96 protein-coding genes, 1 tRNA gene, 1 other RNA gene, 5 pseudogenes and 2 riboswitches (1 of these 105 running past the window's edge) are annotated in these 115,343 nt (G+C 47.8%); of the genes and pseudogenes, 22 read left to right on the top strand and 81 right to left on the bottom strand.

From position 1 onward, the window contains the following. Nucleotides 1-1,712, bottom strand: partial view of a DUF2207 domain-containing protein gene (locus QBE55_09155; GenBank protein WZL77723.1) — the 5' portion only. It extends 16 nt beyond the left edge of the window; 1,712 of the gene's 1,728 nt are visible here — the first part of the coding sequence; it begins with the start codon at nt 1,710-1,712; its stop codon lies beyond the left edge, outside the window. Between the two features lie 184 nt (nt 1,713-1,896). On the opposite strand from QBE55_09155, the gene QBE55_09150 reads away from it, so the two are divergent. Together QBE55_09150 and QBE55_09145 are read left to right on the top strand one after the other, a co-directional pair. Further along, nucleotides 1,897-4,098: a SpoIID/LytB domain-containing protein gene (locus QBE55_09150; protein ID WZL77722.1), complete on the top strand. Its 2,202-nt coding sequence runs from the start codon at nt 1,897-1,899 to the stop codon at nt 4,096-4,098. Next, entirely contained in the window at nt 4,095-5,405 is a 1,311-nt protein-coding gene (locus QBE55_09145; protein WZL77721.1) for a hypothetical protein, read from the top strand. Before QBE55_09150 ends, QBE55_09145 begins: the two co-directional genes overlap by 4 nt. Before the next feature lie 14 nt (nt 5,406-5,419). On the opposite strand, the gene QBE55_09140 is transcribed toward QBE55_09145, so the two are convergent. The 7 genes from QBE55_09140 to QBE55_09110 form a co-directional block, all read right to left on the bottom strand. Beyond that, nucleotides 5,420-6,463, bottom strand: coding sequence for a hypothetical protein (locus tag QBE55_09140; GenBank protein ID WZL77720.1), 1,044 nt, complete (start codon nt 6,461-6,463; stop codon nt 5,420-5,422). Nucleotides 6,464-6,548: 85 nt separating this feature from the next. Beyond that, nucleotides 6,549-8,291 (bottom strand): tetratricopeptide repeat protein, encoded by a 1,743-nt coding sequence (locus QBE55_09135; GenBank protein ID WZL77719.1) that lies wholly within the window; start codon nt 8,289-8,291, stop codon nt 6,549-6,551. Nucleotides 8,292-8,529: 238 nt separating this feature from the next. Continuing rightward, entirely contained in the window at nt 8,530-8,730 is a 201-nt protein-coding gene (locus QBE55_09130; GenBank protein ID WZL77718.1) for a cold-shock protein, read from the bottom strand. A 96-nt stretch (nt 8,731-8,826) separates the two neighbouring features. Continuing rightward, on the bottom strand, nt 8,827-9,615 hold the full coding sequence (locus QBE55_09125) for a class I SAM-dependent methyltransferase (GenBank protein ID WZL77717.1): 789 nt from the start codon (nt 9,613-9,615) through the stop codon (nt 8,827-8,829). A 22-nt stretch (nt 9,616-9,637) separates the two neighbouring features. Next, nucleotides 9,638-9,859 carry a small, acid-soluble spore protein, alpha/beta type gene (locus QBE55_09120; GenBank protein WZL77716.1) on the bottom strand — a complete coding sequence of 74 codons (222 nt, stop codon included), beginning with the start codon at nt 9,857-9,859 and terminating at the stop codon, nt 9,638-9,640. Nucleotides 9,860-10,029: 170 nt separating this feature from the next. Next, nucleotides 10,030-10,977, bottom strand: a complete 948-nt coding sequence (locus tag QBE55_09115; GenBank protein ID WZL77715.1) for a DUF624 domain-containing protein — start codon at nt 10,975-10,977, stop codon at nt 10,030-10,032. A gap of 90 nt (nt 10,978-11,067) precedes the next feature. Further along, entirely contained in the window at nt 11,068-12,249 is a 1,182-nt protein-coding gene (locus tag QBE55_09110) for a M20 family metallopeptidase (protein WZL77714.1), read from the bottom strand. Nucleotides 12,250-12,663: 414 nt separating this feature from the next. Between QBE55_09110 and QBE55_09105 the strand changes: the two genes are divergently transcribed. From QBE55_09105 to QBE55_09090, 4 genes and pseudogenes are all read left to right on the top strand, one after another. Then, entirely contained in the window at nt 12,664-13,701 is a 1,038-nt protein-coding gene (locus QBE55_09105) for an aspartate-semialdehyde dehydrogenase (protein WZL77713.1), read from the top strand. Between the two features lie 69 nt (nt 13,702-13,770). Then, nucleotides 13,771-14,649: a 4-hydroxy-tetrahydrodipicolinate synthase gene (dapA, locus tag QBE55_09100; GenBank protein WZL77712.1), complete on the top strand. Its 879-nt coding sequence runs from the start codon at nt 13,771-13,773 to the stop codon at nt 14,647-14,649. 21 nt (nt 14,650-14,670) lie between these two features. Beyond that, nucleotides 14,671-15,429, top strand: a pseudogene (gene dapB / locus QBE55_09095) (4-hydroxy-tetrahydrodipicolinate reductase). 297 nt (nt 15,430-15,726) lie between these two features. Continuing rightward, nucleotides 15,727-15,891: an ACT domain-containing protein gene (locus tag QBE55_09090; protein WZL79908.1), complete on the top strand. Its 165-nt coding sequence runs from the start codon at nt 15,727-15,729 to the stop codon at nt 15,889-15,891. Between the two features lie 190 nt (nt 15,892-16,081). Here QBE55_09090 and QBE55_09085 read toward each other — a convergent pair whose 3' ends face one another. The 4 genes from QBE55_09085 to QBE55_09070 all read right to left on the bottom strand — a co-directional run bounded on the left by QBE55_09085 (nt 16,082) and on the right by QBE55_09070 (nt 21,320). Next, nucleotides 16,082-17,491, bottom strand: a complete 1,410-nt coding sequence (locus tag QBE55_09085; protein ID WZL77711.1) for an NCS2 family permease — start codon at nt 17,489-17,491, stop codon at nt 16,082-16,084. 166 nt (nt 17,492-17,657) lie between these two features. Further along, nucleotides 17,658-17,758, bottom strand: a riboswitch (purine riboswitch). Between the two features lie 89 nt (nt 17,759-17,847). Next, complete coding sequence (locus QBE55_09080) at nt 17,848-18,468, bottom strand: phosphoribosylglycinamide synthetase C domain-containing protein (protein WZL77710.1); 621 nt, start codon at nt 18,466-18,468, stop codon at nt 17,848-17,850. Further along, a riboswitch (purine riboswitch) is annotated at nt 18,448-18,547 on the bottom strand. Its footprint overlaps the gene before it by 21 nt. 137 nt (nt 18,548-18,684) lie before the next feature. Continuing rightward, the gene (gene srtB, locus QBE55_09075; protein ID WZL77709.1) at nt 18,685-19,413 is read right to left on the bottom strand and encodes a class B sortase; all 729 of its coding nucleotides are present in this window, start codon (nt 19,411-19,413) and stop codon (nt 18,685-18,687) included. 488 nt (nt 19,414-19,901) lie between these two features. Beyond that, nucleotides 19,902-21,320 (bottom strand): ISLre2 family transposase, encoded by a 1,419-nt coding sequence (locus QBE55_09070; GenBank protein ID WZL77708.1) that lies wholly within the window; start codon nt 21,318-21,320, stop codon nt 19,902-19,904. Between the two features lie 350 nt (nt 21,321-21,670). Here QBE55_09070 and QBE55_09065 point away from each other — a divergent pair, with 350 nt between their 5' ends. The 3 genes from QBE55_09065 (at nt 21,671) to QBE55_09055 (ending at nt 25,629) form a co-directional block, all read left to right on the top strand. After that, nucleotides 21,671-22,381: a response regulator transcription factor gene (locus QBE55_09065; GenBank protein ID WZL77707.1), complete on the top strand. Its 711-nt coding sequence runs from the start codon at nt 21,671-21,673 to the stop codon at nt 22,379-22,381. Further along, nucleotides 22,368-24,218 carry a HAMP domain-containing sensor histidine kinase gene (locus QBE55_09060; protein ID WZL77706.1) on the top strand — a complete coding sequence of 617 codons (1,851 nt, stop codon included), beginning with the start codon at nt 22,368-22,370 and terminating at the stop codon, nt 24,216-24,218. Before QBE55_09065 ends, QBE55_09060 begins: the two co-directional genes overlap by 14 nt. Nucleotides 24,219-24,303: 85 nt before the next feature. Then, the gene (locus QBE55_09055) at nt 24,304-25,629 is read left to right on the top strand and encodes a glycosyltransferase family 2 protein (GenBank protein ID WZL77705.1); all 1,326 of its coding nucleotides are present in this window, start codon (nt 24,304-24,306) and stop codon (nt 25,627-25,629) included. A gap of 110 nt (nt 25,630-25,739) precedes the next feature. On the opposite strand, the gene guaA is transcribed toward QBE55_09055, so the two are convergent. The 6 genes from guaA to nth form a co-directional block, all read right to left on the bottom strand. Continuing rightward, on the bottom strand, nt 25,740-27,275 hold the full coding sequence (gene guaA, locus QBE55_09050; GenBank protein WZL77704.1) for a glutamine-hydrolyzing GMP synthase: 1,536 nt from the start codon (nt 27,273-27,275) through the stop codon (nt 25,740-25,742). A gap of 35 nt (nt 27,276-27,310) precedes the next feature. Continuing rightward, nucleotides 27,311-28,804 carry an IMP dehydrogenase gene (guaB, locus tag QBE55_09045; GenBank protein ID WZL77703.1) on the bottom strand — a complete coding sequence of 498 codons (1,494 nt, stop codon included), beginning with the start codon at nt 28,802-28,804 and terminating at the stop codon, nt 27,311-27,313. Between the two features lie 120 nt (nt 28,805-28,924). Continuing rightward, entirely contained in the window at nt 28,925-29,881 is a 957-nt protein-coding gene (locus tag QBE55_09040) for a DNA glycosylase (protein WZL77702.1), read from the bottom strand. A 147-nt stretch (nt 29,882-30,028) separates the two neighbouring features. Beyond that, complete coding sequence (gdhA, locus tag QBE55_09035) at nt 30,029-31,363, bottom strand: NADP-specific glutamate dehydrogenase (protein WZL77701.1); 1,335 nt, start codon at nt 31,361-31,363, stop codon at nt 30,029-30,031. 201 nt (nt 31,364-31,564) lie between these two features. Further along, nucleotides 31,565-32,401 (bottom strand): Asp23/Gls24 family envelope stress response protein, encoded by an 837-nt coding sequence (locus QBE55_09030; protein ID WZL77700.1) that lies wholly within the window; start codon nt 32,399-32,401, stop codon nt 31,565-31,567. Nucleotides 32,402-32,450: 49 nt separating this feature from the next. Continuing rightward, complete coding sequence (nth, locus tag QBE55_09025; GenBank protein ID WZL79907.1) at nt 32,451-33,089, bottom strand: endonuclease III; 639 nt, start codon at nt 33,087-33,089, stop codon at nt 32,451-32,453. A 320-nt stretch (nt 33,090-33,409) separates the two neighbouring features. On the opposite strand from nth, the gene QBE55_09020 reads away from it, so the two are divergent. Then, the gene (locus tag QBE55_09020) at nt 33,410-34,183 is read left to right on the top strand and encodes a CAP domain-containing protein (protein WZL77699.1); all 774 of its coding nucleotides are present in this window, start codon (nt 33,410-33,412) and stop codon (nt 34,181-34,183) included. A gap of 185 nt (nt 34,184-34,368) precedes the next feature. Here QBE55_09020 and QBE55_09015 read toward each other — a convergent pair whose 3' ends face one another. Then, nucleotides 34,369-34,641, bottom strand: coding sequence for a DUF3343 domain-containing protein (locus QBE55_09015; protein WZL77698.1), 273 nt, complete (start codon nt 34,639-34,641; stop codon nt 34,369-34,371). A 91-nt stretch (nt 34,642-34,732) separates the two neighbouring features. Here QBE55_09015 and QBE55_09010 point away from each other — a divergent pair, with 91 nt between their 5' ends. Continuing rightward, nucleotides 34,733-35,872 (top strand): aminotransferase class V-fold PLP-dependent enzyme, encoded by a 1,140-nt coding sequence (locus tag QBE55_09010; GenBank protein WZL77697.1) that lies wholly within the window; start codon nt 34,733-34,735, stop codon nt 35,870-35,872. Here the strand turns inward: QBE55_09010 and QBE55_09005 are convergent. The 3 genes from QBE55_09005 to QBE55_08995 all read right to left on the bottom strand — a co-directional run bounded on the left by QBE55_09005 (nt 35,856) and on the right by QBE55_08995 (nt 38,366). Next, a complete protein-coding gene (locus QBE55_09005; protein ID WZL77696.1) occupies nt 35,856-36,719 on the bottom strand; it encodes a PfkB family carbohydrate kinase in 864 nt (287 codons plus the stop codon). The two genes, QBE55_09010 and QBE55_09005, sit on opposite strands and share 17 nt — an antisense overlap. A gap of 90 nt (nt 36,720-36,809) precedes the next feature. Further along, complete coding sequence (locus QBE55_09000; protein WZL77695.1) at nt 36,810-38,063, bottom strand: S8 family peptidase; 1,254 nt, start codon at nt 38,061-38,063, stop codon at nt 36,810-36,812. 81 nt (nt 38,064-38,144) lie between these two features. Further along, nucleotides 38,145-38,366 carry a hypothetical protein gene (locus QBE55_08995; protein ID WZL77694.1) on the bottom strand — a complete coding sequence of 74 codons (222 nt, stop codon included), beginning with the start codon at nt 38,364-38,366 and terminating at the stop codon, nt 38,145-38,147. A 180-nt stretch (nt 38,367-38,546) separates the two neighbouring features. Between QBE55_08995 and QBE55_08990 the strand changes: the two genes are divergently transcribed. Beyond that, nucleotides 38,547-39,662, top strand: coding sequence for a hypothetical protein (locus QBE55_08990; GenBank protein WZL77693.1), 1,116 nt, complete (start codon nt 38,547-38,549; stop codon nt 39,660-39,662). 41 nt (nt 39,663-39,703) lie between these two features. Here QBE55_08990 and QBE55_08985 read toward each other — a convergent pair whose 3' ends face one another. The 5 genes from QBE55_08985 to QBE55_08965 all read right to left on the bottom strand — a co-directional run bounded on the left by QBE55_08985 (nt 39,704) and on the right by QBE55_08965 (nt 43,310). Then, entirely contained in the window at nt 39,704-40,237 is a 534-nt protein-coding gene (locus tag QBE55_08985) for an ECF transporter S component (protein WZL77692.1), read from the bottom strand. Beyond that, on the bottom strand, nt 40,234-41,925 hold the full coding sequence (locus tag QBE55_08980) for an MASE3 domain-containing protein (protein ID WZL77691.1): 1,692 nt from the start codon (nt 41,923-41,925) through the stop codon (nt 40,234-40,236). Before QBE55_08980 ends, QBE55_08985 begins: the two co-directional genes overlap by 4 nt. Before the next feature lie 71 nt (nt 41,926-41,996). Continuing rightward, nucleotides 41,997-42,260: a hypothetical protein gene (locus QBE55_08975; protein WZL77690.1), complete on the bottom strand. Its 264-nt coding sequence runs from the start codon at nt 42,258-42,260 to the stop codon at nt 41,997-41,999. Between the two features lie 103 nt (nt 42,261-42,363). Continuing rightward, a complete protein-coding gene (locus tag QBE55_08970; GenBank protein ID WZL77689.1) occupies nt 42,364-42,903 on the bottom strand; it encodes a GNAT family protein in 540 nt (179 codons plus the stop codon). A gap of 134 nt (nt 42,904-43,037) precedes the next feature. Next, the gene (locus QBE55_08965; GenBank protein WZL77688.1) at nt 43,038-43,310 is read right to left on the bottom strand and encodes an HPr family phosphocarrier protein; all 273 of its coding nucleotides are present in this window, start codon (nt 43,308-43,310) and stop codon (nt 43,038-43,040) included. A gap of 408 nt (nt 43,311-43,718) precedes the next feature. On the opposite strand from QBE55_08965, the gene QBE55_08960 reads away from it, so the two are divergent. Continuing rightward, nucleotides 43,719-45,104 carry a glycine--tRNA ligase gene (locus QBE55_08960; protein ID WZL77687.1) on the top strand — a complete coding sequence of 462 codons (1,386 nt, stop codon included), beginning with the start codon at nt 43,719-43,721 and terminating at the stop codon, nt 45,102-45,104. A 183-nt stretch (nt 45,105-45,287) separates the two neighbouring features. Here the strand turns inward: QBE55_08960 and QBE55_08955 are convergent, their stop codons facing one another. From QBE55_08955 to QBE55_08865, 19 genes are all read right to left on the bottom strand, one after another. Further along, on the bottom strand, nt 45,288-45,476 hold the full coding sequence (locus QBE55_08955; protein WZL77686.1) for a ferredoxin: 189 nt from the start codon (nt 45,474-45,476) through the stop codon (nt 45,288-45,290). A 101-nt stretch (nt 45,477-45,577) separates the two neighbouring features. Continuing rightward, the gene (hflX, locus tag QBE55_08950; GenBank protein ID WZL77685.1) at nt 45,578-47,350 is read right to left on the bottom strand and encodes a GTPase HflX; all 1,773 of its coding nucleotides are present in this window, start codon (nt 47,348-47,350) and stop codon (nt 45,578-45,580) included. Nucleotides 47,351-47,422: 72 nt separating this feature from the next. Next, nucleotides 47,423-49,168, bottom strand: a complete 1,746-nt coding sequence (polX, locus tag QBE55_08945; protein WZL77684.1) for a DNA polymerase/3'-5' exonuclease PolX — start codon at nt 49,166-49,168, stop codon at nt 47,423-47,425. A 214-nt stretch (nt 49,169-49,382) separates the two neighbouring features. Next, the gene (locus QBE55_08940; protein WZL77683.1) at nt 49,383-49,955 is read right to left on the bottom strand and encodes a manganese catalase family protein; all 573 of its coding nucleotides are present in this window, start codon (nt 49,953-49,955) and stop codon (nt 49,383-49,385) included. A gap of 19 nt (nt 49,956-49,974) precedes the next feature. After that, nucleotides 49,975-50,232: a spore coat protein CotJB gene (locus tag QBE55_08935; protein ID WZL77682.1), complete on the bottom strand. Its 258-nt coding sequence runs from the start codon at nt 50,230-50,232 to the stop codon at nt 49,975-49,977. Beyond that, complete coding sequence (locus tag QBE55_08930) at nt 50,229-50,441, bottom strand: spore coat associated protein CotJA (GenBank protein WZL77681.1); 213 nt, start codon at nt 50,439-50,441, stop codon at nt 50,229-50,231. Before QBE55_08930 ends, QBE55_08935 begins: the two co-directional genes overlap by 4 nt. A gap of 128 nt (nt 50,442-50,569) precedes the next feature. Beyond that, nucleotides 50,570-51,637: a dihydrodipicolinate synthase family protein gene (locus QBE55_08925; GenBank protein ID WZL77680.1), complete on the bottom strand. Its 1,068-nt coding sequence runs from the start codon at nt 51,635-51,637 to the stop codon at nt 50,570-50,572. Beyond that, complete coding sequence (locus tag QBE55_08920) at nt 51,637-52,653, bottom strand: NAD-dependent epimerase/dehydratase family protein (GenBank protein WZL77679.1); 1,017 nt, start codon at nt 52,651-52,653, stop codon at nt 51,637-51,639. Before QBE55_08920 ends, QBE55_08925 begins: the two co-directional genes overlap by 1 nt. A 6-nt stretch (nt 52,654-52,659) precedes the next feature. After that, nucleotides 52,660-53,325: a TetR/AcrR family transcriptional regulator gene (locus QBE55_08915; GenBank protein ID WZL77678.1), complete on the bottom strand. Its 666-nt coding sequence runs from the start codon at nt 53,323-53,325 to the stop codon at nt 52,660-52,662. Nucleotides 53,326-53,432: 107 nt separating this feature from the next. Then, on the bottom strand, nt 53,433-53,774 hold the full coding sequence (locus QBE55_08910; protein WZL77677.1) for an STAS domain-containing protein: 342 nt from the start codon (nt 53,772-53,774) through the stop codon (nt 53,433-53,435). A gap of 253 nt (nt 53,775-54,027) precedes the next feature. Beyond that, complete coding sequence (locus QBE55_08905) at nt 54,028-54,939, bottom strand: carbohydrate ABC transporter permease (GenBank protein ID WZL77676.1); 912 nt, start codon at nt 54,937-54,939, stop codon at nt 54,028-54,030. A gap of 15 nt (nt 54,940-54,954) precedes the next feature. Next, nucleotides 54,955-55,908: an ABC transporter permease subunit gene (locus QBE55_08900; protein WZL77675.1), complete on the bottom strand. Its 954-nt coding sequence runs from the start codon at nt 55,906-55,908 to the stop codon at nt 54,955-54,957. Between the two features lie 87 nt (nt 55,909-55,995). After that, nucleotides 55,996-57,777, bottom strand: a complete 1,782-nt coding sequence (locus QBE55_08895; GenBank protein WZL77674.1) for an ABC transporter substrate-binding protein — start codon at nt 57,775-57,777, stop codon at nt 55,996-55,998. Nucleotides 57,778-58,204: 427 nt separating this feature from the next. Then, entirely contained in the window at nt 58,205-58,615 is a 411-nt protein-coding gene (locus QBE55_08890; GenBank protein WZL77673.1) for a hypothetical protein, read from the bottom strand. A gap of 233 nt (nt 58,616-58,848) precedes the next feature. Next, nucleotides 58,849-60,669, bottom strand: a complete 1,821-nt coding sequence (typA, locus tag QBE55_08885) for a translational GTPase TypA (GenBank protein WZL77672.1) — start codon at nt 60,667-60,669, stop codon at nt 58,849-58,851. An 89-nt stretch (nt 60,670-60,758) separates the two neighbouring features. After that, nucleotides 60,759-61,877: a PRK06851 family protein gene (locus QBE55_08880; protein WZL77671.1), complete on the bottom strand. Its 1,119-nt coding sequence runs from the start codon at nt 61,875-61,877 to the stop codon at nt 60,759-60,761. 112 nt (nt 61,878-61,989) lie between these two features. Then, on the bottom strand, nt 61,990-62,205 hold the full coding sequence (locus QBE55_08875; protein ID WZL77670.1) for a cation transporter: 216 nt from the start codon (nt 62,203-62,205) through the stop codon (nt 61,990-61,992). A gap of 38 nt (nt 62,206-62,243) precedes the next feature. Continuing rightward, nucleotides 62,244-64,481 (bottom strand): heavy metal translocating P-type ATPase, encoded by a 2,238-nt coding sequence (locus QBE55_08870; GenBank protein ID WZL77669.1) that lies wholly within the window; start codon nt 64,479-64,481, stop codon nt 62,244-62,246. Nucleotides 64,482-64,521: 40 nt separating this feature from the next. After that, nucleotides 64,522-64,788, bottom strand: coding sequence for a metal-sensing transcriptional repressor (locus tag QBE55_08865; protein ID WZL77668.1), 267 nt, complete (start codon nt 64,786-64,788; stop codon nt 64,522-64,524). A gap of 409 nt (nt 64,789-65,197) precedes the next feature. On the opposite strand from QBE55_08865, the gene trkA reads away from it, so the two are divergent. Next, nucleotides 65,198-66,598: a Trk system potassium transporter TrkA gene (trkA, locus tag QBE55_08860; GenBank protein WZL77667.1), complete on the top strand. Its 1,401-nt coding sequence runs from the start codon at nt 65,198-65,200 to the stop codon at nt 66,596-66,598. Then, nucleotides 66,549-68,006, top strand: a complete 1,458-nt coding sequence (locus QBE55_08855) for a potassium transporter TrkG (protein ID WZL77666.1) — start codon at nt 66,549-66,551, stop codon at nt 68,004-68,006. The genes trkA and QBE55_08855 overlap by 50 nt, the downstream gene beginning before the upstream one ends. A gap of 32 nt (nt 68,007-68,038) precedes the next feature. Here the strand turns inward: QBE55_08855 and QBE55_08850 are convergent, their stop codons facing one another. Continuing rightward, a complete protein-coding gene (locus QBE55_08850; GenBank protein WZL79906.1) occupies nt 68,039-68,518 on the bottom strand; it encodes a dCMP deaminase family protein in 480 nt (159 codons plus the stop codon). 283 nt (nt 68,519-68,801) lie between these two features. On the opposite strand from QBE55_08850, the gene QBE55_08845 reads away from it, so the two are divergent. Then, nucleotides 68,802-69,041, top strand: coding sequence for an HPr family phosphocarrier protein (locus QBE55_08845; GenBank protein ID WZL77665.1), 240 nt, complete (start codon nt 68,802-68,804; stop codon nt 69,039-69,041). A gap of 62 nt (nt 69,042-69,103) precedes the next feature. Here the strand turns inward: QBE55_08845 and rnpB are convergent. From rnpB to QBE55_08800, 9 genes and pseudogenes are all read right to left on the bottom strand, one after another. Next, an RNA gene (gene rnpB / locus QBE55_08840) (RNase P RNA component class A) lies at nt 69,104-69,460 on the bottom strand. 88 nt (nt 69,461-69,548) lie between these two features. Further along, nucleotides 69,549-70,259 (bottom strand): C4-type zinc ribbon domain-containing protein, encoded by a 711-nt coding sequence (locus tag QBE55_08835; GenBank protein ID WZL77664.1) that lies wholly within the window; start codon nt 70,257-70,259, stop codon nt 69,549-69,551. Between the two features lie 46 nt (nt 70,260-70,305). Then, nucleotides 70,306-71,124 carry a Nif3-like dinuclear metal center hexameric protein gene (locus tag QBE55_08830; GenBank protein ID WZL77663.1) on the bottom strand — a complete coding sequence of 273 codons (819 nt, stop codon included), beginning with the start codon at nt 71,122-71,124 and terminating at the stop codon, nt 70,306-70,308. Next, complete coding sequence (locus QBE55_08825) at nt 71,109-71,810, bottom strand: class I SAM-dependent methyltransferase (protein ID WZL77662.1); 702 nt, start codon at nt 71,808-71,810, stop codon at nt 71,109-71,111. The genes QBE55_08830 and QBE55_08825 overlap by 16 nt, the downstream gene beginning before the upstream one ends. Nucleotides 71,811-71,920: 110 nt before the next feature. Beyond that, a tRNA-Ile gene (locus QBE55_08820) sits at nt 71,921-71,997 on the bottom strand. Between the two features lie 81 nt (nt 71,998-72,078). Continuing rightward, a complete protein-coding gene (gene rpoD / locus QBE55_08815) occupies nt 72,079-73,146 on the bottom strand; it encodes an RNA polymerase sigma factor RpoD (protein ID WZL77661.1) in 1,068 nt (355 codons plus the stop codon). Further along, nucleotides 73,127-74,980, bottom strand: a complete 1,854-nt coding sequence (gene dnaG, locus QBE55_08810) for a DNA primase (protein ID WZL77660.1) — start codon at nt 74,978-74,980, stop codon at nt 73,127-73,129. Before dnaG ends, rpoD begins: the two co-directional genes overlap by 20 nt. A gap of 190 nt (nt 74,981-75,170) precedes the next feature. Next, entirely contained in the window at nt 75,171-76,169 is a 999-nt protein-coding gene (locus QBE55_08805; protein WZL77659.1) for a deoxyguanosinetriphosphate triphosphohydrolase, read from the bottom strand. A gap of 243 nt (nt 76,170-76,412) precedes the next feature. Continuing rightward, nucleotides 76,413-77,538, bottom strand: a pseudogene (locus QBE55_08800) (glycosyltransferase family 2 protein). A gap of 1,360 nt (nt 77,539-78,898) precedes the next feature. On the opposite strand from QBE55_08800, the gene QBE55_08795 reads away from it, so the two are divergent. Together QBE55_08795 and QBE55_08790 are read left to right on the top strand one after the other, a co-directional pair. Beyond that, the gene (locus tag QBE55_08795; GenBank protein ID WZL79905.1) at nt 78,899-79,234 is read left to right on the top strand and encodes a hypothetical protein; all 336 of its coding nucleotides are present in this window, start codon (nt 78,899-78,901) and stop codon (nt 79,232-79,234) included. Nucleotides 79,235-79,257: 23 nt separating this feature from the next. Then, entirely contained in the window at nt 79,258-80,199 is a 942-nt protein-coding gene (locus QBE55_08790; protein WZL77658.1) for a hypothetical protein, read from the top strand. 92 nt (nt 80,200-80,291) lie between these two features. Here QBE55_08790 and QBE55_08785 read toward each other — a convergent pair whose 3' ends face one another. Beyond that, a complete protein-coding gene (locus QBE55_08785) occupies nt 80,292-81,191 on the bottom strand; it encodes a DUF3298 domain-containing protein (GenBank protein WZL77657.1) in 900 nt (299 codons plus the stop codon). A gap of 23 nt (nt 81,192-81,214) precedes the next feature. Next, the gene (locus QBE55_08780; GenBank protein ID WZL79904.1) at nt 81,215-81,715 is read right to left on the bottom strand and encodes a sigma-70 family RNA polymerase sigma factor; all 501 of its coding nucleotides are present in this window, start codon (nt 81,713-81,715) and stop codon (nt 81,215-81,217) included. A gap of 325 nt (nt 81,716-82,040) precedes the next feature. Between QBE55_08780 and QBE55_08775 the strand changes: the two genes are divergently transcribed. Further along, nucleotides 82,041-82,742, top strand: a complete 702-nt coding sequence (locus QBE55_08775) for an ABC transporter ATP-binding protein (GenBank protein WZL77656.1) — start codon at nt 82,041-82,043, stop codon at nt 82,740-82,742. 4 nt (nt 82,743-82,746) lie between these two features. Beyond that, nucleotides 82,747-86,406 carry an FtsX-like permease family protein gene (locus QBE55_08770; GenBank protein ID WZL77655.1) on the top strand — a complete coding sequence of 1,220 codons (3,660 nt, stop codon included), beginning with the start codon at nt 82,747-82,749 and terminating at the stop codon, nt 86,404-86,406. Nucleotides 86,407-86,470: 64 nt separating this feature from the next. On the opposite strand, the gene QBE55_08765 is transcribed toward QBE55_08770, so the two are convergent. The 13 genes and pseudogenes from QBE55_08765 to QBE55_08705 form a co-directional block, all read right to left on the bottom strand. After that, on the bottom strand, nt 86,471-87,550 hold the full coding sequence (locus QBE55_08765; GenBank protein WZL77654.1) for a Gfo/Idh/MocA family oxidoreductase: 1,080 nt from the start codon (nt 87,548-87,550) through the stop codon (nt 86,471-86,473). 54 nt (nt 87,551-87,604) lie between these two features. Next, complete coding sequence (locus QBE55_08760) at nt 87,605-89,122, bottom strand: mannitol dehydrogenase family protein (protein WZL77653.1); 1,518 nt, start codon at nt 89,120-89,122, stop codon at nt 87,605-87,607. Further along, a complete protein-coding gene (uxuA, locus tag QBE55_08755; protein WZL77652.1) occupies nt 89,097-90,233 on the bottom strand; it encodes a mannonate dehydratase in 1,137 nt (378 codons plus the stop codon). The genes QBE55_08760 and uxuA overlap by 26 nt, the downstream gene beginning before the upstream one ends. Nucleotides 90,234-90,669: 436 nt before the next feature. Further along, nucleotides 90,670-91,833, bottom strand: coding sequence for a Gfo/Idh/MocA family oxidoreductase (locus QBE55_08750; GenBank protein WZL77651.1), 1,164 nt, complete (start codon nt 91,831-91,833; stop codon nt 90,670-90,672). A gap of 165 nt (nt 91,834-91,998) precedes the next feature. Further along, entirely contained in the window at nt 91,999-92,850 is an 852-nt protein-coding gene (locus QBE55_08745; GenBank protein WZL77650.1) for a carbohydrate ABC transporter permease, read from the bottom strand. Then, nucleotides 92,840-93,829 carry a sugar ABC transporter permease gene (locus tag QBE55_08740; protein WZL77649.1) on the bottom strand — a complete coding sequence of 330 codons (990 nt, stop codon included), beginning with the start codon at nt 93,827-93,829 and terminating at the stop codon, nt 92,840-92,842. The genes QBE55_08745 and QBE55_08740 overlap by 11 nt, the downstream gene beginning before the upstream one ends. Nucleotides 93,830-93,917: 88 nt before the next feature. Beyond that, nucleotides 93,918-95,336, bottom strand: a complete 1,419-nt coding sequence (locus QBE55_08735; GenBank protein ID WZL77648.1) for a carbohydrate ABC transporter substrate-binding protein — start codon at nt 95,334-95,336, stop codon at nt 93,918-93,920. A gap of 159 nt (nt 95,337-95,495) precedes the next feature. Further along, nucleotides 95,496-96,362 (bottom strand): AraC family transcriptional regulator, encoded by an 867-nt coding sequence (locus QBE55_08730; GenBank protein ID WZL77647.1) that lies wholly within the window; start codon nt 96,360-96,362, stop codon nt 95,496-95,498. Between the two features lie 25 nt (nt 96,363-96,387). After that, nucleotides 96,388-97,269: pseudogene (locus QBE55_08725) on the bottom strand (alpha-glucuronidase). Nucleotides 97,270-97,272: 3 nt separating this feature from the next. Then, nucleotides 97,273-98,805, bottom strand: a complete 1,533-nt coding sequence (locus tag QBE55_08720) for an IS66 family transposase (GenBank protein ID WZL77646.1) — start codon at nt 98,803-98,805, stop codon at nt 97,273-97,275. Between the two features lie 64 nt (nt 98,806-98,869). Then, complete coding sequence (gene tnpB / locus QBE55_08715; protein WZL77645.1) at nt 98,870-99,220, bottom strand: IS66 family insertion sequence element accessory protein TnpB; 351 nt, start codon at nt 99,218-99,220, stop codon at nt 98,870-98,872. Continuing rightward, nucleotides 99,220-99,579 (bottom strand): IS66 family insertion sequence element accessory protein TnpB, encoded by a 360-nt coding sequence (locus tag QBE55_08710; protein ID WZL77644.1) that lies wholly within the window; start codon nt 99,577-99,579, stop codon nt 99,220-99,222. Before QBE55_08710 ends, tnpB begins: the two co-directional genes overlap by 1 nt. After that, nucleotides 99,530-100,882 carry an alpha-glucuronidase family glycosyl hydrolase gene (locus QBE55_08705; protein WZL77643.1) on the bottom strand — a complete coding sequence of 451 codons (1,353 nt, stop codon included), beginning with the start codon at nt 100,880-100,882 and terminating at the stop codon, nt 99,530-99,532. Before QBE55_08705 ends, QBE55_08710 begins: the two co-directional genes overlap by 50 nt. A 142-nt stretch (nt 100,883-101,024) precedes the next feature. On the opposite strand from QBE55_08705, the gene QBE55_08700 reads away from it, so the two are divergent. Beyond that, nucleotides 101,025-101,882: an AraC family transcriptional regulator gene (locus tag QBE55_08700; GenBank protein WZL77642.1), complete on the top strand. Its 858-nt coding sequence runs from the start codon at nt 101,025-101,027 to the stop codon at nt 101,880-101,882. Between the two features lie 45 nt (nt 101,883-101,927). On the opposite strand, the gene QBE55_08695 is transcribed toward QBE55_08700, so the two are convergent. Further along, nucleotides 101,928-102,248, bottom strand: a complete 321-nt coding sequence (locus QBE55_08695) for a hypothetical protein (GenBank protein ID WZL77641.1) — start codon at nt 102,246-102,248, stop codon at nt 101,928-101,930. A gap of 6 nt (nt 102,249-102,254) precedes the next feature. After that, nucleotides 102,255-102,956, bottom strand: a pseudogene (locus QBE55_08690) (ATP-binding protein). A gap of 162 nt (nt 102,957-103,118) precedes the next feature. Between QBE55_08690 and QBE55_08685 the strand changes: the two are divergent. After that, the gene (locus QBE55_08685; GenBank protein WZL77640.1) at nt 103,119-104,561 is read left to right on the top strand and encodes a transposase; all 1,443 of its coding nucleotides are present in this window, start codon (nt 103,119-103,121) and stop codon (nt 104,559-104,561) included. A 32-nt stretch (nt 104,562-104,593) separates the two neighbouring features. Here QBE55_08685 and QBE55_08680 read toward each other — a convergent pair. From QBE55_08680 to xylA, 8 genes and pseudogenes are all read right to left on the bottom strand, one after another. Further along, nucleotides 104,594-104,674, bottom strand: a pseudogene (locus tag QBE55_08680) (AAA family ATPase). Nucleotides 104,675-104,680: 6 nt separating this feature from the next. Beyond that, nucleotides 104,681-106,237, bottom strand: coding sequence for an IS21 family transposase (gene istA, locus QBE55_08675; GenBank protein WZL77639.1), 1,557 nt, complete (start codon nt 106,235-106,237; stop codon nt 104,681-104,683). A 48-nt stretch (nt 106,238-106,285) separates the two neighbouring features. Continuing rightward, nucleotides 106,286-107,863, bottom strand: coding sequence for a sugar ABC transporter substrate-binding protein (locus QBE55_08670; GenBank protein ID WZL77638.1), 1,578 nt, complete (start codon nt 107,861-107,863; stop codon nt 106,286-106,288). A gap of 120 nt (nt 107,864-107,983) precedes the next feature. Beyond that, nucleotides 107,984-108,856 carry a carbohydrate ABC transporter permease gene (locus tag QBE55_08665; GenBank protein WZL77637.1) on the bottom strand — a complete coding sequence of 291 codons (873 nt, stop codon included), beginning with the start codon at nt 108,854-108,856 and terminating at the stop codon, nt 107,984-107,986. A 15-nt stretch (nt 108,857-108,871) separates the two neighbouring features. Next, the gene (locus QBE55_08660) at nt 108,872-109,816 is read right to left on the bottom strand and encodes an ABC transporter permease subunit (GenBank protein WZL77636.1); all 945 of its coding nucleotides are present in this window, start codon (nt 109,814-109,816) and stop codon (nt 108,872-108,874) included. Between the two features lie 305 nt (nt 109,817-110,121). Beyond that, the gene (locus QBE55_08655; protein WZL77635.1) at nt 110,122-112,263 is read right to left on the bottom strand and encodes a glycoside hydrolase family 3 C-terminal domain-containing protein; all 2,142 of its coding nucleotides are present in this window, start codon (nt 112,261-112,263) and stop codon (nt 110,122-110,124) included. Between the two features lie 143 nt (nt 112,264-112,406). Continuing rightward, nucleotides 112,407-113,873: a xylulokinase gene (gene xylB, locus QBE55_08650; protein WZL77634.1), complete on the bottom strand. Its 1,467-nt coding sequence runs from the start codon at nt 113,871-113,873 to the stop codon at nt 112,407-112,409. Nucleotides 113,874-113,943: 70 nt separating this feature from the next. After that, on the bottom strand, nt 113,944-115,263 hold the full coding sequence (gene xylA / locus QBE55_08645; protein WZL77633.1) for a xylose isomerase: 1,320 nt from the start codon (nt 115,261-115,263) through the stop codon (nt 113,944-113,946). Nucleotides 115,264-115,343: the final 80 nt, after the last annotated feature.

Below are 115,343 nucleotides of genomic sequence, written 5' to 3'. Positions count from 1 at the left end.
GGAATATTCAGGAGCCAGGACCGGCTGTCCGCATGGAGTATCGTCAGATTCCCGTCCTCAAAACTGCTGGGCGGATAACTGTCAGGAAGCTTTTCCAATACTTCCTTTGCCATACCAAGCGGTACTGCATAAACCAGATACTGCTCCCAGATGGCAAGAGGCAGTCCGGTGGAATCTCCCGACAGCTGGCTGCGTAGAAAATCCTTGAATTGCTGCCATTGGGCGATCTGGAACATCCCGGATTCGCTCGTTTTTTTAAGAGACAGAACATATCCGGCCAAAGCCAGGGCAAACAGAACGGATAAAATACCTGCCCGGGGATTTTTCAGAGGAAATCCTGCCACTCCTGCCGACAACAGGCCAATCAATACGACTCCCAATCCCCAGGCTTTATCCTTTTTCCCGCTTTCCTGAAACTTCCATTTTGCAGCTTCCTGATTCACCATGTCTTCCCACCTCAGGGTTCTTTGCCGATGAAGGCCGGAGTAATTGTCCAGAAGCCTGTTCAGCGCTTCCAGTGACAATTCCTTTCCGTCCCCCATCTCCGCAACAAGCCATTGAAGTGCATACTCTTCCTGGGGCCGGAGCTTTTCCTCCCCGTTCTTTTCTTTTCGGATCAGGCTTCCTTCCTTCTTTTCGTCAAAATGCAGCTCCAGATATCCGGTTTGAATCAAATGCAGTACCGTAGCCGTAAATTCCCGGATCCCGATCTTCCCCTGATGGAGCAAAACCCCCAGCTCCGCCGGTGTGTACGGAGCATTGGGCAGGCCCTTCGCTTTATCCTTTCCCGATTTCCCTGGCTTACGCCGGTCTTTCCAATACAGCAGCAGGCCTGTCCCGCAGGACAACAGCACAGACAGAACTGCAATCGCCCATCCGCCGTAAAATTTCAGATCTTCTTCCTTCCGGGCACGTGTGGCTTCGTCCTCCCATTCCGCCATATTGGATACGATGGTGCCCTTCGCATTGTCCTCAATGGTTTTCCTTCCATCCGGAAACAGGGAATTGGGCAGCAGCAGGGCGACTTCCAAAGCTTCCTCCGGTCCTAATTTCCCTGCAGTAATCCGGAAGGTTCCATTCCCGGACTCTTCCTTTTCCGCATAGGCGGAACCGCTTACATAACCATCCATCTGATCCTTTGCAATTTTTTCAGGCAGTGTAATCCGCACGGACAGGTTCCGGATTTCCACTTTCTGCTCCGGGAGGATGAACTGCCAGAGAAAGGCAGCGGTATCCTTATAGAGATACACGGTATCCTTTAATTTATAGCGGTAGACAAGCGTCACTTCCTCCCGCTTTTTCCCATGGAACGGAACAGCAATCTGATAAACCTCCTCCTTCTTATCCGCCGGAAAATACCGGTAGACATCCCTGCTGTTCTTCCCGCTTTCCGCGGACTGCTTCAAGGAGATCAAATCCGTTGCTTTTGATTTGTCCGCTGAGTCCTTTTGCTCCTGACGGAAAACCTTCATCTCCTCGACCCCGGAAGCATTGGACATGGGTATGGGCTTTTCAATCCGGACTTTTTCCTGAAGCAGCCGGTATGTAATATGCTCATCAAAGTATGCGGAACCATCCGGATACAATGTAACATTCGATTTATAATTTGTTATGGAATAAGGAGCAGCCGTCTTTGCCTCTGCCGGTTTATTTCCCCATAATGATATAAAAATAATCAGAAGCGCCATCATGATTTGTCGTTTTTTTAACATCTTGTCCCCTCCCTTTGTTCTATTTTACCATGAATTCCCCCTCATCTCCATATCCTAATTTCAATTTCACATCAATTTTGCATAAATTTTTTCGCTCTGCCGGGAAATTGCGGGATTAACGGCCCGTACAGTTATAATCCTTTTACGGATCCGGTATATATAAATCAGGCAATGAGGTGAGTCTATGAAAATGAAAAAACATTTCCTGTTCCCCGCTTTGTTTTTGCTGGCTGCACTGATGGCAGGTGGCCTAATCTGGTATTTTCGCTCCTTCCCGTCGCCTCCGCAGAAAGCTGCCGACCGGTTCCTGTCCGCACTGTCGGAAGGCCGGGATTGCATAGAGTGGCTGACACCGGACTTGTCAAAACATCCCTTCCTCTCCCTGGCTCAGGAATCCGAAATCAGGCAGTTTTCAGTGGGCCATTGGGAAGGGGCAGACAAAAAGCATGGAAATGTTCGGATTACGCTCCTGTTTCCTGCCGGAGAGATCCATACCGCCCTTCCCATGGTAAAAAGAGGGCAGCACTGGCTGGTCTCCGGGCTACCTGAAACAACTTTCCATACCCATGGCATCCCCATTGCAAAAAAGGCGGATGAAAAGAATCAAACCATATGGGCTTTGGATCTTGGCAATCAAATTGTTGAAATCCATTCCCGTCCCGCAATGGAGATAAAAATCGGTCAGCCCGTCAGTTTCCACACGGTGGAAGGAAAACTGATTGACATCCAGGCATTGCAGCCAGTGTCCCTGTCCAGGGTCATGTCGCTTTCCGATACGGTATTGGAAGACAGGGACCTGGGCTATTTCAAAATACAGCAGGATTTTCCCGTTTTTTCAAGGGAAGGCAATCAATTTGTTTTTTCCGGATCCTATGGTATCCCCATCGGATCCGCCGGAGCCACCCTTTACTGCACACCGGATCACATCGGCAGGATGGCAATTCTGTCCGGACAGCCGCCGGATGCCTATGAAAGGATCCGGGTTCTCCTTCAGGACAGTGAATATAAAAGCCCGCTTCACTCCCGGATCGAAATAACCTGTCCGGACAATTACACGGTTCAGTCGGTTCCCAACGGGAAATCCCTTTCCTTTCAAAAGGGAGAAACCGCAGAATTCAAACCGGACGGCAAAAAAACAGTGGTCTGCAAAAACGGGCAGGTTCTGGATTCCTCCATTTTTCGATGGTACATTACAACACAGCAGGAAAAACCGCTGTATGTAAAAACCATATGGAGAAGCCATACAGACCCTTCGGCTGGTACTCTTTACCAGGGCAGCCTGGAGGTGGCAAACCTGAATGGTCAGCTTACCCTGATCAATGAAGTGAATCTGGAAAAATACCTGTGCCTTGTGGTCCCCAGTGAAATGCCCGTCAAGTTTGGCCTGGAGGCGCTGAAGGTTCAGGCAATTGCCGCACGGTCCTATGCCGTCCGGGCCATGCAGTCCTCCGGATACCGGACCTATGGAGCCCATCTGGATGACAGCACAGCCAGCCAGGTATATAATAACATTGGTAAGGAACCGATTGCCACCCGGGCCGTGACCGAGACATCCGGGGCTGTGGCGGAGTATCAGGACAATATCGTTGATACCCGGTTTTTCTCCACCTCTTTCGGATACACCGCCAATTTTCATGAGGTCTGGAGCAATCGGCAAAATGAATTTCCGTCCGAAGAGGTCCCTTATCTAACCGCAAACCCTCAGTTCGAAGGCAATGTTCCCGATCTGTATCATGAAGAGAATTTCCGTGCCTTTCTGAGCCAGGCAAACCTTGCGGGATTTGACCGGTATTCTCCTTTTTTTCGCTGGAGCGTTACCATGACCCGCGAACAGCTGGAAGCCGTTCTCAATAAAAGCCTGCCCGATTTATACCGGCAGCAGCCTTTGTTTGTGCTGACAAAATGTTCGGATGGAGATTACAGAAGCATGGCGATTCCGGAAGACGTGGGCACTTTGCTGAATATTGGGGTGCTGCAAAGAGGGAAAGGCGGAAATATCATGGAACTGGAGATCACCACCACGTATGGCATCTTCAAGGTCATAAAGGAATACAATATCCGCCTGGCCCTGCAGCCAGTGAATTATCTGCGCGGTAAAAAACCGGTGGAGCTCCAATGCCACGATGGGACGGTGCAAAAAGACTTTCCCCTGCTGCCCAGTGCTTTTGCCTGCTTTGACTTTGAGCGGGACAAGGAAGGCAATCTCCTGGACATTGTGATCCGGGGCGGGGGGTATGGCCATGGAGTGGGCATGAGCCAATACGGCACCTATGGTCTGACCCTTATGGGAAAGGACTGGCAGGAGATCATCGAACACTATTATCCGGGCAGTCAATTGAGAAACATATACAAAAAGGAAACGAAAGGAATGGATGCAAACAAATGATCACGACGATAAAAATATCGGAAGCGGTGGAATCCATCCTGACGCACATCATGCGTTCCGGAGGACAGGCTTATCTGGTGGGCGGCGCACTGCGGGATCAGATTCTGGGCCGGACCGCTTCCGACTACGATATCGCTACGTCCCTCCCGCCGGAAAAGATTGAGTCCGTCTTTCATAAGGAACAGACCTATCGAACCGGAAAGCGGTTCGGTACCATTGCCGTAAGAATGGACGGACTTTCCGTGGAGATCACGACCTTCCGAAGGGAATCCGGTTATTCGGACAACCGACATCCCGATCATGTGACATTTGTGCCGGATCTGGAATCCGATTTGTCGCGCAGAGATTTTACAATAAACGCCATGGCATACAATCCCTTTCTGGCATCCGGCCTGATCGATCCCTTTCATGGAAAAGAGGACCTGGAACAGAAAAGGATCCGCACCGTGGGAGATCCACAGGAACGGTTCCGGGAAGATCCGCTGCGGGTCCTGCGTGCGATCCGGCTTGCCGCTCAGCTGGACTTTGAACTGATGGAGGAAACCGAAAGGGCCATAGCGGAATGCCGGACCTGGCTGAACAGAATATCACGGGAAAGAATGCGGGAAGAGCTTGTCCGCCTTTTGCTTTCCCCGCATCCGGACAAGGGGGTCCGATTGCTTCAGCAGACCGGTATCCTCCCCATTCTGTTGTCCGGCGGCACCGATCCACATGCCGCGACGGAAAAAAAGGCAGCGAAAACGTGTACAGGGAAGGAAATGCAAGTCCTTAAAAAGATTCCCGAAAGTGCCGATATCCGGCTGGCGGCCCTGCTGCAGATGTATCGCCCATCTGCAGATCCGATGCAGCTGCAGCGTACTCTTCGCAATCTGCGTATAAGCAAAAAATCCATACAACACATCCGGCATCTGCTGTCCGGATACTCCCGTCTCTGTACCATGGACCTGACGCCGTATTCCATGCGAAAACTGCTGGGAGCCGGAAATCCTTCGGATATGGAACAAATCCTTCAATGGTATGAAGCCGTGCAGGATCCCTGTGGGAATCCTGAGAGGAAAAAAAGGCATTCGGAAGCCGTCCGGCTTCTGGATGTCATACGGACAGCCAAGGATCCCGTATTTCCTTCGGATCTGGCGATAAACGGAAAGGATGTTCTTTCGGCCGGGATCGGAACAGAAGACGGAAAAAAGATCGGCCGGGCACTCCGACAGGCCTATGAATGGGTCCTGGAAAAGCCGGAAGAGAATGAGCGAACCATTCTGCTCGAAAAGCTGAAAAGAAGCCCCCAATTCCGGCCTTTCAGCTAAGCAATGGGAGAGGTTCACTCTTTCAGGATCAAAATCAGGACGGATAATACAAATCCTATAATGCCCAATATAGGATAAAAACGGGAAATGATATTGGAAAATCCCATGGCACAGATGATCAGCCCAGCCGCCGTTGCTGCAATCGCCGGAAGTGCTGATTTGGTTTTGAATTTTTCCTGAATCATGGTATGAATGGAAAAAAGATTGCCCACTGATGTGGAAAATATCTCCATCCATACCACCAGACTATAAAAAGTTACGAAAGCCTTTCCCATTTCCTGCACGATCAGCAGCTGAGGGATTTGCCTGTCAAACACTTCCGGGATGTAATGCAAAAGAGAATAATTTCCCATACACAAAAGAATGGTCAGGAGGCCCCCTCCCAGCAGGCTGCCGAAGGACAGGGATTTTCTGTCCTGCGTGGCGCCTCCCATCGGTGCCAATACCCCGATGGACAACACCAGATTGAAGGAAGCATAAGTCAGACCCGTCCGGACAATCGGGAAGATTCCCGGCAGTGCAACGACCTCCAGGGACGCCGCAGGAAGAAATTGATTTCGTACCGTATGAACAAAGGCAAGGACGGAAGATGTGATCAACAGCGGAACAATCACCGTATTGACTGCCAGAACACCCTGGACCCCCCACAGGGTAACAAAAAGCGTTAGGACAGCGGTCACCAGGGCTCCGACGAAATAGGGGATTTTCCATTGTTCTTCAAACAATGCCCCGGCTCCGGCAAACATGGCGCCGCACAGCAGCACATAGGAAACGACAAGATATAAATTGACCAGCGGAGCGGCAACTCCAAACACATGACGGATCAAAACGCTGTAGGAGCCGGCACGCAGCTCGCTGCCGTACAGCAATACCTTCCGGCCTACCAGGATAAACAACAGTCCGGCGATGAAAATTCCCCAGTAGGAGGAAGCACCAAACCGTGTAAAAAACTGCAGAATCTCCTGCCCGGTTGCAAAACCCGCTCCGACTACCGTCCCGATGTAAGCCATGGCGATCTGAAAACCATATCTGCGTGAAGATTGCCTGTTTTCCCTCATTTCTTCCCTCCGGATGAACCTCCATACTCATTATCCACCCTATTTCCGGGGAAGAAAACTTATGACAACAGGATTACCGGTTGGATTACTCCCTGGAGGAATTCAACACTTCGGTATTTTCAATCACTTCACAGATGTACCGATAGTGGTTCATCATGGTGGAATAGGCAACGTGATAGGAATCCGCCAGAGCCGTCCGATTTATGGGCATATCTTCCTGAACACAATAGAACAGCTCCAGCGCCGCTGCCCAGCCTGCCGCTTTCCGGATCTCCGGCATGTTATTCTGTATCTTCCAATAATATACAATACAATTCCAAATTTCCCGGACATCCTGCTCAAAGTCCTTCAGGTACAGCGCCTTCATGCCGGAAATGGCCATATCGGGAATTTCCTTCAGGATTTCTTCCTTGTCATGCCCCTGCTTCCGGGCAGTACGGACCTTGACTTCCACCATATTATCGTCCACATAGGCAAGAAACGGCTCAGGGGCATTCATTTCCTTCAAGAGAGCCAGGGCTTCCCGGATCATATCCTCCCCTTCCGACCTGCGCAGAATAAATTCCCGCAGGAACCGCTCTGCCTTCTCATCCCGGAAAGAAGCCACAACGTGCAAAATTGCCTTTCGGACCAGGACATCATTCAGATCCAGTCCCCAATTCAAAAGGGAAAGCAGACTGTCTCCTTTTCTCCACTTGTCCACCAGGTCCGTTCTGGGCAGCTTCAGCAGTTCATTGATTTTTTTGACCCTTCGGATCATTTCATCATACGGAACCTGAAAATGATAAGGAAGCTCCTTGAATTTCCGCTCTCCGCTCATCATTCCCTTTACATAATGCTTGTAATAGCTGCTGATGGTATTGTTGGGAGCAAGTTTCTCCACTTTGTCCCAATAGTCGTAAGCTGCCCGGAATGCCTTGAGGTTGTAACAGGAAACAGCCGTATAGTGAAGCAGGTTGGTGTCATAGGGCTTGTATTGCAGAATCTGCTTCAATATCTGATTTGCCTTCCGGTGTTTTTTCATTTCACACAGGGTAACCGCTATTTTGTACAGCTCTTCCGGATCCTCGACCTTCTGGCTCAAAACCTGATCCATATACTTGTCGCAGACTTTCTTCTCTCCCTTTTCATAAAGAAACAATGCGACGTTGCAGCTGGCATGGATGTTCTGCGGATACTCAGCAAGCACTTCCCTGGAAATTTCAATGGCTTGGTCCGATTTTCCGGTGCAGAAATAAGCCAACGCCAGATTGTTTTTGGCAAAAATCAAATCCGGCTCTTTCTTCACAACCTTGCTCAATTCCCGGATTGCACGCTTGTAATCTCCCTGATCGAGAAAATCCTTTCCCCTTACGGCGTGGTTGAATGTTTTCTCCTTACCGGGATCAAAATCGTTCATCAGATCAAGATAGAACTCCTGGCTTTGCAAGACTTCAAGAAGATTCTGCGCTTCTTCGGAATATGGACCGAATTCATCCAGATCCAGATATTTTTCCAGACATTCCTCCGCCCTGGAATATTCCTGAAGGCCCAATAGATTGCACCCTATGCCATAAAAGCACTCAACCCGGGAAGCATCCTTCTGCATCACGGAAAAGAGAATCTGATTGGACTCATGAAAATATCCCATTTCCGTAAAGGCCTCTGCCAGATCCAGGGAATATTCTGAATTCTCCGGATCCTTTTCAATGGCTTTCCGATAATAGCTCAGAGCATTTATATAATTGTTGTTTTCAACATGCTGTCTTGCTTTTCGATAAAAAAATTCGCCGTTTTGTTCAAACGGAACGACTTTGTTGGCTTTTTTCGCAAACAATTCCTTTGCCATATTTGCCTCCCTCAGGCCACCTCTCCAAAGCTGCTTTTCTCCCTGTCCTAATTGCGTTTCGTTCAGGAAGAAAATGACCTGTTTCCATTATATCATAAACCATTTCCGGCCTCCACCATCAGGAACCGAATTTTCGGAATTGGAATGGGACCTGGGAATTGATTGGAAACTCCATCTATGGAAATACCCCGGTGAAACATTCACCGGGGTATTTGCTGGCTTACAATACGTTTTCTATTTAAACCACCTGAACATTGGAAGCCTGCAGGCCTTTCTCGCCTTCCACCACATCGAAGGTGACTTCCTGTCCCTCTGTTAATGTTCTAAAACCTTCTGCATTGATAGCAGAATAATGAACGAATATATCGCTGCCATCTTCTCTTTCAATGAAACCAAAGCCTTTAGTAGCATTAAACCATTTGACTTTCCCTTTTTCCACTTGAACAATCCTCCTAAAATTGATTCTAAATTCAGTTTACCATACGAATTGACAAAAGTCAATTCAGTATTCTCATATTTTTCTAACATACTTCTATTATAAACCGTTGCCTGCAGAATCATTCCGGATATTTGCCGCCTCCAATTGCCTGCGGACTGCCGCAAAAACAATTCTCTGGCTTTTTTTTCCCGGAGCGGCCAAAGAAAGCGGTGCAAAACATTCCGTTCCGGAAAATCCGCAGGACTTCAGCAACTGTAGAATTTCATCCTGCCGGTATGCCTTTTGAAGCTGCGTTTCCTCCACTCTCCTGTACAAGCCACCTTCCTGCCGGATAAAAAAGGTAAGATTCATTTCCAGGATTCCGGAGTTTCTGTCAAACTGATTCAGCCAGATCAGGCTGATATTCTTATCCGGATCCGCCATGGTATGATTTGCCACCACGGCAGACAGCTTGTAATGGGAGCTGATGTCAAAAATCAAAATGCCTCCGGGATTCAAAAAACGGTAAATTCCCTGCAGGCACTTTTTAAATTCCATGGAATCCAGCATATAATTGAATCCGTCACACATGCACACCATGGCATCCACCGGGTGGTGCAACTCCAGTTCCGTGATATCCTGACAGATATAAGGAATTTTCCGTCCGGAATCCCTGGATTTTTCACTTGCAACATTCAGCATGTCCACGGACTGGTCCACTCCGATGACCGGATAGCCTCTTTTTGCAAGGGAATTTGTAAATCCTCCGGTCCCACAGGCCAGATCGACAATGGCTTTTGGCTTTACTCCGTACCGCCGGAAGATGGCTTCGATTTGATCCGTCCATTTTTCATAATCCACACTCTTCATTAATGTATCATAAAGATAGGCAAATTCCTGATACATACCCTATCCTGCCCTCCCATCGTCAGGAAAGGCCGTCCTTTTCACTGCTTCCGAAAGATTTCTGCCTTTGCTCCTTCCTGCGCATGGCAAGAAGACCGCCTATCCTGCCGGTCTCCTTTGCCGACAGGCTGCCCCATCCTTCCTTCCGGACCTGATCCAAAAGGCCCAGTCCTGCAGCGATTTCCAGTTTCATCGGATCTTCCTGCTTTTCCTGCTTCTTCTCTTTCTTCTTTCCCGATTCCATACCACCCCTCCTCTCTCCGGAGTTAGTATGGTTGAAAGCCCCGAGAATATACATCATCCCGTATCATTTCATACCATCCCCACGCTCTTTTCAGGCATGTTTCCTTCCGTAGGAACCGGATCCACAGGATTGCCTCCATCCTCACGGACTGCATGGTCAGGATCCGCGTTTCAACTTTCCGGACTGCCATCCTCCGGGGGTTCCTTCCCCATATTCCCGACTTCTGCGCTGCCCTCGTCTCCCTTCTCAATTTCTGCGTGGTCCCTGCCTGTACCGCCCGCATTGCCATTGCCCGCATCCGCAATTTCTGCATTATCGTTTTCCGGATCCTTCTGATCCGTAACCTTGGGATTGATGTATTTGTCAAAAATCCAGTTTACATAGGAAGCAATGATAAGTCCCGGAAATGTCAGGCCTACCACAAAAAAGGGAATTGAAAGCAGATAGGCTAGTGTTACAATGAAAATTGCCGCAGAAAGAAGAAAAATCAGGAATGCAAAAGGAAGCTTTACCATAGTCAGAATAAAGGAATTTTTGATGATTTGCTTCAATTTCAGGCGATAGGTCACCATCATGGGAAAAACAAACATATTCATCATGGTAAAAAGGATGGCAATCATGATCATGAAATAATATAAAAACGCATAGAGTAAATTCTTTCCTGCCATCTGACCATAGAATACAAAGTTCACGCCAAACAAAAGAAGTGCAATCCCATCGATCAGTCCCATGAACAATCCCTGCTTCCAGTTCCCCTTCCAGGCATCCTTGAAATCACTCCATACCCAGGAATGTTCATCCCTTGCCCAATTGCGAAGAATATAGGATACCGAAGCCGTCGCCGGACCAATCAGCATCAGACAGGGAATCATCAGCAAATAAAACAGCAGACTGATCGGCTCCCCGGTCTCCTGCATAATCAGCAGCTGGCCCTGCAGCACCACAAATGCCGGGATCCAGAATACGGAATACAGCAGATTCAGCTGAATCAGCTGCCAGAACCGGATCTGCAGTACCGTAAAGAAAGTTTTGAAACGTCCGGTTTTGACATCTTCCTTTTTCAAATCCGGCTTGTTGGGATTGCCATAATACATTTTATTAAAAAAACCGCCAGCCATGCGAACATCCTTCCTCTATCGTGATTTGTTGTTTCCTCTTCAGGTAACTATTTTAAACATTGTAACAGAGTTTGACCAATTATTCAATGATCATTCCACAATTCCACCCAGCCCAAGCAGAATATTTTTATCCAGCTGGATCCCCGTCAGCAGGATTTCCTCATCAAACTGAAACCGATCGGAATGAAGGGGATGGATATATCCCAGCTCTTCGTTCCGGCTCCCCAGGAACAGAAAAACCCCCGGAACTTTCTGCTGATACCAGGCAAAGTCCTCCGCAATCATCAGGGGATGAACGGGATACAGCATGTCCCGGGGAAGAATTTCCTTCACCCGGGCTGTCCATTCCGGATGATTGACAACAGGGGGATAATAGACCAGCTCACGAAATTCCGTTGTTACACCGCAACTCCGCTCCAGTCCGGCAAGAAGATCCATCATGTCCTGCTTGACGCTTTCCGCAACCCTGCTGTCAAAGGTGCGCAGAATGCCTTCCATGTGCGCCCTGGAGGCCAGTACGTTCCTCGCCTGCCCCGCCTCCAGCTTTCCGACGGTAATCAGTGCCTGGGAAAGAGGGTCTACCTTCCGGGTCAGGATCCCCTGCAGCATGGCAATATAATAAGAAGCCGCCAGAATGGCATCTATCCCCTTCTGCGGCATTGCCCCGTGTGCGCTTTTTCCCATTATGTCAATCCCGAACTCACAGGTGGAAGCCATCAGCGGACCTGCCTTCAATCCGACTTTGCCCTGGGGAACCTCCGGCATGATATGATAACCAAAGATAACGTCCACCTCCGGATCGTCCAGGGCGCCCTCCCGTATCATGGGAGAAGCTCCTCCCACGGACTCCTCCGAAGGCTGGAACAGCAGCACCACATTATCCTTCAGATGGTCCCGGTTTTCGGACAGCCATTGTGCAAATCCCAGCAGCATGGCCATATGGCCGTCATGCCCGCACGCATGCATGAATCCGTCATACTCCGAGGCGAACTCCAGCCCTGTCTTCTCCGGAACAGCCAAAGCATCCATATCCGCCCGAAACGCCAGGGTCCGGGCCGGACCGGTACCCCGGAGGACCGCTTTTATGCCAGTCCCTGCCAAAACAGTGATCCTATCAAAATGCATGCCCCTTAAGGCCCGAAGAATGTAATCCCTTGCATCCTCTTCCCGGAAACCGGTCTGCGGATGCCGATGAAGCCAACGCCGATGACGAAGGACATTATCCTGCAACTGCAGGATATCCCTGTCCAGCTGCAAGGTGATATCTTCCATGATGTGAGAAACCCTCCCCGATTCTTTTTCCCCATATGAAGCAGGACTTTTTCCCGATTTTTATTATATTCCAAATGTACCGATTATACAATACAACCCTGTAACCCTGGCCTCATATCATTTCAAATTATTTGAAACGATTGACATTCCACAGCGGTGATGTTATGATGAAAAAAAAGGATTCCGGGTCATCCGACTGTGGATGGAGCATACTGCTTTTATAAGCGGCATATATCATATATTATGTGATGCTGCTTGAGTCTGAGGCGGCTGATAAGATCAGCCGTTTTTTGTTTTTCGGGGGAAACAGGATACGGGCATCCGGAACTTTTTGTCTTGCTTTCTGCATAGCTTGATAAGGAAGTATCTTCCTGTTTCAATATGCAGGAAGGCAGAAAACGGGGGGAAACGACATTGAAAAAATATAACATCGCCATTGTAGGAGCCACCGGAATGGTGGGACGCAAATTTCTACAGGTGCTTCAGGAAAGAAAACTGCCGGTCGAAAACTATTACCTGTTTGCGTCCGCCCGTTCCGCAGGGAAAAAATGTCCGTTCATGGGGCGGGAGTTTACCGTGGAAGAGCTGACCGAGACATGTTTTGACGGAAAGAACATTGACATTGCACTCTTTTCCGCCGGAGCGGAAGTCAGCAGGAAATTTGCTCCCATCGCTGCAGAGAAGGGAATTGTCGTCATTGACAACAGCAGTGCCTGGAGAATGGATCCGAAGGTTCCCCTGGTGGTACCCGAGGTGAATCCTCAGGATATCCTCCGGCATCACGGCATCCTTTCCAATCCCAACTGCTCCACCATTCAGGCGGTCGTTCCGCTGAAGCCCCTGCACGACCGCTATCAGATCAAAAGGATCATCTATTCCACCTATCAGGCGGTCTCCGGAGCAGGAATGCAGGGTTATTCCGATTTGGAACGGGGCATGCACGGAGAAGCGCCGAAGAAATTCCCGCATCCCATTTTCGGAAACTGTCTGCCTCACATCGATGATTTTCTGGAGAATGGCTATACCAGGGAAGAAATGAAGTTGGTAAACGAGACAAGAAAAATACTGGGGGATTCCTCACTTGCCATCACAGCCACCGCCGTACGGGTACCTGTATTCTACTGCCACAGTGAATCCATCAATGTGGAGTTTGAAAAGGAATTTGAACTCGATGATCTGAAACAGGCCCTTTCCCATGCAGAAGGCATTGTGGTGGTGGACGATCCGGCCAAATGCCGCTACCCCATGCCAATTGACACCGCGGACCGGGATGAGATCTTTGTCGGGAGAATCCGCCGGGATGAAAGCGTGAACAGTGGCGTGAACCTCTGGGTCGTGGCAGACAATATCCGCAAGGGAGCGGCGACCAACACCGTACAAATCGCACAGCGGCTGATTGATTTCTGGCAAAAGGGAAAATTAAGACAGGAAAACAGTTGGCAGACAGACTGAAAGAACCAGACAGACAAAAAAGAGCAGATTGACAATTGACAGAATAAAGAAAGGAAAGGTGACGTTATCATGAGTCTTTTTACCGGTTCCTGTGTCGCCATGGCGACACCGTTCAGCCAGGAAGGAATCAACCTGGAAGCTCTGGGCAAAACCATTGCATTCCAGATGGAACAGGGGACAGATGCTTTGCTGGTCTGTGGTACAACCGGAGAGCCGGCTACCATGTCCAGGGAGGAAAAAGCCTCCGTCATCCGATATACCGTGGAGAAAACCGCAAAACGGCTGCCGGTGCTGGCCGGAGTCGGAGGAAATCATACTGCCGAAGTCGTCCGAGCCTCCATGGAAGCGGAAAAGCTGGGAGCGGATGCCGTCCTGGCAGTTACCCCCTACTATAACAAAACCAACGCAAGAGGGCTCATTGCCCATTACCGGGAAATCAATGATGCCGTCCATATTCCCATTATCATCTACAATGTGCCCGGCCGGACCGGTATGAACGTATCCCCCACAGCATTGAAGGAGCTTTCCAGGCTGCCGCACATCATTGGCATCAAGGAAGCCAGCGGGGACATTGCCCAGGTATTGGAGATGCGTCGCCTCTGCGGCGAATCGATTGACATCTATTCAGGAAACGACAATATGGTGGTTCCGCTGCTGGCTGCCGGTGGGAAAGGAGTTGTCTCCGTCGTGGCCAATGTTGCTCCCCGGGATACCCATCAGATGGTGGCGGAGTTTCTGGCCGGCCATGTGAAGGAGAGCCTGGATCTGCAGCTGAAGCTTCTTCCCCTCATCGACGCCTTGTTCTGTGAAGTCAATCCCATTCCGGTCAAAACGGCCATAAATCTCATGGGATTCGATATGGGTCCGCTTCGCCTGCCTCTTGCCGATATGGCGGAAAATCATCTGTCCCTGCTGAAACAGCAAATGCACGAATATGGATTAATGTAACCGAACGGAGGTATTTTACCTATGATAAAATTGATTCTGCACGGCTGCAACGGAAAAATGGGTCAAACCGTTGTCGGTGCAGCAAATACGAATCCGGACATCCGGATCGTTGCCGGAATTGATAAGTATTCCGGAAATAAATCCAATCCTTTCCCCGTGTATGAAAGATTTTCAGACATGACGGAACAGGGAGACGTGATTCTGGACTTTTCCTCTCCTTCCGCCCTGCCCGATCTGCTGGAATATGCAGGGAAAAGCAAAACGCCCCTGGTCATTGCCACCACGGGACTGTCTGAGCGGAATATGGAGCAAATCCGACAGGCATCGAAGGAAATTGCAATTTTCCAGGCGGCCAACATGGCCATGGGTGTGAATCTGATGTATGAGCTGGTAAACCAGGCCGCTTCGGTTCTGGGAGAACGCTTTGATATTGAAATCATCGAGAAACATCACAATCAGAAAGTGGACTCTCCCAGCGGCACAGCCTACTCCCTGGCAGAAGCGGCAAACAGGGCGTTTTTAAACTCCAGGCACTATGTTTACGGGAGACATTCCAGATCCGACAAGCGTTCCATAGATGAAATCGGGATCCATTCCATACGGGGCGGCACCATTGCCGGGGAACATTCGGTCCTTTTCGCCGGGCCGGATGAAACACTGGAAATCACGCACCAGGCGCAGTCAAAGCAGATTTTCGCACTTGGGGCTTTGACAACTGTTCAATATCTGGCAGGCAAAAAGACAGGCCTGTACAACATGAAGGATATCATGCTGGATCAGAATGCCATTACGAATATCCATACAAACAATGAAGAAGCCATGGTCACTGTAAACTGCGGCTCGGATGATCCGACATTTGCAGCAAAGATTTTCGGGAAGCTGGCACAGCACAACATTGTCATCAATCTGATCAGTCAAGCGGTACCAGAAAACGGTGGTATCCGCCTTTCCTTCACCCTGCCGCAGCAGGAGCTGAATCATGCCATGCAGATTCTGGAGGAATGCAAAGTCCGGGACTCCTCTGTAAAAGCCGATGCCTGCTCCGATATTGCCCGTCTGACCATAGAGGGTTCCGGTATGGAAAGACAGTCCGGAGTCGCCTCAAGAATCTTTGAAATCATGGCAGAGCAGGACATCCGGATGAAAATGATCAGCACTTCAGAAACAAAAATTTTTATTGTCCTTCCCCGCGAAGATGAAAAACGTGCTGTGGAATCCATTATGGAGGCGTTCCGCCTGTAAGGACGACTCTCCTGGCGTGCAGTGAGGAAATGAATATAAAAAAGTGAATAAGAATGGTAAAAAAGCTTTTCCCGGAGATCCGGGAAAAGCTTTTTTATACTCTCCTGCTTTCATGAATCGTATTTTTATTTGCTGCTATGGACTTACGATCAATGCGGCTGTTTCGCCGCAGGATCCGAATTTATTGTTTCTAGATAATGGCCAGAAGAACAAAGTTCAGGATAAACAGGATGGTTGCAATCCACAGAATCGGATTGATCCCTTTGGCTTCTCCCCGGACAATTTTCACAACACAGTAGAAGATGAAGCCAGTGGCAATTCCATAGGAGATGCTGTAGCAGATCGCCATGAAGATACCGGCAAAGAAAGCCGGGATTGCCACATCAATGTCATCCCATTTGATGTCCTTGAATGCAGACAGCATCATAATGCCGACGATAATAAGGGCGGGAGCGGTAGCCGCATTGGGAACCGCACTGAGTACAGGGGCAAGGAATGCACTGACTGCAAACAGAATGGCCACCACTACGCTGGTCAGACCGGTACGGCCGCCTGCTCCGATCCCTGCCGCACTTTCCACATAGGTTGTGGTATTGGATGTGCCGAGCACAGCACCAATGGAAGTGGCAATGGAATCTGCAAACAAAGCCTTGTCCATCTTGGATTTGAATCCGGAGCCGGACTCCAATGCCTTTTCATCTTCCATGGAAAAGATTCCGGTTTTGCGTCCGGTTCCGATGAAGGTACCAATGGTATCAAACGTATCGGACAGACTGAAGGAAAAGATCGTGATCAATACAAGCGGAATCCTGGCGGGATCCTTGAAGAGGGACAGGAGGCCGGGATTGCCGAACGCTGCTCCGAACGTCCGGGGGAGCTGATTCCATGCTTCGACAAAGCTTACGGTCTCACCCATTTTGGTTACGCCGCAGGGAATGCCGAGCAGGGCGGTTACAACAATGCCAATAATGATAGCTCCTTTTACCTTTTTTACAAGAAGAACCGTCATCAGGACCAATCCAAATATCGCAAGCAGTATGGCAGGTGTGTTCATGGGAGACAACGCCGGTACCGCAGCAGAACTGGCAACAACGGTGCCGCTGTCCAGCAGATTGTAGGTCCCGGGATCCGAAGTGAACGTCAGAAATCCTGCATTTTTGATGCCGATATAGGCAATGAAAATACCGATGCCTCCGCCGATGGCAGTCTGAAGGCTTTCCGGGATTGCCTTAATGATAAGCTTCCGGATCTTTGTCACGGTAATGAAAATATTCACCAGACCGCAGACAAAAACCATGGCCAGTGCTTCCTGCCATTTGAATCCCAGATTGAAAACAACCGTAAAGACAAAAAACGCATTCAGTCCCATGCCGGGAGCCAGAGCATAAGGTACATTGGCCACCAGACCCATGACCAGCGTTCCGATAACGGAAGCGATGATGGTGGAAAGAAATACTGCGCCCCACGGCATTCCCGTCTGACTCAGCATACTGGGATTAACCATGATGATATAAGCCATGGCAAAGAAAGTGGTGAAACCAGCAAGAGTTTCGGTTCGGGCATTGGTACCATTCTCTTCGAGCTTGAAAAACTTCTCCATTCCTAATTCCCCCTATATAATTTTATTCCCCTGATTCCTTGCTCCTAATCTGAAATAATTTCCATCTCTCCCAAATACAGAGCCAGGTATGGTCTCAACAAAAAAAGCAGCCGATAAGTGTCCCTCGGCTGCTCCCTGTCTGTGCAACAGCTGTTGGCTGCTGCACTCCAGGCCCCTGAACACTCATAGCGTAGGCGATTCGGTCGCCACGTAGAAACTCCTGCACCAGATTTGCAGGCTAATATGAGTGGGTATCCTATGGATAGATTCCTCCATCCATAAATTTTCATTTGTCATACCACATACTTAATTTAACTCATTCCCCCCATGAAGTCAAGCAGATTGCGACAGAAAATTCATTTTTTCAACCATTCCTTTTCCCTTTCTGTTTTTTTCGTTCCGATATCCTTTCGATACTGCATATCCTGGAAGCAGATGGCGCCGATCTGCCGGTATGCCTTCTCCGCAGCGTCTTCCGCTGTATCCCCCAGGGCCGTTACTCCCAGCACCCTGCCTCCATCTGTCACCAGACCCGCTTCGGTCCGCTTTGTGCCTGCATGGAACAGCAGGATATCGTGCTCCTTTTCCGCCTGTTCCAATCCATGGATCGGCAGACCTTTCTTATATCTTCCCGGATATCCGCCGGATGCTGCCACGACACAAACCGCAGCCTCTTTTTCCCACTCTATGGAAATCTTGTCCAGACGTTTCTCCGTTATAGCCTCCATGATCTCCAGCAGGTCGGACTTCAGCCTCGGCAGCACCACCTGGGCCTCCGGATCCCCGAATCTGGCATTGTACTCCAATACCCTTGGCCCGTCGGGAGTCAGCATCAGCCCAAAATAAAGCACCCCACGAAAGGTTCTGCCTTCCCGGTTCATTGCCTCCACCGTCAGCCGGATCATCGAATGTTCCACCCAGGATGCCACATCCGGCGTATAGTACGGGCTGGGAGAAAACCAGCGATATCCACTCATAGTCAGGCGGTTCCGGCCGCCCAGTAGAAACTCCCAAACCAATTATCGGGATTATATGAGTATATCCTTGTCATATTCAATATACCAAAAGAATTCTGCCCTGTCAATGCTTTTTCTGAACATTTTTAATTATTTCGCATTTAATGTTCAGGATTTATAAAAGTAAAAAAAGCGATCTGCCGCTTTTTCCCCTTTCCGTTTCTGCCGGACAGACCATTACTCTGCCGGAAAGGCATGCAGAATCAGTCTGGCATCCTTCTCCTCGTAAGTACAGGTAAACAGGGTAAGCATGGTTCGATCCTCCGAAAAAACCATATCCGAAGAATACATGGACTTTGCTTTTGCTTCCGTAAAATAGGAGCGATAGGCAGACGCATCCGGAAAGGATACTTTGAGATGCAGGGAAGACGCATTGACGATATAGACTGAGAATATTTCATATTCAACCGCTTTCCCCTCTATATTCAGAAGGATTGATTTATTCCTGTCATAAAAATCCTTCTTCTTGAATCTCTTTAAATCATGAAACATGGTGCCGTCCTTCATATGATGACCATAAATAACAAGGTTTCGGTCTTCCCCGGGATGATTGGCATGATCCATAAAAATTGTTCCGTGCTTGTTTTGCCTGCCATGAATATCATGATGAAGATAATAGTCATTGTCTTCTCCCTGAACAACAGGATAATCTATTTTTGTACCGGGAATGGAGATCCAGCCTACCACATCCGAATTGATCTTACGGACATCCTCCAGACTGTTCCTGTCTGGTGAGTTCTCCCCATCCGGACCGGCAGCCCGGTGATCCATTTCCCCTTTATGGTAGGTTTCCGCAATATCAGTATAGAGATCCTCCGTATGTTTCGCATCCAACAAATACTGTGCAATCTGAAACACGGAAAAAAGAAAGACAACTGCACAAATAATGATGAGAAAGGTTCGCATGGAAACCTCCAATCCTATCTTTCGCTATATCTTTATATTTTTCATTCCTTTTGATCTATCCTTCGGCTTCATCAGGCAATATTCCACAGCAGCCAACAAATACATTGTACCGAAGGGACGGATCCCATGTCAAGAGCAAGGTCCCGTCCGATAGCGTCAATTTACTGTAGGGAAAGAAAGAATAGAGACATCCTGAAATATTCTTACTAGCAACAGTGGTCTTGATTGATTTCATTAATTTTAACAGCAATCAATCTTGTCAGCTGCATTTATTCCACGATCTGCTTGACAACGAGCCTCTGCCGGTGTGGCTTACGGCAGATGTCGGCAGCAGCCATCTCTAACAGCGGGATAGGCTTTGGAGCGGTTGCTGCCGTACCTCAATGCTACCACACCGACTTCTCGTTATCAAGCAGCTTTCGCGGCATAAACGCTTGATCTATGTCGTCCCGGCTATTAAAAACGCCATAACGAGCTTTATGAAGGGCCTAATAGCGTATTCCGGCCATACTCCTCATCTCATTAAACAGCCCTGTCTTTTTCCCCATGGTAATTACAGTTGGGCTGCTACTCCATGAACCAGCATATCTGCTTTCTGATGATTTCCTTACTTCCTTGATTAATTCATCCTGCAATTCATGTTTCCTGTTCTCCTTCTCCTTAAGCTTCTGTGCCATAACCAGGTCATAGATCCTGCCGCCATTTTTCTTATATACGATAAGTTTGGACATCCTGGCAACACCTTTTTCAGACCATCCCTTAGGCCTGCTGCTTAGCCTGCTTGAAAACACATGGCTTATATGACCTTCGGCACTGCATCCTATCAGTTCATGGCCCTTATCAGCCTTTATCTCTATTCCATGCCAGTTATTCAATATGTACCGTCTGGCATCCTTAACTGCCTTCCTCTTCGTTTTGGAAACCGTTCGTTTGAGGATCTTCTTGAAAACATCCTTGACCATGTCCTTGTCCGGCCAATCCAATGCATCCTTCAACTCCTGATAGATGTCTCCATCGTTTAAGTGTGCAGTCGCAGTTATCATATATTTCTTAAGATGAAAATTGTCCAGCACAAACTTGCTTTTGGGAATCCAGTCAAGCCCGGCCTTAATCCATGATGCCCCATCCCCGGAAAGGTATATGGTTTCAATGAAATCCATGTTGTACTGCTTGTCTATATATTCTATGACCTCCAGCCACAGATCCTCACTCTCATCATACATGCCGCCAAAATATTTAACGTTTTTAAGTCTGGTCCTCGTTTGGCTGCTTTTTTCGGGATCTACGCCTTCATGAACATAAACCAGCCTGGGCATAGCTATCTTGCTTTTATCGTCTTCTCCCTGCAGGGAAACATGATCTTCATCTGCTTCAACATACAGTATCCTGACATCCCTCTTCTTGTCCACCTTATGCTCATGTTCGCTGATCTCAAGGTTATGTATTTTATCCATAACAGCCTGCTTGCTTATTTCATCCATATATCCGGCTCTTTCTCCACCTTTCCTGTAGCTGCTGTCTATGGCCTCTTCCACCACATTGATCACCACATCTGCACTCACTCTGTCATGTGGCTTAAGACCAACAAGCTCATCAACGAGATATTTCCTTTTGCCACCACTCTTTGGCTTAAAATACGTTCTATTATACTTGATCGTTCCAAAGGTCGTTAAGATCCCTGTCTCATCTTTCCTGACAATCTCCCAATTGTTTTTCCTGACCCCGGACTTTCGAAGCTGTTCATCCATCCCCTCAAGAGTCTCCACCAGTATATTCCGACCAAGTTCAAACAGATCCTCCTGCAGCCCCAGAGTCAGTTCCGCCAGATCCTTACCTTCCCTTAAAAATTTTCTTACCTTATTTTCTGTTTTTCTTGCAAACTCGTTAAAATCTTGTATACTGTACATGGAAGGTGGCACCCTTTCTTGATATTTTTGTTGATGATCAATATTTTAGCAGGATGCCACCTTCTTTTCAATCCTTATGGTAATTTATTACTCTTAATCCCTACGGTAACTTTACGCTAACGTCCCGTCCCGGTATGAAACCTGATTCTGTCTGGAAGCAGACGGCATCAGAGGAAAATGTCCCGTTAAGTATACACTTTAACTGCAGTATATGCCTGCAAATCATTACGGAATACAACACTTCCTGTTTACAATACGTATGACATGGGAATCTTAATGAATACTTAACAAATATGCATCTTTCCTTTTTCCATGCGAAAATGGTATGATAGGATGTGAGGTGAATCGGGTTGTACAACATTCTGATCTGTGATGACGATCGCGACATTGTTGCCGCATTGAAAATATATCTTTCCGGAAGGGATTACACCCTCTTTGAGGGCTATAATGGTGAAGAGGCAATCGACGTTGTCCGCAATCATGACATTCACCTGATTCTGATGGATATTATGATGCCCAAAATGGATGGGATTTCTGCAACCGCAGCACTGCGCCGGGAAAGCAATGTCCCGATCATTCTGCTGACAGCAAAAAGTGAGTGCAGTGATAAGGTGCTGGGCCTTGATATTGGTGCGGATGATTACATCACAAAGCCGTTCGATGCGGTAGAAGTCCTGGCCCGCGTGAAATCCCAGCTGCGCCGGTATACCATGCTCGGATCGAAAACGGAAACCAGCTCTCCCGGTACTTATGCAACAGGCGGCATTTCGCTCAATGAAATAACCAAATCTGTCACAGTGGACGGCGTACCTGTTACTCTTACCCCTCTGGAATTTCAGATTTTGAATCTCCTGATTAAAAATCCCGGACGTATCTATTCCAGCGAACAGATCTATGAATCGGTATGGAAGGAAGAGTCGATCGGCTCGGAAAGATCCGTCGCCGTTCACATCCGGCATCTCCGGCAAAAGATTGAGGCCAACCCCTCCGACCCACGTTATCTGAAAGTGGTCTGGGGGCTCGGCTATAAAATGGAGGAACAGGGATATGGCAGGCACTGATTGGTCGGGAAACTTCTGGATAAAGGCTGCAGCTTTTTTTCTTGCCATTGTGATGGTTCCGGTCCTGGCAGCTTATGGCGCATCAGCAATCCTGGCTTATGATGAAGGCTGGCATGATAAACCGGGCTTTTCCTTTGCCGATACTGCTATATGCAGAAATGCAGTCTCACAGGAAGAAAATGAGCTGTGGCATCATTACAGCACAATGGAACTTTCTGAGCTGAAAAACTTTTCTTCCGCTCAGAACAAGGTATCCAATTATCGGTTTGCCATATATCAAAAAGATGGTTCCGTTTTGTACAACAATCATGGAAAAGCGGATCATCCCATACATCAGGGAAAATACAACGGGATCATCATCCGGAGTTTCCTTACCGCCGAACTCACTGCACAGGACAGGCTTTACCGGGGAAACCGGCTGTTTGTAACCATGTACAGTATGAGTAAACTTGCAGCGGCTGTCTGTGGAATCGGTATCGTACTGCTTCTGATCCTCGTTCTCTTTTTGGGCCGCACAGCCGGCAGGCGCAGCGGAACCGGGGAAGCAGCTGCCGGATGGCAGGAGAAGATCCCCTTTGATCTATACCTGGTCCTTGTCTGTCTGGCTGGCTTTTTTATAATTTTAGTTGCTTATGAAAGTACAAATGGCATGCGAGATTTCTTCGATAAATGGTCTGTCATTGCTCTGATTGCCTGCATAACAGGCTGTGCCGTGCTTCTTCTGGCTGCATGGATGACGCTTTGTGCACGAATCAAGCTTGGAAAGTGGTGGCATAATACCATTATCTACATGGTCTGCCACTTGCTCTGTAATTTCCTGCATCGGCTCATGCAGGGAATTCTCCGTGACTGCCGTTCCCTGCCGATGGTATGGCGCACCATGATAAGTTTTGGCGTGATTGCCCTGTTCATCCTGCAACTTTCCTCGCATTATGCCTTCGGGCAATTATGTTTTCTTCTGGGGCTGCTGGTCTTTGCAGCATGCGCTGTTTCCCTCCAGCTTCGCAGCCTGCAAAAAGCAGGTGAAAAGCTGGCCGCCGGCGATCTGAATCTTAAAGTCGATACGAGCCATATGTTCTGGGACCTGAAACGCCATGGTGAGAATCTCAACGCCATCGGAAACGGAATGAGCATTGCCGTCGAACAGCAGCTCAAATCGGAGCGGCTCAAGACCGAATTGATCTCCAATGTTTCCCATGACATCAAAACGCCGCTTACCTCCATCATCAACTACGTGGATCTGCTTCAAAGAGACCCCGCCCCGGAACAGCAGCACGGGTATCTGCAGGTGCTCAACCGTCAGGCGCACAAGCTGAAAAAGCTGACGGAAGATCTGATTGAAATGTCCAGGGCATCTACCGGGAACCTGCCCTGCCATCCTTCCCGCTGCAGTGTAAAGGAACTCATCGACCAGGCAGTCGGCGAATACGAGGAGCGCCTGAATGAGGCGCAGATCGAGCCCGTCATTACCCGGCCGGATGCTCCCCTGTTCTGCTTTGCCGACGGAACACTGATGTGGCGTATTTTGGACAACCTGCTTTCCAATGTCTGCAAGTATGCCCAGTGCGACACAAGACTGTATATTGATATCACAGAGGAAGACGGGTTCGCTGCCCTTTCCTTTAAAAACGTTTCCCACAATCGGTTGAACATCAGCGTGGAAGAGTTGACGGAACGCTTTGTACGCGGAGACAGTTCCCGTACAAGCGAAGGCAGCGGACTGGGCCTGAACATCGCCAAAAGCCTTGTGGAACTGCAGAATGGTGAATTTCGTCTGGATGTGGACGGAGACCTTTTCAAAGCGGAATTTCGAATTCCTCTGGATCGGTCTTCTTAACAAATTCTTAAACAAAACCATTGCCGCAGCTTAAAAACTGTCTGCTAAACTTGTACCATACCAAATGAAAGGCGGTTATTTATCAATGCTCGACTCGCTTGCTTCCATTTTAGCACTTTGCTTAAAAGCATACAGCGCATACTTTGTCGTGATTGCAGTTTTTGCCTTTCGGCGAAACAAGGGCTTCCAACACCATACGCCCCAGACGCGCTTTGCCTGCCTGATTGCTGCACGGAATGAAGAAGAGGTGATCGGAAATCTGATTCACAGCCTCAGGGCGCAGAATTATCCGGACGACCTTTACGACATTTTTGTGATTCCAAACAACTGTACGGATCAAACAGAAAAGACAGCCCGCACTGCCGGTGCAAAAATCCTTCATTGTATGGGAAGAGTGACCAAAAAAGGAGATGTACTGCATGAAGCGATTGCCTGTCTCCTGCCTCAGAACTACGACGCTTTTTGTGTATTTGATGCAGACAACATAGCAGGTCCAAATTTTCTTTCCCGTATGAACGATGCACTGAGCTCCGGGGTTCGCATCGCCAAAGGTGCAATGAAGGTAAAAAATCCTTATGACTCCTGGATATCCGGATGCTACGGGCTTTATTTCACATTGATGGATCTGTTTTTCAACCGTGCCAGGACAAACTGCGGCTTATCCGCCCGACTCAATGGCACAGGGTTTGCCGTTCACCGGGAAGTACTGGAAAAAATGGGTGGATGGAATACCGACACCATAGCGGAAGATGCAGAGTTCTACACGTTCTGTGTCCTTCATGGGTATCGGATCTGTTTCGTACCAAAAGCCATTACCTTCGATGAAGCAACGAATTCCTTTGCGATTTCCATGATCCAGAGAATGCGTTGGTGCAGCGGAATTATGGATGTCTCACAGAAGAAGACCCCGGAGCTGCTTTCCGCATCCGTCCGCACCGGCGGACGCAGGGCCTGGGATACCATTATGATCATCAACGGATCGTTTGTACAGGTGGCATCCATTTGCCCTCCCCTGCTTTCCTTCTTTAAAGCTGTGGGCAATGGCTCCTTCCTCTCACTCTGTGCCAGCTTTGGTGTGGGACTGGTGTTTTCCTGGCTTGGATGCATCCTGTTGGCTGCGGCCCTTGCATGGGTGGGGGGATACCGGGATCGGAAGATCCTAAAGACGGTTCTGTGTTACCCCTTGTTTACAGCCTCCTGGCTGCCACTGAATGTGATCTCCCTTTTGCATCGGACAAAGAATTGGAAAGTAATTCCCCATGGTCAGAAAAACGTACGGGCCAGAGATCTCCTTCTTCAAGAATCCAATTATCCACAGCCCAATTACCCGCGACGCACTTATAAAAAATCTGATTATCCGCAAAAGGCGGAGCGGAGACAAAAAGCAGCACCGCAATGGACAGAACGGTGATAGGAAGACTCCACCGCCATTCGGACACAGCTCCCATGAAATACACTCGATTTCCTCTAAAACCGCCGATGCTTCCGCATCGGCGTCCCGAGAGATGTCGAAAGGTTTATTTATTCATATTCAATCGTTGCCGGCGGTTTGCCGGTAATATCATACACCACACGGTTCACATGCTTTACCCCGTTGACGATCCGGTTGGACACCTTCTCCAGCACTTCATAAGGGATTCTCGCCCAGTCCGCTGTCATGGCATCCACACTGGTAATCGCCCGAAGGGCTATTGTATAATCATAGGTTCTTTCATCCCCCATGACACCTACACTTTTTATATTCGTCAGCACGGCAAAATACTGCCAGATTCTCCGATTCAGTCCGGCCCTGGCAATTTCCTCCCGGAATATGGCATCGGCTTCCCGCAAAATATCCAGCTTTTCCTTTGTGATATCGCCAATCACCCGAATGGCAAGTCCCGGTCCCGGGAAAGGCTGACGCCAGACCAGTTCCTCAGGAACCCCCAGCTCTTCACCTACCTTGCGCACCTCATCCTTGAACAGATTCCGCAAAGGCTCAATGATCCCCTTGAAATCAATATGCTCCGGCAGGCCGCCTACATTGTGATGACTTTTGATCACAGCCGCCTCCCCGATACCACTTTCCACCACATCCGGATAAATCGTCCCCTGGACCAGATAATCCACGGCACCGATCTTTTTTGCTTCTTCTTCAAATACCCGAATGAATTCCTCACCAACAATCTTCCTTTTGGCTTCCGGATCCGTAATCCCTTTCAGACGGGTCAGAAACCGTTCTTCCGCATTGACCCGGATCAAATTCATGTGAAACCGCTGCCGGAAGGCCTTTTCCACCTGATCCCCTTCGTCCTTGCGCATCAGTCCATGGTCCACAAAAATGCAGGTCAGGTTGTCGCCGATTGCCTTGTGAACCAGAACAGCGGACACCGAGCTGTCCACGCCGCCGGACAGGGCACAAAGCACTTTCTTATCTCCAATCTGCTCCTTCAGTGCCTTTACAGATTCCTGGACAAAACTGGCCATGGTCCAGTCGCCGCTGCAGCCGCAAATATCATACAGAAAGTTTTTCAGGATCCGATTCCCGAATTGGGTATGGGCCACCTCCGGATGAAATTGTACTCCATAAACTTTCCGGCCTGCGTTTTCCATTCCCGCAATGGGACAGGTATCCGTGGATGCTATGGTACGGAATCCTTTCGGCAGGGAATCCACCTGGTACGTATGACTCATCCAGCAGACACTTTCAGGAGCCGTGTCATGAAACAACGGGCTGCCGGTGTCAAACTTCACGACGGATTTGCCATATTCCCTCTCACCCGCTTTTGCGATCGTTCCCCCATAATGCCGGCCGATCAGCTGCGTCCCATAGCAAATTCCCAGAATTGGGACACCCAGTTCGAACACTTCCGGATCACAGACCGGTGCATCCCTGCGGTCCACACTGGAGGGGCTTCCGGTAAAAATGATTCCCTTTGGATCCTTCTCCCGGATCCGGCCGATGGGCGTATGAAACGGCAGAATTTCACAGTATACATTCGCCTCCCGGACTCTTCGGGCAATCAGCTGGTTGTACTGTCCTCCAAAATCCAGTACAAGAACGGTTTCCTTTGACATTCCTACATTCCTCTTTTCACATTTCACAAATCGTTTCACATCCCGGCACTGTAATTGGGAGCTTCTTTCGTAATATAGATATCATGGGGATGGCTTTCCTTCAGGCTGGCGTTGGTGATCTGAATAAAAGATGCCTTCGTCCGTAAATCCTGAATTGTCGGAGTGCCACAATATCCCATGCCAGACCGAAGTCCGCCGAGCAGCTGAAAGACCGTATCCTTCACAGCGCCCTTAAACGGCACGCGTCCCTCCACACCTTCGGGAACCAGCTTTTTGGAGCCTTCCTGGAAATAGCGGTCACTGCTGCCCGCTGCCATTGCGCTCAAGGAGCCCATGCCCCGATAGACCTTGAATCTGCGGCCCTGATAGAGTTCCGTTTCTCCCGGACTTTCCTCGGTGCCTGCCAGCAGACTGCCGATCATGACAGAACTCGCTCCGGCCGCAATCGCTTTGGTGATATCCCCGGAATACTTGATTCCGCCGTCTGCAATGATGGGAATGCCATACTTGTCCGCTTCCCGGGCACAGTCGTAAATGGCTGTAATCTGCGGTACGCCGATGCCGGATATCACTCTTGTGGTGCAGATGGATCCGGGACCGATCCCTACCTTGACACAGTCCGCTCCTGCTTCGATCAGCGCCTTTGTTGCCTCCGCCGTCGCAACGTTTCCTGCAATGAGCTGCAGATCCGGGAATTTCCTCTTTAGGGACTTTACCATATCAAGGACCCCCTGGGAATGCCCGTGCGCTGTATCCACTGCAATGACATCCACTTTTGCCTGAACCAGGGCTTCCACCCGCTCCATGGTATTCTTTGCAATACCAACTGCACCACCGGCAAGCAGACGACCGTTCTGATCCTTTGCAGAATTGGGATAACGAATGGTTTTTTCGATATCCTTGATGGTGATAAGTCCTTTCAGCATCCCGTTTCGGTCCACAATGGGAAGTTTCTCAATCTTATATTTCCGAAGGATCTCCTGTGCCTGAATCAGATTGGTACCCTCAGGAGCCGTGACCAGATTCTCGGAGGTCATGACATCCCTGATCTTTTTCGTAAAATCCGTCTCAAAACGAATATCCCGGTTTGTGATAATACCGATCAGTTTCCCGTGATCGGTAATGGGTACGCCGGAAATACGATACTTTTGCATCAGATTCATGGCATCGGACAGCAGATGATCCGCAGACAAATAAAAGGGGTCCACAATCACCCCATGCTCTGAACGCTTTACTTTATCCACCTGATCCGCCTGTTCTTCAATGGACATATTCTTGTGGATCATACCGACGCCGCCTTCCCGGGCAACGGCAATTGCCATCCTGGCCCCGGTAACGGTATCCATGGCCGCACTTAAAATCGGTGTATTCAGCTTGATGCTCCGTGTCAGTTGAGTGGTCAGATCCACATCTTTCGGCAAAACATCCGAGTACTGGGGGACCAAAAGAACATCATCAAACGTCAATCCTTCTTTTTGTATTAATTTCTGAATAGTAAACACTCCTTTCCTGATTGAAAACGACAGCATGATTTGTGCAGTAACCCAAATCGATAACATCAGTTTATTATTGCATCAACAGCAGTCCTGTAACAGGACATACAAACATACAAATATTAAAAATAAGTTTAACAAAAATGTCGGTTATTGTCAAGGTGAAATCGCCTGTTCCGGCGGATTCGTGCTCCCTCCAAACGGCCTTTCTGATGGAGGCAATCGAACGGTCCCCTTGTCCGGCTTCCCGATTTTTTGCTCCCTGGCATAATAAAACAGATACTGCTGAGCCACTCCGGAAAGTTTCCCAAACTTTTCAGAGGCAAAGGATCGAACCTGCCGGGCCGTTACCTTCCGCCCGATGTAATAGTATTCCATCACCCGTTTCACCCATACATCGATGGGAAATGCCTCCGACTTTTCCATGGAATAGAGCAAAACGCAGTCGGCCACCTTGTCTCCTACCCCTGCGCAGACAAGCAAAGCCTTATGCGCCTCCGGATAAGACATATCCCGTATCCCGGAAAGGGAAATCTGTCCTTCCGAAACCATGCGAGCGGTCTTTGCAATATAAGGTCCGCGATAACCGCATCCACAGGCACGGAGAGATTCTTCCCCGGCCCGGGACAATGCCGCAGGAGTAGGAAAAGTATAATATGTCCGGCCTTTCCAATGAATTTCCCTTCCATATTTCTCCGATAGCTTCTCAATGATTCCCTTGATCCTTTTGATGTTGTTGTTGGCGGACAGGATAAAGGATATCAGGGTTTCCCATGGATCCTGATTCAGGATGCGCATGCCCCAGCCGTATCGAACCGCCTTTTTCAGAACCGGATCGGCGGAGAGCTCTTCCCTGATCCTTCCATAATCCAGGTCCAAACCCAGATAATGCCTCATATAGCGATCATACCAGTCCGGATCACAATGTTCCAGTATCAAAGCATTGCTCCCGGCACAATAAGTTACCCGGAGAACCTGGTCCTGCACCACTCCCACATATGCGTCTCCATCCCTGTTCCAGCGAAATGCCTGTCCGCAGTCAAAAACATGTTCCGGATAAAAGTCCGTGATTCCGCTGATTCGTACCATATCTCCATCTGATGTAATCTTCAAATCCTGTCCCCCCGCTTCCCCTCCATTATAATGCCCTTTTCCCCAAAAATCCACAAAAAAGGACATACAAAAAAGCCACAGGCAACTCTTTCAAAGAATTGAGCTGCCTGTGGCTTTTTTGAGCAGGCCGGACTCAGGGCATACGACTCATACGATCCCCTGAGCCATCATCGCATCGGCGACCTTTCGAAATCCCGCAATATTTGCACCAGCAACCAGATTGTTCTCCTGTCCATATTTCCCGGCTGCCTCACTGACATTTCTATAAATATTACCCATGATATGCTTCAGCCTGGTATCCACTTCCTCAAAACTCCAGGCAAGCCGCATGTTGTTCTGGGACATTTCCAGAGCAGATATCGCAACACCTCCGGCATTGGATGCCTTACCGGGAGCAAACAGGATCCTGCTTTTCTGAAATTTCGCCGTTGCCTCCGGGGTGGAGGGCATATTGGCTCCTTCTCCCACTGCGAAGCAGCCATGGGCAATCAGGGATTCTGCGGATTCCCCGTCCAGCTCGTTCTGAGTGGCACAAGGCAGGGCAATATCACATGGGATGGACCAGATCCCCCTGCAGCCTTCCCGATACTCCGCATCCGAATGGACGGCAGTATATTCCCGGATTCTTTTTCGCCGAACTTCCTTGATTTGCTTTACCGTATCCAGCCGGATTCCGCCGGGATCACGGATGTATCCATCCGAGTCGCTCATGGCCACCACCTTCGCGCCCAGCTGCTGTGCTTTTTCCACTGCATAGACAGCCACATTGCCGGAACCGGAAACCACAATGGTTTTGCCCTGAAGGGATTCTCCCTTCTCCTTTATCATCTCGTTCACAAAATAAACAAGGCCATAGCCGGTTGCCTCTGTCCGGACAAGACTTCCGCCAAATGCCGGTCCCTTTCCGGTAAGAATGCCTTCCGAAGTATTCCGGATCCGCTTATACTGTCCATACAGATAACCGATCTCCCTGGCCCCGACTCCAATATCTCCGGCAGGCACATCCGTATCCTCCCCGATATGGCGATACAGCTCTGTCATAAAGCTCTGACAAAAGCGCATCACTTCCCCGTCGGATTTCCCCCTGGGATCAAAGTCGCTGCCGCCCTTTCCCCCGCCGATGGGAAGCCCGGTCAGGGAATTCTTGAACGTTTGCTCGAAGCCAAGAAACTTGATGATCCCAAGATTCACGGAAGCATGGAAGCGAAGTCCTCCCTTGTAAGGCCCGATTGCGCTGTTGAACTGTACACGAAAGCCCCGGTTGACATTTACCCTGCCCTGATCGTCCACCCAGGGTACGCGAAACATGATCTGTCTTTCCGGTTCGGTCAATCGCTCCAGAAGACCTGCATTTTCAAACTCCGGATGCTTCTCCAGCACCGGTTCGAGAGACTGTAAAACCACTTTTACCGCCTGGTGGAACTCCGGTTCGCCGGGATTTTTCCGAATGACTTTGTCCAAAACACGATTGCTGTATGACATGAGAATAAAACACCTCTTCCACAAAATCAAATTGCTCTTTTTTCCTGCTGCCCATCCAAAAAAAGAGCAATCCAATGAAAAAGAGCCATGCAATTTTAAACATTGCATTATGCATATTTTTCATTTTTAAGCTTCGAAAGTGATTATAACACAATCATAATGATATTTGCAACTTGGAATCCATCATTCTTCATTATGGGCTCAGACTTTTGCTTTTTCCGTTTCTTTCGGCGTAATCAACTTCCTCGCCTCCACATTGATATCCAGAACATTCAGCCCGGTCATATAGGTGATGCTTTCCCGGACACATCGCTGGATCTGCACCAGAGTCCGGTGTATCGGAAATCCATAATATACCGATATAATAATATGAATGCAAATTCCATCCACCTGGCTGCTGATCTCGCATCTTTGAACCCTGCAAACTCCTTCCACGTTTTGGGCGCCATAAAGGGCAATGGATTCCACTGCAGAATCCGCAATATAAAACCTGCCAAAATAACTGTAAGTAGGCCGGACCACTGTTTTCTCCGCGGCATCCTGTCTGCCCTTTCCTCTGGACCGGAAGATCCGAAGCGGATCGATGAAATACCCGGAAAAGTCCTTCTGAACCTCGAAAGTAGGTACAGGGATAATATGCTTTCCCTCTTCCTTTCGATTTTTTTGTGCCCGATGGATATCGCGTTTTGAGGCAATGTCCTCAATCCGGATCCATTCTTCGACCGGAAGAAGCTGCAGCCGCTGTGCAATCCGTTCAATCATCTTTTTGGAAGTGCCGAGAACCAGAACCGAGGATGGCTTTTTCAGGCGGATGGCTTCCCTGACCTTTTCCGCATGTTCCGGATCCATGAACAATGCTCTCCGGATGGCAGAAAGCCGTGTGGCTTCCTTCTTGGCAGAGATCCCAGCCAGAATCCTGGTGCCTTCGATCAACAGACCGTCATCAATCACACAGGGAATTCCTCTCGTATTGGCCAGCCCAACCGCATGAAAGCTCTTTCCTGTACCACTGGAGCCCACCAGACCGTATGTCTTCAAAAGCATTCCTCCTCTGCTTCCAATGCATAAAACAAACTAAAGTTTCTTCCTATTTTTCCTCCAGATTCCGACGATATTTGCACAGGGACTGCAAAAAACAATTTTCACAATCCGGCTTCCTGGCCTTGCAGATCCTCCGTCCATGATAAATCAGCCAATGATGCGCACGGGACCATTTCTTCTTGGGAATGTTCTCCATCAGCTGCTTCTCCGTATCCAGAACATTGTCGGCATCTGCCAGGCCCAAACGGTTGGAAACCCGGAATACATGGGTATCCACTGCGATGGCATCCTTTCCAAAGGCGTTGCTCAATACGACATTTGCCGTCTTTCTCCCTACCCCGGGCAGGGACGTCAGGGACTCCATATTATCCGGCACCTGCCCTCCGTACTGCTCCATCAGGATCTTACAGGTTTGTATGATATTTTTACTTTTGGTCCGGTAAAATCCACAGCTGTGGATCTTCTGCCCCATCTCCTCCGGTGTCAGGGCAGCCATCTCCCTGGGGCCGGGATATTCCTGAAACAATCCCTCTGTGACCTTGTTCACCTGCCTGTCCGTACATTGAGCAGCCAGCATGGTGGCAATCAGCAGTTCAAAGGGGTTGGCAAAATCCAGCGCCGTAACGGCATCAGTATAGTGCTGCTCCAGCAGCTCCAGTATCTTTTTGTGATTTTCCCTGTCAATTGAATCCATTGTATTATCCATTCTTTCTATAGTTCTGTTGAAATATCCACAATCAAGATAGCCAAAAACATTTTCTCTTGTCCGTATTATACTATACGAACGGTTTGAAGTCCATGAAGGAAACAATCCTTTATATACCCGGATAGCCCCATGAAAAAACAGATTTCAACCAGGATCTTCCGGATCTGCTGCCCCTGCTCCGTGTTGGGAAACATTACATGGCCCGGACCGGTTGACATAATTTTTGACACATGTTACGATTCTATTACTAAATCATTACGTGCACGTAATGATCAATCAGAGAAAGTGAGGAAAACCTTATGAAGAAAAATATCAAGAAACTGCTTCTCCTGTCAACCGTTCTGGCTGTTCTGCTGGTTCCGCTGCAGGGGGCTTTGGCAGCAGATACCTCCGGATCCCGGAATACCGGCAACACATGCACCGTCTCCCTATGGAAAGGATTCTGCAACCGGATTACATACACCATTTTTAATGGATGGAAATGGATCCCGGTGAGACACAATCCTGCCGACTGCAAAAAACCGACACCCGGCTCAACAACAGAGCCAACTCCGGCTCCCACCACAAAGCCGACTCCGGCTCCCACCACAAAGCCGACTCCGGCTCCCACCACAAAGCCGACTCCGGTTCCCACTGCAAAGCCGACTCCGGCTCCCACTCCAAAACCCACGCAGAACCCGGGACAGTCTTCCGGCTATCAACTGAGCGCAGAAGAGCAGAAAATGATTCAGCTGGTCAACCAGGAACGTCAGAAAGCCGGTGTGTCTCCCCTGACAATCGATCCGGAGCTCAGCCGCGTTGCCAGGATCAAGTCACAGGATATGAAGGACAACGGCTACTTTTCCCATACTTCCCCCACGTATGGAAGTCCTTTTGATATGATGAAGAGCTTCGGCATCACATACCGCACAGCAGGAGAAAACATTGCCCTGAACAGCAGCGTGGAAGGTGCCCATACCAGTTTGATGAATTCGGAAGGACACAGGGAAAATATTATGAACTCCAGCTTTACCCATATCGGAATCGGGATTGTAGACGGCAGATATTACACCCAGATGTTTATCGGAAAATGAGGAAAAGCAACAAAAATAAAATAGTTGAAATCCTTTCCACTTGAACGGAATGGATTTCAACTATCGCAAAGGGAAACGGTTTACAAACCGGTTCCCTTTTTTTCAGCCTGCAGTGCAAAACTTCCTGCCTTTTGCAAGCCACATGGATACCGGGAACGGACTGACATCCACAGCTTTCTGCTGCCCTACAGGGGAATGCGGGTGATGATGGTGTTGGCGCCCATTCTTGCCACATGATAACACCCAATGACAGGAGTGTTATACTGCCTGCACAACGGAAGGATTCGCCCGGTCATATAAGGTGAAAACCGAAGAGACAAACCACAGCCCACTGCAACTTCCTTTGGGGTAGACATAACCTGCGTCGGAATGCCTTGATCCTGAAGAATCTGAGCAAAATGGAGGGCATGCTGTCTGGAACGAAACGACAGGATGTCAAACGTTTCCTGATAGGGCATTTGCTTCACTCCTTTGGTTCTATAATATTCCCTGATTTAATATATTGGTTAGGAAAGAAAGTTGTTACAATATATAATTGGGGGAAATACCATGATATATATGGACAATGCTGCGACAACCTGGCCCAAGCCACCGGCTGTCTGCCAGGCGGTAATGGAATGTATGGAAAAATACGGTGCAAACCCGGGCAGATCCGGACACAAAATGGCCGTTCAGGCTGGGCAGATCCTGCTGTGTGCCCGAGAAATGCTCTGCGAGCTGTTCCATCTGAGCGATCCCTTCCGGATTATCTTCACCTATAATTGTACCGACAGTCTCAATCTGGCCATCAAGGGCCTGGTGGCTCCGGGAGATCACGTAATCACCACATCCATGGAACACAATGCCGTCGCCAGGCCGTTAAAAAAACTGGAAAAGCAGGGCCTGGAACTGACCCTTGTGCAGTGCAGTCCGGAGGGAATCCTGGATCCCGGGGATATCCGAAAGGCAATCCGGCCCAACACCCGTCTGATTGTCACCACTCACGCCTCCAATGTCACAGGCGCCATTCTACCGATTGAAGAAATCGGCAATATTGCCAGGGATCACGGGATTCCTTATCTGGTGGACGCGGCCCAGACAGCCGGAATCCTTCCCATTGATCTGTCTGCCCTGCCGGTGGATCTGATGGCCTTCCCGGGTCACAAGGGACTACTGGGGCCGCAGGGCACAGGAGGCCTGTACATTCATCCGGATGTAAAACTGGACACGGTCCGGGAAGGCGGGACCGGCAGTCAGTCCGAGAGCCTGGACCAGCCGGATCTGCTGCCGGATAAATATGAATCCGGAACGCTGAATACTCCCGGCATCGCAGGACTGGCAGCCGGTGTAAAATATATTCTGGACCAGAGCCCATCCAAACTGCTGGCCCGGGAACAGCGATTGGAAAAGTTCTTTCTGGAAGCCCTCTCGCATATCAGCGGAATCAAAATGTACCAGCCTTCCGGAAAAGGCAAAACCGGCATCGTATCCGTCAATGTTGGAGATAAGGATTCGTCCGAGGTCTCCAATCTGCTGGATGAACGCTATGACATTGCAACCAGAGGCGGACTTCATTGCTGTCCGCTTGCCCATGAAACCATCGGTACCATGAATCAGGGCACGGTACGTTTCAGCTTTGGTATTTTCAATACTTTGGAGGAAGTAAAACAGTGTGTCCGGGCATTGTACGAAATCAGCCGGGGCGGTTAACCGATTCGCCGGGAAGGACGCGCTCCGCAATGCTTCTCCAGTCCTCAGCTTTTGCTGTCCTGGCTCCCATCCCGGAGAAATTTCCTTTATCAGGTGAATTCTTTTCGCTGTGGGACGTTCTCCTGCCGACGGTTTCCAGAACCAGCTCATCCGCAATTTTGCCAGCTGTTTCCCTTGGAAGTCCCATGGAAATCCCCATGGACAAGCCCGCCAGGAATATGGCCTGCGTATCGGTAAAATCGAGTCGGATGACATCGCTTCCCCGATAGTTGGGCAAATCCTTTCTGCTTGTGCCGACAAGGACAGGGATTTCCCCGGGCTCACAAAATTCCCGGACAGCACACAGCAGCCCTTCCGAAATGACACCCCTTTCGTAATCCAATATCGTTACAAGACGAATATCGTTTGCGATCAAGGCCACCAATCGCAGCACATCATGAAAGATATCGGATACAAATTCCCGTGTATCTTCCCCGTCCCGGGAAGCAGGTGACAACTCCCCGGCGGTGTTCCAAAGGTTTCCCGCTGTACACCAGGAATCTTCCACTCCCAGAATAGCAGGAATGCTCTTTTGGCCCAGTATCTTCCGAATCTTTTCCCCTTCTTCATCCTTCCCAACCACACCTGCCAGAGTGACTTTCCCGCCTATGCTTCTGATATTTGCAGCCACACTGGCTGCTCCTCCGAGGCAGCAGATGATTCCGTCCGGATCCGGCATCAATGCATGGGCCTTCCGGCACAGGTCTGTCTCCCGGTTCAGCACATATTGATCCAGCATAATATCGCCGATTACCAGTATCTCATATGGAGATCTGCGTTCTCCTGTCATCCCGTTCCGATTTACCATGAAAATCCTCCCATGAAGAATAATAGACAGGATTAATTCCTGTAAAACAGCAAAAAGATGGGAAGCGGGAGGAAACGAACCTCCTCCCGGTTAAATACCCATGGACTTCCGAATATTCAATATTCCTTTTCCCTGTGCATATTTACTCACATTCATTTGAAAAGCATTTTTCGTCAAAGCATCTTTTACCTCAGACGGCGTCATTCCCGGATTCCTTCCGACAAGCAGGGCAGCTGCGCCGGAAACAACCGGCGTTGCCACAGAGGTACCGGACATACTTTTATAGGGTATTTTCAGAGCTTCCGGCCGGCGGGAACCTGTATATTCCAAATCCGCATCCGTTGCGGTGATGCCTACACCAGGTGCCACGATATCCGGCTTTACAAGATTTCGGTTTACGGGACCCCGGCTTGAAAACTCTGCTATCTTATCATCTTCGTACTTTGGGGTTCGATTATCGTCCACCGCTCCGACCGTTAAGATGAGCGGGCTCACGCCCGGAGTGGCTATGGTATTTTGCTTGGGACCGGCATTCCCTGCCGCTGCAACTACTACGATCCCTCTTCTCCAGATTTCTTCAACCGCCGCCGCAAGAGGATCCAACCGGGAACCGGAAGGCTGTGCACCCAGAGAAAGTGACAGTACCTTTATTTTATGTTCCTTCTGATGATCCGCAACCCATTGCATGCCTGCCAGAATATCGGATGAATTGCCGGAGCCATTCTTATCCATGACCTTCACTCCGATCAGGTTGGCCTCCGGTGCAATTCCCTTATATTTGCCGCTGGATGCATATCCACTTCCTGCTGCAACGCCGGCAACAAAGGTGCCATGTCCGTTGTCATCATAAGGGGACAATTTGTTGTTGACAAAATCCTTAAATGCTATGATCCGGTTCCTTGGTCTTATGAAATCCTGATGTGGGTAAATACCGGTATCCAATATTGCAATACCGACACCCTTCCCTGTATATCCTGTATTATTGATTGCTCTGGCCCCAACCTCCTGGGCGGCTACGTTTAAAAGCGAGCTCATTTCAATATCATCTGAAATATACTGCACGATGTCCGCTTTTGCTGTATCTTCCAGCTTGCCGCCTTCTATCACAACGGCATAAGCATTGATAAAAGGAAGATCATATTTTATCTTCACGCCTTTGCTTTCCAGATACTTCTTGCAGCTGTTTGTTTCCTCTTCCTTCTCTTTGGAAAATACAATGGCGGGAATACTGCTCAGGCCTAAAGTCCTGGTCTTTTTAAGCAGTCTGCCATCTATCTTTTCCCTGCCCTTACTGCTGTTTCCAAACAGAAAAGGCAGCATTGTCATCCCCGACAGACTCTTCAAGGATATCCCCCCTTTCTTCCTACCTGATATATCTTATGTATATCAAGGTGAAGATGTTAAAGGAGAGTCCTCAATTTATCCTCATTGAAGCTCGCGGATCAGTTTTTGTATTTTTCTCCTTTGCTCATTGTTCAGCATGGGCAGGACCGTCCGGAGCATCTGTTCCGCCTTCGCCGGCGTCAAACCTCCCTCCCCGGAACGAATCATCCGGGCCAGTTCCCTTACCACTTCATCTTCTGATTTTCCCTGCATCTGCCGGGCTATCTGCGACATCCTGTTCATATCCTGGGTATTGAACTCCATACTATCCCTCCTTTAAATCGCTCTTTTCCATCTATACCATCCTATTCGTACCACCTGCAATTGACACAGAAAATCAGGATCCGCAACAGGAAATGGTTTGCAAATTAATGCTGCACATCGTGCGGGAAATCGCGTATGATAGATTAGGATAATTGTTCTATCATTGTGAGGAGGGATACGATGATTCAAAGAATCAATGATTCCGCCTATAACAGAAAATCGCCTCAGGAATTCATACCAAGGCGGGATCTTTTCCCCGATGCAGAACCACCGCTGTCGGGCAAATCCACAGAAGACAAGAACCCGTCCGTCAGGAAGCCCGCCAATAAGGAAAACGGGAAAAGGTCATCGGCTTCGGAGCAGCAGGCAAGAGAACCATCAATACATACAAACAGGATTCCGGTGGAGGAAAATGAACCCCTGCCCCTGCAGCAGCCTTTAAAACCGGTGAAGAAGCAAAGCCGGACATTTGTTCCTCCGACCACATTTTTTCTTCTTTTGATTGGCTGGCTCCTGATATGGCCAAGAATGAAAAAAGCACGGCTTCCCCGGACTTACGGTATGGAATCCATGGAATCCGCCTTTGAAAACCTGCTGGACAATCCGAAAAACATAGAGATGCTGCATGCGATTTGCCCTTATCTGGAGGAACAGCAGCAGGACGCCGTTTACACCATTACAGGAATTCTGGATGCACTGAGTTCCATTCGGAGTACCCTGAACCATACCTATCCGCAAAAAATCTGGAACAGTGCAGTAAATGTGCCGTCTGATCCGGATGCAAGAAAGATAGAGCTCATGAAGGCAATAAAACCTTATGTTGACCCGGACAACCAAAGGAAACTGGATCAGATCATGGGAACCTATCACACGGTGGATCAGCTGAACCGGAATATCCGGAATTATCAAAACAGACAATCCATAGCCGGCGTACAAAATACGTCTCCCACAGAATCCTTCGGGGAAATTCTTTATATCATCCGACCCATCCTGCCTCAGGAATTCGGGGATAAAGCCGATCAGCTCCTGCAAATCCTGAAAATCGCACAAACAATGGAATCCACCAAAAAGGAAAGCCAAAAGGAGGAAGCAGGGGAAGAGGACACACAGAACAGGGAGAAGCAAAAAGATGCTGAAAATACCATGATGCAGGCTCCGCCTTCCACAGAACTGACGGATAAGCAAAATGAGTCCATGGAAATGATGGTCCGGATGGCTCAGCTGCTGTCACAGACAAAGGATTCCTCCGGCACCGGGTCCGGTCCGGATCCCGGTAAGCCGGAAGAGGCAGAATAAGGTGGCAGAAAAGGGCTGTCTGCTGCCTTGCCTCTTTTTTCCTATTCTTCCCGGACCGATTTTCTTAAAACAGTCAGAATCCCAACCGCCAGGACTCCTCCGATCCCTGCAGTAACCAGCTGTGGCCAGCTGAATTGAGCAGAAAGTGCCGCGCGCATTTTATCCGGAGCATTGGGCAGGAAAAAAGGCAGGACAATCTTCACCACACCAAGATACAACGTGATGAATTTCAGCACGGCACCGGTGACGACGGCCAGAATCGGATTCTTATCATACAGAAGAGACGCCATCACCACCAGAACGAAATTGCCAAAGGCAATGGGAACCACCAGAACAGGGGATGGCGTAAATCCCTGAATCAATGCGATAATGGGAGCGGCAAGGGCAATAATCAGTCCTCCCCTGATTCCCATCATAACAGCCGCAACAATGAGACACAGATTCACAAGGGAACCCACAACAGTCTGGCTTATGTTGGAAGGAATGGCAGGAATCCACAGCCGAAGCGATTGAAACATCACCGTCAGTGCCAGTAAAATAGCTGTCCTGGCAATCCATCGGATTGATCTGTTCATAACAATTCCACCTTCTTTCCATCGTACTCCCTTATTTTCATAACAAGTACCGTTACATCATCGATCATTTGATTCCCCCCCAATATTGCCTGATACAGATCCAGCAGATATCCCGTCGTTTCTTCCGCAGTCGTGTTCTTCATTCCTTTCAGGAACTCCATCAGATTGGACTCATTGAATTGATCCGGCTTCTTCCGGTCAATTTCAATCAGCCCATCCGTAAAGAACAAAAGGCTGTCCCCCTCCTCCAGCTGAAGCCTCCGGTTTTCATAGGAAGGGCTTACAATCCCCGCCAGCTTGCAGATTGGCAGGCCCACAATGGGGATCGGTCGGACTTCCCCGCTTTTCTCCAGAACAAGGGGAGAAACATTCATTCCTGCGGAACAATAAGTCAATACCCGGCTCTTCAAATGATAGATTCCATAAAAAAGCACAGTATAGACTTCCTCAGGAAACGGCATCCGGTTATAGGTATAATAGAGATTATTCAGGACCTGCTTGGGGGACAGAACCCGGATGTGCCCGTCGTCATATTCCCTGCGGACATGAATATTCTGGTTGATGAAGACGGTAATCATGGCGGCGGAAACGCCATGGCCTGCCACATCGCCGATCAGGATCCCCACATTTTCATCATCCAGCCGGTATACATTGTAGAAATCCCCGCCTATTTTTTCACAGGGCAGGTAGCTGGCGTAAAATTCAAGGCCATCCGCAGTGGGAAAACTGGCGGGCAGCAGCGCACTCTGAATGTTCCTGGCATAATTCAGATCCTTTATCAGCTTTTCATTGGCCACCGTAATCTCTTTCGTTCTCTGCTTCACCTGATCTTCCAGGTCGTCCGCATACCGGCTAAGCTTCTGCTCTGTCTTATGTAAAGCACGATAGGGCTTCTGAACATTCAATACAAACTTTGCCTTGAACAAGAAATAATAGGCAGCAATTTTATAAATATGCCCCAGCAGATTATAGGAATCATATACATTGCAGTACTGCGTAAATGCCATCTCACTGAAAATACTCAGCAAGATCGAAAGAATGACATACCGGTATCCTTCCTCCCCCTTCTCCCATCTGTAACTCCGATAGAAGAGCCCCAGGCTGATTAAAAAAACAGCAATAATCAGATATTCCAGGTGGATCTTCAGGGGAGTCAGCCCCTGCCCTTCAATAAACAGGGGTGGAATCTGATCCAGCCGGTAGGTCAGGAGATAAAGCAGGACTCCGCTGTAAACCAGGGAAACCGAGGCACAGAGTCTTCGGCTGACCCTTGTGGCTCTGTCCCGTACCAGGCCGGCAAGCAGCATCCCGATACAGGAAGTAAGACGGGCAGCAATCCAGAAGGACGTTGCCTTCGGTACGGAAGACGGGGTCAGAAACTTTGGCATGCCATTGTAGCTGAGCGTATGGAACAGATCCAGCAGGCCGACTGACAGAAAAGTGCATGAAAAAATGAGCGTCCGCAGGCGCCTGCAGCGCTCAAATGTATAATGGGAAATTAAAAAAATACAAAAGGACATAACAATACTCAGAAGCTCCAGACAAGTATGAATGGTCAGAAAATCATCCATATGAAAAATATGATACAGATATGGATCCAGCCAACGCACCAGGCCATACAGAACAGCCGAAAAAAGAAAGACAGCAAGAAAAAGAAACCGATCCTTCCGAAATCTCTGAGTCCCCATAATCCCCCTCCGATATCCCTTCCTTTACGATATCTGATTATAACATAAAATACCCAGATAATACAATTTTCCTATAGATGAATTTGTTTCCTTGTTTCCCCTTCCACCTTTCCGACGGCATAGCCAAGGGAAAAGCTCTGCATCATTCCCCCGGCGATAAAACCGATCAGCAGGGCCTTTTCCTCCCTGCTCAGTCCGATGTCACCTGCCACCATGAATTCTCCGGCCTTTTCTCCGGCAATCAGGTGAATCGCCTGTTTTGTTCCCGTATAAGGACCATTCAGTTTTCGGTTGGCCTCTATGGTATATTCCTTGATGCGATCTCCGGTCCGCAATGTTCCCACCCTTTCGTACAAGCTAGTTTAATGATTCCCTAGGATTTACATTTTATACCTGATTCTACAATGCGTTTCCTACAAAAGACTTGTCACATGGAGATCATTTCTGAAGGAATTTGGCCATCAGCACTTCATCTACCCATCGATTTCTGAAATAAAACTGTTCCTTCCGGCAGCCTTCCACAAGAAAACCCATTTTACGATACAGGGAAATCGCACGGACATTGGTGGAAAATACACTGAGACATAACTTATGATAATTTCTTTCCTTTGCCCAATCCATTCCGTAGGCCAAAAGCGCGGACCCAATTCCCATAGTCCGCGCTTCTTTGATCACATGAATCCCCAAAGTACAAAAATTTCGGGACTTTTGAGACATTCCTCCTGCAAAAACAGCAATTCCTCCGACGATCCGGCTATTCAAAACAGCCACCGCGATCAGATTCCTGGAGCGATCCAGATGCCGTATCATTTTCTCCTGCTCCGGAACGGACCGCACAGCATGATCTTCCAGAAAATAGATCCCTTCCTGACATACTTCCTCCAGGGTCTCCAGAAATGCTGCGGCATCCTCCGGATAGGCCGGCCGTATGATCAGATTTTCACCGGTGCCTGTCATTGAGTGCCAGGACTTCCACACGGCATGGACTCCTCCCGTCAATTACAGAATCTGTTCTTTACTTATTATTTATTCTATAGAGAAAGTATGAATTCCTGGCTGTTTCAATTTATTTCCAAAATGTGAGATCTTCCGGCTATTTATTCATGGGTTTTTTATTCCTCTTCTTCAGAAAAGTTGTTTTCTATCAGCTTGCTGATTTTGTAAAGAGCTGCGACTTCATCAGGACCGCTGACCTGGATCTTTATCCTGGTTCCCTTGAAGATCCCCAGGGCCAATACAGACAAAAGGCTTTTAGCATTTCCTGTTTTATCGTCCCGGATAATGCTGACATCCGACATAAAGCTGCCTGCTGTCTTGATCAGCATGGCAGCAGACCTGGCATGCAGTCCGGTTTCATTCTTAATGATAAATTCCTTTTCAATCATGTTTCCCCACTTCTCCGTTCTAATTCGTATTCAGATAAAGTAACCGGCAGGTATCGGTTCCTGATTTGCCCCGGTCCAATCCAGCCTGATGATGATTTAAAATTATTAGGTATATTGTACATGATCTTTGCAAAAAGGGCAAGTTATACTTGACAATTCTCTCGTATTTAGCAATAATGAGTCTGAAGATAAGCAGCTTTGACGGGAAGGAGTAGTATCTGTCCCTTGTCAGCAGAGAACCGGGTGGGGTGGAAACCCGGCGGCAGGCAGATAGGAAGGCATCCCCGAGCTGCAGGAAAAAGAGGATTCCCTCTGGGAATCAAAAAGGGTGGAACCGCGGAAGACAAGTCTTTCGTCCCTTTATGGGAAGAAGGGCTTTTTTATTGCCAGGAAAGGAGACAAACGTCGATGGAAAACAAGATGGAAAAACTGATCGCTCTTTGCAGGGGACGGGGCTTTATTTACCCCGGCTCGGAAATATACGGCGGCCTGGCCAACAGCTGGGACTATGGCCCGCTTGGAGTGGAATTCAAAAACAACGTGAAACGGGCCTGGTGGAAAAAATTCATACAGGAAAGCCCGTACAATATCGGCATGGATGCTGCCGTGCTGATGAATCCAAAGACCTGGGTGGCATCCGGTCATGTGGGAAACTTCAATGATCCGCTGATGGACTGCAGGGAGTGCAAGGCACGGTTCCGTGCAGACCAGTTAATTGAAGAGGATATGATAAAAAAAGGGGTGTCCGACGGTACGGCGGACGGATGGTCCAATACAAGGATGGAGGAGTATATCCGGGAAAACCATGTTATCTGCCCGGAATGCGGCAAGTCCAACTTTACTTCCATCCGTCAGTTCAACATGATGTTCAAAACCTGGCAGGGAGTAACGGAAGATTCCCGGTCGGAACTGTACCTCCGGCCGGAAACTGCTCAGGGCATCTTCGTAAACTTCAAGAACGTGCTGCGTTCTTCCAGAAAAAAGATCCCATTTGGGATCGGACAGATTGGCAAGGCATTCCGGAATGAGATTACCCCCGGGAATTTTACCTTCCGAACCAGGGAATTTGAACAAATGGAGATGGAGTTTTTCTGCAAACCGGGAGACGATATGGAATGGTTTCATTACTGGAAGGAATTCTGTAAAAACTGGCTTCTCGATCTTGGACTGTCCGGGGAACATATCCGGCTGAGGGATCATGAAAAAGAGGAACTATCCCACTACAGCAAGGCAACAACGGATATTGAGTACCGGTTTCCTTTTGGCTGGGGAGAACTATGGGGAATTGCCAACCGTACGGATTATGACCTGAAGCAGCACGCAAAATACTCCGGGGAAAATCTGAACTATCTGGATCCCGCCACCAACGAGCAATACGTTCCTTACTGCATTGAGCCTTCCCTCGGGGCAGACCGGGTTGCCCTTGCTTTCCTGAGCGAAAGCTATACAGAAGAGACGCTGGACAACGGAGACAAGCGCGTCGTAATGAAGCTTCATCCCGCCCTGGCGCCTTATCAGGCAGCCATCCTGCCGCTCACCAAAAAACTTCGGAAACCCACAGAAGCTCTTACCAGAAAACTGGCCGGAAAACTCAATGTGGACTATGATGAAATCGGCAGCATTGGAAAGCGGTACCGCAGGGAAGATGAGATTGGCACTCCCTTCTGCATCACCGTGGACTTTGACACACTGGAGGATGATACCGTAACCATAAGGGATCGCGACACCATGGAACAGATCCGCCTTTCCACCAACGAATTGATCGGCTGGCTGGAGGAAAAAACGGCTTTTTAACAAATGCCGTCTACCGCTGCAGGCGGTAAGAGGAATCAACCCAAAGTACAAAATATAGTTTGCACCCGGAAAAGGAGAGGAAATGTCGAAAACGGCATTCCCTCTCCTTCTTTTCTGCTGCGAAACCTGCGCTTTTCCATATTCTCTGGACTACCTCATCCTCCGCGCATTTTGCAGGCTTGCTCAAACTTCCCCGATGGCTTCCGTAGGACAACTTTCGATGGCCTCCCGGACCGAGTCCTCCAGTTCCGTCGGAACATCCTCTTCTATGGCTTCAGCCTTCTCGTCATCCCCCCAGTGAAATACATCCCCGCAGGTGCTGATGCACAGCCCGCAGCTGATGCACAAATCCGGATCCACATGTGCTTTCAAAATAATTCCTCCTCATATTGTCATGTTGAAGTTCCCACCAGAAAACTGTCTCTTGTTACTCGCAACACACATAAATCTATATTACCCCAGCCCGGTATCGATTAAACCATTTTTACAAAATTTTTAACCCTGCCGTACAGGGCATCATCCACTTCAACCTCCATCCGAACGCCGTTTTCCATAAATTCCTCCGCAAGAATATTGCCCTCCTCATGGAGCAGGGATCGGACGGTCCCGTGGTCATACGGCACAACCAGCTGCAGATGATGGGTCTGTCCCGGCAGATTTTCCCGGATCAACGCAAGAAGCTCCTCCAGTCCTTCCCCATTGCGGGCGGAAAGGAATGCCTGCGGCTTTTCAACGGGAAGCATGGCCGGATCCGTCACCGTATCCATTTTGTTGTATACCGTGATGATTTTCTGAGATGCTCCCAGCTTCCTCAGCACCCGACGGACCACCGCCATTTGATCCATCAGGTTCGGCGAACCTGCATCCACAATATGCAGCAGCAAGTCTGCCTTTACCACTTCCTCCAGAGTCGAATGAAAAGCCTCCACCAGATCATGAGGCAGCTTATCAATGAAGCCCACGGTATCAATCAGAAGAAACCGCCGGCCATCCGGCAGGCTGATTCCCCTGGAAACCGGATCCAGCGTGGCAAACAGCTTATCTTCCACCAGGACGTCGCTGCCGGTCAGGGCATTCAGCAGTGTGCTCTTTCCGGCATTGGTGTAGCCGGCCAGGGCAACAATGGGAATCCTGTGCTTTTCGCGCTTTGTCCGCAGGGCGCCTCTTCTTGCCCGGACCTTTTCCAGCTCTGTTTCAATTTCATGAATCCGCCTATAAATGTGGCGCCGGTCGGTTTCCAGCTTTTTTTCCCCCGGCCCTCTTGTGCCAATGCCTCCGCCCAGCCGGGAAAGAGCAATCCCCATGCCGGTCAGCCTTGGAAGACGATATTTGAGCTGGGCCAGTTCCACCTGCAGCTTACCTTCCCTGGATACGGCATGCCTGGAAAAGATATCGAGAATAAGTGCGGTGCGATCAATTACCTTCACCCCCAGTATGTCCTCGAGATTTTTGATCTGCGCCGCGGAAAGCTCATCGTCCGCTATTACCAGATTGGCATTCCGGGACTGACACAGAAGTGCCAGTTCAGACGCTTTTCCCGTTCCGATATAAGTGCCCGGTTCGGGTGCCTTCCGGTTCTGCGTGGTTTTGTACAGTACTTCTGCACCGGCTGTCCTTGCCAGTTCCTCCAGTTCATAGACCGATGCAAGCCCTTCCCCATGATCATCCAGGCCGATAAGAACCGCCCGCTCGTCTTCCTCCGTCGAAGGACGAATCGCCGCAGGAATGCCAATCAGCGGATCCCGCCTCCGGATCTCCCGCATCAGGTCCGTACCGCAAAGCTCCTCCATGGGAACAGGCCCATAAATCGTGCAGGGCTCCTCCGATTCCCCGGGGGGATTCAGAAAAGCCGTATAGCTCTCCGAAAACACTCCGTCCCGGACCCCTATGGCAGTTATGGCATCAAACCGCATTTGCCGAAGGGAATTCAGATCCACCCGGGACAGCCTTCCGCTGCCGTCGGGATGGGTATGGATGCATCGGGTTCCGCTCAGGCGCGTCTCACTTCGCCGCAATCCTTTGTCGGGCAGGGAGACCTGATCGTGTTCCCCGATGGAAACGTCCAGAATCTCTCCTCTTCGGTTCAGAGTAACGGATATCTCCCGATTGATCTGACCGGTCCATTCACAAAGCAGCCGGATCAGTTCCTCGGAAAGATAATCTTCCCTGTCCACTGATCGTTCATTTATACTTTCCAATCGGGATAGATCGTGTTTGGATAATCCCGTTGTATTCCCATTGATCATATTTCATCCCTGCCTTTCTGCTGAACCTTTCTTATCCGCCCGCCTGTATCATACCTGGTCCATCGAAAAACCTCAAAGGATTTTCCGGTTATAATCAAGCTTTCGCTTTCTCAGAAATTCCTTCATGCCGGCCGTATCCAGGCAATTCAATATGTCCTTTCTTTCACACCAGCCTTTTCGGGCCACTGCCGTGCCAAACCCCGTATTGGAAATTTCGGCTACACTGTGAGCGTCCGGATTGATTATCAACCGAATGCCCATTTCCCTCACTTTTTTGCACCAGCGCCAGTCCAGGTCCAGCCGGTGGGGATTGGCGTTGATCTCGATTACAACTTCCTTTTCTGCCGCCTTCTCCAGAATGCGTTCCATTTCCAGTTCATATCCGTCCCGGGACAGAAGCAGCCTGCCTGTCGGATGCCCCAGAATTGTGGTGTGCGGATTCTCCAGTGCTTTCAGGATCCGATTGGTCATGCTGCTCCTGTCCATGCGAAAATTTGAATGAACCGATGCAATCACAAAGTCAAAGCAATCAATAAAATCATCCGGGTAATCCAAGGATCCATCCGGAAGAATATCAGATTCGATTCCCCTGAAGATATGGAAATCGTCCCATCCTGCATTGAGCTTATCGATCTCTTCCTGCTGCCGGATAACATCCTCTTCCTTCAGGCCCCGGGCATAATAGGCAGAACGGCTGTGATCCGATATCCCCATATAGTGATATCCCTGTCTGCGCGTCTCCTCTGCAAGAGCCATCAGGGTATCACTGCCGTCACTGTACCGGCTGTGCATATGAAAGATTCCCTGAAGATCCCCGCTCTCCACCAGCTTTGGCAGCCTGTCCTCCAGGGCCGCCTCGACTTCTCCCGTATCCTCCCGTAATTCAGGAGGAATATAGGGCATCCCCAGGGCCTGGTATATCTCTTCTTCGTCTGCACAGGAAACCCTTTGTCCATCTTCTCCGCGGAACAGACCATATTCATTCATTTTCAGGCCCATGGACTTTGCCAGATGCCGCAGCCTGGTGTTATGCTCCCTGCTTCCCGTAAAGTGCTGAAGGGCATAGGGATATTGTTCCGGAGATACCACCCGCAAATCCATGGCAATTCCTCCCTGCAGGCGGACACTGGTTTTGGTCTCCCCCTGTCCGGTAACATCCGCCACATCCGGCAGGGATACAAAATACTCCATGACATCCTTCGGCCGGTCCGAAGAAGCCAATATATCAATATCCTTTACCGTCTCCCGGCTTCTGCGCAGACTCCCTGCAATCTGTATCGACTGGATCTGCGGACAGTTCCTACCCTTTTTCAGGATGGAATAAGCCATTACACCGGCTTCGGAAAGCAAATATCGGTCGGCTCCGGTACGGACATGGGCAATCCCTTTCAGAATATTTTGCTGCGTTTTTTCCCCAAACCCGGGCAGACCCACCAGACGATTTTCCCGACATGCATATTCCAGCTCCCCGATGGTGGTAATCCCAAGTGTGTCATAAAGGGCACGGACTTTTTTGGCGCCCAGACCCGGAATCTTCAGAAGCTCGAACAAGCCGGATGGAAACTCTGCTTTCAGGTCTTCATAATATTTTAAATGCCCTGTTGTCACCAATTCGCTTATTTTTTGTTCCAAAGCCTTTCCAATGCCCCGGACATTGCCCAGTCTGTTTTCCTGAATCAGGGTTTCCAGATCCTCGTCCAGGGACTCCACGGCTCTGGCTCCATTTTCATAAGCACGGGTTTTAAACGGGCTTTCCCCTTTCCATTCCAGATAAAAGCCAATTTCATTCAGAATATCCGCTACGATATGTTTGTCCAATCCATCCGCTCCTTCTTTCAGAATATCGAAAACCTGACCAACTTTCGTTCTTTACATATTATAAACGGATTTGTCCCGTCTCACTCAGCAAAGACTCCAATCATCTGAATGGTCCGGCAAAGCCCCTTCAATGGCATTAATAATAGTTATCGGCAAAAAAGTCTGAAAAATAACAATGGCCCGTAAAAACGGGCCATTTATCGTGCCTCCTGAATTAATAGTACTTTTTCCTGTCCTGCTCCTCATACAGCTTATTCAGAATTTCGCCGAAGCGCTGGTAGTGGACAATTTCCCTCTCCCTCAGCCAGCGGAGAGGATCAATGACATCCGGATCATCCGCCATATCCAGCAAATTTTCGTAGGTTGCCCTTGCTTTCTGCTCGGCTGCCAAATCCTCTGTCAGGTCCGCAATGGGATCTCCCTTTGACGCAAAATAGGCTGCGGTAAAAGGTACCCCTGTGCCGGTAGCGGGCCAGTTGGAACGCTCATGATCCGCATACCACGGACCCAATCCGGAATCCTTGAACTCATCCGCGGGTGCGTCTTTCATCAATTGGTGAACCATCGAACCCACCATTTCAAAGTGGGCAAGTTCTTCTGTTCCGATATCATTCAACATAGCGCTGGCCTCCGGGATCGGCATATGATATCGTTGGTTAAGATATCGCAGGGATGCTGACAATTCTCCGTCAGGACCACCATACTGGCTGATTACACAGCTGGCCATTCTTGGGTCCGGGTTTTTGATCCTGACCGGATACTCCAGTTTTTTCTCATATAACCACATACATCATACCTCCTATCCCTCAATTTATGTCCCAGGGCCATGGGTCATTGATCCACTGCCATGGACACCTGCTGCCGGAACCAAAGCCAAAATTAATGAGAGGGCCGTACATTCTCTCATATTCCTGCTTCAATGCGGCTATTTGCCCGGCATAGGCATTAAAATCGTTCAAAGCTCTTTGATTGTCGGGATGACTGTCAAGAAACAGGTTTAATTCCACTGCAGCAAATTCATATGCCCGGATTTTATTAAGAAGCGCCTGTTTTTGATCCATCATTGCAATCCCTCCTGACATCTCATCATATACGGCATGACCAGATCCTCAAAAAGAGTGCCCTGATGAAGGGCTTCCTCCGGTGAAAGGACTCTCGCATACGGCTGATCCAGCACGTAAGCTCTTGCCAGTTGACAGTTTGGCTGGGCGGGAAACCGTGTCTGCACGGAATCCTGTCCCTCCGGCTGCTCCTGATAATCTTCGTACGCCATACAATGCACTCCTTCCTATGATCCAATGCGATATCTACATCTATATGTTATTCCATATCCATGAAATAAGTGCATGATGACAGGTAAATGACAAAAACAGCAGAATGCGGATCATAAGGAGAAGGATATTACGATCGTTCCAGCCACTTCTTTAAATTTTCCCTTACAAATTCATCGTCATTCAGGTGAGGATACATGCGCATCACCCGGTCAATTTCCTCCGACTGACCCGGGGAAAGGGTTTCCTCCGCATCCAGGCACCAGATGCCTTTCATCAGGCCCTGCCGCCGAAGCACTTCATGAACTCCGGCAATACAGCCTTTGAATTCGTTGGCCGTATCAAAGAAAGCGGCATTGGCGTCGGTTACCTGCGCAGCAAGCGTCAGAAGCTCTGCGGGAATGGCATCCTTTTTTCCTGCTTCCTTCAGCCGTTGAAAAATTTTCACTGCCGTATGGGTCCACACTGCCCAATGGCCCAGCAGTCCCCCTGTAAATCTCTGTTTGTATTCCTTCCCGCCCCTGCAGAACCGATATTCGGTAAGCAGATCCATGACAATGTGATCGTCATTTCCCGTATACAGGGCAATGTCCTCCCTGCGGTCTGACAAGGCCACGGCACGTACCACGTCAATGGTCTGGTATCGATTGAAGGAGGCGCATTTGATGCCGATCACGCCGGGAATATCGCAGAGTCTCTGCCAATAATCATAGGAAAAAATCCTGCCGCCTACCGAAGGCTGAAGATAAAAACCCACAACCGGGAGCACGGAAGCCACTTCCTCCGTGCGCCGGATCAAATCGTTCTCACTCAGCTGCGCCAGTCCTCCGGGGCTCAGCAATGCAGCATCATACCCAAGCTTCTGTGCCAGCTCCGCCTCGCTTACGGCCTGATCCACAGGCCCGCAGACGCCCGCCACCCGGAATATCCCTTTCCCGGTTTTCCCTTCACAGGCATCCATTTCTTCTGATGCGATCTTCAGCACCGGCTCCAGCAATCCAATCCGGGGATCCCGAATGGCAAACTGCGTTGTATGCACCGCCACCGCCAGGCCTCCCGCCCCGGCATCCAGATAATATCGGGAAAGAGCCCGCTGTCGCCGTTCATCCAGCTTCCTGTCCGGATTCAGTGCAAGGGGATGAGCCGGGATCACCGTGCCTTCCCGAAAACGTTTCAGGGCATCCTGTCGAATTGTCATCAGTATTTCCCCTTTCTTTCCTCAAAATGAGTCGGCTTATTCAAGGTACGCCCGCCGGACAGAGTCCATTCTGCCTGCCACTGCAGCATGGTCCGCAGGGAAACCGACGGATACCCAAAGGTTTTCATTGCTTTCGAAGAGTTATTCAGAAATGCACTGTCCGATTCCTCCCCTTCAAACCGTACTTGCTTATGAAGCAGCTTTCCCAGCTCCGTGGCAGCAAACCGTACGGAAACCGTTTCCGGACCGGTAATGTTCATCCGCTCTGCCGGGCTTGCGGTATGAAGCAGGGCACGCAGGGCCATTTCGTTGGCATCCCCCTGCCAGATGCAGTTAAAGCACGGCATGTTCACGGATACCGGCTGGCCTGCCATGATATCGGATGCAATATCACAGAGTACGCCATACCGAAGATCAATTGAAAAGTTCAGGCGATAAAAAAATACAGGGGTGTGATACTTCAGGGAACCATATTCAAATACCCTTTCCCTTCCCAGGCAGGACATGGAATACTCCCCGTTTGGCATGGGAGACGTCTCTTCCGTTGCCCCGCCGGACCAGACAGGCAGCATGGGATAAATATTTCCTGATGAAAAAACAACAATATTGGAATGTCGGTATCGTTCCGCCACCAGGGCCGGCAGCCAGACATTCATTGCCCAGGTTCGGGACTCCTGCCCTGCTGTACCAAATTTTCTGCCTGCCATGTAAATCACATTTTCTGCATCCGGCAGGGAGTCCAGCGCTCCCTGCTCCAGCAGATCCACGGCAATCGTTTCCACCCCGTTGTCATTCAACAGCTTCGTGGCGAGGGGATCCGTAAACCGTGATACTGCAAGAATTTTTTGTCCTCTGCCCGCCTTTTCCACTGCTTTTTTCGCCAGAAGACTCAGGGTAGGCCCCATCTTTCCCCCGGCTCCCAGGATCATAATGTCGCCTTTGATTTTTGAAACATCCTCCAGCAGCTTTTCTGAAGGAGTCGTCAGGAACTCGTTCAATGTCTCTTCCTTCCACATGAAATTTTACCTCCCGTTTTTGTTTGATGGTTTCTTTTTCCTGTAATCCTCCCTGCATAAATACGACAGCAGGATTTCAGTAACGTGATTCACTCTTTTGTTCAGATCTTCCGCTTTGTCCATCGACATCCCCAGCAGTTTGGAAAGGGTATAACGATTTGAAAAATAAGGGAAACTGAAGGTGATGAGAGACAGCAGGAACTGGTCTTCCTCCACCGATTCCCGGAAGACGCCTTCCGCCTTTCCTTTCCGGATGACTTTTCGGATTTGTATCAAAGATGGGTCCCGGGCGTCCCTGAAATCGTTTTTTTGAAAATGTTTTCCCTGATTCAGGTTTTCCCAGAGAATCAATCTCACATAGGTGGGGTTCCCCTGAAGAAATTCAAAATGCAGCCGAATCAGCTTCTCCATCGCCTCAATGCAGCCCATATCCTGTGTCAGCAGTCCCACCTCCTGCTCCCCAAGCCTGCCATACACATGAACCAATACGGTGCGGTACAGCTTCTCCTTTCCGCCAAAATATTCGTAAATCATTCGCTTGTTGATGTCTGCCCGTTCCGCAATCCGATCCACCCGGGCTCCATAAAACCCTTTTTCTGCAAATTCCAGTTCTGCCGAATGGAGGATGTTTTTTCTGGTCCGGACAGAATCCCTGATTCTCGCTGCTGTCAATCCAACCCCTCCCATAAGTAACTATCTGGTTACATGATATACAGGGAAGCCCGGAAAGTCAATAAAAAAGTAAAAAGGGCAAAAAAAATAAGCAGTTGTTTCACCGCTTATTTTTTGGCCTCCGGCCAGTCTCCGGTTTTCGACTCCTCTGCCTTGCGAATCTCCATCAGCTCATCCATGCGGGTAATCTCCAGAAATTTCTGTATCCCCAGCTGGGGATATTCCAGAATCAACTTTCCACCCCGTCCTTTCATCCTTTTCAGCAATGTTATGAATAAGCCAAGGCCTGAGCTGTCCATAAAATCCACTCTGGACAAATTGACGACAGCCTTCCGGTCTGCAGGCAATAGATTATCTATAATGGTTTTTCGGATTTCCTGTGCGTTGCTGAAGGAAATATCCCCTTCCAGCTCAATATAGACCGTATCCTCCCTATGACATACTTTCATTCACTCACTCCCACTCATTTCCATGGTACAATTCCCACGGACTTTTCCCCCGGATCCGCTCTATGATACATATAAACAAACCATCCTGACTGAAACGGCCCTCTCCATATTCTATCCTATGCTCTTTCTGCTTACCGCATGAATCCAAAATTTTTCCATTTTAGCCTGTGTTATAGTCATAAACAGAAAACCTGTGAACAATAGAATCATCAATATCTTAACACAATTTTGCAATCTTTCACCCCATTTTCCGTCATCCTTTCAAAGATCCCACAAAAACACCTTTTGTAAAGTATTTCTGGAGGAACGGATAAATGCATAAAACAGGCAGAGTGGAAATAACAATCGTGCAGTACTTGATCAGTTCCCTGTATGCTGTGGTGCCCTGTACGCTGGAAACAACAATTTGTGTACCGCCGCTGGTGGCACCGCCGGCAGTGTCATTTTGCACAAGAATTTCCTTTATCACCAGTTGCAGTGGAAAACGCTCGCGGTCTTTCAGCAGAATCATTGGATTGAACCAGGAATTCCAGTTGCCTACAAAGTAGTAAAGCAGGATTACCGCCAAAACAGGCTTGGACAATGGCACTATGATTTTGAATAATATATATGCCTGTGAGGCTCCATCAATTTCAGCTGCTTCTTCCAAATCCTGCGGAACGCTCTCAAAACCGGTGCGCAATACAATCATATTCCAGGTGTTCAGTGCCGTTGGAAGAATCATGGCCCACAGGTTGTTGTAAAGCCCGATGTTTTTCACCAGCAAAAACCACGGAATCAGGCCGCCGCTGAAAAACATGGTGATCGTAATGATAACCATAAGGGCTTTTTTCCAATACAGACTTTTTCTTGAAAGCGTATAGGCCCCCAGAATTGTGAATGCCATATTGAAAAGCGTTCCAAGGCCCACATACACCAGGGTATTGCGATAACTCGTGAGGATCTTGGAATCCTTCAGCAGTACTTTGTATCCTTCCAATGTGGAAGGAGCAAGCGGAGCGAAAAGTACCCCTCTGTGAGTAGAAAGCCTGGTTGGATTGCTGAAGGAAGCCATAACAACATGCCATACCGGATAAAGACACAGTATGGTTATTATCAGGAGCAACAGCACGTTAACGATGTCAAAAACCACATCAGCACTGGTTTTTCGTTTATATCCTGTCATGTAATTCGTACCTCCTTACCAAAGGCTTGTTTCGGAAAATCGTCGGGAAATCGCGTTTGTAAACAACAATAAAATAAAATTAATAACCGAGTTAAAGAGCCCGACAGCGGTTGAAAAGCTGAAGCTCCCCTCCCGGATTCCCCTGCGATAAACATAGGTGGAAAAAACATCTGCTGTTTCATACGTCAATGGATTGTACAACAGAATAATTTTTTCCCAGTTGGAATTCATCATGCCGCCAACAGCAAAAATAAGAAGAATCAGAATAGTGGGACGGATACCCGGCAGCGTTATATGCCATATCTTTCCTACCCTTCCGGCACCGTCCAGATCAGCGGATTCGTAAAGTTCCGGAGAGATATTTGACATGGCAGCAAGGTAGATAATACTGTCCCAACCCATATTCTGCCATACACCGGAGAGAGTATAGACAGGCCGGAACAAGCCGGCTTCCCCGAGCAGGGAACGATTTGCAGTGGCTCCGGTAAAAAAGGAAATCAGATTTGTCAACAGCCCGTAAGGCTGTGTGAAAATGTGAATGATACCACAAATGACCACAATGGAGATAAAATGCGGCATATAGGTAATCGTTTGAACAGATTTTTTAAAAAATCTTCCCCGCAGTTCGTTAATCATGATCGCCAATAAAATCGGAATTGGAAACCCAATTGCAAGGCACCACAGGCTTAGCAGGACCGTATTGCGAAACTGCCGGCCAAAATCCGGGCCGGATATAAAATCCCGAAAATGCTGAAGCCCAACCCATTCGCTTTTTGCAAACCCCAAAAGCGGTTTGAAATCCTTAAATGCAATCAAAACACCCCACATCGGGCCATAACAGAAGACAATAAACCAAATCAGGACCGGTACAAAGGCAAGATACGGAAACCAGTTTTTATGAAAGTCCCTCGCAATTTTGCCTTGCCTGACAGGAGCTGTACCCTTCCAGGTACTCATCGGAACAGACATGCTTATCCTCCCTTCCCTGTTGCAAACAGAAAGGCCGTTAAATAAAACAATGCACCTATTCAACGGCTTCTTCTGCAACTCAAAAATTTACCGGGCCATATAGCGGTCGTATGCAGTCTGATGAAGACTAAGGAACTCTTCCAGGCCAGCACTTTCCGCCTTTTTTTTGAATTCGTCAAAAGCATCCACAGAAAGCTGGCCCATTATTATTTTGGCAAAGTATTCCTTGCGCATGGTGTCCAGCTGTGTAGCAATCTTTGCTTCACGGGAAGCTTCCTTTGTTGTAAAGGAAATCGGAGGCACAGCGTGTTTTGTTTCCATATTTTCCGTCCAATAAGCACGGATATCACCTGAATAGCTGCCCTCCTGTATAATCAATGGATTGGAGAAATGTTCATCACGGATATTGGGCCCGCCATGTACACGGTATTTCCAGATCAAATTCGCCAAAGGCTGCTTGTCCGGGTCATTATACATGAGACTTTCCTTATGATAATATGGGCGCCCCTCTTCATTTACCAGATGCACACTTCCGTATTCCCCCCAGTTCAGCATTTCCCAGCCCTTTTTCGTATAACCGAAGTCCAGCCAGGCCATGGCAGTATCCACGTCTTCACACTGCGTTGTAATTGCTGTGGGGCGCCCTGTATTCGCCCAGTTTTTATATCTGGTCTGCGGGGTGTCGCCCTCTTTTAAAACGGGATTGAGTATGCCAACGAAGTCTTCATCCAGGTCACCGGATTTCCAGAATCCCCACATGGTATCAGGAGAATCCATCATCATGGCGCAATCATCGGAGACCGCCTCCGCCATGCGCTGATTGAAGTCTGCTGTGGTCCAGTCCGCATTGATCAGCCCCATGGACTGCCACTTTGCCATAAGTTTCAGATATTCTTTCGCCTTTGGCTGCTCGGGACCCCAACCGATTTTGCCGCTATCGTCCACAAAAGTCCAGTCCCAGACACCATAGGCTCCGTTAATGATATCAGTGAAAATCTGACCGTAAGTGGAACCATAATTCAAAGGCTCCTTATAACCTTTTGCCTTTGCAGCAACCAAAAAATCTTCCCAATCCTGTATGGTAACAATGTCTTTTGCCTGAAAACCGGTTTTATCCAGAGCCTCCTGCTTGACCAGAGCGCCAAACCACATCCACTCGGGATAAGGTGAAAGACCATGGAAACCCAAAAGCTTGCCATCGTCCGTAACCGTTGTTCTTCTGCGGTTTTCATCCGAAGAACGGAATTGCGCATAGTTGGGCGCTTTTTCTTCCAGGATATCCGTCAGATCCAGATAAGCACCGTCCTGCCAGCCTGCTGTCAGTCCCCCTTTATATTTGTCGGCTTCCACAATTATGTCGGGAAGATCACCGGAGGTGATCATGATGTTAAACTGATCATCTTCCTGTCCTACTACCGGGGAAGTAAATTTTACCTTAATGCCTGTGAGTTTCTGAGCATGCCCATAAACCTCAAAGTCGTCCAAAGACGGTATCAGCGTGGACAAAAATGCATCAATCGGCATCCAGACTTCAATGGGCTTTTTATTGTTGTCAGGATAAGCAGAATAATCAGAAGGAATTTCCGTCTCATAAAGGTCCCCCAAATAACTGTCGTTTAACGAGTCGTTTACCGCATCGATTGTCTTCTGATCAGGGGAAGTGTTGCCGCGAACAGCATCACTGAGGTCTTCATCGCTGTTCGAAGCGGGGGAAGTCTTATCCCCTGAATTCTCTGTGTTGTTCTTTGGTGGGCCTGCAGAATCCGGCGTTGCATCCGATCCAACATTTTTGTCGGAATGGGAACAAGCCGCAGACGATAGAATCATCACAGCAACCAACAAAGCAGACAAGAGCTTTTTTGCTTTCATAAACCTTACCTCCCTGATATTATATTTTTTTGAACAAAATTGTATGCGCAAAGGCTTCCGCCAGCGCCTGCAATTTTCGTATCAAACAATGCCGCATGCATATACAGGAAAGGAACAATAATTATGGTTTAATTCATAAACACTGTATCAAGTATTTTGTACTTTGTCAACATAAAAATGTAGATTTATTTGTCCATAATAGTGCAAAAAATTCGCTTAAATCAAATAATAAGTCGAAAAGAAAAACAAAAGCCAGGATCTTTGGAAAGAAAGCAATGATTCCGCAGAGTAATATAGCCAGATCATAAATGATAAGAAAGGGAAAGATATTGTGCAGAATGTCTGCTGAAAAAGGCACCACAGAAATGGGAAACGACTGCAAAAAGAAAGCCAAGGAAATCTCCCTCGGCTGAAGCATCTGCTTTTCCTATGCGATGTATTCCTTCAGAAAAGCCGGTACGCTATCAGGATTTCCGTTCATTGTTATGGTAAAGCGTATATCGAATCTGTCGGACAACTTCTTTACATCGAAAATGAATCGCTCAATCTCCTTTTTGTCCTTGCCAATGATGTCCAGAAGCCCATCGATGTAAATCTGATCCGTATCATAGTTGCGTGCAATAATTCCCGCAAGGAAACCATAGAAAACATTCAGCTCCCGAATGCCAAATTCTCTGGCGTTGATGAACCGGATCCTGTGGTTGAGCTCAATCATGTGCCGGTTCTCTCCGTTGATGAACACAATCTCGCCCTTGCATTCCTTCAGCGATTTGTTCGCCATCTCAACCAGAGTTTTGGTCTTCCCGGTACCCTTGGGACCAATGATAAACTTTATCATGTGAACCGCCTCCCATTATAGATTATATTAGGGACTTCTACTGATTTCATTATAACATAGCTCCCATCCAGTTGCCATAGAAAAAAGCCCCAAATAATAAAATTGTATGCTGTATGCCTTATCCATGATGTGGTTTGCTAACCATAGCGTATCCAATAAAATATTTATTATTACGAAAAAGCGGAGGGAATACCATATTTTCTCTCCGCTCCGACTTTACTCTTTTTACTGTCTTACCGCATCCGGTTCAGGGATTTTTTCCTTTGGGCGGTATTCAGCATCGCCTTGCGAATCCGGATATTTTTAGGCGTAATCTCCACCAGCTCGTCTTCGTCAATAAACTCCAGGGCCTGCTCCAGGCTAAGATGCTTCGGTGCAACCAGCCGCAGGGATTCATCCGAGCCGGAAGCCCGCATATTGGAGACATGCTTTCTCTTGCAGACGTTGACCTCAATATCACCCTGCCGGTTGTTTTCCCCGACGACCATGCCTTCATAGACTTCCACACCCGGTCCGATAAACATGGTACCCCGGTCCTGTACGTTGAAAATGCCATAAGCCACGGACACTCCCGTTTCAAATGCCACCAGGGAACCCTGGTTCCGAGTTTCGATATCCCCCTTGCAGGGCTCATAACCGGCAAAGATCGAATTCAGGATTCCTTCTCCGCGCGTATCGGTCAGGAATTCGGGGCGATACCCAAACAGGCCCCGGGCGGGAATGGTAAACTCCAGCCGCACGCTTCCATTGTTGCTGTTCACCATATTGATCATTTCCCCTTTGCGGGAACCTAATTTTTCAATGACAATTCCGGTAAATTCCTCCGGGATGTCAATGGTAAGCCTCTCCATGGGCTCATGAAGCTTTCCGTTAATCTCCTTATAAATCACGGTAGGCTTGGACACCTGAAATTCATATCCCTGTCGGCGCATGGTTTCAATCAGAATGGAAAGGTGAAGCTCGCCCCTTCCGGAAACACGGAATGCGTCCGGCGAATCCGTTTCCTCCACCCGCAGGCTGACATCGGTATATGTCTCCCGGAACAGGCGGTCCCTCAGATTGCGGGAGGTGACATACTGCCCGTCCCGCCCGGCAAAAGGACTGGTATTCACTGAGAAAGTCATGGAAATGGTCGGCTCGGAAATTTTGACAAAAGGCATGGGATCCGAATGGTCCACTGCACAGATAGTTTCTCCGATATTGATCCCTTCCACTCCGGAAACCGCCACAATATCTCCCAGCTCGGCATTCTCCACGGCAATCCGCTTCAATCCTTCAAATTGATACAGGCTGGTAATTTTCACCCTGCGCTGATCCCCGTCCACATTGCACAGCAATGCCTCCTGACCGACCTCAATCCTGCCCCGTTCCACCTTGCCGATTGCAATCCTGCCGACATAATCGTTATAATCAATGGTGGAAACCAGCATCTGAAGAGGTCCGTCCAGATCCCCTTTGGGTGCCGGAATATACTTCTGAATCAGATCAAACAAAGGCTGCATATCCCTGCCTTCCTTATCCGCATCCAGAGATGCCGTTCCGTCTTTGGCAGAGGCAAACACAAAGGGGCAGTCCAGCTGATCTTCCGTAGCATTCAATTCAATAAACAAATCCAGTATTTCATCAATCACTTCGTGAGGTCTTGCCTCCGGCCTGTCAATCTTATTGATGACCACGATCACCGGATGCTTCAGCTCCAAAGCTTTTTTCAGGACAAATTTCGTCTGCGGCATGGGCCCTTCAAAGGCGTCCACCAGCAACAGAACCCCGTTTACCATCTTCAGAACACGCTCCACCTCACCGCCGAAATCCGCATGGCCCGGAGTGTCGATAATATTTATTTTAATGTTGTTGTGCCGGACCGCAGTGTTCTTGGACAGGATGGTGATTCCCCTCTCCCGCTCCAGGTCATTGGAATCCATGACCCGGTCCCGCACCTGCTGGTTTGCACGGAATACACCGCTTTGGCGCAGCATCTGATCCACCAGTGTGGTTTTCCCGTGATCAACGTGTGCTATGATTGCTATATTTCGTATGTCATCTCTTGTGAACATTTCATTTCCTCATTTCTCAAACTATAAAATCTCGACAAACTAATATTTTACCACAAAAGCACCTCTTTTACAAGAAATTTTATTGGCTTTTATTGATATTGCAGGATTTTGTGCAATACTTCGTCCCTTTTCTGCCGAACCCGGTCGTAATCCATGGATTGAATATAGAATCCTTCGATTTCGTCGTGGGCGGATTTGGCCCGTGCCAGATGATCCACGGCTTTGTGCAAAAGATCACGGGATCGGGCTTCGGCATCTGCCTGTTCCGGTCTGTATTCCTCCCGGGCATCCTTTTGGATGCAGTCATCCAAATCAATTTCCGCAACCGGACGGATTCCCTCCGGATTGCCCAGGCCAAAGGGACAGGGCGGACTGTTGTTCACCACAGCCGTTTGAATGTCCGGAATCAGCAGCATATCCAGTTTGTCCTCCTCCGGTTCATAGGGACAATGATATTGCTCCGTAAAAAGGCCCAGCTCTTCCGCAGACCGCGCAATGCCCGCGATCATCTGCCGGACACCGGTCCCCGGCTGTCCTTTGACAAAGAAAATCCTGCTGCTTTCCCTCAACAGGGTTTCCCGGTAATTCACCACTCCTTTTGGAGTAATGGCCGATCCAAACAAATGTCTGCTCTTTGGGGCACTCGGCTTAGAGACCGTCCCAGCCTCCAGCACGTTTTTCCGAAGTGATCCGAGAATCCGATAAGTCTCCGCCCGATTTACCGTTTCCTGCACATAACTTTCCCATTCCTCATAAGCAGCCCGGGACTGACGAAGCAAGCTGAATGCGATTTGAAAGAGCCGGCCGACCTTCTGATTCGTGGAAACGATTTCGTCCCTGTGTCGAATGATCTCCTTTTCCTCCCAATATTCACCGAGAGAAATGATCTCATCCACTGCGCCGGGGTTTTCCGGATCATTGATATGAGGCGCCGTGCCGTCCATCAGCGCCACTTTCAGGGCAGGGATCACCAGACCATCCAAAGAATCCGGGTCGGTGGGACAATGATGATATTCCACGTCATAACCCCTGTCCACGAGCTCCTGACTGATCGCCATCATAAATGTGGATTTTCCGGTGCCGGGTCCGCCTTTCAGAATAAAAATCCGGTTCGCATCCGGCCCAATCATGTACTGAAAACAGGAAACAAAGCCAGTCGTTGTATTTCCTCCGGGAAACATCCTTCTTATCTGTCCTTTTTTATCCAATTTATTTCCTCCTGTCCGGGAACCTGTGGTTCCCGTTTTATATTATGTGTAAAAAAAAGAATTGCCCATGGTCTGCAAAGACTTTTCCCGGGCAATTCCTTTTTCCTGAAATTTATTGGATATCTGTGACTTCGTATCCTGCTTCCCTGACTGCATTCCGGATGCTATCATCCGAAACCTCGCCCGTCAGTTTGATTACTGCGGTTTTCTTCTTCCGGTTTGCTTTCGCAGACTTTACCCCATCCAATCCCTTCAGAGCTTCTTCCACATGTTGCTCGCAATGGCTGCAAGTCATTCCTTCCACAAATACCGTTTTCTTTTCTGCCATTTTTATCACCCTTTCTTCTTTTCCCAAAGTCCTTCCCTTTATCCGCGCAAAGGCCGGAATCGTTTCAGCCGCAATGCATTGGTCAGAACAGATACCGAGCTGAACGCCATGGCGCCTGCTGCGATCATCGGGTTTAAAAGGGGCCCGCCGAACAGATACAGCAGTCCGGCTGCAATCGGTATCCCGGCGGAATTATAGGCAAATGCCCAGAACAGATTCTGCCGGATATTCCGGATCGTACGCTTGCTCAGTTGAATCGCTGTGGGAACATCCTTGAGATCGCTTCTCATCAGGACGATATCAGCGGATTCCATGGCTACATCCGTACCGGAACCAATCGCAATGCCGATATCCGCCTGGGCCAGTGCAGGCGCATCGTTGATCCCGTCTCCCACCATAGCTACCTTTTTCCCTTCCTGCTGCAGCTTCTTCACTTCCACTGCCTTATCCTGCGGGAGCACTCCTGCCAATACCCGGTGGATTCCCACCTGATCGGCAATGGCCTCCGCGGTTCTCCGGTTGTCTCCGGTGATCATTGCCACTTCAATCCCCATTTGTTCCAGTGTCTCCACTGCCTTTCTGCTGCTTTCCTTCATCACGTCCGCCACTGCGATGATGCCTGCCGGGTTGCCGTCCACCGCAATATACATAGGGGTTTTGCCTTCTCCTGCCAGTCGGTCATAATCCTTCTGCATCGGAAAAGCAATGTTCCGATCATCCATCAGCTTCTGGTTGCCGAGAAAAACCTTCTGCCCCCGGAGAACCACTTCAATGCCCTGCCCGGGGATCGCTTCAAAGCTCTCCGGCTCCAGCAATTCCAGGTTTCGCTCCCTGCCCAGCCCGACAATTGCCTCGCCCAGCGGATGCTCGGAATTTTTCTCCGCAGAAGCGGACAGGAGCAGAAGCTCCTTTTTCTCCATCGGACCGGCCGGAAGAATATCCGTTACCTGCGGCTTGCCTTCCGTGATAGTCCCGGTTTTATCAAGCACAATGGTCCGGATCCTATGTGCCGTCTCCAGCGCTTCGCCGCCCTTTATCAGGATCCCGTACTCCGCGCCCTTTCCTGTACCTACCATAATGGCTGTAGGTGTAGCCAGCCCCAGCGCACAGGGACATGCGATGACCAGCACGGAAACAAAGATGGTGAGGGCAAAGGAAATCGGCTTGCCGGACAACAGCCATGCCAAACCGGCAATGACGGCGATTGCCATGACAATCGGAACAAAATAGCCTGCGATGATATCCGCTGTCCTGGCAATAGGTGCCCGGGAGCCCTGGGCTTCCTCCACCAGTTTGATGATCTGCGCCAAAGCCGTATCCTCGCCCACCTTTGTGGCCTGGAACCGAACCGTGCCGTTTTGATTGATGCTGGCACCGATAATGCTGCAGCCCTTATTTTTTTCCACCGGGATGCTCTCGCCGGTCAGCATGGATTCGTCCACAGAAGTTCTGCCTTCCACCACAATTCCATCCGTCGGGATCTTTTCTCCCGGTTTTACCACCAGAATATCCCCGACCTTCACTTCCTCAATGGGAATCACCGTTTCCCCGCCGTCCCGGATCACGGTCGCCGTCTTCGGAGCCAGTCCCATCAGTTTCCGAATCGCTTCCGATGTCTTGCCTTTCGTCACGGCTTCCAGGTACCTGCCCAAAAGAATGAGGGTGATGATGACGCCGGCAGACTCAAAGTACAAATCGTGTACATACTCCACCCTGCCGTTCCCGATCTGAATCATGGCATAGATTCCGTACAGCAGGGACGCACTCGTTCCCACTGCAATCAGCGAATCCATATTGGGCTCTCTTCGGAATAAGTTTCCAAATCCTACGGTATAGAACCGATATCCTGCAATCATCACCGGAAGGGCCAGTGCCAGCTGCACCAGAGCAAAGCGAAGGGGATGCACATCCGGATGGATCGCACCCGGTACGGGCAATCCCATCATATGACCCATTGCAACATAAAGCAGCGGTACGGTAAAAACAAGGGAAACGATAAATTTCCGCCAGAGGGTCTTTGCCTCCTTTTCCCTGCGCTCCCGTTCCCTATCCGCCTGACCTTTCGTTTCAATCTCCATTGCCTTGTATCCTGCCCGGGATACGGCATCCTGTATCTGTGGGATCCGGACCTCATCCGGATCGTATACCACGGTGGCCCTTTCCGTTGCCAGGTTGACAGAAGCTTCCTGCACGCCATCCAGCTTTGTAATTGCCTTTTGTACAGCCCTGACACACGATGCACAGGTCATTCCGGTAATCTGTAATGTCTCTTTCATATCTGCTTCCCACCTTTCCCTTTCAAATACCGGTAACACATTACTTTGCGTATTTATCGATCAGATCAATCACTTCCGTTACTTTCTCATCCCCGTTGCCTTCCAGGAAAGCTTCCTTCACGCAATGACGAATGTGTTGATCGATTATTTGTAAATTTGCCTTTTTCAGGAGAGCCTGTACGGAAAGAATCTGTTTGGATATATCCACGCAGTAACGATCCTCCTCCAGCATCCGGATAATTCCGTCCATTTGTCCCCTTGATGTTTTCAACAGATTGAGGACCTGTTTTTTATCCCCGCATTCCATATCTATCCCTCCGTTTGGTTTTCTCTACCCCACCCCCTATGCGGTGGGGCTACTTTCATTATACACCACATTTTCCCCATGTCAAGGGCTCTGTTATCTATATAACCCTTCTTACAGCAATAAATCCATGTAATATAGAAAGGGTGGATCAAAAATTCAGGTCCATTACTCATGTATACAATATATATTATGAGATATACAGAGCAAAACGAAGAATATTAGTAATAAACACGTAAAATGCCATACTATATCTATTATTGGCTCCTATAAGCAAAAATATTACATTTATCAAAATGTAAATAAGAGTATAATGAGAAGATGTTCTGATTTATGAAATTGCAAGGCAAAACAGCTTTTCTTCTGTTGTTTTGCTGCAAAATGACCGGGATAAGAACAAGGGGGAAATAGTATGAGGATTATTGTGATTGGTGCCGGCAAAGTCGGATATCAGATTGCCGAGGCATTGTCACGGGAAATGTTCGACGTTGTGGTCGTGGAAAAGAACGAAGACGTAATCAATAAAGTCAATGAAAACCTGGATGTGCTGACCATGCAGTCCAACGGTCTGGTCAGCAGTACCCTGAAGCAGCTGGAGATCAGCCGGAATGACATGGTCATAGCCGTTACGGAAAGTGATGAAGCAAACATGCTGGCCTGTCTTTCCGCCAAAAACCTGGGGGCCGGTACAACCGTGGCCAGGATACGGAATCCGGAATATACAAAGGACTGGGCGGTTACAAAAGAACAGCTCAGCATCGACTATATCATCAATCCCGAACGATCCACCGCCCTTGAAATCAGCCGCATGCTGACCTATTCTCCGGCAGGCGCGGTGGAGGACTTCGCGAAGGGCAAGGTGCAGATGGTATCCGTGCCCATTGACGATCCGTTGAAACTGAATCCGGTGCAGATAAAGGATCTGGACATCCCCAATGACATACTGGTTGCCGCAATCATCCGAAAGGGAGAACTGATTATCCCCAGGGGAGAAAATGTGATTCAAACGGGAGACACCATCTATATCATCGGGCAGAAGAAAGGAATCTTGAAATTCTGTAAAAGCATCGGCATCACGCCAAAGCGCATCAGTCATGTTATGATTCTTGGAGGTGGGAGAATTTCCTATTATCTGACCGAGAAACTGCTTCCGCTGGGGATCTCCGTAAAAATCATCGAAAAGGATCCGGCAAGATGCAGGATATTGTCAGAGAATCTCCCCAATGCACTGGTTATCAATGGAGACGGCACCGATCTGAGTCTTCTGAAAGCGGAAAATATCGGACAGATGGATGCCCTGGTCGCCCTGACAGGCATCGATGAGGAAAACGTTCTTTTATCCCTTCTGGCCAAACAGATGGGGGTAAAAAAAGTGATCTCCAAAGTCAGCAGGGCAAATTACATTCCCCTGGTGGAAACCATTGGTGTGGATGCGGCGATTACTCCAAGCATGATTACGGCAAGTGAGATCCTGCGGTTCATAAGAGGCGGGAAAATCGCTTCCCTGTTCCTGCTGCTGGGTGGCGAAGGAGAAGTCATGGAATGGAAAATATCATCCGGATGCGCGGCAACGGATATTTCCATACGGGATCTGGACCTGCCGTCAGATGTTCTCATTACAACCATTATCCGGAATGATAAAGTCATCATTCCTCACGGTGAAGATAAAATATACGCTGATGACCGGGTTATCGTCCTGTGTCGGTCCTCGGAAGACAATCGGGTAACAGAAATCTTCAGCGAAGCGGAAAGGAAGCGAAAAAATGAATTTTGGCATCACCTCAAAGGCACTGGGACTTCTGCTTCTGACTGAGTCCGTCTGCATGCTTCCCTCCATGGGCGTAGCTTTCTATTACGGACAGGGAGATGCAAAGGCATTGATCCTGTCCATGATCCTGACAGCGGCAGCAGGGCTTCTTCTGCTTGGGCTTTCTGCATTGCGGCCAAAGAAGGGAATCATTCGTTACAAAGAAGGATTCATGATAACCGGCCTTGGTTGGGTGCTTGCCTGCGCATTCGGAGCGTTGCCTTTTTGCTTTTCCGGATCCGTCCCCACCTACGTGGACGCTTACCTCGAAACGGTTTCCGGCTTCACCACCACCGGTTCCACAATATTGAGCAACGTGGAAGCGGTACCAAAGGGCATTTTGTTCTGGCGTTCCTTTACCCATTGGCTGGGCGGTATGGGAATTCTGGCATTCACAATGGCACTGCTTCCCTCCATAGGCAACAGGGTTGGAACCCTGCAGGTCTATAAAGCTGAAACCACCGGCCCCATAGCGGGAAAGGTAAAGCCCACAATGCGGGAAACCGCCAAAATGCTCTACCTGGCTTATGGCATCGTTACGGTGGCACAGATCATCTCCCTGCGGATAGCAGGCATGCCTATGTATGACTCTCTGGTCCATACCTTCGGGACAGTGGGCACAGGAGGATTCTCCATATACAACAAAAGCATCGGGCATTATCATAATCCGTCCTATGAATGGATCATCACGATCTTTACCTTCCTGTCCGGGGTGAATTTTTCCCTTTATTGCAATGCGTTGCACGGAAATTTCCGCAACCTGTTGAAAGACAAGGAGTTTCAGGCGTATACAGGGATTGTCATAGGTTCCATTGTAATGATTGCGATCAACATCAATGCATCTGTATTCCACGATGTCAGTGAATCCATCCGTCATGCATCTTTTCAGGTGATGACCATTATGAGTACCACCGGTTATTCCTCAACAAATTTTGATCTATGGCCGGACTTCAGCAGAATGATCCTTATGCTGCTGATGTTTATCGGTTCCTGTGCCGGCTCCACGGCAGGCGGCATCAAGGTCATCCGTTTCGTGCTTTCCTTCAAAATCATTAAAAGGGGTTTCCACCGTCTGGTTCATCCGAAAGCTGTAATGCCCATACAATTGGGCGGCCAGACTGTTCCGGAGGAAACCCTTCACGGGGTAACTTCCTTCATTGTCCTGTATCTGGTCATTTACTTCGTGGCAGTGCTGGCTTTGCTTGCACAGGGGATGGATATGATGAGCGGAACGTCTGCCGTAGCCGCCACTTTGAACAATGTCGGCCCCGGCTTCGCATCCGTTGGGCCCATGAAAAACTTCAGCAAGCTTTCCCTGTTCTCCAAGGGACTGCTGTCCGTATGCATGCTGCTGGGGCGTCTGGAGATTCATTCGCTGATGATCCTTGCGATGCCTCATTTCTGGAAAAAATAACGTCCACGGGCCGCGGCCATCCGGCCGGCCTGTCAGGCCCGGGATGGACCGGCAGCCGGGGATTCCGGAAGGTAAGAAATCGTTATCTGCTTCAAGCCGGAGGTAAAACACCGCAGTTTCACACCGGTTTGTTGCAGCATTTTTTGGGACGCCTTTACCTGATCCGAATCGGGATATTTGTTGCTCAGATAGATGACCTCCTTTATCCCGGCCTGAATCATTGCCTTGGTACATTCGTTGCAGGGAAACAGTGTCGTGTAGAGCCTGGCCCCCTCCAGAGAAGCGATTCGGTTATTTAAAATGGCATTCATCTCTGCGTGAACAACATAAGGATATTTTGTGTTCAGCGGTTCTCCGGTACGGTCCCATGGATAATCATCATCCGAACAGCCGGTGGGAAGTCCGTTGTACCCCACACTCAATATCCGATTCGTTTTGCTGTCGACAATGCAGGCTCCCACCGGAGTGGAAGGGTCCTTGCTTCTTTTGGCAGACAGCAGGGCAATCCCCATAAAATATTCGTCCCATGTGATATAATTCGTTCTCTTACTCAAAACTTCCATCTTCCTTTCCCATTTGTACAAACAAAACCCTGCATAAGGTATTTTTCAATATTATATCACGATTTTACAGCAACGGTTGATGAATTGTAAATTTTTGCTTGTTAAAAATACACGAAACAGGAGGCAAATAATTTGTTATTCGATTCCTTGAAAATGGACTATAGATGTGTCATAATACCATAAAGAGAAATATGGATTTCTCAGAAAATATTGGAAGGAGGGAAGATAAATCATGAGAGTAGAGCGAAAAGTTCGCCTGGATACGCTGAATGGCATTAAGGATTTTATTACCCTGGCAGACAAGTACCAATGTGATATCAAAGTCAAGGCCAGACACAGCATCGTGGACGGCAAAAGCATTATGGGCATTGCCTCCCTGGCACTGTACCAGCCGCTGACGGTTGTTGCAAAAGGGAAAGATGCGCAGGATTTTGCAGGACGGCTGGATCATTTTCAAAAAGAATGCCAATAAAAAAAGTACCCCACGAAATATGGGATGCTTTTTTTATTGGCATTCTTTCTTATATAAGAAAACAAGTAAGCGAAGTCGGTAAGCCGAGTTCTGTCTGATATGATCATCTGTCTAGGCCTGTCGTTGCCAACAGGCTCAAGCGGCCTTTCCCGGGACGCGGCGGGCAACCGCATCTTCTGTCCTCTATTCGGCCTTGCTCCGGATGGGGTTTACATGGCCATTCCAGTCGCCTGGATGCCGGTGGGCCCTTACCTCACCTTTCCACCCTTACGCATCAAAAGTTTCCTTTTCATGCGCGGTATCTCTCTGTTGCACTGTCCTTGGAGTCACCTCCACTGGGTATTACCCAGCACCCTGCCCTGCGGAGCTCGGACTTTCCTCGTCTGCCTCACGGCAGCCGCGATCATTTGGCTTCCTTACCTGTTCTGCCTTTGCAATCCTTTCAGACTGCAAAATTTATTTTACCATCTTTTCCGGCCTTCGTCAAAGTTAAATTCTTCCTCTTTTTCAGCCCTTATAATACAGAATTCTGCCACAATTCTCACATTCCACGATCTTTTCCCCGTTCCGCACCTTCTGTACCACTAAAGATGCCAGATTAATAAAACAGCCGCCACATTGATTATTCTCCATGACGGAGAGGACGGGAGTCTTGCTGGCCTTGATATTTCGGTATTTCGTAAGAAGAGGCGGATCAATTCCTGCTCCCAGACTGTCCCTCTTTTTCTTTACCCCGGCCCGTTCCTGCCGCATCTTCGCAACTTCCGCATCATAATCCTTTTTCACATTGATGTAATCTTTTTTAGCCCTGGCAACCTTTTCCCGGATATCGTCCAGCTTCTTCTGGAATACTTTCATCTCCTGCAGTAACTGCTTCAGGGATGCCTCCTTCTTTAAAATCTGCCCTTTCATTTCAATACCTGATTTTTCCATTGCATCCAAATCCACCATGGTGGGGGCTTCATCGGTTGACAACTTTTCCCTCTCTGTTTCCATGCTGCTGCGGATGGTATCGCATTCCTGCCGGATTTTATCGCAAAGGCTGCTTTTCCTCTGCGCTTCCCGATCCAGCCGAACCAGATAATTATCCTGTTTCACCAGATACCGCTTGAGTTTCAATAATTTTTTGCGCGAATCGGAATTCCGCTGGTCCGCGACATATTGATCCATAAGGAGATCCAAATCCTGATATTTCCATAGCATATCCAATTGTTCCATGTCTGCTTCCTCCTTCTATCTATTATGAAAAAGGAATAAGCCCTGCTTACTCCCTTAATCTTCGAAAATAAATCCCATAATCGCTGGATGGAATTACTTCCATGTTATATTGTAATGCATTGATTGAATTTTGTAAATGTTGAATTAACCGATTCATGGCTGGTCGTTCCGTTGCATAATGTCCGAAAGTGGCCAGTGCCATATCTCCGTCCAGAGTCGGCAATGCTTCGTGATATTTCACTTCCCCGGTAATAAACAGGTCCGCACCGGCCTGCCGAGCCTGTTGGATAAAGTCTCCGCCTGCTCCTGCACAGGATGCCACGGTATGAATCTCTTTTTCCGGATTCCCGATATAATCAGCCTTCCCCGCTCCCAATGCACTCCGGACCTTCCCCAGATAATGCTCCAGGGATTGCCTTTCCGACAATTTCCCGATCCGGCCGAACCCCGGCCGATCCGGGTCAAAGCCATTCCCGCTTCCTGTAAGAGGACAAACATCCTGAAGCCCCAGCAGCTCTGCCAGGGTGTCGTCTGTCCCACCCGCTGCCTTGTCAAAATTGGTGTGAGCCGAATACACTGCAATCCCTGAATACAAAAGCTGCAGAAGCAGGGAGCCTTCCGCAGTGCTGTCATTGATGGCGCTGACCGGCCGAAACAAAACCGGATGGTGACTGATGATCAAATCGGTCTGTTTCCTTTCCGCATCCCGGATTCCCTCCGCAGTCACATCCAGGGTAACCATGATTCTGCGGACCGGAGCCGTACTGCTGCCGACCAGCAACCCCACATTATCCCAGGATTCTGCCCGTTCCGGCGGTGCCAGCTTTTCCATGATCCGTATGATGTCCTTTATTTGACGTGGCAATGAGCAACCTCCTTATACTGTCTGACTTTGCCCTCCAATTCCTTCTGTCGAATCCTTGCCGCTTCGGTCTTTCCATTTTTCAAGTGCTGTATGATTTCCTCCATCGTCTGTATCCGATCCCGGATCAGCTCTCCCAGAAGAGGATGATTCTTTTCTACTAATTTCCATCCGATATCGTAATAAATATCCGCCTCGGGCCTGGTACCTGCCCGCCCCGGCGCAGCAATGAGAATCTCATAAATCCTCCTGCCTTCCTGAACCAGCTCTTCATCCGCAATCCCATATTCATTGGAAATCAACCAGCGGCGCAGCTCCTCCTGAGCCGTCATGGGCTGGAGGACCAAAACGGAAGCAGTCCGTGCAACGGCTTCCCCTTTCTCCAGTATATCGCTTATCAGCAGCCCGCCCATTCCGGTAATTATAATGGTATCGGCTTCCCATGGAGCCAGAACAGATAATCCATCTCCCAAACGGGTCTCCATACAATACTCCATGTGGTGCAGCCGAATCAGTCTTTCGGCCTTATTCAGGGAACCTGTACTGATATCTGCTGCAACGGCGTATTCGATCCGATGATCCTGAAGCAGGGCAAGCGGTACATAGCCATGATCCGTACCGATATCTGCCACCTTGTGTGATTTGGGGACGGCATCCGCAATTGCCTTCAGTCTTCCATCCAAAGCCATGGCCCTCTCCTCCTATGGAATGTATTAAAGCCCTTCTCAAACCAAAAAACACCGCTTTCAACGGTGCCTTTCGAATCAAAATTAAGCTATGGTCAAGCTATCTGGCATTATGGTGGGCCTTCAGGGACTTGAACCCCGGACCGACCGGTTATGAGCCGGTTGCTCTAACCAACTGAGCTAAAGGCCCAGACACAATAGTATTATACCAACCGGACCCACAAACGTCAATGGAAAATCCGGGACAGAAACTGCCACGGACTCACCATGTTCAATCCAGATAATCCTTTAATTTTTTACTTCTGCTGGGATGCCGAAGTTTCCGCAGCGCTTTTGCTTCAATCTGCCGGATTCTCTCCCTCGTGACATTGAATTCCTTACCCACTTCCTCCAGGGTACGGGCTCTGCCGTCATCCAGACCAAACCGAAGTCTCAACACCTTTTCTTCCCGGCTGGTCAGGGTATCCAATACTCCCATGAGCTGCTCCTTCAGCAGAGTAAAAGCAGCGGCCTCCGCCGGCGCAGGAGCTTCATCATCCGGTATGAAATCTCCCAGATGGCTGTCCTCCTCTTCCCCGATGGGGGTTTCCAGGGATACCGGTTCCTGGGCGATTTTCATGATCTCCCGCACTTTTTCCACTGAAATATCCATTTCCTGCGCAATCTCTTCCGGCAACGGCTCTCTGCCGTATTCCTGAAGAAGTTGTCTGGAGACACGAATCAGCTTGTTGATGGTCTCCACCATATGAACGGGAATGCGGATGGTCCTCGCCTGATCGGCGATGGAACGCGTAATGGCCTGACGAATCCACCAGGTGGCATAGGTGCTGAATTTGAATCCCTTGCGGTAATCAAACTTTTCCACTGCCTTGATCAATCCAAGATTGCCTTCCTGAATCAAATCCAGAAACAACATGCCCCGTCCCACGTATCTTTTCGCTATGCTGACAACCAGTCGGAGATTGGCTTCCACCAGCTTCCGCTTGGCCATCTCATCCCCCTGGCCCATTCTCTTCGCCAGTTCCACTTCCTCATCTGCAGTCAGCAGGGGAACTTTGCCTATTTCCTTCAGATACATGCGCACCGGATCATCTATATTAACCCCCTCTGGTACGGTTAAGCTCAGATCCTTTTCGGGAGCTGCCTCTTCATTCGTTTCCTCATCCACAACGTCGATGCCAAGGGATTCCAATGATTCATAAACCTTTTCAATCTGCTCCGGTTCCAGCTCGATTTCTTCCAGCATGTCCATTATTTCCTTATATGTCAAGGAGCCTTTCGACTTACCCTTCTCGATGAGTTGCTTGATGCGGCTTTTTTTAGACTCTCCGTTCTTCACGCAATTTCCTCCTTTCCAGTTTATCTGTGCTCAACCTGCGATTGAGTTGCTGCAATTCCTGCAGCAAAAGCCTGTATTTTTCCCTGTCCGGGATTCCTTCCCGTTCCAGGGCGGATATTTCATTCTGAAGCGCCCGATGTCGTTTACTCAATGTATTCCTCGCAATCTGACCCAACCAATCCGATAACATGGTATCTATGTTATCATACTCCATTTCCTGACGAAATATATCTACTAATTTTCTAACGTCCTCCCGGTCTGTTATGCGGCTCAGAATCTGCGCCTCACTGACATCCCTGCCTTTTTCCAGAAGGTTCCGCACAATATCCGCCACCTGCTGATGCAGGGGATCCTGCAAAGTAATATCCCCCAGTCCATCCAGAACCTTTCGCGCCATCACCTCACCCTGCGCCATCAGCTGTATTAAGTGTTCCTCCGCCTTGCTATATCTGGACTTCAGGATTTTTGGCTGCTTTTTTCCTATAGTATTCCTATTATTACCAACACTATTCCTATAACGACGATTTTGTTTTCCCGCAACCGCCTGTGTCCGGTTGATCTGGTCATAGATTGCCCGGGAGGAAATACCCAGCCGGGACTCCAATTCCCGCACATGGGTATCCCGTTCAATCGGATTGTCCAGTTGAGCCAATACTCCGGCTGCAGCTGTTGCGAAATCCACTTTGCCGTCTGTTGTCTCCGGATCGTACTTTTCCCGCAGCCGTCCCAGCTTATAATTCACCGCAGACTGATTTTGATCCATTAACTTTCTGAAGTACTCCGGCCCGTACTTCTTCAGGATCTCGTCCGGATCCAATCCGTCCGGAAACTGCATAACCCTGGCCCGGCAGCCTGCATCCCTCAGAATGTCCAGTGCCCGCAGGGTTGCCTTTTGTCCGGCCGTATCCCCATCATAGGCGGTATAAACTTCCGAGGCATATCGCCTCATCAGCCTGGCCTGTTCCTCCGTCAGGGAAGTCCCCAGGGAAGCCACCGCCTGCGGAAATCCAAACTGATGCAGGGTGATCACATCCATATATCCCTCCACAATGATCAGAAACTTCAAAGGCCTGGCTTTCCCGGCAAGATTCAGCCCGAAGAGATTCCTGCTCTTGTTGAAGGTAGGACTGTCGGAAGAATTCAGGTATTTGGGAAGGGAAGCATCCAGAACCCGTCCTCCAAAGCCCAACACCAATCCCTTCTGATTGATGATCGGAAACATCACACGGTTCCGGAACCGGTCATAGATCCTTCCCTTTTCCTTATTCCTGACGGTAATGCCGACATCCAGCAACTGTTTCTCCTCATATCCCCTGGACTTCAGATATTCGCGGGCACTCTCCCAGCGGTCCGGAGCATAACCCAGTCCGAAGCTTTTGATGGTCCGCATATCCAGTCCACGGGAATTCAAATAAGCCAGGGCTTCCTTTCCCTCCTCCTCGAAGAGCTTACTTCGGTAATACCTGGCACATTCCCTGTTTATTTCATAAAGCTGTTGCCGCTCTTCCCTTTCCTTCCGATAGTCCTTCGTATCCGTATTGTCCGGCAGGGGAATTCCTGCACGCTCTGCCAAATGCTCCATGGCTTCGACAAATTCCAAGTGTTCCATGGCCATGACAAAGGATACAACATTACCCCCTTCCCCACATCCAAAACAATGATATATCTGCCTTTCCGGAGATACATGAAAGGAGGCGGTTTTTTCATTATGGAACGGACAAAGCCCGAAATATCCCCTTCCACTGGGCTTCAATATCACATATTCGCTGATTACATCAACGATATCGTTTCTTGATACTACTTCATCAATCCACTCGTCAGGAAACCACGGCATAACAATCACCTGTTTCTCTAGTATATATGTTCGCCAAAACCGCAAATTTTCCTTCTTTGTTTTTAATTTTCCCCCCATTTTGTATGAAAGGCACTCAAAAAAGCCTGTTCAGGCGTCAGGAACCCCATCCAAACTATTATAATTCGACGTGATATCCAATATTCCTGCAAATATCATAGGAATATCATTTCTATAACTGTTTCCAGGAAGATGGCACAAACAGCTCACGGAATGTCCGGATGGCATAGTTATCCGTCATTCCTGCGATATAGTCACAGACTGCCTGATCCTCCCCATACACTGATATCTGCCTGATATATTCCCCGGGCATCTGACGGGGGTGATCCATGAAATAGCGAAACAGCTCCCTGAGCACGTACATCGCCTTCTTTTCCTCCGCCTTGGCATCAGAGGTGATATAGACCCGGCGGAACATAAAATCCCTCAGTGCTTCCGTAGCTTGTCCGACCGATTCACTCATACCGATCCGTTTCTGCTCCATGCTGTGATAAATGACGTCCTTTACCATGGTGTCGATCCGCGCTGGATGGGAGTCCCCCAAAATCGCAATGCTGTCTTTTGGAAGCTCCTCCCTGGAAATGATTTTTGCCCGGATTGCATCATCTATGTCATGATTGATGTAGGCAATCCGGTCACTCAGGGCAACGATCTGTCCTTCCAGGGTAGCCGGGACTCCCGGGCCCGTATGATTCACGATGCCGTCCCGAACCTCCTGAGTAAGGTTCAGCCCTTTCCCGTTTTCCAGGATATCCACAACCCGCAGGCTATGGATATTATGATGGAACCCGTTGGAAGACACACTGTTCAGCAGACGTTCCCCCGTATGACCAAAAGGAGTATGCCCCAGGTCGTGACCCAGGGAAATGGCCTCCGTCAGATCCTCATTCAAACGTAACGAACGGGCAATGGTGCGGGCAATCTGAGAGACCTCAAGGGTATGGGTCAGCCTGGTGCGGTAATGATCCCCTTCCGGAGAAATAAAAACCTGCGTCTTATGCTTGAGACGACGAAAGGATTTGCAATGCAGGATCCTGTCCCGGTCCCTCTGAAATTCCGTGCGGATTTCACAGCTCTCACAGGGGTGCAGACGTCCTTTGCTTTTGCTGCTTTTCGCTGCCAGAGGGGAAAGGATCTCCTCTTCCAACTTCTCCAACTCTTCCCGAATCATGCCTGTCCCTCCCTATTATCCACTGTCCATGCCCTCGGACCTCGGGCATTCCGGCTTTCTGCCCTCATTCCCGTCCCCTGGAAATGTCCAGTGACTTCCGGTTTCCGTCTTCCGGTTTCCAACTTCAAGCTCCAACCTCCGACTTCCAATATATATATACCACATTTATTGGCATTTTCCTTCTTCAGGCAAAGGAATAGCATATAGCTGTTCTTCAAGCGAAACCCACCCGCAATTTTTCTTTCATCCAACCGGCTCATTCGGCAAATCTGTTCCACCCTGCTCCTCCGGAATTTCTTCTTCGAGAAAAGCCTTCAGGTAATTCCGGTTCTCTAATGCCCGTTCATCTCCGGGCCGATACTTCAGCACAATTTCATTATGGAGATGGGCCAGCCGGTACTTGCCGGCACGACTATAACAGACACACAGCTGAAGGTGCGGAAGCCATGTGGAATAAACCGGATTATAAAAACCGGAGGAATCTTCCGGCTGCTTCAGCATAGTGGCAAGATTATACCAAAAAACTGCCGCGGAAAGATTGTTGTCCTCCATAAAGCGGTATCCAAGACGGCAGCAGAATTCAGACCGTGCACTGTCGTAGCGGAAAGAACGCAGGATTGCATCCATTTCCTGCTCTGCATCGTCCAGAAAATGATAGCAGTCCGCCAGTTTTCCACAGGCAGAAACATTATCTTCCACCCATCCCTTTCCATCAAGCAGAAATTTTTTGTAAAAGGAAGCGGCCTTCTGATATTGCTTATGGTCATACAGCTCATTGGCATAATAATAGACATCCCTGGGTGAGAATATCTCTCCGCCCGCCAGCCGTTTTTCATATATTTTCAGATTTCGGTCGCTGTCATGATGAAGACTTTTATGGGTAACCGCAATGTCACTGTGATAAATATTTCCCAAAACTTCAAGATATTCATGAACTGCGCCGATCCACCGAAATCGATTTGCCCTTTTTACCAGGCGGTTGCGACGCAGGCGAAAGGACACATTCCCCATACTCATCAAAGGCAAGATGATATTCCATAGTTACCGAATCCACGGACGGGTCCAGACTTTTCTTTAAGACGGCAAATTTCATGCGATCCTTTTCTTCCAGAACATCGTCGGCATCCAACCAGAAAATATACTCCATGGTGGCCTTCTCAAAGGCCGCATTCCGGGCGGCCGCAAAATCATCGATCCATTGAAAATCATGGACATTTTCCGTAAACCGGCCTGCAACTGCCTTGGTATCATCGGTGGAACCGGTGTCCAGAATGATCATCTCATCCATCAGATCCGATACGGATTCCAGACAGCGTGCCAATACGTCCTCTTCATTTTTGACAATCATACATAAACTGACAGTAATCATTGTATATGCTCCTTCTTTTTTCCCTCTGACATTTTTGATCCTCATTATATATATATTCCAATTTGAGGGATCCGAGCCTTTCCAGCATTGGTTTTGGACATATCTCGGAAAAGGGAGGCAGCATTACGGAAGGACAAAAGCGTAATGAAAGGGCAAAGGGTCTGCCATTTCAATCCCACTCGGTCGCAAATATCAAAATACATTATGGATTTGCTGTCTTTCTCACTTTCCCAATATGATTATGAAATACTGCCGTAAATAATCCGGGAATGCTGTTATTTCCTTTTTATAAATCGGTTCCGACTTAATAATCAATGGCTGAAAAAAAGAACAATTATATGCGCATTCACATATTATAAGATATACTGCAGTATATAATATTTTGCTGTCTTTGCTTATGATGAGCGAAATCAATATTTGTATTGCGCGTTAATAAAAAGGAGGTTTTTGATACTATGTCACAGCCTACTTTCCCAACGGAGAGCCCTATGTCAAGAGAGGATGCCATAAGCCTAATCCTTACTTCCATTGCCATGGAGGAACTGGGATTAAGCCATGTTATCAATGCAGAGGGCGAGAAGCTGCAATATGTAATTGGTACGATTCCGGGGGTTACTGGCCCGCCGGCCACAGTCGATGATGTGCTTGCAGTGAATGAGAGCATTCGGGATGTACTGAACAGTACTGTTCAAAATCAGATGTTTCTCAATACAAAAATGCAAAACGCTTTGAGTTCATCCGTTTTACAAGGGCCCACCGGCCCGACTGGGGCTACCGGCGCAACTGGAGCAACTGGCGAAGCCGGGCCTACCGGCGAAGCTGGACCTACCGGCGCAACTGGAGCTACTGGTGAAGCCGGACCCACCGGCGCAACCGGAGCTACTGGCGAAGCCGGACCCACCGGCGCAACCGGAGCAACTGGCGAAGCTGGACCCACCGGCGCAACCGGAGCAACCGGCGAAGCTGGACCCACCGGCGCAACCGGAGCTACTGGCGAAGCCGGACCTACCGGCGCAACTGGAGCTACTGGCGAAGCTGGACCTACTGGTGAAGCCGGGCCTACTGGCGAAGCCGGATCTACCGGAGCTACTGGCGAAGCCGGGCCCACCGGCGCACTGGAGCAACTGGCGAAGCTGGACCCACCGGCGCAACTGGAGCAACCGGCGAAGCCGGGCCCACCGGCGCAACTGGAGCAACCGGCGAAGCCGGGCCCACCGGCGCAACTGGAGCAACCGGCGAAGCCGGGCCCACCGGCGCAACCGGAGCTACTGGCGCAACCGGACCGAATATAACGGCTACTGCCGCTTTTGCTGCAAATACCAGCGGCACAAATCTGTCTGTTATTATCGCCGGTACCCCCATACCGCTTCCGAACAGTCAGATCCTTTCTCCGGACATTATGGTAAATGCCTCGAATACGGTATTTACCGTCCAGACCGCAGGGCGCTATCGAATTTCCTATCATGTTAACACGACCGCTTCAGTGGCCTTAAGTACAAGACTTCTGATAGATGGAACTCCCAATACGGCTTCCACTATTACGCCGTTACTGAACCTGTCAAGTTTTTCCAATGAAATTCTGGTGGATTTGAACGCAGGATCGACTATAACCCTTCAATTGTTTGGCCTGTTGGGTTTGGTAGTTCTGCTGGGAGGGTCTGCAGGAGCTTCTCTTTCGATTATTCGGCTCAGTTGACTCGGCCGTAGGAGGGATTGAATATGTCCATGCCAAATATCCCCAATATTAAACCTGATATTGATATCAGCAGGGAAGATGCCCTGAATATGCTTCTGGCCTCCATTGCTCTGGAAGAGATGGGGTTGGCTCATATCATCAATGCAGAAGGCGAAAAAATCCAGTATGTGTTGAATTCCAAACTTCCCAAGTCTCCTTCTGTCGCTGAGGTCAGGGAAGTAAATGCGGGTGTTGAGAAAATCATACGGGAAGCCATGAAACTGCAGATGCTTCTGCAGGAAAAGCTTGAAAGCGTGTTGGACCGGATTCCCGTAGCTCCCGGTCCGCCGTGCCCCAGGCCGCCATGCACGCCTGAAAAGCCATGCCCCAGGCCGCCGTGCCCGCCTGAAAAGCCGTGCCCCAGGCCGCCGTGCCCGCCTCACAAGCCGTGCCCCAGGCCGCCGTGCCCGCCTCACAAGCCATGTCGGCCCGAAAAGCCATGCCCCCCGCCTCCCAAACCTGAATGCGGAACGGAGTGTACCCTAAAAGGGAGCGGAAAGGGAACGGTGAACAATGCATCGGATTGTTTCCATTGCGGCACTGCCTTCCTGGAGGCCGGTTCCTGCCCGCTGCAGGCCAAATGCGGCAAACTTACCCTGAAGTATACCCTACGAACAGAAAAAGATGATCACGCCATTCCAACGGTTTTCGTGTCTGTACCGGGAAACATCGAAGTCCATTGCCCAAAATTCATTCAACCTTGTCCGCTGCTTGAAAACCCCAATATGCTGACCGTCCGGGGACGAGGGCTAATAAAGCAAAAAGCAGGGCAATGCAGCGTCTCTTTCAGTCTTACCGCCTGGGATTTCGGATACACCATAAAGTTTCGCATGAAAATTGATTCATCGGATCCGGGATTCCATCATGACAGCGGAATTGTTGCTGTTTCCGCAGGGGATCTGGCGATTGTGAATTACTTCCATTAAAAAGGAGGATCCCTTCCTGTTAACAGGAAGGGATCCTCCTTTTCCATGACTTTGCTGTGAGTAACTGTTTGCTTCTTCCCTTATTCTGTTTCTTATTTGATATACTCGTCGCTGACCAATATCCTTGAAAGGATATCCGTCGGGATTTCAAATTCCACGGTACCCATATAACCGGGAGCAACTTCGTATTTGTCAAAGGAAATAATCAGCTTTCCTTCTGCAGTAATATAGAAGTTCTGATCTGCGGTAATGCTCTGGAAGCCTTCAAAGTCATTATTGATTCCTTCCACCCAATAAATCTTGTCCGGATCCTTCTTATTCTGCTCCGTCATCTGCTTTTTGATATTGTCGCTGATGACGCCCACATAACTGTCATCCCTGAACAGACTCGGCAAAGTGATCAGAATCTCCTTTTCCTTATCAATGGTATCATATTTCATCACAGTGGAGGAGGAACCGACCGTATTCACGACATACCGGGCAACCGAAAGAATTCTGTCGGTATCGGTCAAAATGGTATATCCACTGTCCACTCCCATATGTCCGTCCGTATTGCTTTTTTTCATCTCTTTCATATCTGCCATAAAGTCTTCATACAGGTTTTTGTTTTCTTTCAGGTACTTCTCGTTCAATGTATGCTCCAGATCCTTGTTTTTCAGGCCCTGAATGGAAGGAACCTTAATATCCGCATGATACTTGCCTTCGTCCACCGTATAGTTCCGGAAATTCAATACCTCCACGACACGATGGAGAGCCGGTACCCTGGACAATTTTGCTGCAAATGCCGGACTGCCATTGATCCCCGCTGTCAGAACGCCAACACAAATAATCAGGAAAGCAGCAGCAATACCGATTTCTTTCCACATCCTTTTTCTCCTCACTTTACCTTTTCTCCTTTTCTCCAATGCAATTTTTACGCGTGCATCCAATTCCTTTGGAATTGGGATCTCCATATATTCCTTTTTTAAACGATCCAGGCTGTTTCGTTCCATAGGAAACCTCCTTATTCTTTTCATTAGACTTCCGTGCCATTATCCCTCAGAGTCAGACGGAGCCTATTCAGAGAAGTATACAAACGGGTCTTTATCGTATTGGCATTCTCATCAAGGACTTCTGCAATCTCCTCAATTTTCAGGTCTTCAAAAAACCTCAATACGATGACGATACGATATTTTTCAGGCAATTGATCCAAGGCATTTTTCAGATCAAAATCTTCGTATCGGTCAGCTTCTCCTGAATCCAGTCTGGTCAATACCTCATCTTCCACCGGATAGGACCTTTTTCGCTTCCGCAAAAAATCCAGGGAAGCATTTACTACAATCCGGTAAAACCATGTCTTCATGGAATGCGGATCTTTCAGGGAACCCACGGATAAAAATGCCTTGTAAATGGATTCCTGTACAATGTCCAGGGCATCGTCCGCATTCCGGACATAGCTGTAGGCCAGCCGGTAGTAGCGCTCCTTGTATTGTGTCACATGGTCTGCGATCTCCTCTTCGAGACGGTCTCTTTTCATTGGCGCCAAACTGCCCCTCCTTACTCTTGTTGGATACGTATCCTTTTCCTGTATCTGTTTCGCTTTACATTCAATAGACGGCTGCCGGCGGCAGAAAGTTTTCCGTTCAAAAACAATTACAAAACATATTCCTTTATTTTGGACCCAAAAAATAAAATTATGTCAAACCGTGCCTGTTTGTTTACAGTTTCGTAATCATTCCGGGTTGAAAAAGCAATGCTACGTCTATTATAATAGGTTGAAAGAGAAGGCAAACATTACAGAGAATCTTTTCAGGAAATTTTGGAAAGATACACTTGCTTTGAACTGTAAAAAAGGAGACCATATGGCATATATTGTATTTCGCAACGTTGTGAAGGAATACGCCACCGGTGAGGTGGCGATCCGTGCATTGGATGATGCAAACTTTGAGATCAATAAAGGCAAGCTGGCGGTCATTTTGGGAGCTTCCGGAGCTGGAAAGACCACGGCATTGAATCTGTTGGGCGGCATGGACACCGTGACTTCCGGCGATGTCATCGTAGACGGCAAATATATTTCCAAATACGACCACAAACAATTGATCGGCTATCGCCGTACGGACATTGGATTTGTATTTCAGTTCTACAACCTGGTGCCGAATCTGACGGCGCTGGAAAACGTGGAACTGGCAGCGCAGATTTGTCCCAACTCGCTGGATGCAGCTGAGACACTGAACAAAGTAGGACTGGCAGAGAGAAAAAATAATTTCCCCGCACAGCTTTCCGGCGGAGAGCAACAGCGTGTTTCCATTGCACGAGCCCTTGCAAAGAACCCAAAACTGCTTTTGTGCGACGAACCCACCGGCGCACTGGATTACAATACCGGCAAACAGATTTTGCAGCTTTTGCAGGATACCTGCCGCAGGGAGAACATCACCATACTCATCATCACACACAACTCCTCCCTGGCAGCCATGGCCGACCGGGTCATCCATTTTAAAAACGGGAAGGCAGTCGATACCGTGCAAAATGAGCATCCTGTCCCGATCTCGCAAATTGAATGGTGATCCTATGAGTAAAACATATTATAAGGATATCGGGCGCTCCATCCAAAAGGGATGGAAACGGCTATTTTCCATTCTCATCATTACGGCGCTGGGGGTTACCATGCTGACCGGACTGTATGCCTCCTGTGCGGACATGTATCATTCCGCGGACCGGTTCTTTGACCGGCAGAATCTGTTTGACATCCGGATTGTATCCACGCTGGGACTGACACAGGAGGATGTGGATACCCTTTCTCGGCTGAAAGCCGTAAAGGCTGCGGAAGGCGGTTACAGTGAAACCGTTCATACGGAAACTGCCGGAGTGCAAAAAACGGCGGACATGTCGGTGCTGAGCCGCACAGGCCTGAACAAGCCTTATCTGCTGGACGGCAGGATGCCGGCAAAAAAAGGGGAAATCGCCGTTACACAAAAATATCTGGAGGAAAGCGGCTGCTCTGTGGGCGATCCGCTGACCATTACAGAAACCATTACAGAAGATGAAAAAGTAAATGGAGAAAGCGAATCCAACCCTTCCGAAAAGAACGGAAACGATGTGAAAGATTCCTCAAAGGAGAGCAGCGATCCGGATGCGGACATTGATTTGGATGATATGAAAACGGAACTGGAGGAAACAGAGTCTCCCACCTTTGCCAATACGACATATACCATTACCGGCGTGGTATTGGATCCCATGAATATTCAGAGCAGCGATGGCATGAGCACCCTCTTTCGTTCCACTGCCTCCAGTGATTATACCTTTTTTATCACAGAGGAGGATGCCGACTTTGATGTGTTCACTGCCGTATATCTTACCCTGGACGGAACGCAGGAACTGAACTCCTATTCCGATGAATATGATGATAAGGTGCAGTCCGTCATAGCGAATATTGAAAGCCGGATCAAAAAACAGCGGGAAAAAGCACGTTATGATTCGGTCATGCAGGAAGCCCGCAAAAAGGTTCAGGATGCTGAAAATACCGCAAATGAAAAATTTACGGAAGCAGGCAGAAAATTTGCCGACGCATGGGAGGATATCGACAAAGCCAGGCAGGAACTGGCCGATGGAGAGATCACGCTCACCCATGAGCAAAAAAACGCAGACAAGCAAATGGCAGAAGCCCGGACAAAGTTGGAAAATTCCAGACAGAAACTGTCCGAAGGCGAAAAACAACTGACGGCCGGTGAGACACAGCTGAACGAAAAAGCAGAAGAATTGGAGCAGAACGAACAGCGTCTGGCAAAAGAACGGCAAGAGGCGGATGATCAATTTACCACTGCGGAAGATACTTTCCAAAAAGAGCAGGACAAGCTGAATGCAAATCGCCGTCCGCTGGAGGAAGGTACCAAACAACTTAAAGGCATCTTTGGCGAAGCATGGCCGGGAAAGGAATGGAATGCACTGGTCCGCGCTGCTGCCGATCTGGCAGCAAAGGGTGCAGACGAAAATGCCGTTGCAAAGGGCACTGCTGCTGAAAGTGCTGCCCTTGCCAAAGCATTCCTCAAACTTCAGAATCCAGTGAATGATCCTTACCCGGAAACGGCAGATACACAGGATGGCCCCCAAATACAGGATCCGGATAATCCGGACGGTGCGGATTCCCTGCCTGAAACCGGTGTACAGACTGCCCTGGGGCTGGGAATGGTCACCGGCGGCCAGCAACTGCTGGATGCAAAAAAAAACAGCTTTGAAGAGCAGAAGACCGCCGCTAAGCGGCAGATGTCTGAAGCCGGGGACAGGCTGAACGAAGGAAAAGCACAGATCGCAGCCGCACGCCAGGAGCTCAAATCCCATCGGACAGAGCTGGAAACCGGAAGGGCAGAACTGGCCAAAGCAGAAAAAAAGCTGAATGCAGAGGAAACCCGGGCAAGGAAAAAAATAACGGATGCCCGGGAAGATATCTCCGAGGGAAAAACGGAGCTTTCCAAAGGCCAACAGGAGCTGACGGAACAGGAAAAGGAATATGCAGAAAAAAAGGAGGATGCTAAAAGAAAGCTGAACGATGCATACGCCAAACTGGATGATATTGAACTGACACAATGGTATGTTCAGGATCGTACCATGCTGGACAGTTATTTCGGTCTGGATAACGATTTATCCTCCATTGAAACTGTGGGCCATTTCTTTCCTGCTATCTTCCTGCTCGTGGCAATTCTCATGAGCCTGACCACGATGACCCGGATGGTGGAAGAAGAACGGGGTATGATCGGAACCTACAAGGCACTGGGCTTTGCTGGAGGCGCCATTTACCGGAAATATCTCCTGTTTGCTTTTTGTGCCTGCCTGCTGGGCGGCATTGTGGGAGATATCGGCGGCTTTATCCTGCTGCCCAAATTCATAGCGGTGATTCTGAAAGAGCTTTATACGATTCCTCATTATTATCTGCAATTTGATCTTCTTTATGGTATCGGCGGGGTACTGTTGTTTATGGCAGCCATTGTAGGTGCCACTGCCCTGGCCTGCCATAGTGAGCTGAAACATATGCCGGCGGCTCTTCTGCGCCCCAAGGCACCCCGTGCAGGTTCCCGCATATTTCTGGAGCATATCTCCGCCTTCTGGAGCCGTCTGAAGTTTTTGAACAAGGTGACCCTTCGCAATCTGTTCCGATATAAAAAGCGCCTGTTTATGACAGTGGGAGGAATCATGGGCTGTACCGCCCTGCTGGTCTGCGGCTTTGCCATTAAGGATTCCATTGCCGATCTGGGTCCGAAACAGTACGACCGGATTTATCAGTATGATCTGATGACTGTTTTTGACGAAAAGGATCAGGATGAAATGGCCCGCCATCTGGCATCGGACAAAAATGTCGGGGATTATATGGAGCTGCGGATTGACAGCATGAAGCTCATCAATGCCAAGGGAGAAGCCGAAAAGGTGCAGCTGATGGCTCTTCCCGATGATAGTCCCATAAAGGATTATATTCGTCTGGAAAGCCCGGAAGGAAAGATTCTGTATCCAAAAGACAATGGTGTGCTGATCACACAAAGCGCAAAAAACATCCTTGGCCTTAAGACCGGAAATTCCGTTTCCCTGCAGAACATGGAGCTTGAGCAGCAGGAAACCAAGGTAGCCGGTATCGTGAAAAACTATCTGGGCAACAACGTCTATATGACGCAGAAGCAATATGAATCTCTTTTCGGAGACTATGAAGCAAACGGCGTGCTGGCACACCTGACGGATGCCTGCACCGATCCAGGTGCCTACGCGGAGGAGCTTCAGGATAACGATGCCGTTCTTTCCGCTGTCAGTACAGCCAAGCTGAAGGAAGAATTCGGCTTTGACCTGATTGATGCCGTTGTACTTCTGTTTATCGTCATGGCAGGGGGTCTTGCCCTGGTGGTCCTGTTTACCCTGTCCAATACAAATATCTCGGAGCGTACCAGAGAACTGGCTACCATAAAAGTGCTCGGCTTTTATGACAAGGAAGTCTACCAGTATGTCAACAGGGAAACGCTGATCCTGACCCTGGCAGGAATTCTCCTCGGTCTGCCGCTGGGACGCTTTATCAGTGGCTTTCTGACCACCGTACTCAATATGCCGTCCATCTATTTTGCCGTGCATATTGAGCCTGTCAGCTATCTTATTACCGCATCAATCACATTCCTTTTCGCCATATTGATCAACTGGTTCACCAACCGTACACTGGACCGTATCGATATGGTGGAAGCAATGAAAAGCGCTGAATAAAAAAAGACCCGGAAACGGGCCTTTTTTGATTTGCTTATATACCTGTAAAACTTAATGGAATTTCCTACCGGACTTTCCTTGCCAGCATCTGTGCCTTCACGGACAGCTCCGCTGCCTTTAGGGCATGTTCCTGCGTCATAGCATTCTCTGTCCGGTGGATGCAGTCCAGAATCAGCTGACCAAAGTAAGGGAACCCGGTCTTTCCCGTTGCATTGATATAGTGCTCTCCGTCTTTGTCCACGAGAAACACATGATTGCCGGTCTTCTCCCTGGCTACATTTACATTCTTTCTCAATTCAATATAGCCTTCTGTTCCCAGAATAAAAGTTCGTCCGTCGCCCCAGGAAGAAAGTCCATCCGGTGTAAACCAGTCCACCCGGAAATATCCCATGGCACCGTTGTCTCCCACCAGGGTCGCATCCCCGAAGTCATCCAGCTCCGGATATTCCGGATGATTGTAGTTTCCAATCTCACTGTTCACCACGGTGGCATCCCCGGCTCCTGTATAATACAAAAACTGCTCAATCTGATGACTTCCGATATCGCACAGGATTCCACCGTAATATTTCTTCCGGAAAAACCAGTCCGGCCGGGAGGGTGCGTTCAGACGGTGAGGACCCATCCCCAGGACCTGAATCACTTTGCCAATGGCTCCCTTTTGAATCAGTCCTCCTGCATATACGGCGCTTTCCGATTGCAGACGTTCGCTGTAGCTGACCATATATTTTTTCCCGGTTTCACGAATGGCCTGCTTTACCGTCTCCAACTGCTCCAGCGTGGTCAGAGGCGCTTTGTCCACAAAATAGTCCTTTCCGGATTTCATGACGCGGATACCCAGTGCCGCACGCTCCGACGTCACACACGCCGCCGCCACCAGCTGAACCTCCGGATCGTCCAGCACCTGCTCTTCTCTTTCTGCTACCCGGACACCAGTCGCTTCATAGGCCTTCCGAAAGGATTCCGCCTTTTTCGGATCCGGATCATAAACCCACTTCAATGTGGCTCCGGCTTCCAACAGACCATTGGTCATTCCCCGGATATGCCCATGATCCAGTCCTATTGCAGCAAAAACAAATTCACCCTTTTTGACCACCGGGTTTGGCTTTCCCTTTGGCGCATAATTCATTCCATCCCTTTGATCCATGATGTTGCTCCTTCCCTGGTTCCATGATTACCCTCTCAAACTTTATCTTTTCTCTCAACTGCAGTACTTCTGCAGTGTTCTGCGCACCGCTCCGGGACCTTCCAGCATCTCCGCGAACATTCCCTTCACCTTTGTGGCCATTCCGCAGGAAAACAGATCAATTGAAAAGATACTCTGATCACGGAGTATGGTGTCGATTCCTTTCTCATCCACGGGGTGCTGTCCCGGCCGGATGCCTCCAAGCAGCCCGGCAAGCTCTTCCATCCGCGGGTCCGGACTCAAATCCATATGATTTCCCTTATCGTCCACACCCAGAAGGTATCGGAGCCAGCCTGCAAATACAAGAGGGATCATTGTCAGATCGCCCAGGCTGAGATCGGGACTGGATACGTAGGAACGAAGCGTCTGCCCGTATCGGACGGGAATTTTCTGCGATGTATCCGTCGCAATTCTCTGCGGAGTATCCGGCATAAATGGATTGGGGAACCGTTTTGTCAGTACGTCCTTCAAAAAATCCTCCGGACGGATAATGCCGGGATCGATCACCACAGGCATTCCTTCCTTTTCCCCCAGTTCCCATACCAGCTTCTTCAGCTCGTTATCGCTCATTTCCTCATGGATGGTCTGATATCCCAGCAGGCATCCGAAAACTGCCAGAGCCGTATGAAGCGGATTCAGGCAGGTCCCGACCTTCATTTTTTCAAACCGGTCAACGGTATCCCGGTCGGCAAACCAAATGCCGGCTGCTTCCAGCTGGGGTCTCCCGTTTGGAAAGGTGTCCTCTATGACAAGATACTCTGTCTCTTCTGAATTGACAAACGGAGCAGTATAGGTATGACGCTCTGTGATAATCTGCTCGGTATCCTCGAATCCGTCCTGTTCCAGCAGCTTCTTTACAGAAGCGTCGGGACGGGGTGTGATTTTATCTATGGCGGTCCACGGGAAGGTTATCCTTTCCGGATCGGACAGATACTCCAGGAAGCCTTCCTCTGCTCTGCCTTCCGCCACCAGATCCCTGGCATGCTTTTTCACCGCGTTGGAGAGAATCTCCCCGTTTCGGGCACAGTTGTCCATACTGACCAGGGCAAGGGGCCACGCTCCGTTTTGATATCTTTCCAGACAAAATTCTGCGATTCTGCGCATCAGCGGGCCGGCGTATCCCTTTTCCGTTATGGTAAAGCTGACCATCTGAACGGACGGCTCCCGGAACAAAGCCAGCATTCTGTCCGTTTCAATCACAGCCTCCATAACGCTTCCCACTACCTTTTTGCCCACGGTTCCATCCGCCTTCAGCGTAACCAGAAGGCTCAGGGAATCGTAAGGCACATAGGCACGCCGGACGAGCTCCGGATCGAAGTCCTCACAGACGATAATGCCCCGGTCTGTCCGTCCCTGTTCCAACAAAGTATCCATGGCCGATGCCATAAACGCCCGAAAAATGTTCCCTGCCCCGAAGTGAACCCAAACAGGTGCTTTCCGGGTTTGAGCCTTTGCCGCCTGCCTGTCATAGGTTGGAATGACATAGTCCCTCTTCCACTCCTCACGTTTACTCCAGGCTTCTGTCAATTTCATAAGCTTCTCCTCCGTCCAACTTATTTCTGTTGCATGTTTCCAATGAACCCTTATGAACAGCTTCCCACAAACCAAGGAGATAGGTAATACCCATGGACCGATCATACAGACCATACCCCGGTCTTGCCTTCTCTCCCCATACCATTCGGCCATGATCCGGCCGGATATATCCATCAAAACCATTGTCATGAAATGCTTTCACAACACGATACATATCAAGATCTCCGCATGAACTCAGATGAGCAGTTTCCATGAAGACCTTGTTATCCAGATGTTTGACATTGCGGATATGAGCAAAATGTACCCGCCCGCCGGACACAGACTCTTTTATCATTGAAGGTATATCATTCTCCATATCTGCCCCCAGCGAACCGGTACAAAACGTCAGGCCATTATACGGACTGGAATTTAAATTCAGAAACCTGCGAATGCTCTCCGCATTCCGGATTACCTTAGGAAGACCATATAGTGAAAATGGCGGGTCATCCGGATGAATGGCCATTTTTATATCAAGTTTCTCTGCATATGGAATGACGGCGTCCAGAAAATACTTCAGGTTTTTCCAATACTCTTCTTCGGACATATTCTGATAAAAGTCAATATCCTCTGCCATCGCTTTTAACCTCTCCGGTTCCCAACCAGGAAGGGTATAGCCTTCTGACCTGGCAAACATCTCTTTTGCGATCCGGGACGGATTCATCTGAAGGACATCCTCATGGTTATAGTACATTACCGTGCTGCCATCTTTCAAAGGAAAAGCAAGATTGCTTCTTACCCAATCCATCACAGGCATAAAATTATAACAGAGACATTTTACCCCGATCTCCGAAAGGTTTTGAAGTGTATGAATATAGTTTTCAATATATCGGTCCCTTGTCGGCAATCCCTTCTTGATATCTTCATGAATGTTGACGCTTTCAATCACTTCCATTTCAAGCCCTGCAGAATTGATCTTCTTTTTCAAATCTTTAAGACGTTCCAGAGGCCAGACTTCTCCTGCCGGTATGTCGGACAGCATCGTCGCTATGCCGCTTACTCCCGGAATCTGACGAATCTGATCCAGTGTAACGCTGTCGTCCCCTCCGGGGAACCAGCGAAAAATCATCTTCATATGGATTCTCTCCCTTGTCTCAAACCCAGGCCGATACTCGCCATAAGGCTGTCCAAAAGTTTCCTCCTTTTTCTCAATTCCAATTTAACAGATCAAAATAAAAAACTTCTATACTCTATCCAGGATCCTATCTTAATGTTTCTTAATATACACTGTCACAAGACATAACGATCCAACTCCAAAAAGCAGAAGATAAAGAAAAAGTTTCTTACATAATTATACCGTGATCCCTTCCGGGTGTCAAAAATCTAAATTTCCTGGTATATGTCAGGAACCGTGAAAAAATTAAGCACTAACACCATTGAAATCCATAAAGTAAGCGCAACCCAGACGAGCCGCCTATTTTAGTGCTTGATAAAACAAAAAACACCAAATATTATCAAAGCTGGCAATAGAAGCAGATACGGAAATATTTACTTCGTATATAGCGGAATCCCTATTTATAATTACCAATATTTATTTCGTTCGTTGTGAAATTCTTAAGATTCGTTGTCTTCTCATGAAAATGAATCGCATTTTTCTGTATCCCCTCTGCAGAATAGAACGCGTCCTCTTTGTGAATCGGCAAACGAATGGTCCGTTTTTCAAATCCAGCCTTATAAACAGCAGTTATCAGCTCCACAGTTCTCCTTCCGTCTTCTCCCGTGATAAGAGGCCTTTGCCCATTTTCAACTGCCGACAGCATATTCTCTATTTCTCCGACATGTCCCTCGTATTTTAAAGAAGGAATTGCTTCATATTCCGCGTTTATTTTATCCGTAAGTTTTGGATTGCTTACTCCAAAACCGTTTTCCATGGACACCGATGCAATACATGACCAAGGCGCTGAAATTTTTGCTTTTTCGCACTGCAGCACAATTCCCTGTTCCTCCCCATGATGCACAACAGAGCTCGTTACCTGGGCTACAGAGCCATCCGCATATCGCAGCGCCGCAAATGACAGATCTTCCACCTCTGCATTGTCATGCATGACATTTGCCAGCATGGAGGAAACTTCGACCGGCAATGCGCCCTGGATCCAATTCAACATATCAATATGGTGCACGGCATGATTCAGGGTCGGCCCGCCGCCTTCCTTTTCCCAGGTTCCTCGCCACCAGAGATCGTAATAACTATGACCGCGCCACCAGAGGGAGTTCACGTGCACACAACGTACTTTCCCGGCGATTCCGCTATCCGCTATTTTTTTCAATCTCCAGATAGTATCCCGGAACCGGTTTTGTGCTATGATACCCATCGTTACGCCGTTCCGTTTTTCTGCGGCAAGCATCTCGTCGCACTCTTTCAATCCCGGTGACATGGGCTTCTCCACCAGAACATGCTTGCCTGCGTCCATACTATGGATTGCAATTTCCGCATGACTTGACGGCGGGGTACAGATATGCACCAGATCAATCTTTGCATCGGAAGCAAGCATTTCTTCATGATCCCGGAATACTCTTACATCCTGCAACCCAAACTTCTTTTTTGCAGCCTCCGCCTTCTCCGGGCATATATCACATAAGGCCGCAATCCTGCACCGATCAGGAAATTTCAAAATCCCCGGAATATGTGCTCCCTGTGCGATCGCACCAACACCTGCCACTGCTATATAAATCATTTTTAACCCCTTCTGCATTTTTGCTTTATGAACTTGTAATTTCGTGATTTCATTTATTCTCACTTCGTAACATTATTATATCATGACTTTGCTCCCTGGATATTGTCTTAATTAATGCTTTTTTTGTAAAAATTAAAGCAGGGCCTTTGATGAAACAGGAGTGGATTATTCCTTAATACTGCCTAGAGCAACACCATCTATTATATACCTGGATAATAGAAAATATATAATAAACAATGGCAATACTGTCAAAGATAGTCCCAAATATACTGAACCATACTCTGTCTTATATATATCCCCCCGCAATAGACTTACCATCATTGGCATTGTGTATTTGTCCTGATCCGTAAGTAAAATCATCGGAGTGAACAGATTATTCCAATTTCCCACAAAGGAGAAAATCGCCTGTGTTGCCATAGCAGGTGTTGCTATTGGCAGAATCATCTTATTAAATATGTGAAACTCACCAGCTCCATCTATTCTCGCTGAATTGACAATATCAAGGGACAGAGCGCCAAGCAGATACTGTCGCATAAAAAACACAGCGGAGGGTGCGGCTATTGCAGGCAATATCAGCGGTAAAAAGCTATTGGTCCAATGGATTCTATACATAAATTGATAAAATCCAATGCCTGATACCTGTGCAGGAATCATCATTACTGCCATTATAAATGTAAAAAATGGTTGACGCATCTTCCAGTTATAAGCTACCAATGCATAGGCCGTAAGTGACGAGAAGTAAACCGTTGCTATGGTAGCGCTGATGGAGATTATCATGGAGTTTATAAAACCCTTAACAGGATTAAAGCTCTTACCCAATAAAATGTTTAAATTGCTCATTAAATACCTGGAGGGCAACAAGGATATGGAACTTTGCTGTATTTCATATGTTCCTCGTGTAGCATTCATAAACATAATCCAAAATGGCAATATGCTCAGGATCGCAAGAAAAATGCAGAATATATATTTCAATATTTTACCAGTATGATGTCGCTGTGGGTTCTTACTATATCCCATATTTTTGACCTCCTCCCTTAATCCCGATTCCTTTTTTCTGTTTACTTAATGCTCTCTTTTTTTCTTTTTTAAGCCGCATCTCATCCTTATCCCGCATTATATAGAAGAGTATGCCAGATAAAACTGCGGCTATTACGAACATAATCATACTTGCTGCAGCTGCGCGATTATACATATAACTGCCACTAAATGCCTGATTGTATATAAAGACACTTGTGGTAAGTGTTGCGTTATCCGGGCCTCCATTTAAGAACAGTTTTGGTATGTCAAACATCTGCAATCCACCAATCATGCTGGTTATAAGCGTATAGAGCATTATAGTCCTCAGGTTCGGCAGAGTAACATATAAAAAAGTTTGTGTATTTGAGGCTCCATCAATCTCAGCCGATTCGAGTATTGCCGGATTGATTCCTGTCATGCCCGCAATAAGCACTATCATAGTATGTCCATACCACATCCAAAACTGAATAAATGATACTATCCCTCTCGCTGTTCCTTGTCTGATCAAGAAGTTTATCGGCTCATCAGATAGACCCAGGACTTTAAATAAATCGTTAACAGGCCCCTTTGGATATCCGAACAACGAATTAAACAGAATGGCTATGGTTGCAGCCGTCATTATATTTGGCATATAGAACAATGTCTTAAATACACCTTGACCTCTCATCTTATTGCGTTGATTGGCAAACCACGCTGCTAATAATAATGCCAGCAATATTTGAGGAATGAAGTTGAGTACCCAGATCCGCGCTGTATTTGATAAGGACTTAATAAAGGACGGATTCCTAAGCATGTTCTTAAAGTTTTGAAATGGATCTGATAAAAAATGAATATCCGTTCTACCCAGACCCTTTAGATCCGTAAAACCTATCACAGCAGTATAGATTATGGGATACAACGAAAATATAAGGAAGGTAAGAACAAAAGGTATAGAAAATATATACCCGTATTTCGCATAGCTAACGCTTTTCCGTTTCATAGGAATCACCTCCGGTAAAACATAGACTTTCATTTTGCCAAAATCAAAGGCAGACGGAAAAGACCGTCCGCCAGCGTTACAGAAAAAACTATTCCACAATAATATCGATGTTGTCAGCAACCTGTTGGCTGAAATCAGCTATGGCCTGATCCCGGCTCTTCTTACCTGCAGTGTATTCACGTACCTGTTCACGCCAATAGGAGTTGATTGTTTCATCATATTGCGTCAAATTCGTACCAGTGGCAAATTCACCTGCGGGAACGAAAACATCAAACATATCCTGTCCACCCAGGAAGTCAAGTGTACCATCCGACTTCTTCATAACCGCACCGGAAGCAACAGCATCTTTGGTACCACCAGGCCCGTTGAGTGTTCCATTAGCCCAGAAATATTGCAGCCCGTTCTCAGAACTGTCAAGCGTAATCCACTCAAGTATGTCGCCAACTGTCTTCTTAACCTTGCTGTCCTTATTGGCCAGAATCCATGTACCACCCCAGAAGAATCCAACAGGAGGTTCACATACAGCCCAGTCACCATATGTGCCTTCACCTGGTGCTTCACCACCGGAATTGCCCGCTATGGTATAATTAATAAGCCAGGCAGGTCCGAAGAAGCCGAAAATTTTCTTGGGACCAGCATCTTTCATATCAGCAAACCAGGCATCCTGCCAATCTTGTGTATCATTATGGTAACCGTTATCCTTAAGTTTTTTAGAAAGATCCAGAAATTCCTCACGTCGTGGATCAATATTAAGTTTTCCATCGACAATCCAACCCTTTTCAGAGCTGTTCTCCACTGCATGCCACATATCACCATCTCCGGATACAATGCCATACCCTTTTGCCTTCAGCTCCTCAGCAGCATCAAAGAATTTGTCCCAGCCAGGACCTACCTTTTCCTTTATCACTGCAGGATCATCCGTACCCCATACGTCTTTTGCAATGGATCGACGATAGATAAAGGCCCCGCCAGTTGCCTGATATCCTAGCGCTACAAGATCATCATCCGGAGTTGTACCGATATCTACTGTATACTGAGCAATTTCAGATTCTTTTAACAGATTATCAACGTCTGTCCCAAGGTCCTTATAGGGAGCAGCATACTGACAGGCGTCCCCCTGAGTATATTTTAGTACGAATGCCGCCTCTGCACAGTAAATATCCGGTGCATCGTCACCGCCAGATGCCAGTGCCTGATCAAGTGCAGGCTGATACGCACCATCTGTGGTAGCAATTATAGTAGTCTTGATTTTATAAGGAAAGTCGGGGTGAAGATCTTTATACTTCTTCATCATATTGGGAACCTCATCAGTAAAACTCCAAAGGTTGATGACTTTGGCATTGGGATCATCGGTAACTTCAGTATTATCTTTCTCTTCCCCTTTGGATGCATTGGTATCACTGGTACTATTCGACGAACCACTGCTTTGCCCATTACTACAACCTGTCAATGAAAAAGTCATAAATAGTACACAAACAATAAAAGTAATAAAAATACGTTTCTTCATGTTCCTCCTCCTCATATTTTTATGGATTATTTACAATACACATATAACTAAATAACATTATATGATAAATTGGCTTTATTCTCTTCTTAAATATCGCCATATATCAATCAAATGCTGCTAATTTGATTGTTGACTTTTTCTTATAACAAACAGGATGCCTTATAGGATTTTCGTATAAAGGGATTTATACTCTGTTGGTGTGCACCCCCGTTTTGTTCTGAATAAACGATTAAATGTTGCAAGACTGCCAAAACCTGATTTCATAGCAACTTGCATGATCGAAAGGCTCGGTTCAATCAATAATTTCTCCGCCTGCATAATCCTGCAATTAATCAGGTAATTATACCAGGATATATTCATAACCTGCTTGAAAAGGCGTGAAAAGTGAGATTTGCTGAACCCGGCCACTTTTGAAATATTATCCAGTTTAATATTTTCAGTACAATGATCATTTATATAATTACATACGTCAATAAAAATTTCTATATACTCGGGCCATTTCTTATTTTTTATATTTGAAAGCTTGTTCTTTCTATCTGTACAATTCCTTCCCAGGATCACAAAAAAGCGTAAGATCATGGAGTAAATCGAAGCTTCCCTAAAGCGTAACGTGGAAAAATACTCCGCTGTTATATCCGAAATAAGCGATGAAAGTTCTTCATGTATATGGACCATTGATGAAGCTGTAATGAGTACACAGGGATGAAACATATGAAATATTGACTTTAGTTCTTTAATGTCACTAAACACGGAATAGTCAACCTGCAGTATTATTCGATAGCCACCAGGTGGTGCAAATAACTGATGTAGAGTTCCGGGTGATATAACAATAATATCTTTCATATCCAAATTATAAGTTTTTTCATCTATGATAGCTTTATAGGTATTCTCAACTGGCATAATTATTTCAAAAGCTGTATGCCAGTGTTGCGGATAATCCTCATATTCCTTGTTTTTATAGATTCGGATTTTAAAGCTTTCTGGATAGTTCACAGTTTCCTTTATTCCATCTAAAACTTCAATCACAAGAATAATCCTCCCTATAATTTCCTTATTTATATATTTTTCTTCCATATATATCTTGAATACCTGTCTTTCTATAAAAATACGTATTTATCACATCCCTCCATTCCTTCGCATCCCTTAACTGTATCCTTAACTTTTCTAAAACCAGGCTATAGATATCTTCATCAATTTTTCCTTTTAAAGAGGACCATTGTGTCAATAGATCTTTCACCTGTTCCACTCCTTTAAAATGTATATCATATATATGTTGTATAACAGTCTTCCCTGATTTTAGTTTATGATTATATGACACATGATGAAAAAACAATAAAAATTTCTCAGGGCAATCTTGTATATTCTCATATATGCCAGCTGCTGGTTCCCTGTATTGTTTTGTATAACCTGTACCTGTAGCTGATGTCCTGTCTACCCCGATACCTTTCAGATCAGCATAATGGTAGGTCCCCCAATGCGAGTATTCATAACCGTCTGCATTAGGTCCATAGTGATGTCCCGGATTGACCATCCAACCAACACCTAAGGGACTTGTGTAGTTTTCATATATCTCTCTGGATCCTAATAACATGGAAGTTACAGTCATTACAACTTCGCCCTGATTTCCATAGGTAAGGAGTGTCCATTCATCCGCTATCTCCTTTGATGTCATTTCAGGATTCCAACATAGCCGTCCAAATCCATACAAATTGGCCTGAGCAAGAGGATGTCCTGTCCAGCATGGGCTATCTCCAACATTTGCGACTCCGGCTATTCCACTATATCTCATGTTAAATAAGCTCCCATCTGCTACTTTACTTACAAAAGAACCCTCACCCTTTGCATAAGTGTCAAAATCCAGGGTTTCCTTCCACATAGGAACCAAATAGCATAGATGCTTTTGCTGTCCTGTATATTCCTGAGTTATTTGTAACCGTCAAGCCAAGGGTGACACCTTCCATGGCATAAGGGTTTTAGGATCGACGCCGTTCGGGGCTTGAGTGAAAATCTTCGTGAGATATTCAAACGGCACAAGCCCGTTTTCTCTGGCGGAAACGATCAGGCTGTAATAAACCGCGCTAGCTCTCGCGCCGTTAGGGGTATTGGAAAACAGCCAGTTTTTGCGTCCCATCACAAAGGGACGGATCGAATTTTCAGCGCGGTTGTTGCTGATTTCAAGCCTGCCGTCCAATAAATAAGCTCTGAGATATTTGCGCTGGCTCTGCGCATAATAGACCGCCTTGCCCAGCAGGGACTTTGGCAGCGCGCGAAGCGAATCGGCCCATGTGAAAAAAGCCTCCATCATCGGTTTGGAGAGTTGTTCACGCTTTTCCCGGCGTTCTTCCGGGGACAGCAAAGCAAACTGTTTCTCAAAATGAAACAGCCTGTCACAGTAGGCGATCCCTTTTTGGGCATCGGACGAGTCACGTTTTTCTTTCGGCAGCGTTTGCAGCGCCTCGTCGAACTTTCGGCGCAGATGTGCCCAACAGCCCACAACGGTAATCCGGTCAGGGAGTTTGTGATAGCCGTCATAACCGTCCGTATGGAGAAAACCCGAAAAATCTTTCAAAAAGGTTTCCGGGTGGGTATACTTTCGGTCCCTTTGGTAGTCATACAGCACAATTTGGTGTTCCGCCTCGCCGCTTGTCCGGTAAAGCCACATATAGCTCTTGCTCCGGGCGGGCTTGCCGTCCTCATGCAGCACTTGGAGGGTGGTTTCGTCTGCGTGAAGGACCTGATGCTCGCATAGCTGCCGTTTCATCTCTTTGTATATCGGCTCCAGCCAACCTTCACTGGCTTTTACGAGCCAATTCGACATCGTCTGACGGGAAAGCAGAATGCCGTTTTGTGCCCATTCCCGCTCCTGCCGGTAAAGCGGGCTGCCCATCACAAATTTCTGCACAGCGATGTGGGCGACCGATTCGGGCGATGCGAAACCGCCTTTGATGACGGGTTCCGGCATGCTCGCCTTGACGATCGGCACACGGTCGGAAGATCCCTCGCAGTGCCGGCAGGCGTAAATATGCCGTACATGGCGGACAAGCACGGCTTTTGCCGGGATGATTTTCAGTTCCTCGCGCACCTCTTCGCCCATCTTGTGCAGAGGACAGCCGCAGTCAGGACAGACACGTTTTTCTTCCGGCAGCTCATGCAGGATGACCTCGACGGGCAAATCTTCCGGCAGCTTGTCGGTGGTCAGACGGGTCTTCCGGCGATAATGCGCTTTGACTTTAGTGATCTCCGGCTCCGGTGCGGTCAAATCGGCGGTTTCCTCCGCTTCGTTGAATAAGCACAACTGTCCGTTGTCCGTCTGCTCACTGGACGTGCCAAATCGTTTGTGACTGGCAAGTCGAAATTGTTCCGTCAGCCACTCTACCTGCTGTTTCAGCTCGGCAATCTGCTCCGCCTGCTTGAGAAAATTCTCATAAACATGCAGCGGAATTTCAACTGTTTTCTCTCGCTTTTCCATGCTCTAATTATACCGTAAAAACCGCATGGAATCAAGAAAAATCGGCTTTTTTGCACCCGATATTTTACGAAATTTTACGTTCGGAAACCTCGCTTCGGCTGAGCTTCTTTGCAAGCCTTGCACTGTCAATCAGACAGGATAATTCTTCGCTGTTCAGCGCCATTGTCGCTTCTCCATCCGACGACGGCCAACGGAAATGTCCGCGTTCCAGCCGCTTGAAATACAGCCAGAAGCCGTCGCCGTCCCATTCAAGTATTTTTATGCGGTCACGGTTTCGGTTGCAGAAAACGAACAGCGCATCGGCGAAAGGGTCCAGAGAAAAGCTCTGCTGCACAAGCGTCATCAGCCCATTGATGGATTTCCTCATGTCCGTGCATCCGCAGCACAGATACACGGGCTTTTCGTCGAAGCGCATCACAGCGACCTCAGTACGCGGCAGACCTTCGCCAGCAGTTCCAAATCCGTCGAAGCAGTTACCTTGATATGACAGCCGCCGATTTCGATGGTCAGTATACTTTCGGCAGCAGCGGCAAGTTTAGGCTCCTCAAGCTGCGTCCATCCGTTCGGCACAAGCCCACCCTCGCCGCCTTGTTTCTCCAACAGCCCCCTACAGGCAGCTTCCCGTACTTTCTTCTGTCTGTAGTAATAGGTGGCTTTGCTGATTCCCTTTTCTTCGCAGAATGCGTTTACGGTCTGCCCGCTGGCTATCCGTTCTTTTACCTCTTCACCCCAGCCCGACAGCCGGAACCTCGTCACAATTTTTTGTGTATCCACTCAATTCACTCCAATTTGCTTCAAAACACTTCTTAGAGCGTTTTGAACTCTTTTGAAGTAAATTGTACCCTTTCTGACGCCTTTCCTGCAATGTGACGGCCGGGTTGACGGTTACAGTTATTTGAAACTCCACCATCATATTGGTTTGTTCCATGGCCCCGAATAACGGCGACACTGGCTCTCTGACCTGAAAGTCCACTGGTCCGTTCTTTACCTGCAGTATTACATTATCCATAAACTTACCATCCAGAGGTTTAAAATTATCATAGGATGCCATAGCCCTATCCATGGATCGGTCTCGCCAATCCACGATACAGTTATATACAAAACATCTCCAGATTACGACTCCACCATAAGGTTTCAGTACCTCTCCCAACATATTGGCTCCATCTGCATGGTTCCGTCCATAGGTATAAGGGCCAGGCCTGAATTCCGAATCAGCTTTTACAAGGAATCCACCAAAATCTTCAATATAGTCATAGATTGTTTCTACAGTATCAGCCCACCATTTCTTCACTAAAGGGTCCAAAGGATCCGCTGTAGGGAGATTACCAACTTCAATGGGAGCAGCAAAGTTTATACTTAGATAGATTTTAATTCCGAATTCACTAAAAACATTGGATAATCCTCTTATCTCCGGAAGATAATCTTCTGTAACAAATTTTGTTTCTTCCTTGTGTACATTAACATTATTTACGACTATGCCATTTATTCCTATAGATGCTAAAAGTCGAGCATAATCTCTCACCCTGCTCTTATCTTTAACAATGGCATTATCCCTGTAGAGAATTGATTCTCCCGCATAACCGCGTTCTATTTTCCCATCTATATTATCCCAGTGATCGATAATTCTCAATGAATTACGAGGAAAATCAACCTTTAATGCCGCTTCTATCGTTTTGCCACAGCAAATCGATCTAATAAAATCGAAAACCCCATAGAGTACCCCATTGCCGTCCTTTCCTATTATTAGTATAGCATCATTTCCATCCTCTGCAATATTCTCTATACAGAATCCTTCCGCTTTCAACCCTGACTGGAGCACATGCCCTTTATTTGCTACATCCTCCAGTCGCCCGACAAGAACATATGGGGCTTCGGGTCGTCTTCTATAAATATCCGCCTCTATATTAAATATCTTTTTTATTGCCAATTTTAGCTCATTCATAGCCGCCAATACAATATCATTGCTCCCTCTGATATAAATGTTTTTGCAGTATTTCATATATTCCTCTTTTAAAGGTGGGTTCAATAAATTCTCAAATCCCAGCCAACAGTCATATAAATGATTTCTATTACTCATTGTTCATACCTTTCTTTAGCTATTTCGTATTGCTCATTTTCTGTAGCAATGTACTTTTATTGTATATTTTATTTGAATTTTGCTCCATATATTATATAATTATATTTGTACTATATAACTATTGAAGTCAGGAGTGATTAAATTGAGTATTCATTCTGAGAATATCTTAAACACAATATTCCCAAAAATTCTATATGCTGTGCAAAGAGAATCTAATACTTCATCATGGTATTTGCCAAAAACGACACTCGACTTCCATAACTTCATGATAATATATGATGGAGAAGTAACTTTTTTAAGAAATGGCTCCATGTGCCAGGGTAAAAAGGGAGACCTGATATACTATAAACCTAATGATATAAGAGAGGCTTATACCTCTAAGGATAATCCCTTAAAGTGTCTCGCTGTTGAATTCTTATATACCTGTCCTGTACAGGAAGGTTCACAGTGGTATCTTTATAACCAGGATCTGCCGTTCGATTTCTGTGAGACCATTGAAGACTCAGATCTCTTTCGTAAATTACTGGATTTATTCTCTGAAGTAGCAAACCTAAGACTATCCATAAACACTGCCACAACTCCCCCTACTGCTGTTATAAAGGAGAGGGCTGTATTTATGGAGATTCTGGCCCTTTTACTTCAATATAAAGAATCCAATCGTAAGTATGGTCACCAATATAATTATTCCAATATTGCAAGGGTAGATAAAGCGATAAATTATATGATTCAAAACTATTCCAGGCCCTTAAGTTTGCAGGACATTGCGGACTACCTGGATATCAGTCCTTCCTATTTGGGCAGTATGTTTAAAAATATAACTGGAAAATCCGTAATCTCTTATTTAATTGATATACGAATTAATAAATCCAAACAATTTTTAAGAGACGGGCTTTCCGTTTCGGAAGCGTCGCAAAAAGTAGGGTTTCATGATATATTTTATTTCAGTCGCATATTTAAAAAACGGCAGGGGATAACTCCTTCTGAATTTACTAAGGCTTGAAGGGGAGAGGCAGCATGTTTGCTGAGTCTCCCCCTATAACATACATCAGTCAAGCATGGTCTTATCACTATAAACTTTTTCCCAGGCTGCCTTACGCTCGTCTATAATAGCTTGACCTCCTGAATTGAGGTAATCTTGCATTCCAGTATCAAACACTTCATCAAATTTATCAACTGAAGCCACTATTGATTGGGTCAGAAAGTTATTACGCTTTTCGCTCAATGCAGTACCCATGCCTTCCTCAGCTTTAATTTCACCAAGAGCGGCATTCTTTCCATAAGATACTTCATATGTGAATATTCTGGTGCGGTGAAACCGCAGTTCCGGAAAATTGGAAACCGAGAGTCCGGAACTGGGAAACCGCATGCGAGTTTACTCGCTTAAGGACTTGTCCAGTCCATATACCTCACGCATGGATCTGTAGTTGTTCGGATCCGTGCTGGTTATGCTGATTTTATAGGCATCATATTTGATGCGGTCAAGGATTGCTTCTGCGAGAGGGCTGGACTCCCCGCCAAGTTGATCAAACCAACCATTATCATGGTACTGGGAGCAGAAGATGGTTGATGATCTTTTCCGCCTCCTGTGAAGCAACTCCAGGATGTCGTGCTGCTCTGTCTCAGTCGGTTTCAACAGCAGCCATTCATCAATGATGAGAAGAATGGGATTGGCATATTTGGCCTGAACCTTCTTGTAAGTGCCTTCATTCCTGGCCATCTCCAGTTCTATTAGAAGGTCGGGAAGTCTGACATACCTGGTCGTAAAATAGTGTTTACACGCCTCTATGCCAAAAGCACAAGCCATGTATGTCTTACCGCTGCCTGTTGCACCGGTAATAAAAAGATTTCGGTGTTCAATGATATATTCGCAAGTCGCCAGTCTGCTGATAAGAGACCGGTTCAGCTTGCGGCCGGATTTGTAATCGATATCTCCGATGTACGCTTCCGGTTGGTCGAATCCAGCATTCTTGATCAACCTTTTTAAGCGGTTGTTCTTTCGATTGCTGTATTCAATGTCTACCAGCATGGAGAAACGGTCTTCGAAAGGGATATCCTTCATCCTGGAGTCGTTTAGCCACACCAACAATGATTTTTAGGTATGTATCGGGATAGAACATAGTTCAAATAATGTGTGAAAAGCGCCATTTCATCAGCAATATCGGCGCTTTTTCTTATTGACATTACAAAAAAATTGTGGTATAATTTAGGTATATTTTAGGTATACGAGGTGTTGGCTGTGGGTAAATATTCTGTGCCAGAATCCATACTAAAATTCAAGCCAAAAGGCACGATGGTGAAACTTATTTCCGGGCGCTACTATGTTTATGAATATTCCAGCGTAAAAGGATCTGACGGAAAACGACGAACAAAAATGGGAAAAGAAATCGGAACAATCCTGGATGGCGTCGGATTCGTCCCAAATAACGGATTTAATTGTGACGAGGAAATAACCACTCTTGAATTTGGCGAATATGCGGTTGTCCTTTCAAATTCTCAGAAAACGCTATTGCTTCTTCAAGAATGCTTCAATCAAGTAGATGCCCTCAGAATATATGTGGTGGCACTGATTCATTATATACATGGTTTTTTGTACATGAAAGATATACATAAGTACTACGAAATGAGCTATCTATCCCTGAAATACCCTTCCCTGAAGCTGGGATACGCCGCATTATCTTCTCTGTATGATAGCCTGGGCCGTCGCCAGGGAAAAATACTCCATCTGGAAGAAAAACTTGTTACTGAGTGCTCAGGGCAAGTCGCAATTGATGGGCACGTAATAGGCTGTGGCTCTATGGAAAACGATCTTGCTGAAAAGGGATATAAATTCTGGAAAATCGGAGAACCACAGATCAATCTTCTCATGGCATATGACGTTAACACCGGTATGCCCCTTATTTCCAGAATATATGAAGGCGGGAGCCAGGATAAAGTCAGCGTTAAGGATTTGCTTGTTCAGGTTGAGTTAAAGGATTTGCTCTTTATTGTCGATCGTGGATTCTACAGTGCCGACAACCTCAATCTGTTCACGTCAAATGGCAACTCATACATTATACCGCTTGCCAAAAACCTCACAACCTGCAAGATGGCCGTCAGCAGTCTTGAGATGACAGGAAGATTTATGTACCAAAAAGGACGCAAAGCTTCCGTGGTTGAGTATAGGGAACAGATAACAGACGGGCAAAGAGTTCTTACGTTCAGGGATCTGAACGAGGCTTCAACGGAGCAGGCAAACTATCTCCGCCACCTGGCACGAGGGGATAAGTCGTATACCGATGAAAACTTCAATAAGCTGAAAGATTTTATGGGAGTTACCGTACTGCAGACGAGTTTGACAGCACAGACACCCCAGGAAATTTATGAGCTCTACAAGAAGCGTTGGTCTATCGAGACATATTACAACTATTTCAAGAACAAGGCAGACTACAATGCTCTGTATCAGGCCGATTTTTACAAGACACAAGGTCTAGCATTCATTATGCTTGTCAGTGCTCTAATACATAAAAACTTTGAGGATGCTGTAGCCGGAGTTAAGGGGAAGTCGGCTCAGGACTGTATTCTTGATGCAAAAATGGTAAAAGCGAATAAACGTCGCGGCTGTTGGATCGTATGCAATTGCAAAAAAAGTCATCAAACTCTATTCAATCAGCTTAATACTAAAATGGCTGTCGAGGTGTGAGAGGCAGGCTACCTAAAAAACCAAAAAGTTGTGTTTAGCTGGTTGATGAATGCATTTGACATGGATGTCAGACGCATTTCAATTAATTTATCAATCGTACTTTGATTGGTCATGGTCATTTACCTCCTGTAATAATCAGCGCCTCTGGTGATGGCGTATCTGTTCTGTCTGGTTTCGGACTCCGTCGTTTTGTCGACGGACGTATCAGCTGTTTTATCCCGCCCGGCAGAGAGTATGTTCTTTATGCTCTTATAGCTGGGCGAGGCCGTGTAACTAAGGGCCTTTTTGCAGGAGGCTTCAAGTCTGTCAGCTGAATATTTGTCTGCCAGCTTCAGTAGCCCCATACAGCTGCGATAAGATTGCTGTTCCACACATTTGGAGGTAAGGATGGCATCCACGACCTGGTACGTATTGGCACCAATCCGCTCAGCCCATCTGCGGAATCGATTGCCGTTCCATTCCAGGTATTTCTGATGGTCTTCCGGCATGTGCTCCACAATGGTGGCATACTGCCCCTTACGGCCATACAGACGGCGGTGGGAGGCAATGCGGTTATGGTTATAGAAAATCTCAATAGTCTTATCGGTTATCCGTACATCAACCTTGCGTTTTATGTATTCATACGGAACTGAATATAGCATTCCGTTGCAAGATATGTGATAATTGAACTGAACGGTGGCTTGTTTCCATTCCGCCAGTTCGTAAGGGGACGCAGGTAAGGGAGCCAGCAATGGCAGTTCTTCGTTGCGGAAGATTTCAAACCGGCTGCCCTCTTTCTTTTGAAAAGGGCGATGGCTGAATTCTTCCAGTTTTTCATGGATAGCACGATTTAATTCGACCACTGAGAAGAACTGTTCGTTGCGTAATGCGGCGGTAATCCAGGTGGAAATGACATTCACACTGCCTTCCGCATTCGGCTTGTCCTTGGGTGCCCTGACCCGGGCTGGGATGATGGCTGTGCCATAGTGCTCAGCCATTTCATGGTAAACTGTGTTGACCTGCTGGTTATACCAGTCCTTATTGTGTATAACGGCTGTTTTGCAGTTGTCCGGTACAAGAATCTTAGCGACACCGCCAAAGTATTCGTACATATGGACATGGGCAGAAATCCATGCGTTTTGCTTCTCGTTAATAAAAGCCTCCACATAAGGATACATGCTGTAGGTCATAACACCAACAAACAGCCATGCGTCGATGATTTCACCGGTATCCGGATCAATGATGTGCGCCGGATCTCCGGCCCAGTCTACTTCGATCTGTTCGCCGGGTTTACGGTCGATATGCATTGTTGCACGGCGTTTCTGCTCATCCTGCTGGATGTAATAGCAAAACTGGGAATACATAAGCGGGTTCTCGCCTGCTAAACGGCACTCTTCCATGTATTCCGTCCACAGGAGCTTTTTATTGACCCCATTGCGGAGCAACTCCTTGCGGATGTAGTTGAAATCCGGCATACGCTTTTGCGAAGATGCCGAATGCTTATTGGCAGACGGAAACAATATATCTGCCAATACCTGATCAGTCTGGTTCGCTTCAAGCGGCCAGGAAAGCTGAATATCCTTTGCCCGCTTAAGAACCCGATTGACCGTTTTCTTTGAGACACTGCAGCTGTCTGCAATGCTCTGCTGGCTGAGCCCCAGATGAGATAATCTAAGAATCTCTCGGTATTTGGTCATGGTGTGACTTCCTTTAAAATGTATTTACACCAACGGTGCATGGATACATTATAAAGGATATTTATAAACGGTTTCCACTACCGGAATCGTGGTTTCCGTTATTCCGGAATGACGGTTTCCTAATACCGGACAGGTGGTGTCACCGGAACCGGAATACTCATATGCGCTAAGATCATATGTCCTGGTGATATACTCCGGATCCACACCTGCATAGCCCTGAGCCAGTGACTGAACGGTCTTTTCCGGATCCCCCAAATTCAAGCCATTTATGGTTATAGTGTAATCTATGTTGTTTGGTGAATTCATTATCTTCTCATCTGTGGCTGCTGTTATCTTCACCGATCCATCGGGCATGGCTTCATGGGTAGAACCTTCTTCGCCTATCTGAAGAAACATACGGTTTTCCAATTTACTTATCCAATCAAGATATACCAATGAAGCCACGGGCTCTTTATTGGAAGCAGGAAAGAATACTTTACGATCTACGGGAGCACTGAGATATTTTTTGTACAGACCTGCATCGTTTTTGAAGGAAACAACTGTTTTAAAAGCTGCATCCTTCGCGACCAGCTTTTGCATATTATATTGTACACCATCTTCCCCATTGCGATAAGGATCATCAGAATTATGCATATAAGAACCTACATATCCCGATTTCATTAAATTTCCCTCAGTAGTATCCCCGGCATCATAAAGAGCAAAGTCCTTCCATACAAGGCCTGCATTATACCACTCATTAATCTTTCTTACAGCTTCCTTATAATTCGGATATAATAGATATCTATCATCAAAACCATATATATACCTGTCTCTATCCGTGATATCGCCGGGTATAAAAGCATGTGCAAGTTCCATGATTCGCCAGCCTACATCAGTACTTAGACTGAAAGGCGTCATCTTATCTGCATCATCGCCCAGTAACATTTCAGCATTATCCTTGAATTTATAAAGCATTTGCTCAAAATCTTCAATGCTTTCAGGTTCTTCCATGCTGAGCTTTTTTAGCCAGTCCTCGCGGACAAAGGTCCGAACCCCGGCATTGTTAAAGAGACGGGCTTCAATCGCCCAAATAGTCCCTTTCTCAGGATCTTGATTCCAGTATATATTGTCATCTGTAAGCAATTCCCACAGATCAGGCAGCAAATCCTTGTTTTTTTCCAAATAAGGTGCCATATCCAGTACTCCACCCATATTGGCATAAGTCTGGATAGTTGGATAGCTGTAGGTAACGCATACATCCGGTGCATCATTGGCTGCAAGCAAATTGCTTAGCACCTCGCCTTCAGTCCAGCGGGGCACGATTTTAAATGTTACTTCAACATTGTGATCGCGTAACATACCTTCTTTAATAAAATCAGTATAAAAGTTATCTTCAGGAGGCGTTCCGCCATCGTTGCCACGATCAAAAACTTCAACACTGATAGACTTTTTTTCTACAAATTTACCATCAACAAGTTCCCCATTATCCTCCGAAGCATTATTTTTATCTTTTGAGGTGGACAAATCAGAGGTCGATGCAGAATCTTGATTCGGTGATTTTGAACCTTGCTGTGACCCACAGGCTGTAATCATTGTAAGTATCATAAAACAGGTTAATAGAATTGATATTGCCTTCGCCCTTTTCATAATGATCCCCCTTATTTTTTATATTATTTCTCACAAAGTAAGTTAGAGTTTCACTCCAATACTTTGTGGGCCATAATCACTTTATCAGATCCATAGTTATATAAAATATATCAAGGCCAATTAGCCTTTTACCGCCCCTATTGTTACACCAGCAATAAAGTATTTTTGCAGCCATGGATATATTATCAGGATAGGTAAGGTTGCAAACATAACAGTAGCCGCCTTGAGCGTGTCAGAAAGACCAGGTGTGGAAAATCCTTCTTGCGCGGCAACCTCAACGCTTGTAACATTATTTAGAATGTTATATAAAAGAAGCTGTATAGGATGATATCGCCTTTCATTTATCATATACATCAAAGCATCAGAAAATCCATTCCAGCGACCAACTGCATAAAACAACGAGAGAGTTGCTATTACCGAAGTCGATAAGGGAAGATAGATACTTACCAAAATACGTATAGGACCTGCGCCATCTATCTCTGCACTCTCCCGAAGACTTTGAGGTATGCCATCCAGAAAGCTCCGCATAATAATCATATTAAACACACTTAGACAATTAGGGATTATCAGTACCAATGGATTATCAAGCAGGCCCAGGTCTTTATATAGTAAATAATTAGGAATGGTTCCTGCACTAAAGTACATAGTCATAATAATCATAGTATTAAAAAATCGTCGCCCTTTAAGATGATCGTAGGTAAGAGGGTAAGCACAAATTACCGTCATTACCATTGAAACAATTGTACATATTACAGTAAGAATGGCAGTCCAAACTAAAGACCATGTATACTTTGAATCCTTCAGTACCGTCTCGTACGCGTCAAAATTGAATTCTACAGGCCAGAGCAAAACCTCATTTTTTACAAGAGCCTGCGCAGAACTAAGGGAGCGTGCCAAAATATTTAATATTGGCAATAGACAAACTAGAATCAAAATTATAAAAATAAAAACTATTACTAAATCACCAGGCTTTATATTTCTGGTATTTCTCATGTATAATACCACCTTTCACCATATTCCTCTCTCGCCCAGCCTTTTCGCCACCGAATTAGCTATAAGAAGAAATACAACACCTATGACAGACTGAAACAAACCCACAGCGGTAGTCAATGAAAATTGAAGACCCCGAATACCATTTTGATAAACAAAAGTTGAAATAACGTTTGAAACACTGGTAACAAGGGGGTTTGTAAGTGCATATGGGCGGTCAAAATCACTGCCCAGAATATGGCCAAGATTCATGATAAGAAGTACAACAATTGTAGGACGCAATTCAGGCAGCGAAATATGCCACATCTTCCTTAAACGGCCAGCTCCATCTACAGATGCTGCCTCGTATAATTCTGGATTTATAGTAGTTAAGGCAGCTATATAAATAATAGTGTTCCAACCCATACTCTGCCATATCCCCAGTAAAACATAAGTAAACACCCAATGCGTTGGTTCATTTAAAAAGGGTATGGTGTTAAATCCCAATCGATTAAGAAGTATATTTATCAGTCCATTTGTAGGTGCAAAAAGTTGCAGAGCTATACCGGATATAATGACCCAGGAAAGAAAATGAGGCATGTATATCACCGTTTGGGTAACACGCTTAAATCCGTTAAACGGCAGTTCATTCAATAGTAGCGCCAGGACAATGGGAATAGGAAATCCGATTACCAGATCAAGCATATTCAGCATTAGAGTATTGCGCAATGCATAGATGAAATCCCTATTTGAGAAAGCCTTAATAAAGTATTCAAATCCATGGTTTCCAGCCCACTCCATCTGCCAGATATTCTGAACAATACTGTAATTCTTAAAAGCTATCTGTATATACATCATCGGTATATAGCGGAATACTATAAAAAAAGCAATTGGCAGAATCATCAGAAGATATAGTGTCCAGTATCGTTTAAAATAATTTATATTGCTATTTTTTCTCAAAATTTCTGATTTCATAGCCAACATTCCTTTCCTCTTTATTTGTCTAAATCCACTAAGCTTAAGTCTATAAAACAGCCATGATATCAGCACTATATAAGGTATGTCCAGGCCTCTCTCATCTATATTGATCATTTCGAACGTCTGCATTTTTTTAAATTTATCCATGTAATTCATATTCTAATTCTATTATAATTAACAGGATATCTGATATCAATGAACGATCTCACTATTATTTGCATAATATCACTAAAAGATAGGCTATAAAAGAAGCAATTCTCTTCACTGAAAAGTAAAGAGAATCGCACAATTTAATGGAAATGCAGCCTTTATCATAGGTTTATGTCAACCGACAAAGGCTGCATGCCTGTCAGGGCAGCACTTCTTTTATCCGGCTGGCTTATTCCTGCAAAAACGGTAAAGTGCTTGCTGTCCAGATATCGGTTTCCTTCCCCGTCCACGATATTCATGGCTTTGTTTGGAATCGTGGCTTCCACCACCCTGTTTTCCCCTTTGTTAAGATGAATTCGTTGAAAACCACACAGGCAGGGATTGGAAACCGCATATTTGGAATATTTATCCTTTATATAGAACTGCACCACCTCATCGGTATCGTAATTCCCTGTATTTTTAATTTCCACCGTTAGCTGGATATCACTATCCTTAGTTACCTTGTTTCGAATCCTCAGATTCCTCAGCTCAACCCTGCTGTAGGTCAGTCCGAATCCAAAGGGATAAAGGGGCTCGGTTTCCATATAGCGATAGGTCCGTCCCTTCATGGAGTAATCAGTAAATGCAGGGAGATCTTCCACACTTCTGTAAAAGGTAACAGGCAGTTTTCCGGAAGGGGAGTAGTCGCCAAACAGACATTCTGCCGCAGCCTGACCGCCTCTGGCACCGGGGTACCAGGTTTGAAGAATGGCATTGCACTTTTTATCGGCGAAATTGATGCTCACAGCACTCCCTGTTGACAACAGAAGTACGGTTGGTTTCCCAACCGCCACTACCTTCTCCAGCAGATCCTCCTGTACCTCCGGAAGATTCAGATCTGCCTTGTCTCCGGATGCGGAGGCATTTCCGGCATCTCCCTGCTCTCCTTCCAATGTCTCATCCAGACCCAGGCAAAGGACCACCACATCGCTGTGTTCCGCCACGGTCCGTGCTTCCGCTGTCCTGTCATTTTTCAGCCCCAGACTTTCCACCTTGTCTTTATATAAATGACAGCCTTCCGAATAATAAACACGAACCTCATCCCCGACATAATCCTGTATTCCTTCCAGCAGCGTGATAGTCCTGGAAGGAGTTCCATAGTAGTTCCCTTTCAAAACCAGACGACTGTTGGCATTGGGCCCGATGACCCCGATTGTCTTTATCCTGTCTTTGTCCAAAGGCAAAATCCCGTCATTCTTCAGAAGGACCATGCTCTTTCGGGCGGCTTCCAATGCCGCTTCATTATGCTCTCCGGAATCCACTACCGAGTAGGGAATGCTGTCGTATTCGCATTCATCAAACATTCCCAGTTTCATTCTGGTGGTAAACACTCTTACCGCGGATCTGGTGATATCCTCTTCTGTAATCAGGTTATCCTTAAGAGCCTGCAGTAAGTGAAGATAGGTGTTTCCGCAGTTTAAATCGCATCCTGCCTTTATGGCAAGAGCGGCAGACTCCGGAGCTGTGGAGGTAACAAGGTGCCTGGTATGAAAATCTGCGATTGCCCCACAGTCTGAGACAACATGGCCTTCAAATTTCCATTTGCCCCTCAGGATATCCCGAAGCAATGTATAGCTCCCGCAGCAGGGCTCTCCATTTGTACGGTTGTACGCTCCCATGACGCCTTCCACTTTGCCTTCCAATACACAATCCTCAAATGCAGGCAGATAGGTCTCCCACATATCCTTCTTTGATGCTGTCGCATCGAATTCGTGCCGGAGGCTTTCCGGGCCGCTGTGTACTGCAAAATGCTTGACACAGGCCGCAGACTTCAGATATCTGCCATGACCCTGCAGGCCCTTTATAAAAGCGACCCCCAGTCTCCCCGTCAGGTAAGGATCCTCGCCGTAGGTTTCATGCCCTCTGCCCCATCTGGGATCCCGAAAGATATTTACATTGGGTGACCAGAAGGTGATTCCCTTATAGATATCGCGGTCTCCATGCTTTACCGCTTCGTTGTATTTCGCCCGCCCCTCGGTGGCAATGATATTCCCAATTACCTCCATAAAATGTTCATCAAACATGGCAGCCATACCGATTGCCTGAGGAAACATGGTGGCTGTGCCGCCCCTCGCGACACCATGAAGGGCTTCATTCCACCAGTTATACGCAGGAATGTTCAGCCGCTCTATGGGCGGTGCATCATATTTCAGCTGGGATGCCCTTTCCTCTATGGTCATCTGATCCACCAGCTTACGCGCACGTTTTTCCGCTTCCTGCGTTGTGATTCGGTTCGTCCTTCCTTCAACTGCTTCTGCTCCCATTTCTTCACCATCCTGTTTTTATAGCTTCCATACTCAATGATACGCATAATTGTTTCAAGAATAGAACTTTACCATGTAAAGCACTCCTGTGTTCCTATGTAAGTTCCTATGTAAGTTCCTATAATGTACTCCCATCTACACATCTACATTTTGGGAAACAGATCCTTCAGCCCCGGATAAAGGCTCCGGTACACCCGGTATCTTTCATTATAAAGAGAAACGATTGCAGGGTCCGGCTCCACTGTAGTCCGGATTTGGACAATCTTTTCCGCAATCTCCTCCACGGAAGCGTAAGCTCTGCAGCCCACCGCAGCCAGCATGGCAGCACCAAGTGCCGGCCCTTCTTCCACGGACAGGATGTCCACCTTCAGATTCAGAACATTGGCCAGGATTTCTCTCCAGAGAGGACTCTTCGCTCCGCCGCCGCACATTTTGGTCCTCTTTATCCCGGTTCCCAGGGATCGGGCAACCTCATAGGAATCCCGGATTGCAAATGCCACTCCCTCCATCATGGCAAGGGTCATATCCTTCCGGGTGGTTTCCATGGTCATGCCGACAAAGGCTGCTCTGGCATTGGGATCATTGTGGGGAGAACGCTCTCCCATCAAATAGGGAAGAAAATACACCCGGTTGCTGCCCAGATTATGAATATCCTTCTGCTCTCCGGCAAAATCCTTCGTCTTCAGGATCTCTTCCATCCACCACTTATTGCAGGAAGCAGCACTGAGCACCACTCCCATGAGATGATAATTGCCATCCGCATGGGCAAAGGCATGAAGGGCATTGTTTTTATCCACTTCAAATTGTTCACTGGAAACAAACAGGGTGCCGGAAGTACCAAGGGAAACGTTGCACCTTCCTTCCCCCACGGTACCGGTCCCCACTGCAGCAGCCGCATTGTCCCCTGCCCCTGCCACAATTTTGACATTCCCGGGTAAACCAAATTCCCCGGCGATCTCCTCTTTCATGGTTCCAACCACCTCATAGCTCTCATAGACGGCTGGAAGCTGTTCTTCGGTGACCCCGCATATCTGCATCATGTCTTTTGACCAACATCTGTTTTTCACATCAAACAGCAATGTCCCCGAGGCATCGGAAGGATCGGAAGCGTGTACTCCGGTCCACCGATACACGATATAGTCCTTTGGAAGCATAATCTTTGCAATGCGCCTGAAATGATCCGGTTCCTGTTTCCTCATCCACAGAATCTTTGGCGCGGTAAATCCGGCAAAGGCAACATTGGCCGTATCCGCCGATAAACGGTCTTTCCCGATCTCCTGATTCAGGTATTCAGTCTCCTCAGCGGTTCTCTCGTCATTCCACAGAATCGCGGGACGAATCACATGATCGCTTCTGTCCAACGCCACCAGGCCATGCATCTGTCCGCTTACTCCAATCCCGGCCACCCTGGATTTATCAATATCCAGGAGAAGTTCCCGGAGCCCATCCGATGTCTGACGATACCAATCCTCCGGATTTTGTTCCGACCAGCCCGGCTTCGGATAGGAAATGGGATATTCCCTTGATACGCTCTTTACGCAGACACCATTTTGATTCATCAGCAGCAGTTTTACTGCTGAGGTGCCCAAATCCACTCCAATAAAATACATTTCACACCTGCCCGTTCCTTGATGGGTCCTTGAGGGTACTTAGTTCGATGGTACTTCCGGAAACATTTGCTTAGCCAAAAAGTATGGAATTCACAATGCTCTCCAGGTATTCCTGCCTTCCGGACCCGGGCAGCTCAGGCGCTCCCAGTTTTTCGGCATGTTCGGCAAGCTCCGTCAGGTTTGTCCCGCCTTTTCTGATCTTTGCGCCCAGTCCGGTTTCGAAGCTGGAGTATCTTTCCTTCACAAAACGGTCAATCCTGCCGTCCTCTATGATCTGAGCAGCTTTGATGAGACCCAGGGCGAAGGTGTCCATTCCCAGGATATATCCCAGGAACATATCCTCATGGGTATTGCTGGGACGCCGGTTTTTGGCATCGAAGTTGAACCCTCCGTTTTTCAGCCCTCCGGCCTTTAAAACTTCATACATGCACATGGCTGCTTCATATACATTAAAGGGAAACTGATCCGTGTCCCACCCAAGAAGACAATCCCCCTGGTTTGCATCAATGCTTCCCAGCATCCCGTGGATCGCGCTGACCCGCAGCTCATGCTGGAAGGTATGCCCTGCCAGCGTCGCATGATTGGCTTCGATATTCAGCTTGAAATCCTGATCCAGACCATAGTCCTTCAGAAAGCCAATCGCTGTGGAAGCATCAAAATCATATTGATGCTTTGTCGGTTCCTTGGGCTTGGGTTCAATGTAAAAGTCTCCTTTGAAACCAATGCTTCTGCCGTATTCCACCGCCATTTTCATAAGTGCCGCGATGTTTTCCAGCTCGAATTTCATATCGGTATTCAGCAGTGTTTCATAGCCTTCCCTGCCTCCCCAGAATACATAGCCCCTGCCGCCCAGCTTTACGGTAAGATCCAGAGCTTTCTTGACCTGTGCCGCGGCAAAACAATATACATCCGCGGAATTGGTGCTCCCTGCCCCGTTCATAAATCTTGGATTGTTGAACATATTTGCCGTAGCCCAAAGAAGCTTTTTCCCGGTGTGTTTCATCTTTTCCCTGATATAATCGGAAATCGTATCCAGACGTGCATTGGTCTCAGAGATGGTTTCGGCCTCCGGCACCAGATCCGCATCATGAAAACAGAAATATTCGATGCCCAGTTTCTCCATGAATTCAAAGCCTGCATCGACCTTTGCCCTGGCATGTTCCATGGTGCCGACTTCCGATCCAAAGCTCTTGTCCGCCGTGCCCACTCCGAACATATCGGCACCGGCTGCGCCAAGATTATGCCACCAAGCCATGGCAAAAGGAAGATGTTCCTTCATGGTTTTACCCATAATGACTCTGTCTGCGTCATAATACCGGAACGCAAAAGGATTTTTTGCAGACGGTCCTTCGTACTTTACCTTCGGAATGCTTTTGAATATTTCGCCCATTGTCATACCTCCTATTTTATTTGAATACTATTTTAGCCTTACTGAAACACACTTAAGAGTCTTATGCTTTATGAGCAAAT

It is taken from the genome of Eubacteriales bacterium mix99, from assembly GCA_038396605.1.
In the GTDB taxonomy this organism is placed as follows: Bacteria; Bacillota; Clostridia; order Caldicoprobacterales; family DTU083; genus UBA4874.
This window is presented reverse-complemented; position numbering and strand designations above follow the sequence as displayed.

Bases quoted from the DNA above. Each gene is read 5' to 3' on its own strand.
- QBE55_09005 (WZL77696.1), bottom strand. From the start codon at position 36,719: ATGGTAAATCGGAACGGGATGACAGGAGAACGCAGATCTCCATATGAG.
- QBE55_08695 (WZL77641.1), bottom strand. From the start codon at position 102,248: ATGCGGTTTCCCAGTTCCGGACTCTCGGTTTCCAATTTTCCGGAACTG.
- xylB (WZL77634.1), bottom strand. From the start codon at position 113,873: ATGTATTTTATTGGAGTGGATTTGGGCACCTCAGCAGTAAAACTGCTG.
- gdhA (WZL77701.1), bottom strand. From the start codon at position 31,363: ATGTCATACAGCAATCGTGTTTTGGACAAAGTCATTCGGAAAAATCCC.
- dapA (WZL77712.1), top strand. From the start codon at position 13,771: ATGAGTCTTTTTACCGGTTCCTGTGTCGCCATGGCGACACCGTTCAGC.
- QBE55_08705 (WZL77643.1), bottom strand. From the start codon at position 100,882: ATGAGTAATAGAAATCATTTATATGACTGTTGGCTGGGATTTGAGAAT.
- QBE55_08780 (WZL79904.1), bottom strand. From the start codon at position 81,715: ATGAAAAGAGACCGTCTCGAAGAGGAGATCGCAGACCATGTGACACAA.
- QBE55_08960 (WZL77687.1), top strand. From the start codon at position 43,719: ATGGAAAACAAGATGGAAAAACTGATCGCTCTTTGCAGGGGACGGGGC.
- dnaG (WZL77660.1), bottom strand. From the start codon at position 74,980: ATGCCGTGGTTTCCTGACGAGTGGATTGATGAAGTAGTATCAAGAAAC.
- QBE55_09135 (WZL77719.1), bottom strand. From the start codon at position 8,291: ATGGCAAAGGAATTGTTTGCGAAAAAAGCCAACAAAGTCGTTCCGTTT.
- QBE55_08850 (WZL79906.1), bottom strand. From the start codon at position 68,518: ATGGGGATTGCCCTGCTGTCTGCCAAAAGAAGCAAGGACCCTTCCACT.
- QBE55_08655 (WZL77635.1), bottom strand. From the start codon at position 112,263: ATGGGAGCAGAAGCAGTTGAAGGAAGGACGAACCGAATCACAACGCAG.
- QBE55_09140 (WZL77720.1), bottom strand. From the start codon at position 6,463: ATGAGGGAAAACAGGCAATCTTCACGCAGATATGGTTTTCAGATCGCC.
- QBE55_09060 (WZL77706.1), top strand. From the start codon at position 22,368: ATGGCAGGCACTGATTGGTCGGGAAACTTCTGGATAAAGGCTGCAGCT.
- QBE55_08890 (WZL77673.1), bottom strand. From the start codon at position 58,615: ATGATAAAGTTTATCATTGGTCCCAAGGGTACCGGGAAGACCAAAACT.
- QBE55_09085 (WZL77711.1), bottom strand. From the start codon at position 17,491: ATGGAGAAGTTTTTCAAGCTCGAAGAGAATGGTACCAATGCCCGAACC.
- QBE55_08895 (WZL77674.1), bottom strand. From the start codon at position 57,777: ATGAAAGCAAAAAAGCTCTTGTCTGCTTTGTTGGTTGCTGTGATGATT.
- uxuA (WZL77652.1), bottom strand. From the start codon at position 90,233: ATGAAGATGATTTTTCGCTGGTTCCCCGGAGGGGACGACAGCGTTACA.
- QBE55_09145 (WZL77721.1), top strand. From the start codon at position 4,095: ATGATCACGACGATAAAAATATCGGAAGCGGTGGAATCCATCCTGACG.
- istA (WZL77639.1), bottom strand. From the start codon at position 106,237: ATGACCAAATACCGAGAGATTCTTAGATTATCTCATCTGGGGCTCAGC.
- QBE55_08785 (WZL77657.1), bottom strand. From the start codon at position 81,191: ATGGAACGAAACAGCCTGGATCGTTTAAAAAAGGAATATATGGAGATC.
- QBE55_08995 (WZL77694.1), bottom strand. From the start codon at position 38,366: ATGGAGTTCAATACCCAGGATATGAACAGGATGTCGCAGATAGCCCGG.
- guaA (WZL77704.1), bottom strand. From the start codon at position 27,275: ATGTCAAAGGAAACCGTTCTTGTACTGGATTTTGGAGGACAGTACAAC.
- tnpB (WZL77645.1), bottom strand. From the start codon at position 99,220: ATGCGCTTCGACGAAAAGCCCGTGTATCTGTGCTGCGGATGCACGGAC.
- QBE55_08985 (WZL77692.1), bottom strand. From the start codon at position 40,237: ATGAACAGATCAATCCGATGGATTGCCAGGACAGCTATTTTACTGGCA.
- QBE55_08925 (WZL77680.1), bottom strand. From the start codon at position 51,637: ATGACAATTCGACAGGATGCCCTGAAACGTTTTCGGGAAGGCACGGTG.
- guaB (WZL77703.1), bottom strand. From the start codon at position 28,804: ATGCTGTCGTTTTCAATCAGGAAAGGAGTGTTTACTATTCAGAAATTA.
- QBE55_08930 (WZL77681.1), bottom strand. From the start codon at position 50,441: ATGGCGTACGAAGATTATCAGGAGCAGCCGGAGGGACAGGATTCCGTG.
- QBE55_08990 (WZL77693.1), top strand. From the start codon at position 38,547: ATGATTCAAAGAATCAATGATTCCGCCTATAACAGAAAATCGCCTCAG.
- QBE55_08665 (WZL77637.1), bottom strand. From the start codon at position 108,856: ATGAGAAATACCAGAAATATAAAGCCTGGTGATTTAGTAATAGTTTTT.
- QBE55_08965 (WZL77688.1), bottom strand. From the start codon at position 43,310: ATGATTGAAAAGGAATTTATCATTAAGAATGAAACCGGACTGCATGCC.
- srtB (WZL77709.1), bottom strand. From the start codon at position 19,413: ATGCGAACCTTTCTCATCATTATTTGTGCAGTTGTCTTTCTTTTTTCC.
- QBE55_08740 (WZL77649.1), bottom strand. From the start codon at position 93,829: ATGAAACGGAAAAGCGTTAGCTATGCGAAATACGGGTATATATTTTCT.
- hflX (WZL77685.1), bottom strand. From the start codon at position 47,350: ATGATCAATGGGAATACAACGGGATTATCCAAACACGATCTATCCCGA.
- QBE55_08900 (WZL77675.1), bottom strand. From the start codon at position 55,908: ATGTCTGTTCCGATGAGTACCTGGAAGGGTACAGCTCCTGTCAGGCAA.
- QBE55_08805 (WZL77659.1), bottom strand. From the start codon at position 76,169: ATGATTCGGGAAGAGTTGGAGAAGTTGGAAGAGGAGATCCTTTCCCCT.
- QBE55_09010 (WZL77697.1), top strand. From the start codon at position 34,733: ATGATATATATGGACAATGCTGCGACAACCTGGCCCAAGCCACCGGCT.
- QBE55_08765 (WZL77654.1), bottom strand. From the start codon at position 87,550: ATGGATCAAAGGGATGGAATGAATTATGCGCCAAAGGGAAAGCCAAAC.
- QBE55_08935 (WZL77682.1), bottom strand. From the start codon at position 50,232: ATGATGGATCAAAAACAGGCGCTTCTTAATAAAATCCGGGCATATGAA.
- QBE55_08845 (WZL77665.1), top strand. From the start codon at position 68,802: ATGAGAGTAGAGCGAAAAGTTCGCCTGGATACGCTGAATGGCATTAAG.
- QBE55_08980 (WZL77691.1), bottom strand. From the start codon at position 41,925: ATGGGGACTCAGAGATTTCGGAAGGATCGGTTTCTTTTTCTTGCTGTC.
- QBE55_08775 (WZL77656.1), top strand. From the start codon at position 82,041: ATGGCATATATTGTATTTCGCAACGTTGTGAAGGAATACGCCACCGGT.
- QBE55_09070 (WZL77708.1), bottom strand. From the start codon at position 21,320: ATGTACAGTATACAAGATTTTAACGAGTTTGCAAGAAAAACAGAAAAT.
- QBE55_08720 (WZL77646.1), bottom strand. From the start codon at position 98,805: ATGGAAAAGCGAGAGAAAACAGTTGAAATTCCGCTGCATGTTTATGAG.
- QBE55_08750 (WZL77651.1), bottom strand. From the start codon at position 91,833: ATGATTTATATAGCAGTGGCAGGTGTTGGTGCGATCGCACAGGGAGCA.
- QBE55_09015 (WZL77698.1), bottom strand. From the start codon at position 34,641: ATGCCCTATCAGGAAACGTTTGACATCCTGTCGTTTCGTTCCAGACAG.
- typA (WZL77672.1), bottom strand. From the start codon at position 60,669: ATGTTCACAAGAGATGACATACGAAATATAGCAATCATAGCACACGTT.
- QBE55_08940 (WZL77683.1), bottom strand. From the start codon at position 49,955: ATGTGGTTATATGAGAAAAAACTGGAGTATCCGGTCAGGATCAAAAAC.
- QBE55_08920 (WZL77679.1), bottom strand. From the start codon at position 52,653: ATGTGGAAGGAAGAGACATTGAACGAGTTCCTGACGACTCCTTCAGAA.
- QBE55_09150 (WZL77722.1), top strand. From the start codon at position 1,897: ATGAAAATGAAAAAACATTTCCTGTTCCCCGCTTTGTTTTTGCTGGCT.
- xylA (WZL77633.1), bottom strand. From the start codon at position 115,263: ATGGGCGAAATATTCAAAAGCATTCCGAAGGTAAAGTACGAAGGACCG.
- QBE55_08735 (WZL77648.1), bottom strand. From the start codon at position 95,336: ATGAAGAAACGTATTTTTATTACTTTTATTGTTTGTGTACTATTTATG.
- trkA (WZL77667.1), top strand. From the start codon at position 65,198: ATGAGGATTATTGTGATTGGTGCCGGCAAAGTCGGATATCAGATTGCC.
- QBE55_09125 (WZL77717.1), bottom strand. From the start codon at position 9,615: ATGTATCAGGAATTTGCCTATCTTTATGATACATTAATGAAGAGTGTG.
- QBE55_08875 (WZL77670.1), bottom strand. From the start codon at position 62,205: ATGGCAGAAAAGAAAACGGTATTTGTGGAAGGAATGACTTGCAGCCAT.
- QBE55_09055 (WZL77705.1), top strand. From the start codon at position 24,304: ATGCTCGACTCGCTTGCTTCCATTTTAGCACTTTGCTTAAAAGCATAC.
- QBE55_08870 (WZL77669.1), bottom strand. From the start codon at position 64,481: ATGAAAGAGACATTACAGATTACCGGAATGACCTGTGCATCGTGTGTC.
- QBE55_08745 (WZL77650.1), bottom strand. From the start codon at position 92,850: ATGGGATATAGTAAGAACCCACAGCGACATCATACTGGTAAAATATTG.
- QBE55_08865 (WZL77668.1), bottom strand. From the start codon at position 64,788: ATGGAATGCGGGGATAAAAAACAGGTCCTCAATCTGTTGAAAACATCA.
- QBE55_08825 (WZL77662.1), bottom strand. From the start codon at position 71,810: ATGGCTTTGGATGGAAGACTGAAGGCAATTGCGGATGCCGTCCCCAAA.
- QBE55_08855 (WZL77666.1), top strand. From the start codon at position 66,549: ATGAATTTTGGCATCACCTCAAAGGCACTGGGACTTCTGCTTCTGACT.
- QBE55_08660 (WZL77636.1), bottom strand. From the start codon at position 109,816: ATGTTGGCTATGAAATCAGAAATTTTGAGAAAAAATAGCAATATAAAT.
- QBE55_09120 (WZL77716.1), bottom strand. From the start codon at position 9,859: ATGGAATCGGGAAAGAAGAAAGAGAAGAAGCAGGAAAAGCAGGAAGAT.
- QBE55_08760 (WZL77653.1), bottom strand. From the start codon at position 89,122: ATGAAATTGACAGAAGCCTGGAGTAAACGTGAGGAGTGGAAGAGGGAC.
- QBE55_08835 (WZL77664.1), bottom strand. From the start codon at position 70,259: ATGGAACAATTGGATATGCTATGGAAATATCAGGATTTGGATCTCCTT.
- QBE55_09110 (WZL77714.1), bottom strand. From the start codon at position 12,249: ATGGAAGATATCACCTTGCAGCTGGACAGGGATATCCTGCAGTTGCAG.
- QBE55_08670 (WZL77638.1), bottom strand. From the start codon at position 107,863: ATGAAAAGGGCGAAGGCAATATCAATTCTATTAACCTGTTTTATGATA.
- QBE55_08910 (WZL77677.1), bottom strand. From the start codon at position 53,774: ATGAAAGTATGTCATAGGGAGGATACGGTCTATATTGAGCTGGAAGGG.
- QBE55_09080 (WZL77710.1), bottom strand. From the start codon at position 18,468: ATGAGTGGATATCGCTGGTTTTCTCCCAGCCCGTACTATACGCCGGAT.
- QBE55_09090 (WZL79908.1), top strand. From the start codon at position 15,727: ATGGAAAGACAGTCCGGAGTCGCCTCAAGAATCTTTGAAATCATGGCA.
- QBE55_09020 (WZL77699.1), top strand. From the start codon at position 33,410: ATGAAGAAAAATATCAAGAAACTGCTTCTCCTGTCAACCGTTCTGGCT.
- QBE55_08770 (WZL77655.1), top strand. From the start codon at position 82,747: ATGAGTAAAACATATTATAAGGATATCGGGCGCTCCATCCAAAAGGGA.
- QBE55_08790 (WZL77658.1), top strand. From the start codon at position 79,258: ATGTCCATGCCAAATATCCCCAATATTAAACCTGATATTGATATCAGC.
- QBE55_09115 (WZL77715.1), bottom strand. From the start codon at position 10,977: ATGGCTGGCGGTTTTTTTAATAAAATGTATTATGGCAATCCCAACAAG.
- QBE55_08905 (WZL77676.1), bottom strand. From the start codon at position 54,939: ATGACAGGATATAAACGAAAAACCAGTGCTGATGTGGTTTTTGACATC.